The 109,512-nt window shown below is 63.6% G+C and carries 117 protein-coding genes (2 of these 117 only partly in view); 76 read left to right on the forward strand and 41 right to left on the reverse strand.

Translation table 11 applies throughout. The features are described 5' to 3' along the window. On the forward strand, positions 1–221 hold the final stretch of the coding sequence (locus FJQ55_RS05740) for an MFS transporter (RefSeq protein WP_140826708.1). It extends 1,069 nt beyond the left edge of the window; 221 of the gene's 1,290 nt are visible here — the last part of the coding sequence; its start codon lies beyond the left edge, outside the window; its stop codon occupies positions 219–221. 146 nt (positions 222–367) lie between these two features. Here FJQ55_RS05740 and FJQ55_RS05745 read toward each other — a convergent pair whose 3' ends face one another. Continuing rightward, positions 368–763 (reverse strand): hypothetical protein, encoded by a 396-nt coding sequence (locus tag FJQ55_RS05745; protein WP_140826709.1) that lies wholly within the window; start codon positions 761–763, stop codon positions 368–370. Between the two features lie 381 nt (positions 764–1,144). Then, complete coding sequence (locus FJQ55_RS05750) at positions 1,145–1,552, reverse strand: RrF2 family transcriptional regulator (protein WP_140826710.1); 408 nt, start codon at positions 1,550–1,552, stop codon at positions 1,145–1,147. An 81-nt stretch (positions 1,553–1,633) separates the two neighbouring features. Between FJQ55_RS05750 and FJQ55_RS05755 the strand changes: the two genes are divergently transcribed. Continuing rightward, positions 1,634–2,617: an alpha/beta fold hydrolase gene (locus FJQ55_RS05755; protein WP_140826711.1), complete on the forward strand. Its 984-nt coding sequence runs from the start codon at positions 1,634–1,636 to the stop codon at positions 2,615–2,617. Positions 2,618–2,692: 75 nt separating this feature from the next. Here FJQ55_RS05755 and msrB read toward each other — a convergent pair whose 3' ends face one another. Continuing rightward, positions 2,693–3,106: a peptide-methionine (R)-S-oxide reductase MsrB gene (msrB, locus tag FJQ55_RS05760; protein WP_140826712.1), complete on the reverse strand. Its 414-nt coding sequence runs from the start codon at positions 3,104–3,106 to the stop codon at positions 2,693–2,695. A 300-nt stretch (positions 3,107–3,406) separates the two neighbouring features. Between msrB and FJQ55_RS05765 the strand changes: the two genes are divergently transcribed. The 8 genes from FJQ55_RS05765 to FJQ55_RS05800 all read left to right on the forward strand — a co-directional run bounded on the left by FJQ55_RS05765 (position 3,407) and on the right by FJQ55_RS05800 (position 10,891). Continuing rightward, positions 3,407–5,809 carry a putative monovalent cation/H+ antiporter subunit A gene (locus tag FJQ55_RS05765; protein ID WP_140826713.1) on the forward strand — a complete coding sequence of 801 codons (2,403 nt, stop codon included), beginning with the start codon at positions 3,407–3,409 and terminating at the stop codon, positions 5,807–5,809. Positions 5,810–6,179: 370 nt separating this feature from the next. Continuing rightward, entirely contained in the window at positions 6,180–6,599 is a 420-nt protein-coding gene (locus tag FJQ55_RS05770) for a Na+/H+ antiporter subunit B (RefSeq protein WP_140826714.1), read from the forward strand. Beyond that, on the forward strand, positions 6,599–6,976 hold the full coding sequence (locus FJQ55_RS05775) for a Na+/H+ antiporter subunit C (RefSeq protein ID WP_140826715.1): 378 nt from the start codon (positions 6,599–6,601) through the stop codon (positions 6,974–6,976). Before FJQ55_RS05770 ends, FJQ55_RS05775 begins: the two co-directional genes overlap by 1 nt. A 250-nt stretch (positions 6,977–7,226) precedes the next feature. Continuing rightward, positions 7,227–8,837: a Na+/H+ antiporter subunit D gene (locus tag FJQ55_RS05780; protein ID WP_140826716.1), complete on the forward strand. Its 1,611-nt coding sequence runs from the start codon at positions 7,227–7,229 to the stop codon at positions 8,835–8,837. Beyond that, entirely contained in the window at positions 8,834–9,307 is a 474-nt protein-coding gene (locus tag FJQ55_RS05785) for a Na+/H+ antiporter subunit E (RefSeq protein WP_140826717.1), read from the forward strand. Before FJQ55_RS05780 ends, FJQ55_RS05785 begins: the two co-directional genes overlap by 4 nt. Next, on the forward strand, positions 9,307–9,708 hold the full coding sequence (locus FJQ55_RS05790) for a cation:proton antiporter (RefSeq protein ID WP_140826718.1): 402 nt from the start codon (positions 9,307–9,309) through the stop codon (positions 9,706–9,708). The genes FJQ55_RS05785 and FJQ55_RS05790 overlap by 1 nt, the downstream gene beginning before the upstream one ends. Continuing rightward, positions 9,708–10,046 (forward strand): monovalent cation/H(+) antiporter subunit G, encoded by a 339-nt coding sequence (mnhG, locus tag FJQ55_RS05795; RefSeq protein WP_140826719.1) that lies wholly within the window; start codon positions 9,708–9,710, stop codon positions 10,044–10,046. The genes FJQ55_RS05790 and mnhG overlap by 1 nt, the downstream gene beginning before the upstream one ends. A 416-nt stretch (positions 10,047–10,462) precedes the next feature. After that, positions 10,463–10,891: a Ros/MucR family transcriptional regulator gene (locus FJQ55_RS05800; RefSeq protein WP_062275360.1), complete on the forward strand. Its 429-nt coding sequence runs from the start codon at positions 10,463–10,465 to the stop codon at positions 10,889–10,891. 153 nt (positions 10,892–11,044) lie between these two features. Here the strand turns inward: FJQ55_RS05800 and FJQ55_RS05805 are convergent, their stop codons facing one another. Both FJQ55_RS05805 and FJQ55_RS05810 read right to left on the reverse strand, forming a co-directional pair. Next, positions 11,045–11,500: a cupin domain-containing protein gene (locus tag FJQ55_RS05805; RefSeq protein WP_140826720.1), complete on the reverse strand. Its 456-nt coding sequence runs from the start codon at positions 11,498–11,500 to the stop codon at positions 11,045–11,047. Further along, complete coding sequence (locus FJQ55_RS05810) at positions 11,497–12,132, reverse strand: TetR/AcrR family transcriptional regulator (RefSeq protein WP_140826721.1); 636 nt, start codon at positions 12,130–12,132, stop codon at positions 11,497–11,499. The genes FJQ55_RS05805 and FJQ55_RS05810 overlap by 4 nt, the downstream gene beginning before the upstream one ends. Positions 12,133–12,400: 268 nt before the next feature. Here FJQ55_RS05810 and FJQ55_RS23645 point away from each other — a divergent pair, with 268 nt between their 5' ends. Both FJQ55_RS23645 and FJQ55_RS05820 read left to right on the forward strand, forming a co-directional pair. Then, the gene (locus FJQ55_RS23645) at positions 12,401–12,934 is read left to right on the forward strand and encodes a helix-turn-helix domain-containing protein (protein WP_246085028.1); all 534 of its coding nucleotides are present in this window, start codon (positions 12,401–12,403) and stop codon (positions 12,932–12,934) included. Beyond that, entirely contained in the window at positions 12,931–13,881 is a 951-nt protein-coding gene (locus tag FJQ55_RS05820) for a DUF6456 domain-containing protein (RefSeq protein WP_246085029.1), read from the forward strand. Before FJQ55_RS23645 ends, FJQ55_RS05820 begins: the two co-directional genes overlap by 4 nt. A 39-nt stretch (positions 13,882–13,920) precedes the next feature. Here FJQ55_RS05820 and FJQ55_RS05825 read toward each other — a convergent pair whose 3' ends face one another. From FJQ55_RS05825 to FJQ55_RS05835, 3 genes are all read right to left on the reverse strand, one after another. Continuing rightward, positions 13,921–14,337 (reverse strand): SufE family protein, encoded by a 417-nt coding sequence (locus tag FJQ55_RS05825; protein ID WP_140826722.1) that lies wholly within the window; start codon positions 14,335–14,337, stop codon positions 13,921–13,923. Positions 14,338–14,465: 128 nt separating this feature from the next. Further along, positions 14,466–14,804, reverse strand: coding sequence for a hypothetical protein (locus FJQ55_RS05830; RefSeq protein ID WP_140826723.1), 339 nt, complete (start codon positions 14,802–14,804; stop codon positions 14,466–14,468). Positions 14,805–15,113: 309 nt separating this feature from the next. Continuing rightward, a complete protein-coding gene (locus FJQ55_RS05835; protein ID WP_246085030.1) occupies positions 15,114–15,656 on the reverse strand; it encodes a DUF5330 domain-containing protein in 543 nt (180 codons plus the stop codon). 438 nt (positions 15,657–16,094) lie between these two features. Here FJQ55_RS05835 and FJQ55_RS05840 point away from each other — a divergent pair, with 438 nt between their 5' ends. From FJQ55_RS05840 to FJQ55_RS05860, 5 genes are all read left to right on the forward strand, one after another. Beyond that, on the forward strand, positions 16,095–17,597 hold the full coding sequence (locus FJQ55_RS05840) for a sensor histidine kinase (protein ID WP_425467527.1): 1,503 nt from the start codon (positions 16,095–16,097) through the stop codon (positions 17,595–17,597). Beyond that, entirely contained in the window at positions 17,569–18,606 is a 1,038-nt protein-coding gene (locus tag FJQ55_RS05845) for a peptidoglycan-binding domain-containing protein (RefSeq protein ID WP_140826725.1), read from the forward strand. The genes FJQ55_RS05840 and FJQ55_RS05845 overlap by 29 nt, the downstream gene beginning before the upstream one ends. A 136-nt stretch (positions 18,607–18,742) precedes the next feature. Next, entirely contained in the window at positions 18,743–20,236 is a 1,494-nt protein-coding gene (locus FJQ55_RS05850) for a methyl-accepting chemotaxis protein (protein ID WP_140829126.1), read from the forward strand. Positions 20,237–20,424: 188 nt separating this feature from the next. Then, positions 20,425–21,009 (forward strand): DUF1214 domain-containing protein, encoded by a 585-nt coding sequence (locus FJQ55_RS05855; protein WP_140826726.1) that lies wholly within the window; start codon positions 20,425–20,427, stop codon positions 21,007–21,009. Then, entirely contained in the window at positions 21,006–21,557 is a 552-nt protein-coding gene (locus FJQ55_RS05860) for a DUF1254 domain-containing protein (protein ID WP_140826727.1), read from the forward strand. The genes FJQ55_RS05855 and FJQ55_RS05860 overlap by 4 nt, the downstream gene beginning before the upstream one ends. Before the next feature lie 47 nt (positions 21,558–21,604). Here the strand turns inward: FJQ55_RS05860 and FJQ55_RS05865 are convergent, their stop codons facing one another. Together FJQ55_RS05865 and FJQ55_RS05870 are read right to left on the reverse strand one after the other, a co-directional pair. Continuing rightward, positions 21,605–22,558 (reverse strand): HD-GYP domain-containing protein, encoded by a 954-nt coding sequence (locus FJQ55_RS05865; RefSeq protein WP_140826728.1) that lies wholly within the window; start codon positions 22,556–22,558, stop codon positions 21,605–21,607. Between the two features lie 269 nt (positions 22,559–22,827). Further along, positions 22,828–23,043: a hypothetical protein gene (locus FJQ55_RS05870; RefSeq protein ID WP_140826729.1), complete on the reverse strand. Its 216-nt coding sequence runs from the start codon at positions 23,041–23,043 to the stop codon at positions 22,828–22,830. 387 nt (positions 23,044–23,430) lie between these two features. Here FJQ55_RS05870 and FJQ55_RS05875 point away from each other — a divergent pair, with 387 nt between their 5' ends. Further along, positions 23,431–24,540, forward strand: coding sequence for a DUF2336 domain-containing protein (locus FJQ55_RS05875; RefSeq protein ID WP_140829127.1), 1,110 nt, complete (start codon positions 23,431–23,433; stop codon positions 24,538–24,540). A gap of 191 nt (positions 24,541–24,731) precedes the next feature. Here FJQ55_RS05875 and FJQ55_RS05880 read toward each other — a convergent pair whose 3' ends face one another. The 4 genes from FJQ55_RS05880 to FJQ55_RS05895 form a co-directional block, all read right to left on the reverse strand. Next, positions 24,732–25,085 (reverse strand): DUF1491 family protein, encoded by a 354-nt coding sequence (locus FJQ55_RS05880; protein WP_140826730.1) that lies wholly within the window; start codon positions 25,083–25,085, stop codon positions 24,732–24,734. A 58-nt stretch (positions 25,086–25,143) separates the two neighbouring features. After that, positions 25,144–25,521 carry a PH domain-containing protein gene (locus FJQ55_RS05885; RefSeq protein WP_140826731.1) on the reverse strand — a complete coding sequence of 126 codons (378 nt, stop codon included), beginning with the start codon at positions 25,519–25,521 and terminating at the stop codon, positions 25,144–25,146. Positions 25,522–25,597: 76 nt separating this feature from the next. Further along, positions 25,598–25,903, reverse strand: coding sequence for a hypothetical protein (locus FJQ55_RS05890; RefSeq protein ID WP_140826732.1), 306 nt, complete (start codon positions 25,901–25,903; stop codon positions 25,598–25,600). Positions 25,904–25,983: 80 nt separating this feature from the next. Then, a complete protein-coding gene (locus FJQ55_RS05895) occupies positions 25,984–26,463 on the reverse strand; it encodes a DUF3833 family protein (protein ID WP_161596951.1) in 480 nt (159 codons plus the stop codon). 159 nt (positions 26,464–26,622) lie between these two features. Here FJQ55_RS05895 and FJQ55_RS05900 point away from each other — a divergent pair, with 159 nt between their 5' ends. Beyond that, entirely contained in the window at positions 26,623–27,516 is an 894-nt protein-coding gene (locus tag FJQ55_RS05900) for an NAD-dependent epimerase/dehydratase family protein (RefSeq protein WP_140826734.1), read from the forward strand. A 330-nt stretch (positions 27,517–27,846) separates the two neighbouring features. Then, a complete protein-coding gene (locus FJQ55_RS05905; RefSeq protein ID WP_140826735.1) occupies positions 27,847–28,098 on the forward strand; it encodes a hypothetical protein in 252 nt (83 codons plus the stop codon). A 12-nt stretch (positions 28,099–28,110) separates the two neighbouring features. Here FJQ55_RS05905 and FJQ55_RS05910 read toward each other — a convergent pair whose 3' ends face one another. From FJQ55_RS05910 to FJQ55_RS05920, 3 genes are all read right to left on the reverse strand, one after another. Then, positions 28,111–28,785, reverse strand: a complete 675-nt coding sequence (locus FJQ55_RS05910) for a permease (protein WP_246085033.1) — start codon at positions 28,783–28,785, stop codon at positions 28,111–28,113. Positions 28,786–29,005: 220 nt separating this feature from the next. Further along, positions 29,006–29,293 carry a YciI family protein gene (locus FJQ55_RS05915; protein WP_140826737.1) on the reverse strand — a complete coding sequence of 96 codons (288 nt, stop codon included), beginning with the start codon at positions 29,291–29,293 and terminating at the stop codon, positions 29,006–29,008. A gap of 53 nt (positions 29,294–29,346) precedes the next feature. Further along, positions 29,347–29,931 carry a TetR/AcrR family transcriptional regulator gene (locus FJQ55_RS05920; RefSeq protein WP_140826738.1) on the reverse strand — a complete coding sequence of 195 codons (585 nt, stop codon included), beginning with the start codon at positions 29,929–29,931 and terminating at the stop codon, positions 29,347–29,349. 141 nt (positions 29,932–30,072) lie between these two features. Here FJQ55_RS05920 and FJQ55_RS05925 point away from each other — a divergent pair, with 141 nt between their 5' ends. Next, entirely contained in the window at positions 30,073–30,846 is a 774-nt protein-coding gene (locus tag FJQ55_RS05925) for a hypothetical protein (protein ID WP_140826739.1), read from the forward strand. A 166-nt stretch (positions 30,847–31,012) separates the two neighbouring features. Beyond that, positions 31,013–31,399, forward strand: coding sequence for a cupin domain-containing protein (locus FJQ55_RS05930; protein WP_140826740.1), 387 nt, complete (start codon positions 31,013–31,015; stop codon positions 31,397–31,399). A gap of 26 nt (positions 31,400–31,425) precedes the next feature. On the opposite strand, the gene FJQ55_RS05935 is transcribed toward FJQ55_RS05930, so the two are convergent. Further along, the gene (locus FJQ55_RS05935) at positions 31,426–32,622 is read right to left on the reverse strand and encodes an MFS transporter (protein WP_208758183.1); all 1,197 of its coding nucleotides are present in this window, start codon (positions 32,620–32,622) and stop codon (positions 31,426–31,428) included. A gap of 78 nt (positions 32,623–32,700) precedes the next feature. On the opposite strand from FJQ55_RS05935, the gene FJQ55_RS05940 reads away from it, so the two are divergent. Beyond that, positions 32,701–33,021, forward strand: coding sequence for an ArsR/SmtB family transcription factor (locus tag FJQ55_RS05940; protein ID WP_140826741.1), 321 nt, complete (start codon positions 32,701–32,703; stop codon positions 33,019–33,021). 140 nt (positions 33,022–33,161) lie between these two features. Here the strand turns inward: FJQ55_RS05940 and FJQ55_RS05945 are convergent, their stop codons facing one another. Continuing rightward, positions 33,162–34,052, reverse strand: a complete 891-nt coding sequence (locus FJQ55_RS05945; RefSeq protein WP_140826742.1) for a LysR family transcriptional regulator — start codon at positions 34,050–34,052, stop codon at positions 33,162–33,164. Between the two features lie 121 nt (positions 34,053–34,173). Here FJQ55_RS05945 and FJQ55_RS05950 point away from each other — a divergent pair, with 121 nt between their 5' ends. Both FJQ55_RS05950 and FJQ55_RS05955 read left to right on the forward strand, forming a co-directional pair. Beyond that, entirely contained in the window at positions 34,174–35,043 is an 870-nt protein-coding gene (locus tag FJQ55_RS05950) for an SDR family oxidoreductase (protein ID WP_140826743.1), read from the forward strand. Positions 35,044–35,078: 35 nt separating this feature from the next. Further along, complete coding sequence (locus FJQ55_RS05955) at positions 35,079–35,552, forward strand: SRPBCC family protein (RefSeq protein ID WP_140826744.1); 474 nt, start codon at positions 35,079–35,081, stop codon at positions 35,550–35,552. A gap of 244 nt (positions 35,553–35,796) precedes the next feature. On the opposite strand, the gene FJQ55_RS05960 is transcribed toward FJQ55_RS05955, so the two are convergent. Next, on the reverse strand, positions 35,797–36,702 hold the full coding sequence (locus FJQ55_RS05960) for a LysR family transcriptional regulator (protein WP_140826745.1): 906 nt from the start codon (positions 36,700–36,702) through the stop codon (positions 35,797–35,799). Between the two features lie 364 nt (positions 36,703–37,066). On the opposite strand from FJQ55_RS05960, the gene FJQ55_RS05965 reads away from it, so the two are divergent. Beyond that, entirely contained in the window at positions 37,067–37,522 is a 456-nt protein-coding gene (locus FJQ55_RS05965; RefSeq protein WP_140826746.1) for a cupin domain-containing protein, read from the forward strand. A gap of 497 nt (positions 37,523–38,019) precedes the next feature. Continuing rightward, positions 38,020–39,045, forward strand: a complete 1,026-nt coding sequence (locus FJQ55_RS05970) for a hydroxyacid dehydrogenase (RefSeq protein ID WP_140826747.1) — start codon at positions 38,020–38,022, stop codon at positions 39,043–39,045. 116 nt (positions 39,046–39,161) lie between these two features. Here FJQ55_RS05970 and FJQ55_RS05975 read toward each other — a convergent pair whose 3' ends face one another. The 3 genes from FJQ55_RS05975 to FJQ55_RS05990 all read right to left on the reverse strand — a co-directional run bounded on the left by FJQ55_RS05975 (position 39,162) and on the right by FJQ55_RS05990 (position 43,978). Continuing rightward, the gene (locus FJQ55_RS05975; RefSeq protein WP_140826748.1) at positions 39,162–40,169 is read right to left on the reverse strand and encodes a sensor histidine kinase; all 1,008 of its coding nucleotides are present in this window, start codon (positions 40,167–40,169) and stop codon (positions 39,162–39,164) included. Positions 40,170–40,694: 525 nt separating this feature from the next. Further along, the gene (locus FJQ55_RS05985; RefSeq protein WP_161596952.1) at positions 40,695–41,717 is read right to left on the reverse strand and encodes a PAS domain-containing protein; all 1,023 of its coding nucleotides are present in this window, start codon (positions 41,715–41,717) and stop codon (positions 40,695–40,697) included. A gap of 473 nt (positions 41,718–42,190) precedes the next feature. Then, the gene (locus tag FJQ55_RS05990; protein WP_140826750.1) at positions 42,191–43,978 is read right to left on the reverse strand and encodes a methyl-accepting chemotaxis protein; all 1,788 of its coding nucleotides are present in this window, start codon (positions 43,976–43,978) and stop codon (positions 42,191–42,193) included. 328 nt (positions 43,979–44,306) lie between these two features. Between FJQ55_RS05990 and FJQ55_RS23950 the strand changes: the two genes are divergently transcribed. Then, a complete protein-coding gene (locus tag FJQ55_RS23950) occupies positions 44,307–44,570 on the forward strand; it encodes a hypothetical protein (protein WP_425467505.1) in 264 nt (87 codons plus the stop codon). A 217-nt stretch (positions 44,571–44,787) separates the two neighbouring features. Here the strand turns inward: FJQ55_RS23950 and FJQ55_RS06000 are convergent, their stop codons facing one another. Then, a complete protein-coding gene (locus tag FJQ55_RS06000) occupies positions 44,788–45,441 on the reverse strand; it encodes a TetR/AcrR family transcriptional regulator (RefSeq protein WP_140826751.1) in 654 nt (217 codons plus the stop codon). Positions 45,442–45,600: 159 nt separating this feature from the next. Between FJQ55_RS06000 and FJQ55_RS06005 the strand changes: the two genes are divergently transcribed. Genes FJQ55_RS06005 through FJQ55_RS06015 form a run of 3 tightly spaced genes read left to right on the forward strand, consistent with a single transcriptional unit; the run spans position 45,601 to position 50,034 of the window. Further along, complete coding sequence (locus tag FJQ55_RS06005; protein WP_140826752.1) at positions 45,601–47,766, forward strand: TonB-dependent siderophore receptor; 2,166 nt, start codon at positions 45,601–45,603, stop codon at positions 47,764–47,766. Positions 47,767–47,770: 4 nt separating this feature from the next. Beyond that, positions 47,771–48,895: an ABC transporter substrate-binding protein gene (locus tag FJQ55_RS06010; protein ID WP_140826753.1), complete on the forward strand. Its 1,125-nt coding sequence runs from the start codon at positions 47,771–47,773 to the stop codon at positions 48,893–48,895. A gap of 17 nt (positions 48,896–48,912) precedes the next feature. After that, positions 48,913–50,034 (forward strand): siderophore-interacting protein, encoded by a 1,122-nt coding sequence (locus tag FJQ55_RS06015; protein WP_140826754.1) that lies wholly within the window; start codon positions 48,913–48,915, stop codon positions 50,032–50,034. 124 nt (positions 50,035–50,158) lie between these two features. On the opposite strand, the gene FJQ55_RS06020 is transcribed toward FJQ55_RS06015, so the two are convergent. Beyond that, entirely contained in the window at positions 50,159–51,349 is a 1,191-nt protein-coding gene (locus FJQ55_RS06020) for a GGDEF domain-containing protein (RefSeq protein ID WP_246085034.1), read from the reverse strand. A gap of 311 nt (positions 51,350–51,660) precedes the next feature. Next, entirely contained in the window at positions 51,661–53,880 is a 2,220-nt protein-coding gene (locus FJQ55_RS06025; RefSeq protein WP_140826755.1) for a transglycosylase domain-containing protein, read from the reverse strand. A gap of 307 nt (positions 53,881–54,187) precedes the next feature. On the opposite strand from FJQ55_RS06025, the gene FJQ55_RS06030 reads away from it, so the two are divergent. Next, complete coding sequence (locus tag FJQ55_RS06030) at positions 54,188–54,652, forward strand: YcgN family cysteine cluster protein (protein WP_140826756.1); 465 nt, start codon at positions 54,188–54,190, stop codon at positions 54,650–54,652. A gap of 33 nt (positions 54,653–54,685) precedes the next feature. On the opposite strand, the gene FJQ55_RS06035 is transcribed toward FJQ55_RS06030, so the two are convergent. Beyond that, positions 54,686–55,576: a helix-turn-helix domain-containing protein gene (locus FJQ55_RS06035; RefSeq protein ID WP_140826757.1), complete on the reverse strand. Its 891-nt coding sequence runs from the start codon at positions 55,574–55,576 to the stop codon at positions 54,686–54,688. Positions 55,577–55,802: 226 nt separating this feature from the next. Between FJQ55_RS06035 and FJQ55_RS06040 the strand changes: the two genes are divergently transcribed. Then, positions 55,803–57,590, forward strand: coding sequence for a methyl-accepting chemotaxis protein (locus FJQ55_RS06040; protein ID WP_140826758.1), 1,788 nt, complete (start codon positions 55,803–55,805; stop codon positions 57,588–57,590). Between the two features lie 96 nt (positions 57,591–57,686). Here FJQ55_RS06040 and FJQ55_RS06045 read toward each other — a convergent pair whose 3' ends face one another. After that, positions 57,687–58,088 (reverse strand): GFA family protein, encoded by a 402-nt coding sequence (locus tag FJQ55_RS06045; protein ID WP_140826759.1) that lies wholly within the window; start codon positions 58,086–58,088, stop codon positions 57,687–57,689. 340 nt (positions 58,089–58,428) lie between these two features. On the opposite strand from FJQ55_RS06045, the gene FJQ55_RS06050 reads away from it, so the two are divergent. The 4 genes from FJQ55_RS06050 to FJQ55_RS06065 all read left to right on the forward strand — a co-directional run bounded on the left by FJQ55_RS06050 (position 58,429) and on the right by FJQ55_RS06065 (position 63,548). After that, positions 58,429–61,137: a heavy metal translocating P-type ATPase gene (locus tag FJQ55_RS06050; protein WP_140826760.1), complete on the forward strand. Its 2,709-nt coding sequence runs from the start codon at positions 58,429–58,431 to the stop codon at positions 61,135–61,137. Positions 61,138–61,324: 187 nt separating this feature from the next. Beyond that, the gene (gene cueR, locus FJQ55_RS06055; protein ID WP_140829133.1) at positions 61,325–61,768 is read left to right on the forward strand and encodes a Cu(I)-responsive transcriptional regulator; all 444 of its coding nucleotides are present in this window, start codon (positions 61,325–61,327) and stop codon (positions 61,766–61,768) included. A gap of 72 nt (positions 61,769–61,840) precedes the next feature. Further along, positions 61,841–62,044, forward strand: a complete 204-nt coding sequence (locus FJQ55_RS06060) for a heavy-metal-associated domain-containing protein (RefSeq protein ID WP_140826761.1) — start codon at positions 61,841–61,843, stop codon at positions 62,042–62,044. A 337-nt stretch (positions 62,045–62,381) separates the two neighbouring features. Next, positions 62,382–63,548 carry a GGDEF domain-containing protein gene (locus FJQ55_RS06065; RefSeq protein WP_246085035.1) on the forward strand — a complete coding sequence of 389 codons (1,167 nt, stop codon included), beginning with the start codon at positions 62,382–62,384 and terminating at the stop codon, positions 63,546–63,548. A gap of 205 nt (positions 63,549–63,753) precedes the next feature. On the opposite strand, the gene FJQ55_RS23955 is transcribed toward FJQ55_RS06065, so the two are convergent. Further along, a complete protein-coding gene (locus FJQ55_RS23955) occupies positions 63,754–64,170 on the reverse strand; it encodes a type II toxin-antitoxin system PemK/MazF family toxin (protein WP_140826762.1) in 417 nt (138 codons plus the stop codon). Positions 64,171–64,390: 220 nt separating this feature from the next. On the opposite strand from FJQ55_RS23955, the gene FJQ55_RS06075 reads away from it, so the two are divergent. Next, on the forward strand, positions 64,391–64,858 hold the full coding sequence (locus FJQ55_RS06075) for a hypothetical protein (RefSeq protein ID WP_140826763.1): 468 nt from the start codon (positions 64,391–64,393) through the stop codon (positions 64,856–64,858). A gap of 464 nt (positions 64,859–65,322) precedes the next feature. Here FJQ55_RS06075 and FJQ55_RS06080 read toward each other — a convergent pair whose 3' ends face one another. Then, positions 65,323–65,814, reverse strand: coding sequence for an SRPBCC domain-containing protein (locus FJQ55_RS06080; RefSeq protein WP_140826764.1), 492 nt, complete (start codon positions 65,812–65,814; stop codon positions 65,323–65,325). Further along, entirely contained in the window at positions 65,801–66,157 is a 357-nt protein-coding gene (locus FJQ55_RS06085) for an ArsR/SmtB family transcription factor (RefSeq protein ID WP_140826765.1), read from the reverse strand. Before FJQ55_RS06085 ends, FJQ55_RS06080 begins: the two co-directional genes overlap by 14 nt. A gap of 72 nt (positions 66,158–66,229) precedes the next feature. Between FJQ55_RS06085 and FJQ55_RS06090 the strand changes: the two genes are divergently transcribed. Next, a complete protein-coding gene (locus tag FJQ55_RS06090) occupies positions 66,230–67,738 on the forward strand; it encodes a DNA-packaging protein (protein ID WP_246085036.1) in 1,509 nt (502 codons plus the stop codon). Between the two features lie 248 nt (positions 67,739–67,986). Here the strand turns inward: FJQ55_RS06090 and FJQ55_RS23845 are convergent, their stop codons facing one another. After that, complete coding sequence (locus tag FJQ55_RS23845) at positions 67,987–68,115, reverse strand: hypothetical protein (RefSeq protein WP_274533373.1); 129 nt, start codon at positions 68,113–68,115, stop codon at positions 67,987–67,989. A gap of 282 nt (positions 68,116–68,397) precedes the next feature. Here FJQ55_RS23845 and FJQ55_RS06095 point away from each other — a divergent pair, with 282 nt between their 5' ends. Both FJQ55_RS06095 and FJQ55_RS06100 read left to right on the forward strand, forming a co-directional pair. Continuing rightward, positions 68,398–69,018: a glycoside hydrolase family 19 protein gene (locus tag FJQ55_RS06095; protein ID WP_140826766.1), complete on the forward strand. Its 621-nt coding sequence runs from the start codon at positions 68,398–68,400 to the stop codon at positions 69,016–69,018. Positions 69,019–69,117: 99 nt separating this feature from the next. Beyond that, positions 69,118–69,423 carry a Dabb family protein gene (locus FJQ55_RS06100; protein ID WP_140826767.1) on the forward strand — a complete coding sequence of 102 codons (306 nt, stop codon included), beginning with the start codon at positions 69,118–69,120 and terminating at the stop codon, positions 69,421–69,423. A gap of 314 nt (positions 69,424–69,737) precedes the next feature. On the opposite strand, the gene FJQ55_RS06105 is transcribed toward FJQ55_RS06100, so the two are convergent. Further along, positions 69,738–70,712 (reverse strand): alpha/beta hydrolase family protein, encoded by a 975-nt coding sequence (locus tag FJQ55_RS06105; RefSeq protein WP_140826768.1) that lies wholly within the window; start codon positions 70,710–70,712, stop codon positions 69,738–69,740. A gap of 146 nt (positions 70,713–70,858) precedes the next feature. Here FJQ55_RS06105 and FJQ55_RS06110 point away from each other — a divergent pair, with 146 nt between their 5' ends. Next, a complete protein-coding gene (locus FJQ55_RS06110; protein WP_140826769.1) occupies positions 70,859–71,476 on the forward strand; it encodes a TetR/AcrR family transcriptional regulator in 618 nt (205 codons plus the stop codon). A 135-nt stretch (positions 71,477–71,611) separates the two neighbouring features. Next, complete coding sequence (locus FJQ55_RS06115; RefSeq protein ID WP_167507689.1) at positions 71,612–72,781, forward strand: phage portal protein; 1,170 nt, start codon at positions 71,612–71,614, stop codon at positions 72,779–72,781. Between the two features lie 69 nt (positions 72,782–72,850). Here FJQ55_RS06115 and FJQ55_RS06120 read toward each other — a convergent pair whose 3' ends face one another. After that, positions 72,851–73,951 (reverse strand): NAD(P)/FAD-dependent oxidoreductase, encoded by a 1,101-nt coding sequence (locus tag FJQ55_RS06120; RefSeq protein WP_140826770.1) that lies wholly within the window; start codon positions 73,949–73,951, stop codon positions 72,851–72,853. Between the two features lie 71 nt (positions 73,952–74,022). On the opposite strand from FJQ55_RS06120, the gene FJQ55_RS06125 reads away from it, so the two are divergent. Beyond that, positions 74,023–74,610, forward strand: a complete 588-nt coding sequence (locus tag FJQ55_RS06125; protein WP_140826771.1) for an alpha-ketoglutarate-dependent dioxygenase AlkB — start codon at positions 74,023–74,025, stop codon at positions 74,608–74,610. 203 nt (positions 74,611–74,813) lie between these two features. Here the strand turns inward: FJQ55_RS06125 and FJQ55_RS06130 are convergent, their stop codons facing one another. Both FJQ55_RS06130 and FJQ55_RS06135 read right to left on the reverse strand, forming a co-directional pair. Continuing rightward, a complete protein-coding gene (locus tag FJQ55_RS06130; protein ID WP_161596954.1) occupies positions 74,814–75,704 on the reverse strand; it encodes a phosphatase PAP2 family protein in 891 nt (296 codons plus the stop codon). Positions 75,705–75,879: 175 nt separating this feature from the next. Beyond that, positions 75,880–76,377 (reverse strand): HXXEE domain-containing protein, encoded by a 498-nt coding sequence (locus tag FJQ55_RS06135; RefSeq protein WP_161596955.1) that lies wholly within the window; start codon positions 76,375–76,377, stop codon positions 75,880–75,882. 307 nt (positions 76,378–76,684) lie between these two features. Here FJQ55_RS06135 and FJQ55_RS06140 point away from each other — a divergent pair, with 307 nt between their 5' ends. The 7 genes from FJQ55_RS06140 to FJQ55_RS06170 all read left to right on the forward strand — a co-directional run bounded on the left by FJQ55_RS06140 (position 76,685) and on the right by FJQ55_RS06170 (position 81,127). Next, positions 76,685–77,002 carry a DUF6107 family protein gene (locus FJQ55_RS06140; protein ID WP_140826774.1) on the forward strand — a complete coding sequence of 106 codons (318 nt, stop codon included), beginning with the start codon at positions 76,685–76,687 and terminating at the stop codon, positions 77,000–77,002. A 349-nt stretch (positions 77,003–77,351) separates the two neighbouring features. After that, entirely contained in the window at positions 77,352–77,927 is a 576-nt protein-coding gene (locus tag FJQ55_RS06145) for an HK97 family phage prohead protease (protein ID WP_140826775.1), read from the forward strand. A 31-nt stretch (positions 77,928–77,958) separates the two neighbouring features. After that, the gene (locus FJQ55_RS06150) at positions 77,959–79,245 is read left to right on the forward strand and encodes a phage major capsid protein (RefSeq protein ID WP_167507724.1); all 1,287 of its coding nucleotides are present in this window, start codon (positions 77,959–77,961) and stop codon (positions 79,243–79,245) included. A 342-nt stretch (positions 79,246–79,587) separates the two neighbouring features. After that, the gene (locus tag FJQ55_RS06155) at positions 79,588–80,157 is read left to right on the forward strand and encodes a head-tail connector protein (RefSeq protein ID WP_140826777.1); all 570 of its coding nucleotides are present in this window, start codon (positions 79,588–79,590) and stop codon (positions 80,155–80,157) included. After that, on the forward strand, positions 80,154–80,495 hold the full coding sequence (locus tag FJQ55_RS06160) for a phage head closure protein (protein ID WP_246085037.1): 342 nt from the start codon (positions 80,154–80,156) through the stop codon (positions 80,493–80,495). The genes FJQ55_RS06155 and FJQ55_RS06160 overlap by 4 nt, the downstream gene beginning before the upstream one ends. Positions 80,496–80,515: 20 nt before the next feature. After that, positions 80,516–80,713: a hypothetical protein gene (locus tag FJQ55_RS06165; RefSeq protein ID WP_140826778.1), complete on the forward strand. Its 198-nt coding sequence runs from the start codon at positions 80,516–80,518 to the stop codon at positions 80,711–80,713. Positions 80,714–80,716: 3 nt separating this feature from the next. Next, on the forward strand, positions 80,717–81,127 hold the full coding sequence (locus FJQ55_RS06170) for a DUF3168 domain-containing protein (protein WP_140826779.1): 411 nt from the start codon (positions 80,717–80,719) through the stop codon (positions 81,125–81,127). A gap of 164 nt (positions 81,128–81,291) precedes the next feature. Here FJQ55_RS06170 and FJQ55_RS06175 read toward each other — a convergent pair whose 3' ends face one another. Next, positions 81,292–82,521, reverse strand: a complete 1,230-nt coding sequence (locus FJQ55_RS06175) for an MFS transporter (protein ID WP_140826780.1) — start codon at positions 82,519–82,521, stop codon at positions 81,292–81,294. 438 nt (positions 82,522–82,959) lie between these two features. Here FJQ55_RS06175 and FJQ55_RS06180 point away from each other — a divergent pair, with 438 nt between their 5' ends. Genes FJQ55_RS06180 through FJQ55_RS06190 form a run of 3 tightly spaced genes read left to right on the forward strand, consistent with a single transcriptional unit; the run spans position 82,960 to position 84,048 of the window. After that, positions 82,960–83,367, forward strand: coding sequence for a phage major tail protein, TP901-1 family (locus FJQ55_RS06180; RefSeq protein WP_140826781.1), 408 nt, complete (start codon positions 82,960–82,962; stop codon positions 83,365–83,367). A gap of 31 nt (positions 83,368–83,398) precedes the next feature. Next, a complete protein-coding gene (locus tag FJQ55_RS06185; protein ID WP_167507725.1) occupies positions 83,399–83,842 on the forward strand; it encodes a gene transfer agent family protein in 444 nt (147 codons plus the stop codon). Positions 83,843–83,865: 23 nt separating this feature from the next. Continuing rightward, complete coding sequence (locus FJQ55_RS06190; RefSeq protein WP_281285492.1) at positions 83,866–84,048, forward strand: rcc01693 family protein; 183 nt, start codon at positions 83,866–83,868, stop codon at positions 84,046–84,048. Between the two features lie 96 nt (positions 84,049–84,144). On the opposite strand, the gene FJQ55_RS06195 is transcribed toward FJQ55_RS06190, so the two are convergent. Both FJQ55_RS06195 and FJQ55_RS06200 read right to left on the reverse strand, forming a co-directional pair. After that, on the reverse strand, positions 84,145–84,417 hold the full coding sequence (locus FJQ55_RS06195; RefSeq protein WP_140826783.1) for a Txe/YoeB family addiction module toxin: 273 nt from the start codon (positions 84,415–84,417) through the stop codon (positions 84,145–84,147). A gap of 1 nt (position 84,418) precedes the next feature. Continuing rightward, positions 84,419–84,751, reverse strand: a complete 333-nt coding sequence (locus FJQ55_RS06200) for a type II toxin-antitoxin system Phd/YefM family antitoxin (protein WP_425467528.1) — start codon at positions 84,749–84,751, stop codon at positions 84,419–84,421. Between the two features lie 43 nt (positions 84,752–84,794). Between FJQ55_RS06200 and FJQ55_RS06205 the strand changes: the two genes are divergently transcribed. The 17 genes from FJQ55_RS06205 to FJQ55_RS06285 all read left to right on the forward strand — a co-directional run bounded on the left by FJQ55_RS06205 (position 84,795) and on the right by FJQ55_RS06285 (position 101,459). After that, the gene (locus FJQ55_RS06205; RefSeq protein WP_140826785.1) at positions 84,795–85,403 is read left to right on the forward strand and encodes a phage tail tape measure protein; all 609 of its coding nucleotides are present in this window, start codon (positions 84,795–84,797) and stop codon (positions 85,401–85,403) included. Between the two features lie 334 nt (positions 85,404–85,737). Continuing rightward, positions 85,738–86,370: a DUF2460 domain-containing protein gene (locus FJQ55_RS06210; protein ID WP_140826786.1), complete on the forward strand. Its 633-nt coding sequence runs from the start codon at positions 85,738–85,740 to the stop codon at positions 86,368–86,370. Continuing rightward, entirely contained in the window at positions 86,367–87,263 is an 897-nt protein-coding gene (locus FJQ55_RS06215; RefSeq protein ID WP_140826787.1) for a DUF2163 domain-containing protein, read from the forward strand. The genes FJQ55_RS06210 and FJQ55_RS06215 overlap by 4 nt, the downstream gene beginning before the upstream one ends. Before the next feature lie 273 nt (positions 87,264–87,536). Then, positions 87,537–88,151: a heparin lyase I family protein gene (locus FJQ55_RS06220; protein ID WP_140826788.1), complete on the forward strand. Its 615-nt coding sequence runs from the start codon at positions 87,537–87,539 to the stop codon at positions 88,149–88,151. Positions 88,152–88,407: 256 nt separating this feature from the next. Beyond that, positions 88,408–88,881: an NlpC/P60 family protein gene (locus FJQ55_RS06225; RefSeq protein ID WP_140826789.1), complete on the forward strand. Its 474-nt coding sequence runs from the start codon at positions 88,408–88,410 to the stop codon at positions 88,879–88,881. Further along, entirely contained in the window at positions 88,881–92,660 is a 3,780-nt protein-coding gene (locus FJQ55_RS06230) for a baseplate multidomain protein megatron (protein ID WP_140826790.1), read from the forward strand. The genes FJQ55_RS06225 and FJQ55_RS06230 overlap by 1 nt, the downstream gene beginning before the upstream one ends. A 33-nt stretch (positions 92,661–92,693) precedes the next feature. Beyond that, entirely contained in the window at positions 92,694–92,903 is a 210-nt protein-coding gene (locus FJQ55_RS06235; protein WP_140826791.1) for a hypothetical protein, read from the forward strand. A gap of 178 nt (positions 92,904–93,081) precedes the next feature. Next, positions 93,082–93,414 carry a type II toxin-antitoxin system PrlF family antitoxin gene (locus FJQ55_RS06240; RefSeq protein WP_140826792.1) on the forward strand — a complete coding sequence of 111 codons (333 nt, stop codon included), beginning with the start codon at positions 93,082–93,084 and terminating at the stop codon, positions 93,412–93,414. A 3-nt stretch (positions 93,415–93,417) separates the two neighbouring features. After that, entirely contained in the window at positions 93,418–93,906 is a 489-nt protein-coding gene (locus FJQ55_RS06245) for a type II toxin-antitoxin system YhaV family toxin (protein ID WP_140826793.1), read from the forward strand. 137 nt (positions 93,907–94,043) lie between these two features. Next, on the forward strand, positions 94,044–94,298 hold the full coding sequence (locus tag FJQ55_RS06250; RefSeq protein ID WP_140826794.1) for a hypothetical protein: 255 nt from the start codon (positions 94,044–94,046) through the stop codon (positions 94,296–94,298). Between the two features lie 47 nt (positions 94,299–94,345). Beyond that, on the forward strand, positions 94,346–95,011 hold the full coding sequence (locus FJQ55_RS06255; protein ID WP_140826795.1) for a response regulator: 666 nt from the start codon (positions 94,346–94,348) through the stop codon (positions 95,009–95,011). Next, positions 95,008–96,405 (forward strand): ATP-binding protein, encoded by a 1,398-nt coding sequence (locus FJQ55_RS06260; protein WP_140826796.1) that lies wholly within the window; start codon positions 95,008–95,010, stop codon positions 96,403–96,405. Before FJQ55_RS06255 ends, FJQ55_RS06260 begins: the two co-directional genes overlap by 4 nt. Positions 96,406–96,531: 126 nt before the next feature. Continuing rightward, positions 96,532–96,945 (forward strand): hypothetical protein, encoded by a 414-nt coding sequence (locus FJQ55_RS06265; protein ID WP_062275215.1) that lies wholly within the window; start codon positions 96,532–96,534, stop codon positions 96,943–96,945. Between the two features lie 248 nt (positions 96,946–97,193). Further along, a complete protein-coding gene (gene ccmI / locus FJQ55_RS06270) occupies positions 97,194–98,429 on the forward strand; it encodes a c-type cytochrome biogenesis protein CcmI (protein WP_140826797.1) in 1,236 nt (411 codons plus the stop codon). After that, positions 98,426–98,878 carry a cytochrome c maturation protein CcmE gene (gene ccmE / locus FJQ55_RS06275; protein ID WP_140826798.1) on the forward strand — a complete coding sequence of 151 codons (453 nt, stop codon included), beginning with the start codon at positions 98,426–98,428 and terminating at the stop codon, positions 98,876–98,878. Before ccmI ends, ccmE begins: the two co-directional genes overlap by 4 nt. Next, a complete protein-coding gene (locus FJQ55_RS06280) occupies positions 98,875–100,863 on the forward strand; it encodes a heme lyase CcmF/NrfE family subunit (protein WP_140826799.1) in 1,989 nt (662 codons plus the stop codon). The genes ccmE and FJQ55_RS06280 overlap by 4 nt, the downstream gene beginning before the upstream one ends. 173 nt (positions 100,864–101,036) lie before the next feature. Continuing rightward, the gene (locus FJQ55_RS06285) at positions 101,037–101,459 is read left to right on the forward strand and encodes a cytochrome c-type biogenesis protein (protein ID WP_140829141.1); all 423 of its coding nucleotides are present in this window, start codon (positions 101,037–101,039) and stop codon (positions 101,457–101,459) included. On the opposite strand, the gene FJQ55_RS06290 is transcribed toward FJQ55_RS06285, so the two are convergent. Then, positions 101,460–102,668: a sensor histidine kinase gene (locus FJQ55_RS06290; protein WP_140826800.1), complete on the reverse strand. Its 1,209-nt coding sequence runs from the start codon at positions 102,666–102,668 to the stop codon at positions 101,460–101,462. Next, on the reverse strand, positions 102,661–103,359 hold the full coding sequence (locus FJQ55_RS06295) for a response regulator transcription factor (RefSeq protein WP_140829142.1): 699 nt from the start codon (positions 103,357–103,359) through the stop codon (positions 102,661–102,663). The genes FJQ55_RS06290 and FJQ55_RS06295 overlap by 8 nt, the downstream gene beginning before the upstream one ends. Before the next feature lie 95 nt (positions 103,360–103,454). Between FJQ55_RS06295 and FJQ55_RS06300 the strand changes: the two genes are divergently transcribed. The 5 genes from FJQ55_RS06300 to FJQ55_RS06320 all read left to right on the forward strand — a co-directional run. After that, a complete protein-coding gene (locus tag FJQ55_RS06300; protein ID WP_161596956.1) occupies positions 103,455–104,198 on the forward strand; it encodes a phosphatase PAP2 family protein in 744 nt (247 codons plus the stop codon). A gap of 240 nt (positions 104,199–104,438) precedes the next feature. After that, positions 104,439–105,992: a Do family serine endopeptidase gene (locus FJQ55_RS06305; protein ID WP_140826802.1), complete on the forward strand. Its 1,554-nt coding sequence runs from the start codon at positions 104,439–104,441 to the stop codon at positions 105,990–105,992. A 95-nt stretch (positions 105,993–106,087) separates the two neighbouring features. After that, a complete protein-coding gene (locus FJQ55_RS06310) occupies positions 106,088–106,846 on the forward strand; it encodes a response regulator transcription factor (protein WP_281285478.1) in 759 nt (252 codons plus the stop codon). Between the two features lies 1 nt (position 106,847). Continuing rightward, the gene (locus tag FJQ55_RS06315) at positions 106,848–108,272 is read left to right on the forward strand and encodes a sensor histidine kinase (protein WP_140826803.1); all 1,425 of its coding nucleotides are present in this window, start codon (positions 106,848–106,850) and stop codon (positions 108,270–108,272) included. Between the two features lie 57 nt (positions 108,273–108,329). After that, positions 108,330–109,512: the beginning of a bifunctional [glutamine synthetase] adenylyltransferase/[glutamine synthetase]-adenylyl-L-tyrosine phosphorylase gene (locus FJQ55_RS06320; RefSeq protein WP_140826804.1), read on the forward strand. Its footprint extends 1,772 nt past the window's final position; 1,183 of the gene's 2,955 nt are visible here — the first part of the coding sequence; it begins with the start codon at positions 108,330–108,332; its stop codon lies off the right edge, out of view.

A 109,512-nucleotide genomic window follows, 5' to 3' on the forward strand; every position in this document is an offset into this window, starting at 1 on the left:
TCGGCCGGGTCAACAGCGTCTACCGCTTCTTCGGCCTCGGCACCATGTCGCTCGGCGTCTTCCTGGCCGGCCTCAGCGTCACCCTCGCCGAACATTTTATGCCGCGCCCCCAGGCCCTCGGCATGCCCTTCATCCTCGCCGCCATCCTCTCCATCCTGCTGCTCGCCGGCCTCTGGACCCGCGTCTCGCCAAAGGCACTGGCGGCATTCGACGGGCGGTGAGGTGTGCCTCACACCTCCCCCTTTGAGGGAGGAGGTCGCCGCAAAGCGACGGGTGGGGGTGACCTGGGCGACGAGCGCGCCGCCACCGATCACCCCACCCCGAGCTGCGCTCCGACCCTCCCCCTCAAGGAGAGAGTGTCAGCCCGTCACCCCTTCTTGCCTGCCGGCTGGGCCGTCGGATCCTCAAACCGGATACCGCAATTGTTTTTCAGCGACGCCGTTTCGATCGCCTTCATCTCGCCCTTCAGTCGCGAGACTTCGGCCGCGGATGCCCCGTCGCCCTTGGCAAAGAACAGCGCCGGCCAGAAGATGACGAGTCCGACCCCGACGGCCACTGCATCATTATCCGCCTTCTTCTGCTGCACGCCGCTTGCCGCGATCGCCCGGGCCGACACAGCCGTCGCCTCCTCGCGCAGCCGGTCGCAGGACAGGCTTTCATAAAGCGTCGACGACACATAGGCCGCCTCTATGTCTTTCGGCTTGCTGGCGCAGGAAGAGAGCGCCGCGGCAAGCGCCACGGTGATAGCAATAGTCTTGTTCATGATGACCCCCAGTTGTGAACGAATAAAGGCGTGTCGCAAGGCGGGCAGATCGTCAAAGCCAAAGATTGCAGGTTTCTGAGAAACCATGGGATGCCCACAACCAAAAGTGGGGTGGATTAAACACTGCCCCGCAATGCGGTCAGGTGCTAACGGGTCCCGGCCTCCCCTTGGGGCTGCCCGGCACAGCTTTACCGTTTCGCGCGCCCTCATCCCCGATGCAACAAATTGCACCTGAGCCCGGCGGGCCACCTGTTCCCCACTGGAGACAAGAGGCATCCCGCTTGGTGCGGGGCTCAAAATCCATTTGTTCTTGCCCTGCCTTGGGCGGGGAGGGCGCCGCGAGCAGCGGGTGGGAGTGACGAGACGCCCCCGCGCGATGCGTCAGACGAATTGCGTGGCGAAATCGTCGATGGTCATGGCGGCGAAGCTCCTGCGCAAACAGGTTTCCGCATCCGTCATGGCCCGATCGAGAAAGCGGTTCACCGCGCTCTCGACGGGACAGCTGCTGTGATCCTTCGACAAGGCTATGGAAAATGCCGATCCGCTCTGCAGGGCATGGTGCACATGCTCGACGGTGATCTCGCTGGCAGATCTGGCCAGCCGCCAGCCGCCGCTTCGCCCTCCCGAGGACGCCACGATGCCGTGGTCCTTCAGGGCCGCCATCGTCCGGCGCACCACAACCGGATTGGTATTGAGCATCTTTGAAATGGTGTCCGACGTTTCGCTGCCGCCTAGCAGATGCATGTGGACGAGAACATGGAGCATTCGCGAAAGGCGGGTGTCGGACATTTCGTAACTCAGAATGTTGCGGAATCTTGACGTGCTTCAATCCGTAACATAGATTGTTGCGGAAAAGTAGAGGAGTGCGCCATGTCGTCGCGCAAAGTGAATGCCAACGGTCTTGCCATGCATGTCGAGGAGCGGGGTGAGGGGCCCTTGATCCTTCTCGCCCATGGATTTCCGGAAACCTCCCACGCCTGGAGACACCAACTCGCCGCGCTGGCCGCCGCGGGTTTCCACGCAGTTGCGCCCGATATGCGCGGCTATGGCGAGACGGAAAGCCCCTCCGAGATCAACAGGTATTCGACGCTTGATCTGGTCGGCGACCTGGTCGGTCTGCTGGATTCCCTTGAACGTGAGAACGCCATCCTCGTCGGCAATGACTGGGGAAGCACGATCGCCTGGCAGGCCGCCCTGCTGCGTCCGGATCGGTTCAAGGGCGTCGTGGCCATCGGCGTGCCGATGATGGACAACCCTCCGGTGCCGCCGACGACCTTGTTCCCGGAGACACCGGATGCCCGTTTCTATCTCCTCCATTTTCAGGAACCCGGGGTCGCCGAGGCCGAGTTGGAGCGCGATATCGAGGCCACGCTCCGCAAGATCCTCTTTGCCGCCTCCCGCGATGCGGGGCCACGACAGCCGGGGGACGACACGCCAAACCCGTTTTCCATGGTCGCGCGTGATTGCGGTCTGCTGGGGCCGCTGCCCATGCCCGCGCGGCTTCCCGCTTGGCTAAGCGAGGCGGACCTTGCCCGTTATGTCGCCGCATTCGCCCGAAGCGGTTTTCGCGGCGGCCTGAATTACTACCGCAATCTCGATGCCAACTGGAACTACCAGCGTGCACTCGCCGGTCTGAAGGTACAGGTTCCCGCCCTCTACATGGTGGGCGAACAGGACGTCGGCTTGAGCATTCCCGGCATGCAGGAGGTTATTGCGTCCATGCCCCGGCTTGTGCCGGAGCTCAGGAAGAGCGTAACGATTGCCGACTGCGGCCACTGGGCGCCGCAGGAGAAGCCGGATGAAGTCACCGCCGCAATCCTGGACTTCGCCCGATCCATCCACTCCGGAACTTGAGGGGCGCCGGATCCGCGCGATGCGGCAAGGCGGTCTCCGAGGCATGAAACGGAGGTGACTCCGTTAGCAATCCCTTCATTCCATCGGCTCAAACACCATCGAATGCCCGTTGATGCAGTAGCGCAGACCCGTCGGCTTCGGGCCGTCCGGAAACACATGGCCCAGATGCCCGCCGCAATTGGCGCAGCGGATTTCGGTGCGCACCATGCCGAAGGCCGTGTCGCGATGCTCGGTCACGGCGTCAGGTTTGACCGGCTCGAAATAGCTCGGCCAGCCGCAGCCGGCGTCGAACTTGGTGTCCGAGACGAACAGCGGCTCGTCGCAGGCAGCGCAGCGATAGAGGCCTTTCTGGAAATTATCCCAATAGGGGCCGGTAAAGGGGCGCTCGGTGCCATGTTCGCGGAGAATCCGGTATTGCTCCGGCGTCAGTTGCTCGCGCCATTCGGCATCGGACTTCGCAATCTTCGGGGCAGTCGTGGAAGCGGTCATGATGATCTCCTTGGGCGGCCGGGCGAAAGACAACTATAGCCCGCCCGGTGTTGCACTATAGATAGGGTGCCGGATGTCGAGCGGCAATTGTCCCTTGCTGCCGTTTGTCGTCGGCGGGCCCGCGTCCTTTCACGATAAACTGAAATACATCGGCTGATTTTCACTGAAACGTGGGTTGACGTGTCCGTGAAGGGGAAGTGTTCCGTTTTTGCTTGAGACGAAGGTTGGCATGTCCTAACACGGTCCCACCTTGTATCGACTGATGATCGAACACCGATCCGATGCCCACGGGGAGATGGAATGCCTGAGACGACGAGCGATCTGACCTGGATCGCGATGCTCCTGCCCTTCGTGGCAGCCCTTCTGGCGCCCTGGCTCACTGCGCGGCTCGGTGCCGCCGCTGCCTGGGTTCTCGCCCTGGCCCCCGCGCTCGCCTTCGTCCATTTCCTCGGCTTCCTGCCGGAAATCGCGACCGGCGAGCGGGTCACCGGCGGTTATGCCTGGGTGCCGAGCCTCAATCTCTCCTTCTCCTGGCTGCTCGACGGCCTGTCGCTCACCTTCGCGCTTCTCATCACCGGCATCGGCGCCCTGATCGTGCTCTATGCCGGCGGCTATATGAAGGGCCACCCGCAGCAGGGGCGCTTCTTCAGCTATATCCTGCTGTTCATGGGCGCCATGCTCGGCGTCGTCGTCTCCGACAGCTTCCTGATGCTCTTCGTCTTCTGGGAACTGACCTCGATCACCTCCTTCCTGCTGATCGGCTTCGACCATGCCCGGGAAGCCTCGCGCCGCGCCGCCCTCCAGGCGCTCGTCGTCACCGGTGGCGGCGGCCTCGTTCTTCTTGCCGGCCTGATCTTCGTCTGGAACATCACCGGCATCAGCCAGCTCTCGCTGCTCTTGTCGACCGGCGACATCCTGCGCGAAAGCCCCTTCTATATGGCGGCCCTGCTTCTCGTGCTCGGCGGCGCCTTCACCAAATCGGCCCAGTTCCCCTTCCACTTCTGGCTGCCCAATGCCATGGAAGCGCCGACCCCGGTTTCGGCTTATCTGCATTCCGCAACCATGGTGAAGGCCGGCGTCTATCTCCTGATGCGCCTCAATCCGGTCATGGGCGGAACCCCCGCCTGGGAGATCCTGCTGCCCTTTTTCGGCGGCATCACGCTTCTGGTCGGCGCCGTGCTGGCCGTCCGCCAGACCGATCTCAAGCTGATGCTCGCCTATACCACGGTCGCCTCCCTCGGCCTGCTCGTCATGCTCACCGGCTTCGACACGCCTTACGCCGTCGAGGCGGCGGTGCTCTATCTCGTCGCGCACTCGCTGTTCAAGGGCGGCCTCTTCATGGTGGCCGGCATCATCGACCACGAGACCGGCACCCGCGACATCCGCCTGCTCGGCGGCTTGCGCAAGCTGATGCCGATCACCTTCGCCGCCGCCATCCTCGGCGGCATCTCCATGGCAGGTCTTCCGCCGCTCTTCGGCTTCCTCGCCAAGGAAGAGATCTATGCCGCACTCGCGGGCGCTAACCCCCGTGCCATCCTCTTCACCGCCGTTGCTGTGATCGGCAACGCGCTGATGTTCGTCATCGCCTTCGCCGTCGGTCTTAAACCTTTTGTCGGTGCGGAGACGAAGACGCCGAAACACGCCCATGAAGGACCGATCCTCCTCTGGCTCGGCCCGCTGGTGCTCGCCCTTCTGTCTTTCGGCGGCGCCGTTCTCTCCTCGCTCAGCCACCGCTACGTCACTTCGCCGATGGCGAGCGCCATCGACGGCGAACCGCAGATGGTCACCATCAGCCTCATCCCCCATGTCGGTGTGCCGCTCGCGCTTTCGGTTCTGACGATTGTGCTCGGTGTGGTCCTCTATCTCGGCCTCGAGCGCCTGCGCGCCACCGTCGATCGTGTTGTGATCGGCCTCGGCATCAGTCCCGACCGCGGCTTCGACCATTTCGTCGCCGGCCTCGTCGCGCTCTCGGTGCGTGTGACACGCGTCATCCACAACGGCCGGCTGGAAGTCTATATCACCACCACCTTCATCCTCGTGGCGCTCGTCCTGCTGGTCACGCCGGTCGTCTATGGCGAACTGCCGGCCGTGCCTGTCTGGCCCGCCGATCTCGGCCTTGCAGAAGCCGCCTTCCTCGCCATCGCGGTGATCGGGGTCGCAGCCGTCCTCTCCGCCCGCGATCGCCTCACCGCCATCGTCTGCCTCGGCATTCAGGGCTTTGCGCTCGCCGTGCTTTTCCTGCTCTTCGGCGCGCCGGATCTCTCCTTCACCCAGTTCATGGTAGAAACACTCTCCGTCGTCATCCTCGCCCTGGTCATGACGCGGCTCAGGCTCTCGCTCACCGATCACCGCCCGCTCATTGCCCGCCTGCTCGACGGCGCGGCCGCCATCGCCTGCGGCATCGGCTTTGCACTCCTGTTGATCCGCGCCACATCTGCCCCCTTCGATGCCACCCTGACGGAATTTTTCGCCGCCTATTCCAAGGCGATCGCCCACGGCGCCAATGTCGTCAACGTCATCATCGTCGACTTCCGCGGCGTCGACACGCTGGGCGAAATCTCCGTCGTCATGATCACCGGGCTCGCCATCCTCGCGCTCATCCGCGTCCGTGTTGCCCCGGCAACGCCCACCGCCTCCGTCGTCTCTCCGCCATCAGGCTCCTTTGGCGATGTGAAGGGCAAGAAGAAGGGGAAGGTCAAGTAATGGTGGCACCTGTTCTGGATCGGCCTTCGACCCACTGCGCCAAATCAGTCGCTTGCGCTATTGGCTGGCCTTCGGCCCGACCCCCTCTGTCGGCTACGCCGACATCTCCCCCTCTAGGGGGGAGATTGCCGGCCACCGCCATGCCCGCCTCGGGGAAGCGTGCTGACCGTCCCACCCTCCTGACCATTCCATCCCGTCAGCGGAAATCGCAGAGGCCCGCCGCCTTCCGATCTCCCCCCTTGAGGGGGAGATGCCCAGCAGGGCAGAGGGGGGTAATCCTGTACTCCGCCGCCGCCCCGTCAGGGCAGAGGGGGGTACAACTTGCACCTCCGGATCAAGTCTCCGTCCACCTCTCTCTGGAGGCCCCGCGATGAACACCCTGATCTTCCGCACCTTCGCGCCCTTCCTCACCGCGCTGATGCTGCTGTTTTCGATCTTCGTCCTCTTGCGCGGCCACAACGAGCCGGGCGGCGGCTTCATCGGCGGGCTGATCGGTGCCTCCGCCTTTGCCATTTACGGCATCGCCTTCGGCGTCCAGGCCGTGCGCCGCGCGCTCTGGTTCCACCCGATGTCGATCGCCGGCTGCGGCCTGCTCATCTCGACGCTGTCGGGCTTCGTCTCCGCGCCGCTCGGGCTGCCCTTCATGACAGGCGTATGGATTTACCCGACCCTCTTCGGCGTCGAAGTACCGCTCGCCACCGTCGTCTCCTTTGATATCGGCGTCTATCTCGTCGTTGTCGGCACCTTCACCTCGATCGCGCTGGCGCTGGAAGAAAGGGATGACGCCTGATGGAACCCGTCTTCGCCCTCGTCGTCGGCATTTTCTTCGCCGCCGCCTTTTATCTGATGATGTCGAAACACATCATCCGCGTGCTGCTGGGCGTGGTCCTGCTCGGTAATGCCGTCAACATGCTGATCTTCACCGCCGGTCGCCTGACGCCCGCCATCCCGCCGATCATCCCCGCCGGTGAGACGGTGCTGCCGGCGGGCACCGCCAATCCTCTGCCGCAGGCGCTGATCCTCACCGCCATCGTCATCTCCTTCTCCTTTTTCTGCTTCCTGCTGGTCCTGACCTGGCGCGCCTATCAGGACTTGGGCACCGACAACACCGACGACATGCGCGTCGCCGAGCCGGTGGACGACCCCGCACCGCCGATGGGGTATTGAGGATGGGGCGTGTGCGCGAAACGATGTATGGCGGCTTTGGACGAAACCCCCTCTGGCCTGCCGGCCATCTCCCCCACAAGGGGGGAGAAGACTCGTGGCGGCCGTGCGGATCCAATCTGCAGGGACGTCTTGTGAGAGAGTGCCGCCGGGTCAAGCCCACCCCCTTGTGGGGAGGGTTTGGGAGAGGCCTTGTTTCACCCGCCACCGCCACCCGCATTCCACCCACCGCATTCCCTGGAGGTCACGCCTGATGGCCAGTCCCGCCACCACCGCCGTCGACCTTACCGCAGCCCTTGTCGCTGCCCCGGTGGACAGCACCCAATGGCTCGCCGTGCTGCCGATCGGGATCTGCCTTGGCGTCGGCGCGCTGCTGATGATGATCCGTCATCGCACCGAATGGCATGCGCCGGTGGCGCTGGCCGGTCTCGCAATTCTGGTGCTTGTCGACATCCTGCTCCTCTCCAAGGTGCTGACCAACGGCCCGCTCACCATGATGATGGGCCGCTGGCGCCCGCCCTTCGGCATCGCGATCACGGTCGATCTCACTGGCGCGCTTCTCGCGCTCGCCGCCGCCATCGTCGCCTTCGCCTGCGCGCTCTATGCCAAGATCGATATCTCCACCAGCGGCCGCCGCTACGGCTTCTATCCGCTGCTCATGGTGCTGATGGCCGGCGTCTCCGGCGCCTTTCTGACCGGCGACCTCTTCAACCTCTATGTCTGGTTCGAGGTCCTGCTGATCTCCTCCTTCGGCCTCCTGATCCTGGGCTCGGAGCGCGCGCAGATCGACGGTGCGCTGAAATATGCCGTGCTGAACCTGATCGCGACAACGCTCTTCCTGATCGCCACCGCCTATCTCTATGCCATCTTCGGCACGCTCAACATGGCCGACATTGCCCGCAAGGCACCGGCCCTGTCCGCAACCGCTCCCTTGATGACGCTGGCCGCCCTCTTCGTGCTCGCCTTTTCGATGAAGGCCGCAGCCTTCCCGGTCAATTTCTGGCTGCCCGCCTCTTATCACACGCCGCGTGTGGTGGTGTCGGCTCTGTTTGCCGGCCTGCTCACCAAGGTGGGGGTCTATGCGCTGCTGCGCGTCATGGTCATGCTGCTGCCGATCGAACGCGAGGGTCTGAGCTTTGCCATTGCGGTCATGGCGGCGCTCACCATGATCCTTGGCGCCATGGGAGCACTTGCGCAGAATGACATCCGTCGCTTCCTCGGCTTCATCGTCATTGCCGGCATTGGCAATATCCTGGCAGGGGTGGCCATCGGAGGTGCCGTCGCGGTTGGCGGCGCGATCTTCTACGCGCTCCATTCGATCCTGCTGATGACGGCGCTCTATCTGGTCTCCGGCGAAATGGGCCGCCTTGGCGGCGGCTTCGGCCTCGACCGCCTGCGTGGGCTCTGGACTTCGGCGCCCGTCTTTGCTGCCGTGTGCCTCGCCCTCTTCTTTGCCGCAAGCGGCCTGCCGCCCTTTTCCGGCTTTTGGCCCAAGGCGATCCTGGTCAAGGCTTCGCTCGATATCGGCGCCTGGTGGCTGGCGGCCAGCATCCTCGTATCCGGCTTCCTGATGACGATGGCCTTCGGGCGCCTCTTCCTCTTCGCCTTCTGGCGTCCGGCGGCCGAGACCGTGACCACCCCGGCAGTGCCGGGCGGGCCGCCACCGGTATCGGTGCCCTCGCTCTCGCTCGCTCGCTCCGAAAACCGCTGGCGCCTTGCGCCGATCGTCATCCTGTCGGCTTTCGTCGTCGGCTTCGGTCTCTTCCCCGAACGCCTGATCCTCGCCACCCAGCAGGCAGCCTCTGATCTTGCCGATCCCTCGGCCTATATCCGCTCCGTCTTCCCCGAAGGAGATGTCCGATGACCGCGACCGCAATCGCCGTTCTGATGGCCGTCGTCTGGGCCATCGTCTCGGGCAGCTTCTCGCTGCACAATCTGCTCTTCGGCTTCGTCTTGTCGCTGCTCACGCTCTCGCTGCTGCGCGGCCACCGCCCGGGATCGGGCGAAACCAGCCGCACCCTGCGCATCCTGTCGCTGCTCTGGCTCTTCCTGGTCGAACTGGCCAAATCCGCCTGGCGCGTCGCAGTGCTCGCCACCCGACCGAAACTTGACCTGCACCCTGGCATTTTTGCCTATCCACTGCGCGTCCAGGGCGATTTCCAGATCAGCCTGCTTGCCAACCTGATCACGCTCACGCCCGGCACGCTTTCGGTCGACGTGTCTGCCGACCGCAGCACGCTCTACATCCATGCCGTCGATTGCACCGATCTCGAAGCCGCCCGCCGCGACATCGCCGATGGCTTCGAGGCGAAGATCATGGAGGCCTTCCCGTAATGACGCCGGAACTGATCGTCGAAACCGCCGGACGCTTCGCACTCGTCGTCCTCATTCTTGCTACCCTGCTCACTGTCTGGCGCGCGGTGGTCGGCCCGACCCTCCCGGATCGGGTAGTGGCACTCGACATGCTCGTCGGCATCGTCATCGGCTTCATTGCCGTCACCGCGCTCAGAACCGGCTATACGCTCTATGTCGATATCGCCATTGCGCTCGGCCTTGTCGGTTTCCTCGCCACCGTCGCCTTCGCCCGCTTCATTCTGGTCCGGGGCAATGCGAGCGAAGCCGCAGCGCAAGGCGCATCCGCGAGCGGCAAGGTCTCGGCGGAGGGAAAATCGGCGGGCAAGAAACTGCCCAAGACCGTCCGCGGAGCGGGCGGCGTAAAGAAGGAGGGCAGGTGATGTCCGAACCGCTCCAGATCGTGCTTGCCCTCGCCATCGCCGCCCTGATCGTCATCGGCGCGCTCTTCTCGCTGGTCGCCGCCATCGGCCTTGTCCGCTTTCCGGATGTCTATACCCGCATGCACTCCGCCTCCAAGGCCGGCACGGTCGGCTCCGGTCTGCTTTTGCTCGCCGTCGGCATCCATTCGGGCGATCTCTCAACCTTCGGCCGCGCCATGGCCGGCATCGTCTTCTTCATCCTGACGGCGCCCGTCGCTGCCCATCTGCTCGCCCGTGCTGCCCACAAGGCCGGATACAAGTTGTCCGATGTATCGGTGCGTGATGATATGAGTAAATAGACATTCATCAGTGATCAGAAGTTACGTCAATTGAATTTTTACAATCGTGGCGCGGTGTCTGGCGAGAAATCCCAGCACAGAGCAATAAAGCTGCTTTGTACCCATGATATTTAGTAGAAATAACAGGTGGACATTTGTCGGCAGGGTGCTAATCCAGTGCTCAGTGAGCTGATCTGTTGTCTATCTGGCTCCATCAACGCATTTTCCGCTTGCCTATTGTAGGCAGTCAAGTATTGGCGACAATGTGCTGATGGTGTTGCGAAACGGGATTGCATCGCAATTCTGGGGCTTGATCCGGTCATATGTGGGGGCTGAGAGTGTTCTGTACCTGTTCTGGTTGGGGCCGGTAGGTACAAGGTTGATATCTTTGACACGCGTATCGGCGGACGCGCGTGATCCTTGAACAGGAGAATGACATGAGTGAAGTAGAACAAGGCCCTGGATCGCAGCTTTTGGTGGAACTGACGGCTGACATCGTCTCGGCCTATGTCAGCAACCACGTGGTACCGGTGACCGACCTGACCAATCTGATTGCCGATGTGCACATGGCGCTGAGCAACACCTCCTCGCCGACCCCGGCGCCGGTGGTGGTCGAAAAGCCGAAGCCCCCGGTTCCGATCCGCAAGTCGATCGAGGACGACTATCTGATCTGCCTGGAAGACGGCCAGAAGTTCAAGTCGCTGAAGCGCCACCTGATGACCCATTACAACATGACGCCGGAAGAATACCGCGAGAAGTGGGGCCTGCCGGCCGATTATCCGATGGTCGCCCCCGCCTATGCCGAAGCCCGCTCGCGCCTCGCCAAGGAGATGGGCCTCGGCCAGCGCCGCAAGCGCGGCAAATAAGCTTTCCGCCTTGTGGGGTGGTACATGGAACGGCCGGGCCCTCGGGTCCGGCCTTTTTTGCATGAGTGGAGCGGAAAATATTCCTGCTTGATGCTGCAGCTAGGGGCCTTGCACCGGCACCTTCGCGCCGGCGTGCTGACGAACCCTCCAGCTTCAGGCGGCAGCGGCGAGCGCTTCGATGCCGTGTTTCGCCATCGCGGCGCCAATACGCGCAAAATCCGGCGCACCGCTTGCACGCTCGGCTGAGCCGATATCGCGAAAGAAGGCAACCATGCTCGCTTCGAGCATCACCAGCATGCGCACCGGCTTGCGGCTTTCATTGACATAGTTGTGGGGCACCCGGCTCGGAATCCGGACCGATGTGCCGGGCCCGGCATGGATAACCGCCGGGGGGCCGTCAGAACCGAACTGGCGCAAGGTGAGCTGTCCCTCCAGAATGTAGAAGAGTTCTGCAGACTCGTGCGTGTGAGGCGGGGTACCGGAGCCAGAAGGCACCTCGATATCCAGGAGCTCGATTGACGAGCCGGGCAGGTTGCCGAGAAAGCGTATCTTGTCGGCGACCACCCAACGGCAATCGGCGTTGGAGGGATGGGTTACGTCTATGGTCATCGCGTATCTCCTTTGGCTGCGATGGTTGCGTCCGCCGCAGTTTCGCCCGATCCGATCGCGGACAGGATCAGTTCGAGCGCCCAGGAAGCAGCCTCGCCGGCCTGGGTGCCGTCGAGACCGCCGTAATCTTTGAGAACCTCCCATGCGGAGGCGGAGTAGAGGAGGTGCGCCAGCGCTTCGACCTTGCGGCGCTCCGCCTCCGATAGCTTGTCGAGGGCGGGAGCCAGTGCTGCCGAGAAGTCCCGACGCCGATCGGCAATGGTGCCCGCCCGCATCGCCCGCCCGGTGCTGGAGTGGATCGCTCCCCGAATGGCGGCCTCATGCGCGTCGAAGAGCGGAAACGCCTGGCGCGGCCCGTCGAACACGTCCTGCGGGGCCATTGGCTTCACCGAAGCGCCGATACGCTCATTGAGCCAGGGCCAGAATGCCCGCAGCAATTCGTCCTTGCTTTCGAAATGCCGGAAGATCGTCCGCCGCTGCACACCCGCCTGGGCCGCAATCGCATCCATGCCGATATCATCCGGGTTAGCCGCAGACTCCATTAGGATGAACAGGGCAGACAGGATCGCCTCGCGGGTCTCGCGGAACTGTGCCGCGCGGATCGGGCTATTGTAGTTACGGGTCTCGGACAAGGCTGCATCTCCAAATTAATGACACCATGAGTGCCATTAATTTAAGGCGTTGTCAATTCATGTCTCTATGTGTGACGTCAATATTTCACGGTGACCGATGGACTGCCTGAGCAATCCTGCCCTTGGCTCCACACCGAAGGCAAGCCGGAAATCGGGTATCGTTCCTGACGAGGTCTGGAAGGGCCGCAGCTATCCCTCAATTTCGGGGGTTTCTTTCCCCTCAATCTCTGCTAGCAATATAGGAAGAAAATCCTATACGGAGAGCGCCATGCAGAGTGAACCAGTGACGCCGCCAGTTTATACCCTTCGGCCGGTCACCCCTGTCGACCTTGAACCGGGCCCGACGCCGGACGGCAAGCCGCATCCGCAGCACCGGATCGGGGAAGGTGGGGAAGGGCACCCGCAGCCCGAAGACGGGGGAGGCGGCTCTGAGGACGACCACGTTGTCGACGCTGACCCCGACGCGCCGGACCGCCCGCTGACGCCCGAGCGCCGGTTGCTCTGCATGATCGTCCGCCAGCTCACCCAGGAATTGCTGCAGGCCATCGGTATCGAGAGCGACAGCGGCGGGCGCCGCCGCAGTGCCGGCCATGTCCGCCAGGTCGCCATGTATGTCTGCCACGTCGCCTATTCCATGCCGATGGGCGAGGTCGCCCAGGCATTCGGCCGCGACCGCTCCACCGTCGGCCATGCCTGCCGCATGGTCGAAGACCGCCGCGACGATGCCGCCTATGACGGTTTCGTCACCATTGTCGAGCGCATGGCAAGCGCCGTCTATCTGCTCGCAGGACGCCGCCCATGACCCGGACTTTCCAAGGCAATCCGAACGCCCAACCGGACACCAAGTCCAGCGCCCCTTCGAAAAGCCCCGCAGGCACCCAGTTGGGCCGGCCACTGGCCGCACGCCCGCCTGCCGCGTCGCATGTCGCAAAGCGCAAGCCGCTGTCCGCCCCGCTCGAAAGCGCTGTGGACCGCCCTCAGCAGAAGCGCGCCCGCCTGCTTCTGCGCCGGGTGCTTGCAGGCCCCGTCCCGTTGTTTTCGCCAGCCGAGGCGCAGGCACACCCGCCCGCCGATCTCGACGCAGAACTCGTTGATCGCCTTATCGCCGAGGGCCTGTTGATCCGCACCGATGATCATCTCTGCGCCACATCGGAGACAGCCGCCTATCTCCGCCGCGCGCTGTGCGACGAGGCCGGCGACCCCTTCGCCGACCAGCACCGCACGCTGGAGCCGCAGGTGCTGGTCACGCCGGAGGGCCGCCAGCCCGTGCGCCGCAATCTGGCCGAATCCCCGCTCTTCCCGCTGCTGCGGCTGAAGGAGAAGGATGGCCGGCCCTTCCTCCCCGAAGAGGCCGTCGCGGCCGGCGACCGGCTCGCCGCCGATTTCGATTTCGGCAATCTGCAGCCGCGCATCACCGCCAGCTGGCAGCCGCGCCTGTCGACCCGGGTCAAGGGTGCCGCACCCGCAGGCCCCGAACTTTCCGACAGCCGCATCGCCGCCCGCGCCCGCGTCAACCGCGCCATCGAGGCCATGGGGCCGGAACTCGCAGGCGTCGCCCTCGATATCTGCTGCTTCGGAAAGGGCCTGGAAATCGTCGAGCGCGAACGCCAATGGCCGGCCCGTTCCGCCAAGCTCATGCTCCGCACCGCGCTCATGGCACTCGCCCGCCACTACACCCCGCCGGTGGCGAAACCCCGCACCCGCCACTGGGGCGCCGAGGGCTTTCGACCGGAGATGGAGGGAGGATGAAGTTGGCGAGCAAAAAAGTCTGGTGTCCAGGCGGGCCGGTCACACCATCCGCCGCGCCGCCTCTTCGCGGATGCGCTGGATCATCGAGCGCAAACCATTGGCGCGCTGCGCCGTGAGGTGTTCCAGCAGACCGATCTGCTTGAACAGGTCGAGCGCATCGAAGGCGACGACCTCCGAGGCCTTTTTGCCCGAATAGGCTTCGAGCACGATGGCCACCAGCCCGCGCACGATGAAGGCGTCGCTGTCGCCGCGAAAGGTCATCACCGGATCGGCGCCGTCACCGGCCGAGACCGACAGCCACACCTGACTGGCACAGCCCTGCACCTTGTTCTCCGCCGTCTTCTCGGAATCGGGAAGATCGGGCAGCGCCTTGCCGAGCTCGATGACATAGCGCATCCGGTCCTCCCAGTCGTCGAGAAAGCCGAAGTCGTCGATCATCGCTGCAAGTGTGGTCATTCGCGCACCCGTTTGTTCCGTCCGCCCCATATAGGCCAGCACCGCGCGTAAATGAACCGTCTGGGTGAGGAAACGTGATGAACTAAGGCGCGACCGATCAAAAATCGGCGAAACTCTGCAGAGCGTTCTCAATCGCCTCTGGTGAGGCGCCGATCTCGGACATTCCCGCACTGATCGATTGTGAATTCCCCCACCGTCGGCTCAACTCCACCAAATTCGGCGCAGTTCACTGACCACTTCGTCCCCATCTGGATACCATAGAAACTTGCAGGAGACTGGGCATAGATGTCGCACGCTACGGACTGGCGAGCTTTGTTGTCAGAGGTGTAGTCTAGAAACCACGCCTCGCCAGCGACTTCGGCCGACTGAGCGTCGAGCTTCTTGAAGCACCCGAAAAACTGCACGAAGCCGCTCACGGGCGCCGCGAGTATGATGAGCGTGATGACGATGATCGCTCTTTTCAGCACAAGCCGGTCCTCCTCAGACTCTGTTGAGGTCTCCCGATCCTCGCATAAGCGATCCATTGAAGGATAGACGCGGCAACTCGAAAGAGAAGCTCCGGCCTCTGACCGCCCGAGCCAAAGAAAAAAGGCCGCGAGACATAATCTCGCGGCCCGGCAAATGCCGATAGTTTTCAGTTCAGGGACAGGCAGACAGGCATCCCGGCCCGATGTCGGGAAAGGGATGCAAGGGGGAGGGGCGGCAGGCGCCCCGCAATTCTTGGTATCGAAGGCCGGGTCGTCTCTTCGGCGGTGTCCGGCCTGGTCGTCGACGGCTCAAGGCTTCGGCGGCGTATAGGGCTTCGGCAGGTTCTTCGGCCGCGCGTCTGGAACAACCGTTCCGGTCACGATCGCCGCCCCCACCGCGTCCTCCGTCTCGGCAACCGCAAGCGTGGGTGCTTCGACGGCAGGCTTGACGATCTCGACCTTGCCCTTCTTCGGAAGGGGCATATCCTCGGCCAGCTTGGCCGAACCATCATCGCTGAACTGCTTGTCGAGCAGCTGATAGGCGACAAGCGCCCCTTCGCGGGCCCGCTGGCCGAGTGCCTGGAAGGTCTGCTTGCCCTTTTCGCAGACATCCGGCTTCTCGACGCAGATCGAGGAGACATAGGCATAGGCATCGGTCGCCGCCGAAAACGCGTCCCCGATCTGGAGCGTCGCGCCGCCCTGGCCTTCTTCCCGGGGCGGACTGCCGAGATAGGACAGCGCCACGAGCGCCACCGAACAATAGAAAGTTCCCTTGATCAGAAACCACATGGTGTCACCGATATCCCTGTTGCCGGTCGTTGCCGGACTTTCGTCGGGTTGTCCCGAACTCATGGGCTGGACCCTAGCCGCCGATTCGCCAAAATCGCTTTTCGAAAACCCCGCGCTTTCGAGGCGAATTTGATTAAAATGCGCTCGATCGCCGGTTGTTCGGCCTCTCCCGTCAAAGTTTATCGGCCGTCGTTAAGCATAAGTGTGGCAGGCGCCCGACAATCCACCGTTTCTTGGCGGTAAGCGCTGCCCCAAGCGTTAACGCGGTCGCGAAAAGTTGAACGAAATCAGCGCTTACGCTCCGTTAACCATAGAATGGAAAGGCTTCGGTCCCTGTCCCGTTTCGGGTCGGATCGGCCCGTTCGGCGGCTTTCTGAGCCCCAGCCTTATCTATTCCTTAAGCGCGCGGCGCCTATTGTCCGGCAGTGAAATGAGATGAACCCATCGCGGATTTCTGGCGTGGTCGTATTGCGTAAAATGTCGGATGCTTGGACGATGGCGATGGACGCGCTCCTGCTGCGCGTGCTTGCGCGCCATTTCGGAACGCGCGCTGCCGACGCTGCCGAACTCCGCCTCCTGCGTCGTCTGACGGCAGGCTTCGCCGCAGCACTCGTGCTCTTCCCCGCCGGTCTCACCCTGATCCTCGGCGCCGCCGCCGGCCTGCCCATCGGCGTATCGCTCGCCTTCAGCCTCTATCTCATCTGCGCCGTCGCACTGGTTGCCGGCACGCGCTTCGGGGCCGGTCGTGCGGCAGATGCGCGCGAGCCGGATGCCGAACCCATGATCGACCCCTGGGACTATTGCCCCGGCCTCTTCCTGACGCTTGATACCGCCGGTGTCGTGCGCGCCTCCGGTGGCCGTGACCGGGATCTCTTCCTGTCCTTCCTGCGCGAGCCGCTCGCCCGGCCCTTCGTCGAGCAGGTCCATGTCTCCGACCGTCTGGCCTTTGCCCGCGCGCTGGACGACCTGCGCCTGGGTGCCGATATCGTCGTCATCGATCTGCGCCTCGACCGTCCTGTGCTCGGCCTTGACCAGGCTCAGTTCCTCAACGTCCGCCTCGACATGACCGCCGTGCGGGGCCCCGATGGCCAGCTCTCCGCCGTGCGCGCCCAGATGCTCGACATCGAAGGCGAGATGCAGATGCGCGATGCCGTGCGCGCCAAGGAACACGAAGCCCATGCCGCCCACGAGCTGAAAAGCCGCTTCCTTGCCGCCGTCAGCCACGAGATGCGCACGCCGCTCAACGCCATCCTCGGCTTTTCCGACATCCTCGCCGGCGAATATTTCGGCAAGCTCGAAAACGACCGCCAGCGCGAATATGTCCAGCTGATCCGCCAGTCCGGCGCCCATCTGCTCTCGGTGGTCAACACCATGCTCGACATGTCGAAGATCGAGGCCGGCCGCTACGAACTGATGCTGGAGAGCTTCGACGTCGCCGAAACCTTGACCGAATGCGAGCGCATGCTCTCGCTGCAGGCGACTGCCAAGGGCGTCAAGCTTACCAGCCGCCTGCCGCGCGGTCTGGGCGACATCACCGCCGACAGCCGGGCGCTTCGCCAGATCGTCATCAACCTGATCGGCAATGCCATCAAGTTCACGCCCGCCGGTGGCGCCGTCACCCTCGATGCCATGCGCCGCGGATCCGACTTCGTCGTCTCGATCAGCGACACCGGCGTCGGCATTGCCCCTGAAAAGATGGCGCTGCTCGGACGCCCGTTTACCCAGATCCAGGACGACCTCAATCGCAATCACGAAGGCTCTGGCCTGGGGCTATCGCTCGTCAAGGGCTTGACTGCGCTGCATGGCGGCACCTTTATGATCGAGAGCCGCAAGGGCGAGGGAACGGTCGTCACCGTCACCCTGCCGGCCGATGGTTCCGGCACAGTCGTTGCCGACGACAACAACATGGTCGAATTCCCGCCGCGCCTGTCGCAGCCGGTCTCGACGGACGAGGAAAGCGGGAAAGCAGCGACGCATGACAAAGCGGAAGCGAAAATCGCCTGAGAAGAAAAAGCCGGCGCGTCACGCGCTGTCGCTGCTTCTCATGGGCGGCAGCGCGCTTGCGCGGCTCGCCGGGCGCTATCCGCGCTCGGTGGCCGGCGTCACGCTGTTTTCGCTCGTCTTCGGCACGGTCGCGGCCAATGCGCTCTGGTACCAGCCCGGCCAGCACCCGTCGCCCTTCCTGCGCACCCGCGACGCCTCCGATTTCACCGCCCTTGCCGGCATGCCGAAGAGCACGCTGCTGAAGGACCATGATCCGTCCACCGTCACCACCTTCAAGATCGAGCGGGAAGGGGAGGCTTCGACCGACGAGGCTGCAGCCGTCGCGCCCGAGGGTGGCGCCACCGGTGCCGAGACGAAAGCCGCTCCCGCGTCGCTGCCCGCCGCCGCCAGCGAAACCGCCGATATCATTCGCCAGGTCCAGGCCGAACTCCTGCGCCGTGGCCTCTATCAGGGCGAACCCGACGGCGTCGTAGGCCCGCGCACCGAAACCGCCATCGCCGTCTTCCAGAAGACCGTCGGCCTGGAAGCGAACGGGCTCGTCAGTCCCGAACTGATCGCAGCTCTGGCGCTCGACCGCAACGTCACGGCGGCCGTTCCCGCCCAGCGTCCGGCGCCGGAAATCGCGAGCCCCGGGGAAGATCCGGTCGCCGCAGCCATCCGCTCGGCCGAAACCCGTGTCGTGACCGCACCGCGCCGCCCGGTCACGTCTCCGGGCACGGTTGCCGAACCCGCCAGACGTCCGGCAACCGCTCTGGTGCCGCCTCAGGATGTGAAGCCCGCCGCCGACCAACCGCCCCCGATCCAGCAGGCAAGCTTCGACCCCGGCCTCGTCATGGAAATCCAGCGCGGCCTGTCGAACATGGCCTACAAGGACGTCACCATCGATGGCGTGCCCGGCGAACAGACCCGCGCCGCCATCCGCCGCTTCGAGCGCCACTACCAGCTGCCGGAAACCGGCGAACCGAGTGCCGCCGTCCTCAAGAAGTTGAAGTCTATCGGCGCGCTCTGAGCCCGTTTCCTGCGTCTTTCGTCTAAGTGAAATTTAGGGGGCCCTGAAGCAAGAACTCGTTAAGCATAGGGTCCGCATACTTCGCCGATTGGAGGAGGAGCTGGCCATGCATGCTGCGATGAATGCTGCAACACCGATGACCGTTGATCCGAACCCGCCAGCCGGGCAAGGAACGGCCTCCTCTGCGCCGCAAACCGTGTCAGACGTTGCACCCGAACCCGCGTCGCATCCGGATGCCGCAGCCGACGCCGCTCGCCTGCGCGGCATCATTCAGCGACTGGCCAATGAGGCCTCGACGCTCGGCGTCGACCTCGTCGACATCGCCGGCGCCATTCAGGATGTCGCCGGCGTCTCCAAGCGCCACGCCGCCACCTTCGACCAGATCACCCGCACCGCGCTCTCGATCGCCGAGACCAACAGAGATGTCGCGGCCTCGCTGCGCGACACAGATCAGACGGCCGGCGAGGCCCGTCGCATGCTGTCCGACAGCGCAACAAGGCTGACAGGGGCCGTCGGCAAGATCGACCACATGGTCGAGACATCGGAAGTGATCGGAACGGAAATCGGCAGCTTTTCCCACTCGCTGACCGAAGTCGACAAGGTGGCCGAAGAAATCGGCACGATTGCCCGCCAGACCAATCTTTTGGCGCTCAATGCCGCCATCGAGGCAGCCCGTGCCGGCGAGGCCGGCAAGGGCTTTGCCGTGGTTGCGGCCGAAGTCCGGGCGCTGGCACTACAGACCTCCCAGGCGACAGGCGCCATCCAGCAGACGCTGGGCGAACTCCGCCACAAGATCATCCGCCTCACCGAAGCTGGTCGTGGTGCGACGGAAAGCGCCCGCGATGTGCGCCAAACCTCCCAGGCGATGAATGCCTCCTTCGGGGCCATGGAAAGCGTCATCACCCGCATCCTCGACGGGTCCTCCACCATGGCCGGCACCACGGATCGCGTCGACCGCCAGTGCTCGGAATTCGTCGCCACGCTCGACACCATGTCCGGCGAGGTGCGCCAGTCCGACCACCACCTGCAACAGACCGCCGGCCGCGTCGACAAGGTCGTGGCACTCTCCGAAACCCTGATCCAGCTGACCGCCAGCGCCGGCATCGAGACCGCCGACAGCCGCTGGATCGACACGGCCGTTTCGGTCGCCCGTCAGATCTCCGACACGTTCCAGCAGGCGGTCGACAGCGGCCGCATCCGCATGGCCGATCTCTTCGACCGCAACTACCGCCCGATCCCGGGCACCGACCCTGTACAGATGATGACGGCCTTCACCGAGTTTACCGACCAGGTTCTGCCGGCCATCCAGGAGCCGGTCACCCAGCTCTCTGACCGCATCGGCTTCTGCGCAGCCATCGATGAAAACGGCTATCTGCCGACCCACAACAAGAAGTTCGCGCAAGCCCAGCGCCCCGGCGACACCGTGTGGAACACCGCCAACTGCCGCAACCGTCGCATCTTCAACGATCGCGTCGGGCTCGCCGCCGGCCGCTCGCAAGCCCCCTTCCTCGTCCAGACCTACCGCCGCGACATGGGCGGCGGCCAGTTCGTGTTGATGAAGGACATTTCCGCCCCGATCTTCGTCGCCGGGCGCCACTGGGGCGGCCTGCGCCTGGCGGTGAAGGTGTAAGCGGCGAGGGCAGGGGCCGGCCGCGGCAGGACCTCCGAGAGGGCGTGGGCGGCATTTCGCAATCTGCCGTACTTCCGCGAGCGGTGAAGCCTGCGCGTGCCAAAACTTCCCTCATTCCCGAATCAGTGATACCCGTTCGACCTCCTACCCGCGCGGCGCGGCCGCCTTGTCCCGAGGTCCAGCAACCCTTGTTTCGTGTCCCCTTCCTCGTTGCGATCGCGCTCATAACCGCCTTCGGTGGCGCGATCCTGTCGGCCCAGTCGATGCTGACTGCCTCGGTCGGCTTCGGGGCGATCGAGGTCGGCGGCTGGCGGGCCTTCCCGGCGGCCCAGACGGTCGATGCGGACCCCTATGCCAAGGCCCATCGCGCCAAGGCCGGGCGGCTGCTCTACGGTTCGGCCGAGGGGCTGCAGTTCACCGCCACGCGCGATTCCAGGGGCCTTGCGCTGACAGGCACCTGTTCCTACCGCCTCTTCGGCCGGACGCCCGTTGCCCGCTTGTGGACACTCTATGCGGCCGACAGCGCCGGTGTGCCGCTCTCCGCCGGACCCGATCTGCCGATCGCCAAGAATTCCCAGCGCATCCTGCGCCAGCGGGACGGCACCTTCGAGATCGCCATTTCCCGCACCGCCCAGCCCGGCAACTGGCTGGCGCTGCCCGATACCGGTGCCTTCCAGCTGGTGCTGACGCTGCTTGATACGCCGGCTGCCGCCTCGACGGGCTTGTCCGGGCTCGAAATGCCCGTGGTCGAGCAGACGGGATGCGGCCAATGAAAAAGGTCCTTTACGCGCTGGTCACAGGCATTTTAGGCGCGGTACTCCTGCACATCGTCATCATTCTCGGCGTGCCGCATTTTACCGGCCAGGACGCCTACACGCGGGTCACCGAGGAGGGGGCGCCCTTCGTCTTTCACGCCCTCGGCGAGCGTCCCGACAAGACCGGCCTTGCCAGCCTCGACCCCTATCTCAAGGTCGCCGTCTGCCATTTCGACATCACCCGCCAGCCGCTCTCCCTGGTGGCCGCCGGCGACGGCGTCGATTTCTGGTCTGTCGCGGTCTATGATGAAGACGGGAACGAGGTCTATTCGATGAATGACCGCACCTCTGTCGCCGGCGATCTCGACATGCTCGTGGCATCCCCGGTGCAGGTGGCGCAGCTGCGCAAGACGCCGATTGCGGCGCTCGCCGAAACCATTCTGGTCGAACATCGCGGCACCGTCGGCTATGTCGTCTTGAGAGCGCTTGCTGCGCAAAAAAGTGCCGAACCGGAAGCCAAAGCCTTCCTGTCCGACGCCGAATGCCTGCCTTTTACCGGCCGCTGAGGACGTTGGGCTGCTGAAGGCGCCGGCCGAGGGGCCGCCAGCCGGGATCAGTGGATGGGCGTGTCGATCAGGACGCTGCCGAGCCGGATGACCATCTTGCGGTCGAACAGATTCGGACGCGCGAACATCCAGTCGAGCGCTTCGGTCGGCGTCCAGGGCCGCTTGTACGGCCTGACCGAGGTCAGCGCCTCGAAGACGTCGCAGACCGTACTGAGGCGCACCGGCATGGCGAGGTCGTCGCGCTGGAGCCCCAGGGGATATCCCGAGCCGTCCAGCGCCTCGTGATGCAGGCGGCAGATGTCGAGCACGAGCTGAGGCAGGCCGGGATGGCCGCTCAAGAGCTGAAACCCGCCTTCGGGATGGTGGCGGATGATGTCGCGCTCATGCGCCGTCAACTGCCCCGGTTTGGTCAGGATCTCGCTCGGGATCAGGAGCTTGCCGATATCGTGCAGCATGCCCGCGACACCGAGCATGCCCACCGTCTCCTCGTCGATGTCGAGCGCTTGCCCGAGAAGCGTCATGATGCCGCTGACGGCCAGCGAATGTACATAGGTCGTCTCGTCCTTGCTCTTCAGCCGCGTCACCTCGAGCGCTATGACAGCGCTGTCTTTCCACGTCCTCGCATTGCGCCCGGAGACTTCGGAGAGATCGGCGAGATCGAGAGGCCCGCCCGCGACAAGGTCCGTGAGATGCGTCTTCAGCGCCTGGCGCGTCTGGTCGATTTCACCACGCACCTTGCCGATCTCGGCGGCATTTGGACCAGAGGTCGAAGGCTTGGGCTGCCGGCGCTTGTCGATGGACGGGGAGGGGGCGCGGCCGTCGGCGTCCAGCCCCAGGGCGACATTGATCAGGACTTTGCTCGCCGAACTGCGGGCGATTGCCGCCATGTCCCGGTCGCTGGTCAAAACGAAACGGCGCTTGGCGAATTCCTTGCTGGGGCAGGCGACGCTTTCGATGAACATTCCCTTGCGGATGCGGTCCTTGGCAAGCTTCACGAGCATGGATGGGCACGTCTCCGCTGTTCGGACCGCCCTGCGGACAACACCCGAGGCGGCCTCATACTTATCGGCATATTATTATATTTTATGAAAATGATTGATGCTCTGTAAACATCTGCGCAACCGCAGATACAGGCCCGGATGTGCGAAGGCCTGGAAACGGCAGGCGACATCCCTTGCGGCAACTGATCCCGTCGGAAGAGCCTGTTCGAGCAAAATCGTCTCGCCGCGGCCCGATCGGGAACGCAGGCGCCGATATCTCTTGGTCGCAATCAAAACGGCCGGCGGTCACTGCCTTGCGGTGCCGGCAGGGCCGGAACCGTTGGCAGTTCGACGCGCGGCCAGATCGCCTGGGTGTCGAGCCGTTCGTGGCGGATGCCGGTGAAAAAAAGGATCTCCGCCTTGGTGCCGATGGCCGGGTGAGCGATCGGCGCTTGGCTGCGGCGCGCCGTGTCCTGCCGGTCCTTGATCCTGATGATGTCTGCCATGCTCGTCTCCTTTTCGAAGAAAAAAGATCGAGAGGGATGAAGGAGTATCTCACCCTGCCCCGTTGAGGGGGCCGGCACAATTCCGGTCATGTCGCTTGGTTTTCGCCATGCACCGGGGTCATCTGCGCCTTTCTCCGACGCCTGTCCCGTATCGCGGATCCGCCCGCGAAACCGGGCCACGCATATGCCTAATATCGGAAACATCTAACGAATCGCCTTCCTTGACCATCCGTTAAGCCACAAGAAGCCATAGGTTAGTTAACAGCTTGCTAACGAAATCGTTCTAAAGTGACACGCATCTGTATTGCGTTGGAGTGCTTAGTCGTGAGCGAACAGTTCAGGGAGCTTGAGAGGCCGGCCGGCGCGCGCAACAAGGATGTCGTTCTGATGGCCACGGTCACGAGTTTCCAGGCGCTCCCCTTTCCCGGCAAGTCCGAACTCCGACAGTTTGCCGAGCTTTTCCAGCCGCTCTACGCCCATTCCTCGCTGGAAGCCCGGCGCGATGCGGTGGCTGCCCTGTCCCAGAGCCCCAACCTGCCGCTCTCCATCGCCGCCTTCATCGCCAGCCAGCCGATCGCGATTGCCGCGCCCTTCCTCGCCGCGTCACCCGCGCTCACCGACGACATGTTGATCATGATCGCCCGCACGCAAGGGGCCGACCATGCCCGTGCCATCGTCAAGCGCGAGCGACTGTCGCCGACGGTGATCGATGCTCTGGTCGGCCTGCGCCATGCCTTGCCGCCGCGACCGGACCGGCTCCAGAAGACGGCGGCCGCCGTAGCCCCAGCCGTTCAGCCGGCGGCGCCGGCGACGGTCGGCCTTCCCACGAGCTTCGAGCGGACCATGGCCGACCTGGAGATGAACGATCTCGCCGGCGCCGTGGCGGCCAACGGGACGCCTGCCGCGGTCCAGCCGGACGCCGCCGACGACCGCAGCGCCCGCGAGGAGATGCTGCGCCAGACGATCAAGCGGCTCGCCTATCAGCAGAAGCCCGCAGCCGACGACCGCCTCGGCCGCCGGCAGATCGGCCCCGTTCAGACGGCGCTTCTCGTGCGCTTCGCCCGGGCACTCGACGGTGGCGCCTTCGCCACCACCCTGTCGGATCTTCTGACCTCCAGCCGCTGGCTTGCCGAGCGCATTCTGCTCGACATCTCCGGTCGCCAGCTCGCCACGACCTTGGCCGGCGTCGCCATGGCCGAGGAAGAGAGCATCTTCATCCTCGAACATATCTATCCCCATCTCGCCCGCAGCGAAGCCGGCGAGAGCCGCGCCCGCGCACTGCTCGCCTCCATCGACGCGGACCAGGCCGAAGCCCGCATCGACAGCTGGCTGCGCGCCGACCGCTACACCTTCGGCGGGACGGAACAGCCAACGCCCGAGCGTGGGGCAGATGGGTTCTCCACCGAAGACGTGGTCAGATCCGCCCGCACCGCCGCCAGCCGCAAACCCGTCGGCGACGAACATGCCCGCCAGGTCCTGCGGGCGCGCAAGCGGTAGGATTAGGGCCGTTCGGTCCGAAAACGCTGGAAAAAGACCCCTCCCAACCCTGCCCACAAGGGGGAGGGCTCAACCCGATCGCAGGCGCTTCGAAGTGGGCAGGGCATTGTCCGCGAGTCCTCTCCCCCCTTGTGGGGGAGATGGCCGGCAGGCCAGAGGGGGTTTTTGTCCTGGAGGCAATGGTCCAGCCCTCAAGCGGAAGGTGAAGGACTCACCATCTGAAGATAATCGCCGATAGCATCGACCTCGATCTCGACCAGCCAGAGATCACTGTCGAATTTCTGCTCCCGTGCCATCATCGCCTCGATGACCTCAGGCTCGACCCGCGACAGCCGCGACTCGAACAGCCGCTCGTCCCGGTCCTCGGCCTCGATGAAGGCCTGCGGCGCCGGCCCGTACAGCGTCTCCAGCCCGTCGCGAGACCGCTGCCTGACGAAGATCGCGCCGGACGCATCCGATCCCTTGATCACAACAGCCGCATAACCGCCATCGGCAAAGACGCGGCGGGTGAGGGCGGAAACGAAGATGTCGGATCTAAGACGCATGGGACTGTTCTAGGAGATGCGGCGGTGCAGGGAAAGGGCGCGTCTCTCCGAAGTCCCCCTATCGCAACACCCCGACCGCCAGTGCCCGCTGGATGCCGCGCACATCGGTGCCCTTCTTGAGCGTCTTGGTCACCGGGTCATGCGAGCCCGAAACCCAGATCTTCAACTCGCTGTCGAGGTCGAACGTCCCGGCGGTCTCGACGGAAAATCGGGTGATCGCCCGGTAGGGAACCGACGTGTAGTCGACCTTCGAGCCGGTAATGCCCTGCACATCGATCAGGATCAGACGTTTGTCGGTAAAGACGAAGACATCACGGATCACCTTGAAGGCAAGCCCGACCTGCTCACCATCGATCAACACGCCGTCCAGCCGCTTGGCGAGATCGCCCGGATCGACAGCAGATCCATGCCCCAGCAGTCCGTCGAAAAGACCCATGATCATCCTCCATCTGCACTGACGGGGAGATGGGATGGGAGCGGCAGATCGTCAAGCGCAGCGCAGGCGTGATGGATCAGAGCGTGCTCTCGATGGTCTGCGCCGGGCGAGACACATCGCCGATGCTGGCCTCGCTCCGGGAAAGCGCGTTGTCCATCGTGGTCTGCATGTTCGCAAGAGAGCCGCCGAGCTCCATCTTGACCATCAGCTCGATGTCGTCACGAAGCTCCGTCTCCCGGCGCTCGATGCGTCGGGCGAGATCATAGGTGCCGTTCAGGAGCCGCATGATGTCGGCCAGATCCTTTCGGACCTGCCGCAATTCCTCCATCTGCAGCTTGGACTGCTGTGCCAGGAAACCGAGACGGATATCATCCGTTGTCATGGTCAGCCGGCTCCGATCGGGTGGAGTTTAGCGCCTTGCGCGAAAGCACAAATGCGCCCGGCTTGCCGAATAGCCAGCGCTCACCCCACCCGTTCGTAAAACGCCTCGATCGTCGCCACCTCCACGCCGAGCTTCGTCAGCGAGGCATGCACGCTCATATGGCGCTCGTTATGCAGGATGAACCAGTCGTCGAAGCCGAAGCGCGTCTTCGATCCGTCGGCGGCCGGCACGTCGCGGGCATATTGCCAGCGGAACGCCGATCCGGCCTGCTCGCCTTCGGCGACGCCGTCGATCAGCGTCTCGCGCCCCTCATAGCGGGCATCGCCACGCTTCAGGATCGTCCAGGTGAGCGTATCGGAATGGCCGTCGTCGAAGAAGTAATTCTCGGTCAGTGACAGCACCTTGGCGGCAGGGTCGAAGCGGCCGCGCGCATCGATGGTGAAGCGGTTCTGGAAACCGCCCAGCCGGCCGATGGTCACGCCCCAGCCGCGCAGCGTGCCGGAAAAGAACTCTTCCAGGACGAACCCGGGCTCTCTGTCTGCAAAATCCTCGAGTTTCAAGGTGTCTCTCCTGGAGTTGATGTGCCGGGGGAAACACGGTGGCAGCCGCTCGGGTTCCAGAGTTGCGTTACCCGCATCTTCCCCCGATCTTTCCACTTACCATCCGCCCCGGTCCGCGCTATCTGGTCATCCGACAACCCAATTTCGAGGAGGAAACCCATGGGCAAACGCATCGTGTTCACCGGCGGCAGCGGCAAGGCGGGGCGCCATGTCGTGCCGTATCTCATCGACAAAGGCCACAAGGTGCTGAATGTCGACTTGACCGTGCTCGATCACCCCGGCGTCCACACGCTCCTGACCGACGTCACCGATCCCGGTGAAGTCTTCAACGCGCTGTCCTGCCATTTCGACTATGAGGGCTATGAGCATGACGGCGGACCGAGAAAGGTCGATGCGGTGGTGCACTTCGCCGCCGTCCCGCGCATCCTGATGAAGCCCGACAACGCCACCTTTGCGGCCAACACGATCTCGACCTACAATGTGATCGAGGCCGCCGCCAAGCTCGGCATCAGGAAGGTGATCATCGCCTCTTCGGAAACCACCTATGGCGTCTGCTTCGCCGAAGGCGACAAGGACTACCACGAGTTCCCGCTCACCGAAGACTACGACACCGACCCGATGGACAGCTACGGCCTTTCCAAGGTCGTCAACGAAAAGACCGCCCGTGCCTTTGCCATGCGCTACGGCATAGACGTCTATGCGCTCCGTATCGGCAATGTCATCTCGCCGGAAGACTATGCCGCTTTCCCCGGCTATCTCGAAAATCCGCCGGTGCGCAAGCGCAATGCCTGGTCCTATATCGACGCCCGCGATCTCGGTCAGATCGTCGATCTCTGCGTGAAGAAAGACGGCCTCGGCTTCCAGGTCTTCAATGCGGTGAATGACACGATCACGGCGACCATGCCCACCCGCGAATTCCTGGCGAAATACGCCCCGAACACCCCGATCACGGGCGAACTCGACGGCTTCGACGCGCCCTTGTCGAACAAGAAGATCCGCGAAGTCCTCGGCTTCAAGGAAGAGCACGACTGGCGCAAATATGTGAAGGTCTGATCAGTCGGTGAGGGCAGGGGGCCGGCATCCCTCTCCCCGATTGCGGGGGGAGGTCTGGTGAGGGGCGGCTCCGATCGGTCCTGATCCGTTAGACGGTCCGTTCGGTTGAGCCCGGCGAGAGCATATCCTCGGCCGTCTGCACTGCCGCCCCACTGCGATGGTCCCTATATCCACAGCTCAGGGCGGCCCAAACCCTGGAAAGTCGCGGCCCCGCTCTTCCCATCCCGGCGGATATGAGCGACAACGAAAGAAACCCCTGGATGTAAGGGGGTCAATCGCACCGGTTGCTCACAACCGGACCTGAAGAGCCAGCGCATCCGGGGAGGGAGCATGGCGCAGCAGAAGCGCATCGATATTACCAATCTCGCCGAGACCGCCATCCGCGGCCATCGCTTCGTTTCTTTCGATGTCGCCATGAACGGCCATGTCATCTCCACCATCGACGCCCCGCTCTTGAGCGGTCGCATCCTCTGGTCCCAGGCCGCCATCCACGGCTTCGGCGATTTCGATACGACCGAACAGCATCAGATCGAAGACCAGGTTGGTAGTGCGATCACGCCGGAGCCGCGCCGCGGGCATTGAGCCCCGGCGACCTCAGCCTTTCCAGTGCTGAAGCCCCCAGCCGACCGCCAAAGCCACGCCGAGCGCCAGAACGAGTGCGGCGAGGAAGGCTGTCGTAAACAAAAGCGCCGCCCGCAACGCTCCGACATTGAGATCGAGCCGGAACCACCGAACCTGCGCCTGCCCATACCACAGGACAGCACCCGCGAGCATGAGCAGCCCCCAGGCAACGGCGGAGCGTCCGGGAATGAGAAGGAGATCGGTCGCCAACCCCACCAGGAAAACGAAGGGCGCGGCCACATAGCACTGGCTGAAGAAGGGCGGCCGGAGCGTGTTGCGGGTGAGCTTCACCTTCTTCGACATCAGCAGCGTGACCGCCATGGCGAGCGGAAAGATGCCGAAGATCACGCCGCGTGCGATGAGAAGGTTGCTGTCCGAGACCGCGATCGCTGCCTCCGCCGCCGTCTCAGCCGCCTCGCGGGGCATCAGAGTCGAGACCGCTTGCGCCAGGAGAAGCGTGATCAGCAGGAAGAGGGGCGGGCTGATGACGTCATCATATTGATCGTCACTCTGGTCTGCCAGCTCGAGATCGGCATACCGCATCATTGAAAGCGGCGATGTCACCGCGCGCCACAGCGTCAGCGGGTAAAAGACCAGCCAGGACACGAGCTCGTAGAGCAACTCCTCCAGCGATTTCAGAACCTTCATGAAATCCATTAATGGCCCCGTCTCGTGCTGCACGCTCCTTGCCGACGATGCCAGCCACGGGTCGATCACGCAAGTCGTGCAACCGGTCGCCGTTCCATTGCAATCAACGCGGCCGCCTCCGGACACCAGCTGGAGGGGAGGGGTGCCGCCGTCCTTTCCTCCGCTCAAGCAGACGACGGCCCGAAGAGAGGAATGAAAGCCCGGCCCCGCACATACCCGCTCACGCCGCCAGGAATGACAGGCGCTCGTCAACCCGTCCGGGGGAGATGGCGTGAATCTCGGCGGTCACCACGCCCTCGGCGACAAAGGGATCCTCCGCCACCATGGCTTCGAGTGCGGCCCGGTCTGACGCCTGCGCCAGGATCGCCCCGCCGGCATTCGGTTGCAGGCTGCCGGAAAGGACAAACAGACCCGCCTCGAAGCCACGCGCCAGCCAGGCATTGTGCTGGGCCATCAGGGCGCCGGCCTTGGCGCGGTGTTCAGCAAAACGAAGAAACACAAAGAACATGAGAAGCTCCCGAGACTGTCTGGTGAAGGGAAGGGAAGGGAAGGGATCGACTGTCATTTTGCGGCCGAGGCATCCGCCGCAAGCTGCTGCAACCAATGCTTCATGGCAGCGACCTCTCGGTCGAGAAAGGCCCGGTCCTGAAACGCATTGTAGAGGGTCGCGGCCCCTTGGCTGCGCGACAGGAGCTCAAGGGCCAGCTCGTCTGCGTCCGCAGGGCGGCCAAGGCGTGCGAACTGTTCCGCGAGCCAGTCGCGAAACAAGGAAAACAGATGCACGGCTTCGGCTTGGGCGGCATGGCCGAGTTTTGCCAGTTCGCTGGTCAAGGTGCCGATCGGACAGCCGTGGCGGCGGATTTTCTCGCCGTTGACCAGCAGGATGTCGATGAACCGCTCGATCCGGCTGCGCGGATCGCTCTCCTGCGCCTCCCAGCGTTGGGTCATCATCTGCCGGTCGCCCAGCCGCTGGGCGATAACGGCGCTGAGGATCTCGTCCTTTGTCTTGAAATGGTGGTAGAAATTGCCGCGCGAGATGCCCACGGCAGACGCGATGTCGCCAAACGATGTGGCCTCATAGCCCCGCTCGTAGAAGAGGAGGTCGGCTGTTGAAACAATCCGCTCCCGTGTGTCGCGCTGCGCCATGGCCAGCCTTCCCCCATAGACCCCAACTTGGACAATTGTCCTAGCTCGCAATTAGGACAATTGTCCGAGTGGGTCGAGAGCCTTGAGAATCGCGCCCCCTCCTGCCACTGTCCGGCCGCATCACGAACAGCGGGGCCGCCGATGACCGTCTTTTCCAAAACGCCTGTTATCGGCGCGCTTCTGGCCCAGGTCGTCGCCATGCCCCTGGTGGCCATTGCAACGGCACTGCTCTCGCAGAGCATCGATCACACCCTGCTGATCCTGATGGCCGTCCTTTTGCAGGGCCTGCTCGCCGCCCTGATCTGCCGGCTGCTGGGCCTTGCGGTCTGGTGGCTGGTCATCGCCTTCCTGTTCCCGCTGGCATTGGCCGGCGCACTTCTCGCCGGCAATCTGCCCGCCTGGCCCTTCGGCCTGGCCTTTCTCGTGCTGGCGCTGGTCTTTTCGAACACCGCGCGCGGCCGCGTGCCGCTCTATCTCACCAATTCCCAAACGGCATCCGTACTCAAAGACCTGATGACGGAGCGAAAAGCCACCCGGTTCCTCGATCTCGGCTGCGGCCTCGGCGGCGTCGTGCGCGCACTCGACGGCGAAGGCCGCCAGGCCCGCGGTATCGAAAACGCCCCTGCCGTCTTTCTCTTGGCCCGCCTCCTGTCGCGCCTGTCACGCTCTGGCGACATCCGCCGCGGCGATCTCTGGCGCGCCGATGTCTCGAAGGAAGACGTGGTCTACGCCTTCCTCTCCCCCGAACCCATGGCCCCCCTTTGGAAGAAGCTCTCCAAGGAAATGAAACCCGGCAGCCTCTTCATCTCCAACAGCTTTGCCGTGCCCGATCACGAGCCGGACGAAACCTGGACCCTGTCGGACGGGCGCAAGACGGTGCTTTATCTCTATGCCATCGGGCGGGAGGCGGCCTGAGGCGGAACGGCTCATTTCGGAGCATCGGGCGGCCCTCATCCTCTCCCATAGCGAGCTCTGCCGCTCATCCGCCTTCTGGAGACCTTCTCCCTGGCTGCGGGGACAAGGTCTCGGCAGGGGGATGAGGGGCAGAAGCCGGCGAGTTCAGATCGAGAGGAGCAATTCCATGAAATGCCTGCGCATCTATGCGACGCCCGATGGTGAATCCCACTTCGCCGAGATCCACCTGCCGACGACGAAGGTCGCCGTACATCCCGATGTCGTGCCCTTCGACGTGACGGCGAGCTACCCCGCCTCGCGTGTGCGCATCACCCATATTCCCGCCGGCATGCGCGAGGTCTCCTGGCACACCGTGCCGGAACCGGTGCTGACGGTGCGGCTCGACGGCCCGGTCGACTACGAGACGAGCGAAGGCGAGCGCCGCCATGTTACCGCCGGCAGTTTCGTGCTGGTCGAGGACACGCACGGCAAGGGCCATCTCTCGCGTCATTCGCCACAAGCGCAGACGGTGATCTGGATATCGCTTCCTGAAGGCCCGCAATTGCCGTCATAGGCACTGGCAACCTTTCAGGCCCGGCCTCAATCCCGCGTGCGGAACCGCCGCAGCAACCCCGCCACCGCCGAAAACACCACGATCAGCGTGCCATAACCGAGCACGGTGGCGGTCAGCCCGAAGACGCCGACCGAGACGCCCGCGAGCAGCGTCGGCAGGCCGAAGGCGAGGTAGGAGAGGGTGAAGAGCGCGGCAAAGAGTTCGCCCCGTTCGTCCGGCCGCACCACTGGCACGATTGAGCGCAGCACGCCGTAAAAACAGGTGCCGAAGCCGGTGCCGGCAATCGACAGCGCGATGAGATAGCCAGGCATCGACGGCCAGGCGATGGCGGTGAGCGACAGCGCCGTGCCGATCGCAAGTGCCGAGGTGCCGTAGAGCGTCACCCGGCGGGACGAGTGCGCCCGCGCCAGATAACAGGCGAGTGCCCCGAAACCGCAGAGCAGGAAGATGACGAAGGACTGGGAGAGGTGATCTTCTGCCCCGAAGACGTGTCGCACCAGCGGCGCGCCGAGCGAGAGGTAGAGCCCGCCGGTCGCCCAGCCGGCAATCACGGCCGGCGCACTGCGCCAGAAGGCGGGCGCTGCTGCGTGAGGCACGCCGATGCGCGGTTTCAGCGAGGCAAGCAGCCCCGCATGGCGCGGTGCCGTTTCCGGCACCAGCCAGATGGCAAGGGCTGAGAGCCCATAGCCGACGACCAGGGTGCCGAACACCTCCGCCTTTGGCCCCTCCGTCAGGTCCATCAGCACGCCGGCAGCAAGCGCCCCGAAGGCAAGGCCTGCGAGCGGCACGACGGAATTCCAGATCGCGGCGCTGCCCGGCCGGCTCTTCGGCTCGAAATCGACGACCGCCGCCGACAGCGACGACAATAGCAGCCCTGCCGCCAGACCCTGCAGCACCCGCGCCAGCATCAGGGCTGACACCGTCTCAGCATGCCAGAACAACAACAGGCTTGCAGCCATCAGCGCAAAGCCCCCGGAAATCACCGGCCGCCGGCCGAGATGGTCCGACAGAGAACCGAAGAACAACAGCGTTGCCAGAAGCGAGATCGTATAAACGGCGAAAATGCCGGTCAGCGTCGCCGAGGAAAACCCGATCTCCTGCTGCAGAAGCGGATAAAACGGCGAAGGGGCGCTGGCCCCGGCCATCATCACGGCCATGGCGCCAAGCGTGAGGCGGAAGCCGAACGGCCGCTCAGTCGGCAGGGAATAGCTTTTGCTGGTCACGGGGTGCACCCAACTGTTCGAATAATTTCGAACAAAGATCTACTGGAGTTTTCTGGGCAGTTCAACTAATTTCGAACCATGACAAGTCAGAGCCCCGATCTGCCCCATCCCGCCCGCCACGACCTGCGGCTGACGGACGTGCTCTTTGCCTTGAGCGATCCCGAACGCCTCGCCATCGTCCGCCAGCTCTCGGCCGGGCCGCTCGACATGGCGCAGTGCCATCTCTCCGATCCCGCAATCCCGAAATCGACGAAATCCCACCTGATGAAGGTTCTGCGCGAAGCGGGCGTCATCCGCAACGAACCCCTCGGCCGCGGCCGCCGGCTGAGCCTGCGTGTGGAAGATCTGGAGGCGCGGTTTCCGGGGCTCCTGGCCTCCGTGCTGAAGGCGGCAGGGTGAGGGGGAGCGAGCGCAGACGACGGTGGGTTTGCGCCTCCAATCCGGTGGTGGAGGCTATCCTCTGATCTGCTCCAAAGCGGACATCCAGTGATCGTAGTGCAACGGCGTCTTTGCGCCAGAAGCGGTCACGCCTTGCACGGCTAATCCTCAACATAGGCTGCTAGCTCGTCGGCAGTCCCCAAAGGAAAGGCCTGCTTGAGATAGTCAAGGAATGCAGACACCCGCGCGCTGAGGAGGCGACGCGATGGATAGAGCGCCCACAGCACCGTTTCTGGCCCTTCCACATCTCCCCACCGAACCAGTCTACCCGTAGCGAGATCATGGCTGACCAGCGACAGAGGAAGGCGGGCAGCTCCGACGCCCATCCGCACGGCGTCGCGGACCATGGTCATTGAGGACAGGCTGAGCACGGGGTCGATTTGAAGATTGGTGCGCCCTGTCGGCGTGTTCAAGGTCCATGAACTCGATTGACCCGGCGTGCCGCGTATGACGACCGGGACAACGTCTCCGACGGTATAGACGAGGTCTGGCGCAGCCACGACCACCAATCCATCTCGCAGGAAGGCCCGGCCGACTAGGCTCTCATCCGGATCAGGATTGACCCTGATAACGAGGTCGTATCCCTCTTCCACCATATCGACAGGGCGATCTTCCGTCGTAACTTCCATGCGCACCTCTGGATACTTGAGGGCAAAGCCGGCAGCCAGCTTGCCCATCGCCGTCTGGGAGAACAGCAAGGGTGCGCTGATCCGCAACCTGCCGCGCGGCCTGTCGCCGCCGGAAGCGATGGCGGCGGCAGTCTCGTCAATTTCAGTCAGCAGAGCGCCCGCCCGCTCGTGAAGCGCCCGCCCTTCCTCCGTCAGCTTGAGCATACGTGCGCCGCGTTCGAATAACCGCAGGCCGAGGCTTGCCTCCAGTTCAGCTACGCGTCGCGAAAGCGTTGCCTTCGGTCGACCGGAGGCTCGGGAGGCGCGGCCGAAGCCGCCATTGCGGGCGACGGTGACAAAATCAACAAGAGCAACCAAGTCCATGACTGTTCCACCAGTGAGACGATGCGTCTAGCTTTAGCGTCTATTGGTATGAATGTGAACCATCCATATTCGGCGTGTCTTCAACACCGAAGTCTCTCACACCGAACCAAGGAGAACTCCAATGACCATTCTCGTAACAGGTGCTACCGGCCGTGTTGGCCGCCATGTCGTTGACCAGCTCATCGCGCGCAATGCTGATGTGCGCGTCCTCGTGCGTGATCCTGCCAAGGCCAATTTTGCCTCCACTGTCGAAGTTGTTCAGGGAGACATGCTCGATATCGACGCGCTCCGCCAAGCCTTCGACGGTGTCCGGACGCTGTTCCTGTTGAACGCGGTCGCCGGCGACGAATTCACCCAGGCCATCATAGCCTTGAACATCGCGCGTGAAGCCGGCGTGGAACGCGTCGTTTATCTCTCGGTGTTCGATGCCGACAAGGCTGTGAATGTCCCGCACTTTGCGGTCAAGTTTGGCGCCGAGCGCATGCTGGAGGCGATGGGCTTTAGCGCCACGATCCTGCGACCGGCTTACTTCATCGACAATGAAGTCATGATCAAGGATGTCATCTTCAACTACGGTGTCTACCCGATGCCGATCGGCGGCAAGGGTGTCGCTATGATAGACGCCAGAGATATCGCTGAAGTCGCAGCGTCCGAGCTCGTTCGTCGCAACCGGGCTTCGGAAAAGCTGCCGAGCGAGACCATCAATCTGGTCGGCCCGGATACGCTGACGGGTACAGACCTCGCGGCGATCTGGTCTGATATTCTGGCCCGTCCTGTGGTGTATGGCGGCGATGATCCATCCGGCTTCGAGCAGAACCTCGCCAATATCATGCCGAAGTGGATGGCCTATGAAATGCGCCTGATGGCCGAGCGCTACGTCAGCGACGGCATGGTTCCGCACGCGGGCGATGTCGAGCGCCTGACGCACATCTTGGGCCGCCCGCTGCACAGCTACCGCGAATTCGCCTCGCAGCTTGCCGCATCTGCCTGAACCGGGCGCATCACTCGACAACAAGGACAAGGATCATGATCTATTCCACCGCGACCCTTCCAGTAAATCCCGATGGTGAGATCCCGTTGACCCGCGAGCAGATTTGGGCGGGCCTCGAACTGAAGGCGCGTGATGCGCGCCTTTTTCTGCCTCCCGGCCTGTGCACGCGCTGCGATGTTATTGAGGAAAGCGCCACGCATTTCGTCCGCGACGCTACGATCGGCGGAATCGACCTTCGCGAAATCATTACGCTTGATCCATTTGAGAAGGTTAGCTTCTTTCAGGCGACCGGTCCTCGCGAAGGGGCGATTGTCAACGAGCTTTATGAGGACGATCATGGCGCATTGCAGCTTCGCTTTTATTGCTACATCGGCCTGCGTGGGAAGCACCCGGGGGGAGCTGAAGAACGAGCGGAACAGGCGCAATTTGATGGTGACATGGGCTATAAGGCGGCCTTGTTTTCAACCCTCAAGCGCACCCGCGAGTTGAGAGCCGAGGGCAGGCTCTGACAATCAGCTTGAACACCAACGTCAGGACGTCCTTGTCAAAGGGCGTCCTGTTTTGTGAGCGTTGAGAACCCAGGTCAGCACCTCCAGCCAGAGCAGTGCAGGTCTGTAAAAGCAACAAACCTCCCAACATCCGCTTCGGGCCGACTGCAGTCACGACCGCAGGGCAGCTCGCGCCATTCCGTTTGACCTATGCTGTCTCTTCAATGCCTGCCCTCCGGCGCTTGTCGCCCCGCCTCGTTGAGCTTTAGCAATAGGCGTCCTTTGGCAGGGTCTTCACCAGGAAATCGGTAAACCGCCGGACCTTCGATGCGATGTTTTTGTTGGCGGGATAGACGGCATGGACGGGCACCGAGCCGATCTCCCAGCGATCAAGCACGCGCACCAGCCGCCCGTCCCGGATCTCCGGGCCGATTTCGAACATCGGCAACAGCGTGATCCCCGCGCCGGCCACGGCCACATCCCGAAGCGTGAGGCCGTCATTGGCGAGATAGCGCGGCACGATCGGCACGCGCAGCGTCTGCCCGTCCTTGCTCAGCACCCAGACATTGCCCCAGCGCAAGCCGGAAAAATGCAGGCAGGCATGGTTGGCAAGGTCCGTGGGCTCGGCCGGGGCGCCGTGCCTTTCGAGATATTCGGGCGCCGCACAGAGGACGAGTGGTGAATCGCCGAGATGGCGGGTGATGAGATTGGGCTCCAGCACGATCGTGCCGCGAATGGCCAGGTCATATCCTTCTTCGATCAAATTCACCGCCCGGTGTGAAAACGTGACGTCGATGGAAACCGAAGGATTGCGCTTGAGGAATTCGGCGATGATCGGGGCCATGTGCAATTGCGCGAACTCCGGCGGCACGGTCATCTTCAACCGGCCCACAACCTCCTCCTGATAGCTCAGGGCGGCACGCTCCGCCTCGCGGATCTGCGGCAGGATGCCGGTCAGGGACTGGACATAGGCCGAGCCTGCCTCGGTCAAAACGACGTTCCGGGTCGAGCGGTGCAGCAGCCGCACGCCGAGCTTGGTTTCCAGCACCTGAACCTGGGCGCTGACGGTTGCGCGCGACATCCTCAAGTCTTCTGCCGCTCGGGTAAAGCTCAGATGTTTGGCGACGGTCAGAAAGGCGGCAACGCCTTCCAGCGGATCCAGCGACTTCATGGTCGTTCTTCCATACAATGATGATCGATGATCGGTCTTATCATTTCCGGACCCTCTGATAAATCGGGCGCATCAAAATTGGTTTCGGAGAACATCGGTGAAGGCGTTTGTCGTCGTCTCAATCTCAAGATCGCACCCCAATGACGCCTGCCTGCGTCGTGTCGGCACCTTTGCCGATCATGCCGAAGGCACGGCCTCATCCACGGCGATCACCCCGCCAAGGGGCGAGGGGCGAGGGCGCGTTCAGCACGGGTGGAAGAGGCTCAGTCCTCGCCGCGACGACCCCGATTTTGGCTGAGCAAGACAGATAATCCCAACCTCGATCGCGCGCCCGTGCGCCATTTTATCCGTGAAAGGAAATCCCATGACCGCGACCCCTGAGAACCTCTGGTTCATGACCGCCCAACTCCTCGTCCACCTGAAGCAGGCGGATAATGAAGAGGGCTTGTCCATCATCGAACATCGCATGGCCAAGGACTTTGCCCCGCCGCTGCATGTGCATCATCAGGAAAGCGAGACCTTCGTCATCCTCGAAGGCCGCTTCCGCTTCCGCCGCGATGACGACGTCATCGAGGCAAGCGCAGGCGACACCATCCATCTGCCGAAGGATTGCGTCCATGGCTTCCGCGTCCTGTCGGATTACGGCCGCTGCCTCACCATCACCAATGGTCCCTTCGAGAACATGGTTCGTGCCGCAGCCCGTCCGGCAGTCAGAAACGCACTGCCCGAGCAACTGCCGCCGACCCCGGAACAACAGCAGGCTCTTGCCCGGATCTGCAGCGCCCACGCCATCGATCTTCTCGGAGCCCCCATTGCCTGATGCCGAAAGTCGATGCCGCCCATGCTTAAGCGGCGGCGTCGGCTTGGCCTCTAGCCGCAGGCGCCGAAGGAAGAGGGTGCCTGCTCCTCCGGGCTTGAGCCCGATCGGCTGCCAGGCTCCCCTTGAGGGCAGGGGAACGGCATCGGCAGAACAGGCCCCTTCCACCCCTCCCCACCAGGGGGGCGTCTGTGGAACCCCCTCTGTCACAGCCTGACATCTCCCCCACAAGGCCAGTGAAGACGTGGCGCAAACGGCTCGTTCCACACACGACGGCGCGGCCGGGGTAAGCCCTCGCCCTTGTAGGGAGGGTTGGGAGAGGCCTTTTCCAAATGCAATTCCCTCTGCTTGTGGGGGAGATGCCCGGCAGGGCAGAGGGGGATCGCCAACCTCAGTCGCAACCGAGTTCGCCTCGCGCCCATGGCCAGATCCAGTCCTCCCCACCAATCCCCGTTTCGCGCTAAGCTCTCGCCCGTCTGCGATTCTTCAGGGAGGAAGAGATGAGCCGCGATATTATTCTGGTCGATCCGCTGCCGAGGACGCTCGATCTGATCATGGAGCCGGCCGTCCGGGCGCGGCTCGAGGCGCTGGGCGAGGTGATCGTCTGTGAAGATCGCCAGATGCCCGCAGACATGGTCGATCGCTACCTCCCGGAAACCGTGCTGATTTTCGGCCAGACCGACATGCCGAAGGAACGGCTCGACCGGGCGCCGAAGCTGAAGGCCATCATCAACGTCGAATCCAATTTCCTGCCCAATATCGATTATCAGGCCTGCGTCGAGCGCGGCATCTGGGTGATCACCCCGGCCTCCGCTTTCGCCGCGCCGGTGGCGGAAGCAGCGCTCGCCATGGCGCTCGATCTCGCCCGCGGCATCACGAAAGCCGACCGCGAATTCCGTGCGGGCACCGAGGCTTATGGCCTCGAAGGCAATACAGAGACCTTCCGCTTCACCGGCGCCCCTGTCGGCCTCATCGGCTTCGGCGATCTCGGCCAGGCGTTTCGCGACCTCATCCGCCCGTTCAAGAACAAGGTCCGCGTCTTCGATCCCTGGTTGCCAAACGAGATCATCGAGCGCCAGGACTGTGAGCCCGCAACGCTGGACGAGGTCTTGCGGCAAAGCCAGGTCGTCTGCGTCTTCGCCAGCGTCACCAGCGAGAACGAGGGCTTCATCGGCGCGCGAGAATTCGCCCTGATGAAAAAAGGCGCCGCCTTCCTCCTGATGAGCCGCGCCGCCGTGGTCGATTTCCCCGCCATGCTCGAAGCCGCAGCCTCGGGCCACATCAAGGTCGCAACCGACGTCTTCCCCGAAGAACCCGTTGCCGCCGACGACCCCGTCCGCCAGACCCCCGGCCTCCTCCTCTCCGCCCACCGCACCGGCGGCACCCGCGACGCCTTCTATGCGCTGGGCTCGATGGCGGTCGCCGATGCCGAGCTGATCATGAAAGGCCTGCCGCCGAGGCTCTGCCGCAGGGCCGATCCGGCAACGGCGATGCGGATGCGCTCGAAGCCGGTGGCGGTGTCGTGAGGGGGCGTGCCGAAACGGACATGGTCGGCATGGAACCCTTGATGACCGTTTTGATCCTTCAATTCGGCCATAGGAACTGAGGCCGGCCCGCAAGCAGGCTTGTCTGAGCCAGACGGCTAGGCGTCGCGGGAGACAACAAGGGTGCCTTGCAAATGACACGTGACGCCTGTTGGCTGATACCGGATCTCGACCCTGCCGTCGAAATCCGCAGCCAGCATGCGTTCGATCATGCGGGATCCGAACCCTTTGCGTGAGGGCGGTTCGACGGGAGGTCCCCCTTGTTCCGACCAGGTCAGGGAGAATGCGGAGGGATCAGCATCGGACACCGACCACGTGACCGACACGGTGCCGGTCGAGGTGGAAAATGCGCCATATTTCGTGGCATTCGTCGCGAGCTCGTGAATGGCCATGGACAAGGCCAAAGCCTGTTTCGCAGACAAGGCAATGTCCGGCCCGTCGATCGCGACGGACTCGTCACCCGCTGCAAAAGGACCCAGGGCACGTTGAACGACGGTATTCACCGACATCGTCTCGTTTTGCGCGTGCTCCAGCATGGTCTGCGCCTCGGATATGGCAGCCAGCCTACCGAGGAAGGTTTCACGGGCCGCAGTCAGATCCGAACACTTGAGCGACTGGGTCGCAACCGCCTGAACGATTGCGAGAAGGTTCTTGATCCTGTGGGCGAGCTCCCTTCGAAGCAGTTCGCGCTCCTCGTCGAGCGCCCGCTGTTTGCTCACGTCTCGAACGATCAGAACGCCGCCGACAACCCCGTCTTGCTGGACGATCGCTGCGTTCGAGCAGGAAACGGGCACTTGCCGGCCATTACGGTCGAAGAAGATATCGGCGTGGCGTTCGAGGCTCCTGCCGGTGGCAAAGACATCGCCGAGAGGGCATTCCTCCATCGGAAATTCACGACCATCCGCATGGTGGTGATGCACGACGTCGTGCAGCTTTTTTCCCACCAGCTCCTCCATCGACCAGCCGAACATTTTCTCCGCTGCGGGGTTGGCGAAAACCGTTCTGCCTTCCTTGTCGAGCAGGAAGATCGCCTCGATGGCGTGCGCTGTTATGATTCCACCGAGGCCTGAGCTGTCCGTAAGGGAGCTGAGAAAGTTTTGCGGCATGGGGGCCTTTACCCGGTTGTGGACGTTCTGGGCTGAGCGTGACCAGCGGACACCACCGTCGCATCTTTTCAGTCGAAGGCCAGCTGGAGCTGTATAATCCGATCAACCCGCATACCGAATGATGTATTATCAAATTTCCACGCAGTCGACCCCGTCCCGAGGAATGGTCGACTGCCGGAGCCGCGGGGGAAACATCACCCGCCACGACTGCCGGCCGCCGCCTTCCCCGAAGAACCAGTCGCGGCTTAGGACCCATCCGCGATACCCCCGGCCTCCTCTCCGCACACCGCGCAGGCGGCACCTATGCACTAGGCTCCATGGCCGTCGCCGACGCCCAACTGATCATGAAGGATTTGCCGCCGAGGCTCTGCCGCAGAACCGATCCGGCGACCGCGATGCAACCGGTGGCAGTGTCGTGGGGGCGCGTGCCGCACGGCCTGAACCATGTTCACAGGCTGCCAATGGGGGACCTTCCGCCACCACCGGGCCAAGGCGCAAGATCTGACGCTCCCTAAGTGCAAATGTCTATGGTCTGCGCAAGGCAATGGCGATGGCGCCAGCCTCATCGACCGTAAACCTGATGCCAGCCGCCGTAAGTGCCTCTAAGACGGCATCGACCGTCTCCTGTTTCACGCTACCGAAATCCGTTTCCAGCCGGCGGATAGAGGAGAAGGAAACCGCCGCTTTCATGGCCAGTTTCTGCGCCGTCCAATCAAGCAGCGAGCGTGCCGCGCGGACGTGTGCGGCCGTGATCGCCATTTTCTGTTGCGGCACGTCTTCCTGATTCCAGAACGTGCTGACGCCAAGCCAGAACTCGACACTGCCGTCCTCGTTCTTGAATGGCAGCGCCTTGCTGTAGCATCTTTGGTAGTGTCCGTCCCGCAGTCGGATACGCAAGCTGCAGGTGTAGCGTTCGGTCGATCTGACTGCCTCGCTCCATGCCTTTTTGAAGACGTCCCGATCGTCGGGATGGATTGCAGCAAGGGCGTCCCAGTCATGTGCGTCCGTTGCGGTCTCGCCGGTCAGTTCGGTCCATGTTCGCGTGTCAATCAGCCGTCCATCGGGTCTTGCACGCCATACGAGCTCGCCGAGCAATTCGTGCAGAAGGCGCTCCTGCTTCGTCTTGTGTAAAAGCCGTGTTCGAAGATTCTCCTCCTCGGAGACATCGGCAACCACCCCCGAGACGAGAATCGGTTTCCCTTCGCGATCGAAATGACGCTGGGTCCGGTTTTCGAGCCAACAGAGTGAGCCGTCCGGGCGGATGATCCGGAACCTGCGACCATCAAGGCTCGGACTCATCGCGAGTGCAACGGCGTCGGTGAAGGCGAGCTGATCCTCTGGGTGAACCATTTGCTGATAGAGGTCGAGGGTCGGAACCACCGAATCCGTTGTGAGACCCAGGATTTTGAAGATTCCGGGTGACCACCACAGTTGCATTGTCTCCAAGTCCATAGACCATGTGCCGATCTTGAACTTTTCCTCGAGCAGCCGGAGCCTGGCATCCGGCATGGCCAGGGAGCGTTTGATGGAGGCTTTGGTATCTATCATGACGAGCCGTTGCGAGATTTGGACCAGCGCGTTGGGCTCACTCGCGATCGGCACACCGCAAGATAAGTTTGACAACTGATCTGATGAGGAAAGGAATAGTCTGGCCAAGCACGGTTGCGCGACAGTTGCCGGTGGTCGAGCGCGATTTAGTTCCATCGGTATTCGTTGTCAAACAAATGCTAATGTGATCGCGATTTGCACTTAACCAAACGTTGCATTTTATGAGCGCGCACACCTTGATCGGACGGACGCCCAGGAAACGCGCCATTTAGGGGCGCCACGGCTTGTTTGTATGGGTGACATGATCGGCTCTCGTCAACGACGGTGAGGGAACGGCACGGGAACTTGGGAAGAGCGAAGAGCAAAGAATCTTGCGGCACGAGCATGAGCGGAAGTTTTCGCTGTGAACCGCGCCACTGAGTTTAAATCAGTGGCGCGTAAACTTGATGAGGCAGTGGGGTCTCGCGAGACGCTCAAAACTCTTCCCAGTTGTTGCCTGTCTTGACCGCAGCGTTGCCGTGGAAGGCCTGGGCGACCTTGGCAGTCATTTGGCGGGACGGGGAAGGGCGCGGACGAGACTGATCATTGGCGGGCGCCGGTGCGCTGCGAGGCTGCGTACCGCCATGGCCGATGTTGAACTGGCCGAGAAGCTGGAAGAGCTGTTCCGCCTCGCGCGCCAGGCTGTGCGCGGCTGCGGTGGTTTCCTCGACCATGGCGGCATTCTGTTGCGTGCCCTGATCCATGGTGTTGACGGCGGTGTTGATCTCCTTCAGCCCCGTCGCCTGCTCCTTGGACGCTTCCACGATAGCGCCCACATTGCCGTCCACCTGCACCACCTGGGTGACGATTTCCTGCAGAGACTTGCCGGTCGTGCCGACGAGCGTCACACCCTCCTTCACATGAGCGTTGGAGGCGGTGATCAGTTCCTTGATTTCCTTGGCCGCCTTGGCAGAGCGCTGCGCAAGTTCGCGGACTTCCTGGGCAACGACGGCAAAGCCCTTGCCGGCCTCGCCCGCACGAGCGGCTTCCACGCCGGCATTGAGCGCGAGCAGGTTGGTCTGGAAGGCGATCTCGTCGATCACGCCGATGATGTTGGCAATTTCGCCCGCCGATTTCTCGATCTTGCCCATGGCTTCGACCGCATGACCGACCACGGTGCCGGAGCGCTCGGCATTTTCCTTGGTCTTGCGCACCAGTTCACCCGCTTCCTGGGCGCGGTGGCTGCTGTCGCCGACGGTCGTGGTGATCTCTTCGAGCGCCGCTGCCGTCTCCTCGACGGAGGCCGCCTGCTGTTCGGTGCGCTTCGACAGGTCGTTGGAAGCGGACTGGATCTGCTGCGAGGCGGGGGCGATGGCGCCGGCATTCTGGGAAATCGTCTGCAGGGTATTCCGCAGCTTCTGCGACGTCTGGTTGAAGTCGACGCGCAGCTTTTCCAATGACGGCATGAAAGGTTTGTCGATTGTCTGCATCATGTCGCCTTCCGACATGGCGTTCAGCACGCTGGCCAGTTCGTCGACGTTCTGTACCCGCGTGGTGACGTCGGTCGCAAATTTCACGACCTTGAACACCTTGCCGTTCATGTCGAAGATCGGGTTGTAGGAAGCCTGGATGTAAACCTTTTTGCCGCCTTTGCCGACGCGCAAAAACTCGTCCGCCACGAACTCCCCCGCAGCGAGCTTGGCCCAGAAGCGGCGATACTCTTCGCTGCTCGTATATGCGGGCTCGCAGAACATCTGATGGTGCTTGCCCTGGATTTCTAAGAGCTGGTACCCCAGCGTCGCCAGGAAGTTTTCGTTGGCCGTCAGGATTTCGCCCGAGGGGGTGAACTCGATCACCGCCTGGGCGCGGGAAAGCGCGTCGAGCTTGCCGGCGTCCTCGGCGGTCTTCAGCTTCTGCGCGGTGATGTCGGTGGCAAACTTCACCACCTTGTAGGGCTTGCCGCCCCGGAACACCGGATTGTAGGAGGCCTCGATCCAGATCTCCTTGCCGCCCTTGCCGATGCGCTTGTACTGGCGGCGATCGAACTCGCCACGGCCGAGCTTCAGCCAGAAGTCACGGTATTCCTGCGATCCCGCTTCGGCCGGATCCACGAACAGCCGGTGATGCTGCCCGACGATCTCGGACAGCTGGTAGCCCAGCGCCTGACAGAAATTCTCGTTGGCCGACAGGATCGTTCCATCGAGCTTGAACTCGATGATCGCCTGCGACTTGCTCATTGCTTCCAGCACGGCCTTCGCATCCGCACCGCCAAAACCCAGCATTATCTTCTCCATGATTTCCGATCTCGCAGTGATCGACGGCGATCTGCGTCTGCGAACAAACTGCTGTTTGATGGACAAATTCTCATCGATAAATCTTTTCAAGTTACAAAATAGAACTCGAATATCCGGACATGCTGATATCTTTGACTGCTCAAACGACGACCCTCGCTGAACATCGGGGGCTCAGTCGCAAGCCCGGGTACAAATTGCAGAGCATTTTTTGTCGGCGCGCCGAAACGGCACCGAATTCGGGCGCCGAGATGCGGTTATTTAGGAACGCGTCACAAGGCGATGGAGGAGTATGATCAGGCGACCTCTCCGGGTCCTCATGACACCCACCTCACGCCACGACCCTTTCCATCTCCGCCCCCTCGAACACCCGCCAGCTTTTCCACCCATCCTCCTTGGCCGCATAAAGCGCCCGGTCCGCCGCTTCCAGCAGCCGCTCGTCGTCGGCGGCGGAGCGGACAGCGCCGCACGCAGCACCGATGCTGACGGTGACGTGGCGGTTGCGGTCGCCGGTGTGGTCATGGCCGATGCCGATCCGGCAACGGCGATGCGGATGCGGTCAAAGCCGGTGGCGGTGTCGTGAGGGGGGTGGGGCGGATAACCCTGTGTGGGATGCGTGTCCCCTTTGTGCCTTCATCTCAGTCGTTCAGGTTGCCGTCAGTTACATCTAAAAGCGGACTTCGTTGCCGCGTGTGAGCACCGCGCCAGCCACCGAGTTTGTTAATCCAAATCGGCCGACTTGCGTTCTCTTCGGCGATCGCATTTCGTGGGCAGAGCCTTTTGCATAGCAGGCGTGAAACTCACAGATTTGAAGCCTGAGCAGATACGCCTTCCATGAGCCAAAGCCATGTGATGTCAAAATGCGCCTGGACGGCCGAGGCATCATCATAGGCGTCCCCGCCCAGCATCGCGATCGATGTTGGCAGGGCGACAAGACAGTGTATGAGATGATTGGCGAGGGCAGCGGGATCTCCCGCGCGGATTGATCCGGCGGCCTGTGCCGCACGAACCGCATCGATCAGGCGATCCATGATGGGATCGGGCTGTCGCGGGAACGGTTCCCTTTTCTCGAACACGACCGTTTCGCTGAATGTGATGCGTTTGAGCGCAATCAGATCGGCGTCCATGTTCATATGCAGCATTGCCTGCATCAGAGCCTTCAGGCGTGGAAGCGGTTCTTCTGCAGCGCTCCGCATATCGGCGAGCCGATCCACCGCACGGCGATGGGCGTGCTCGACCACAGCCTCGAACAGGGCGACCTTGGACGGAAAGCGGCGATAGAGCGTGTCCTTCCCCATGCCGCAGCGGCTTGCCACCTGTTCCATGGAGGTTCCGGCAAAACCGCGATCGGCAAACAGCTCCATGGCCACAGCCATGATCTTTTCTGAAGCGGCATCCTGGGCCGCCTTGGAGGGACGGCCGACCCGCGTCATCGCAGTTCCGGTCGGTTTCATGCGATTCTCCTCTGCCTTCCGATCTTTCTGTGGCTTGTCTGCGCGGCGGTGTCCATGCCAATAAAAAGTTGATAATTGTAATCATAATATCTGGACAGGACGGTCCCGTTTGATTTATGCCTCTGCCATAACTCTTGCGTCTTGACCATGGGGCCCCTTGTGAAACCGCGTCTTTCCAGAAACTTCCTGCTTGCTTCGACCATCCTTTTCACTGTCCAACACGCCCATGCCCAGGATGCCGGCACCGGTGAAACAGGTACGCAACTTCAGACGATCGTCGTTAACGGTGAGGGTGGTTCAACGGACACCTCGGACAGTCTCGTGGCCAAGTCGAACCGTTCGGCAACAAAGACGAACACGCCGGTCCTGGAGACCCCACAATCGGTCACCACGATCAGCCGCAAGCAGATCGACGAGCAGAACCCGCAGACGGTTGCGGAGTCCCTGCGATATACGGCGGGTGTGCTCTCCGATCGTGACTCGTCGTCGCGATATGACTCCGTCTTCCTGCGGGGGTTCGGCGCTTTTGGCACGGATACCAATTACGTGGGCTATCTGGATGGTTTGAAGCTCGTCCGAGGCCAGGCATTTGCCACGCCACAGATCGATCCCTTCTTTCTGGATCACATCGATGTGCTGAAGGGCCCTTCGGCTCTGCTCTATGGTCAGATCAGCCCCGGCGGCCTCGTCAATCAGGTGTCGCGCGAGCCGTCGTCGGTGGCCGCCAACGAGGCACGTCTTGAAGTAGGGACGGACGGCCGTGTGCAGAGTGGCCTGTATTCGACCGGTCCCCTGACCGAGGATGGAACCGTGCAATATGGGATCGGCCTCGTCGGCCGCTCGGCGGGGTCGCGCTATGACGATGTCGAGGAGCAGCGCATCGGTGTTGCCCCCTCGCTCAAGTGGGAGCCGGACGCCGATACATCCCTCATCGTTTCGGGATCCTACCAGCGAGATCCCGAAGGCGGATACTTCAACTCCATCTATCCGCGCTTCCTCGCGCCCGCCAATATCGCGGGTTATCTCGATCCAGATCTGAATATCGGCGACCCGACCTATGATCATTTCGAGCGCACGCAGTACAATATCGGCTATCAATTTGAGCATCGCTTTGACGAAGGCCTGACTGTCCGCTCTGCGTTGCGATACTCGGCGATCGACATCGACATGCAGTCCCTGCAGATGGCGGGCGCCCCGTCGTCAACGGGCGTCATACCGCGTATTGCCGTCCACTCGATCGAGGATGCGCGCGGGTTTTCCTTCGACAATCATGCTGAATACAAGTTGGATACAGGCCCGCTCCAGCACACTCTGCTTGCCGGTGTCGACCTCCAGTCCTCCAGCAGCAGTTGGGAATATCTCTACGGTAATGCCAGCTCGCTGGACGTGACCAATCCGACTTACGGCGCAAGCGTCGGTTCCCTATCAACCTACACGGACAGCGATCAGGATCTGAAACAGACCGGGATTTATCTTCAGGACCAGATTGAACTGGGCAAGCTGCGCGCTGTCCTCGGCATCCGCCATGACTGGGCCGATCAGGAAACGGACAACCACGTGCTCGGCACCACAACGGACCAGTCCTCCGATGCGACCACCTATCGCGCCGGCCTGCTCTACCTCTTCGATAACGGCGTGGCTCCTTATGCGAGTTACGCCACGTCGTTTGAGCCGGTCCTCGGCACGGACTATTCAGGCAACGCCTTCGTGCCGACGGAAGCAGAGCAATACGAAATCGGCGTGAAATACCAACCGGAAGGCCTTGATGCGCTCTTTACCGTCGCGGCCTTCGACATCCGTCAGCAGAACGTCAAGACCGCCGACAACGCGCATGCCAATTATTATGTCCAGCAGGGCGAGATCCACTCGCGCGGCCTGGAATTCGAAGCGCGTGGGCAGGTCACGAGCAACATCGAACTGATCGCGGCGCTTTCCCTGCTCGACACGGAAGTATCCGAGTCGACCACCACGTCCATCATCGGCAACCGGCCACAGGCGGTGCCGCGCTATTTCGGTTCTCTCTGGGCCAATTACACCTTCGATGCGGGAGCGCTGGAAGGACTGACGCTCGGCGGCGGTCTGCGCTTTGTCGGATCGAGTTATGCCGACGATGCCAATACGATTGAGGCCGACGGATATACGCTGGTGGATGCTGCCGTGAAATACGATTTCGGCGCCAAGCGTCCGGATCTCAAGGGGCTGGAAGCGACGCTCAACGTCACCAATCTGCTCGACGAGGAATATTATTCGAGCTGCAGCTACGGCATCTATTGCCAGTATGGCAATGGGCGGACCGTCGTGGCCGGCCTGAAATACAAGTGGTGACGATATGATGATGACGCGGCGTCACCTGTGCGGGTCGATGCTGGCCGCCACTCTGGTCGGCGGTGTTGTGCCGGCCCGGGCTGCCGGCAAGATCACCATCGTCGACATGGCGGGCAGAAGCGTCGAGCTGGCGGCCTTGCCGAAACGCATCGTGCTGCTTGAGGCCCATGACCTCCTGACGATGAGCCTCCTGCATCCTGATCCGGCGTCTCTGGTCGTTGGTTGGGCAGCCACGGACCGCATCGACAGCGAGACTCTGAAGCAGCGCCTGCAGGGCAAGCACCGCATCGAAGTCGTCGGAAAGATGACGCCAGAGACGGTGTCGCTGGAGGGCCTGATTGCCCTCGCGCCGGATCTTGTCGTCACCACCGCGTTTATGACACCGCCCGAGGGCAGCGACCTGCTCGTTGACAGGCTGCAGGAGCTTGGCGTGCCCGTGCTCTTCAGCGATACGTCCAGCAACACACTCGCGTCGGACAAGAGTTTGGCGCCCCTGGCCAGCGTGGAAGCCCTCATGCGCATGTGGGGGGGCATCCTCGGCACGCAAGCGAGAGCCGAAGCCTATCTCCAACTCGTCCTGCATTCCCTGGCGGACGTGGCGTCCGGACTTGCCGGGAGCAGCCCCGTCACCACCTATTTGGAAGTGCAGTCGACCACCGATGATTGCTGCTGGGCTGCGGGACGCAGGATCTGGGGCGAGCTTCTTGCAATTGCCGGAGGAGCGCCGCTGCCGGCTGTTCAGGCGCCATGGTTCGAGAAGCTTTCGCTCGAATATCTCCTCTCGACCCCGCATGACGTCTATATTGCCTCCGGCGGAGGCTGGGCCGCAGGGGGGCGCCCTTCTCTGGGCCCCGGCATTATGCCCGATGCCGCGCGTCTCAGCCTGAAGACACTTGTTGAGGCCCGCCCGGCTTTCCAGGAACTCCCGAGTGTCCAGCACGGACGGGTCCATGCGGTCTGGACAGGACTGATCACCAATCCGCCGCTGCACATCCTCTTCGTCGCACAGCTTGCGCGCTGGCTGCATCCGGATCGCTTCCCCGAGACCTATGCCGCGGGGCTGCTCGACACCATCAATCGCGATTTTGCGGCTGTTCCGATCGATGGTCCGCTGTGGACGTCGCTCTGATCTCGCAAGGACCGAACATGTCACATCCGACGCCGCCACCGTATCGCGCCTCCGCTGCCGTGGCCTTTCCGCAGATTGCCGACTATGCGGACGCCTTCATCGAGTCGATCGCCACGCACGACATGACGATCGACTGTCGTAATGACGTCTTCGAGATCGCCTCCGCGTTTGGACGGGCGCGCTTCGCCCCCAGGCCGGCCGGCTTCGATCTCTATGTCGAGGCGGACGATCCCGGTGCCCTGAACCGTCTCAAGCACGCTCTGGTCGGCCCCATCGGTTTTATCGCCGCGCGCGAGTCTCTCGATATCGTCTGGGTGGGTGACCATACAGACCCGGCGCTGCCGGACGATCTGCGGGTTCTCACTGTCGAGATGATCGAAGACCTGACGCCCCACATGAGACGGATCACCTTTCGTGGCGAAGATCTCCACCGCTATGATCGCGACGATCAGCTTCACTGTCGGCTGATCTTCCAGCCGCGAGGGACGGTCGAGCCTCGCTGGCCCATGCTCGATCACAGGGGCCATGTCGTTTGGCCGGATGACAAGGCGGTTCCGACACGGGTCTACACCATTAGGCAGATTGATGCGGCCGCCGGGACGCTCGTAGTGGATTTTGCCCTGCACGCCGATCCCGGACCGGCGACCCGGTTTGCAATGGAAGCCCGCAGAGGCGACATGGCTGGCGTTTTGGGACCTGCGGCCCATGCGCCGAAGCCGGCAGCCTTTTACGTGCTGATCGGGGACGAGACGGCGCTGCCCGGCATTGCGCGTATACTGGAAAATCTGCCCGACACGGCGGTCGGCCGCGCCTTCATCGAAGTAGACAGCAGCGCTGACCAGCTTCCGCTCCGTTGTCCCGCGAATTTCGAGCTGCGCTGGCTGTTCCGGGAAGGACGGCCCGCCGGCACGACGTCGCTTCTCCCTGACGCGCTGAAGACCGTGGCTTGGCCATCGGATTTGCATCAGGCCTTCCTCTGGGGCGGCTGCGAGCACGCCGCCTTCAGTGCCATTCATCGCCACCTGAGGCACGAAATCGATCTTCCCCGCAACCGCTTCATCCTCTACTCGCACTGGCATCGGACGATGACCGAGGAAGAGATCATCAAAAAGGGTGCCGAAGCTTATCTTCCAGGATGATGCGCCAAGGCTGGGCAACAATGTCGGCCTTTGCGGTTCGTCAGCGGAGAGCGGACTGTCTCCTCCCGGCCCATTCCGACCAACTCATAACTCATAGACCGGCCGTTTAGCCAATTTCGCCCCATCAAGCCACAACCCTTGCCACCTCATCCCCCTCAAACACCCGCCAGCTGTTCCGCCCATCCCCCTTGGCCGCATAAAGCGCCCGGTCGGCCGCCTCCAGCAGGCGTTCGTAGTCGGCGGCGGAGCGGACAGCGCCGCACGCAGCACCGATGCTGACGGTGACGTGGCGGTTGCGGTCGCCGGTGTGGTCATGGCCGATGCCGAGCTGGCGCACGGCGCGGCGCAGGCTTTCGGCCACGCTTGCTGCCATCTCCGCGTCGCTGGCGGAGAGGATCGCGACGAATTCTTCGCCGCCGTGGCGGGCGAAATGCGCCTCGATCGGCAGCGCCCGACGCATCGCGCGGGCAACCCGTTTCAGGCATTCGTCGCCGGCACCATGGCCATAGGCGTCGTTATAAGCCTTGAAGTTGTCGACATCGGCGACCAGCAGCACAACGCGCTCCGCCTCGTTTTGTGCTTCCGTCGTCAGCCGCAGGAGTTCCATTTCTGTGCCGCGCCGGTTTGACAGGCGGGTTAAGGGATCGGTGACGGAAAGGCGGGCCAGGTCCTTGTTTTGGCGTGACAATTCCCGCTTCAGCACCTCGTTTTCCTGTTGCTGCAGATAGTTCGCCATGGCTTCCGCCTCGAGCTGGTAGGAAACGAGCAGCGTCATGGCAACGGTTGGCAGATAGACCGACAGGTGCTGCACGGCATAAAGAGGTGTGGCGCCTTCGAGAAACCAGATGACCGAATAGGTGAGACAGAAACCGAAGACGCTGGCATGCAAGCTCGGACGGAAGGGCGAGGCGGCGGCAATCGTGATGGCCATCTGGAAGGTACAGGCCGCATAATAATAGCCGAGCACGGCCGGGTTATGGCTCGCGGTCACGATAATCGACCACGACACCTGCGCCAGCAGCGCCACCAGGATGGCCGCCCCCTCCTTGTGCTCCACCGGATGCTCGCCATTCAGATAGAAGAGCAGCCCACCCGACATTGGCACCATGACGCCGAAGCGCAAAACAGCCGATAGCACGGTGACATCGGTCAGCACGAAGAGATCGAAGAAGAAGCAGCAGAGGTAGAAGCCGAGAACGCTGATCACCGCCGCCTGTAGCATGCGGTTGCGCAAGGCAGCGCGGGATTGGAGGAAGTCCGTATATTGCTCCGCGGTCATGCGGGGTTTTGCGGGCAGTCCGAGCCATCTCTTCATGGATGCAATCACCGGATAAAATATCTGAGTGTCGAAATCGACCACAACCTACCGGCGACCCCCTTAATTTGGGGTGAAGGACCTGTACCATCTCGGGAAACCGGGGATTTTCACGTGCCGCATGGTAAACAGTGTCTTTCGATCGGGTCTGCCGGCCACGGCCGCCTGACCGCTCTTGTGCCTTTGCGACACGTTGTGCGCGCAGTCGCGGCGCCGCCGGCAGGAAGATGGTGCGTCAGGCGGCGAATCACGCATACGAACCGTCTCATGCGACCTCGCGCGCCTGTCGGACGACAAAACCTGCGATTGTCTTAATTTTGCGTCGAGCCGGTGGTTTCGCTGGCAGTGGTAGCCTGCGCACTGGGTCCGGCGGGCAGGGCAAGCGCCGGCGCGGCCCGCAGCCGCTGGCCGAGTTCGCGGATCAGCCGGGTCGACTGGCCAGACAGCGAGCGCGGCCTGACCATCGGCGGCAGCGCCGTGGCATCGGCATCGGTGGCGCTCGCCACCGCAGGCTTGGCGTCCTTTTCCGGCATCGGTGCATCGACCCCCATGATCGGCTTCAGGTCGATGCCCTGATGGGCGTAATCCATCAGCTTCTTGAAGGTCATCGCCGGGAGCGAGCCGCCGGTCATGTTGTTGGTCGAGGTATAGTCGTCATTGCCGAACCAGACGGCGGCCGTGTAGTTGCCGGTGTAACCAACGAACCAGGCATCGCGATAGGCCTGCGTCGTGCCGGTCTTGCCGCCGGTCAGGATCCCGTCGACGGCGGCGCGGCGTGCCGTGCCGATATAGGGGATCTTGGTCATCATCTGGTTCATGTAGGCGGCAGCCTTTTCCGTCAGGATCCGCTCCGGCGGCGGCGTATCGCGCTCGAAATCATAAAGCACATCGCCATTGTAGTTCATGATCTGCGCAACCCCGTGGCGGCGCGACTGGTAGCCCCCGGCCGGCAGCACGGCATAGGCCGTCGCCTGGTCCATCACCGTCACTTCCGAGGTGCCGAGCGGAATGGTCACGTCTTTCCGAAGCGGCGTCTCCACACCCATGGCCTTCGCCGTCTGCATGATGGCGTCGATGCCGAGCTTCTCCTTGGCGAGACGCACGGGAATGGTGTTGATCGATTTCGCCAGCGCCGTCTCGAGCGTAATCCGCCCGGCATAGCTGCGGCCGTAATTCTGCGGGCTCCAGTTGCCCCAGGAGATCGGACCATCCACGACGACGCTTTGCGGGGTGTAGCCGTTCTCCATGGCCAGCGCATAGGTATACATCTTGAACGACGAGCCGGGCTGGCGCAGCGCCTTGGTCGAGCGGTTGAACTGGCTTTCGCCATAGTCGCGCCCGCCGACCATCGCGCGCACGGCCCCGCCGTTCTCGATCATCACGAGCGCGCCCTGCTTGACGTTATAGCTCTCGCCATATTCGCGCAGCGACGAAGCGACCGCCTCGTCGGCCGCCTGCTGCAGGCCGAGATCGATGGTGGTGCGCACGACGAGCGTATGATCCTTGAACTTCGCCGCAAGCCGCTGCACCTCCTCGAACGCCCAGTCGAGGAAGAAATCCGGCGCTTCCTTTTCGTCGCGGTCGATGACGGAGGCGGGGTTGCGTCGGGCCGCCACCACCTGGCCCTCGGTCATCAGCCCGCTCTGCACCATGTTGGTAAGCACGTCGTTGGCCCGCGCCCGCGCCGCCGGCAGGTTGACATGCGGCGCATATTTCGCCGGCGCCTTGAAGAGGCCGGCGAGCATGGCCGCTTCCGCCAGCGTCACCTCGGTGATGTTCTTGCCGAAATAGAATTGCGAGGCCGCCGCCGCCCCGAAGGTACCGCCGCCCATATAGGCGCGGTCGAGATAGAGCGACAGGATCTCCTTCTTGGAGAGGTTCGCCTCGAGCCACAGCGACAGGAAGGCTTCCTTGATCTTGCGCTCGATCGACCGTTCATTGGTGAGGAACAGGTTCTTCGCCAGCTGCTGCGTCAGCGTCGAGCCGCCCTGCACGACAGAACCCGCCTTGGCGTTTTCCGTCATGGCACGGGCAAGGCCGAAGAAATCGATGCCGAAATGGTCGAAGAAGCGCCGGTCTTCCGTTGCCAGCACCGCCTTGACCAGATGGTCCGGCAGCTCGTCCACGGGCACGGAGTTTTCATGAATGATGCCGCGATGGCCGATCGTATTGCCATAGCGGTCGAGAAAGGTGACGGCGAAATTGTCGTGGTTGCGCCAGTCCTTCTTGGTCTCCTCGAAGGCCGGCTGGGCGAGCGCCAGAAGCACGACGAAACCGGCGGTGCCGAGCGTCATCGCTTCGCCGGCAATCTCGAAGCCGAGCTTCTTCAAGCCCCGCACCCGGAAGCGGCGGAAGAAGATGGTGATCTCCTCCCAGGTTTCGGCCAGATCGTATCCGGCATTCCACAGCGTCGAGTCGAGCCAGCTGTCGATCCTGAGGAAGATATGCCGCTTCAGCTTCGGCTCTTTGGCCGGCTTGCCCGCATTCGGCGCCTTCTGCGGCTCGTTGTTCGGCTGGTCGTCCCCGGACACCTTAGGCCTTCCCGATCCCTTTCGCCCGACAGGGTCGGCGCGAATCTTAAGTCCACTGGCTTGACGCGACCGCCCTTAGGCCTCAAGGACTGGCCCGGCCAGAAGGCGGCGTCGGTCTTCATGAGTGATGGTCGATTTGCCGCCAAAGAACAAGTACAATCACGGCCCGGCCGCAGCGTCATTGGTGCTTCGGCACCGTTTTGGCAAAGGCGTGGCGCGGACGCCACCCGGCAGCGCGGCCGGCCAAAACCCGAACTGCACCGCTGCAACACCAACAACGCGCCGACGGTCCGGCCCTGGATAAAGCATGCAAGACGATCCCTTCTGGAAAACCAAGACGCTCGCCGAGATGAGCAACGAAGAGTGGGAAAGCCTGTGCGACGGCTGTGGCCTCTGTTGTCTCAACAAGCTGGAGGACTGGGAGACCGGCGAGATCGCCTTCACCTCGGTCGCCTGCAAGCTGCTAGACGGCGACACCTGTCGCTGCAAGGACTATGAAAATCGCCAGGAGACGGTGCCGGATTGCATCCAGCTCACCCTGAAGGGCCTGCGCGAAATCCAGTGGCTGCCGCCCACCTGCGGCTACCGCCTGATCGACGAGGGCCGCGACCTATACTGGTGGCATCCGCTCGTCTCGGGCGATCCTCGCACGGTGCATGAAGCCGGCGTGTCGGCAAAAGGCCGCACGATCTCGGAAGAGGGCCTCGATGTCGAGGATCTCGAGGATTACGTGGTCGACTGGCCCATGCGGCTGGGCGAAAACAGGGGCTAGACAGCTTGCCGCTCAAGCCGGATGGCGTTCGCCTCAGATGCTGCGCCGGAAGGCGAGCGGCGTCGTCCCGGCAACGCTCCGGAAGGCCCGGCCGAACTGGCTTGCGCCACTGAAACCGCAGGCTTTCGCGATCATCGCCACGGGCATTCTCGTCTCGCCGAGCATCTGCTGCGCTTTTTCGATCCGCCTGAGGGTAACATACTGGATCGGTGTCTCTCCAAACGTCGCCTTGAACGCCCGGCAGAAGTGAAAGCGGCTCAAGCCGCAAAGGCTCGCCAGTTCGTCGAGCCCTATGTCGTCGGCGAGATGCGTTTCGATGAAGCCGGTCACCAGAGAGCGCTGGCTGTTGGAGAGCTGGCCAGCGCCACGCTCCCTGGCCTTGCCGTCCTTTTCTGCACTCAGTCGCAGCATTTCGAGGGCAGCCGTCAGGCCAAGCGTTTCGGCATAGAGCCGCGAAGCCGGCCCTTCGCAATCGGCCATGACCTGGCCGAGCTTTCGCATGGTGGTGCCGAGATGCTCGTCGCGGAAGTATATCTCAGGGCGTGATGCGGCTTGGCGAAACGTCTCCTGGATGTCATCTTCCATGGCGGAAACATCGAAGCACACGACGGTAAAGGCGTTCATCCGGTCGGCAGGTTCTGCCCAGCCCTTGAGCGCCCGGCCAGCGGGCACGAAGGTCATCCGGTCCCTCAGGTCTCCGCCCGCGACCGGTCGCTCTCCCGTCACCTCCATCTCGCCGTCGACCAGCACGAGATCGTGATGGGCAAGATAATGGCCGTCTCCCTGCCAAGAGAATTCGTAACCGGTCGGCAGTTTCAGTCGCGAATATTGAACGGACACGCCGCGCCAGCTGTGGGCGGCATGCATCTCGGTCTGGCCGTTGGGATCGTTGAACGTGAGGTCCAGGTTGCTCGTCCGTCTCATGAGGGATGTCTAAAAAACCAAGGTTGCGCGAGGGTTGCGCCTCGGTTGCGCCAGAGGGGCTGGAGGGGTGGCTCAGCAAATCTTGTCGAACATGCGCAAGATGTATCGGATTTGGCCCAAATCTTCACCATTTCTAAATTCCAAACTGCGAAATTTAGGGACGTGGATATTGCGGGGTATGAGCCACCCGGCAGGTTGGGTCTCATAAAACGGGGTGGAGAGAAGCATGTTTGGTCTTGGCGGTGCGGATGCGAAAGCCGTGCTGGAAGCAATGAGCAAGTCGCAGGCGATCATCGAGTTCAAGCTCGATGGAACGATCCTGTCGGCCAACGAGAATTTCTGTCAGGCGCTGGGCTACCAGCTGTCCGAGATCGTCGGGCAGCATCACCGGCTGTTCGTGGATCCGGCCGAAGCGGGATCGCAGGAATACCGTGACTTCTGGCTGAAGCTCGGCCGTGGCGAGTTCGATCGCCGCCAGTACAAGCGCATCGGCAAGGGCGGCAAGGAGATCTGGATCGAGGCCTCCTACAATCCGGTGTTCCGGGGCGGCAAGCCCTACAAGGTGGTGAAGTTTGCCACCGACATCACCGCGCAGAAGCTGAAGACCGCCGAGGACGCCGGCAAGCTCGACGCGCTTTCCCGCGCCCAGGCGGTGATCGAGTTCACCCCCTCGGGCGAAATCCTGACGGCCAACGAGAATTTCCTGACGACGCTCGGCTACCAGCTGTCCGAGATCCAGGGCAAACACCACCAGATGTTCTGCGAACCGTCCTACACGAGCAGCGAGGCCTATCGCCAGTTCTGGAGGAAACTGGCAGCCGGTGAGTTTGTCGCCGACGAATTCATGCGCATCGGCAAGGGTGGCAAGAAGGTCTATATCCAGGCCTCCTACAATCCGATCTTCGACATGAACGGGCAGGTCTTCAAGGTGGTGAAATTCGCCACCGATGTCACCACACGCGTCGAGAATGTCGAGACGCTGGCCACGGCACTCAACGCCATGTCGGCAGGCGACATGACGCAGACGCTCGACAAACCTTTCCTTCCCGCGCTGGACAAGCTGCGCATCGATTTCAACGAAACGTCGTCCAAGCTGCGCAACACGCTCCAGTCGATCCTCGCTAACGCCGGCGCGATTGCGTCCGCCTCGCAAGAGATCCAGCAGGCATCGGCTGAACTTGCAAAGCGCACCGAACAGCAGGCAGCATCCGTGGAAGAGACGGCCGCCGCACTGGAAGAGATCACCACGACGGTCAGCGACAGCAGCCACCGTGCCCAGGAGGCGGGAGAGCTGGTTCGCAAGACCAAGGACAATGCGGAGCATTCCGGCAATGTCGTCGGGAATGCCGTCGAGGCCATGAGCCGGATCGAGAAATCCTCCTCGGAAATTTCCAACATCATCGGCGTCATCGACGAAATCGCCTTCCAGACCAACCTATTGGCATTGAATGCTGGTGTCGAAGCGGCCCGTGCAGGAGAAGCCGGCAAGGGCTTTGCCGTCGTCGCGCAGGAAGTGCGCGAACTTGCCCAACGCTCGGCCAAGGCCGCCAAGGAGATCAAGGAACTGATCAACGCCTCGAACGCCCATGTGAAGGAGGGCGTGGCGCTGGTCGGCACGACCGGCAAGGCACTGCAGGAGATCGTGAGCCAGGTTATCGAGGTCGACGTCAATGTCGTTGCGATCGTCGAGGGATCCAGGGAGCAGTCAACGGGGCTGAAGGAGATCAACACGGCGGTCAACACCATCGACCAGGGAACGCAGCAGAACGCCGCCATGGTCGAGGAAACGACGGCCGCGTCCCACAGCCTGGCCCGCGAGGCAGAAGAACTGTTCCGGTTGCTCGGCCAGTTCAACATCGGCGCCAGCGGCGGTCAGACCCGCAGCGCCCCCGCTCTCACCGCCCAACGGTCCCGCCCGCAAGCCTCGCCGGCCCGTCAGATGACCGCAAAAGTGGCTCATGCCTTTCACGGCAATGCCGCCGTCAAAAGCGGCGGCAGCTGGGAAGAGTTCTGAGAACGCCGTCACAACGTGACATCTTGAGAGCAAAAAGGCCGGCCACGATGTGATCGGCCTTCGGTCGTTAAGAGCCGCCTTAGGCCCGCAGCCCCCTCAAGCCCAGAGATCGCGCACGCAGTCGCCGCGGGAAGGGAGGTCTTCGAAGCTGTCGAGCCCGTCGAAATGGTCGATCGGCAGGTCGGCGACGGCGTCCGGTGGGGCGAGCCGCAGGTTGACCGCGATCCGGCGCCGGCCGTCTTCGCCCGTGTGCAAGGCCCGCCAGGAGAGCACACAGGCGCAGCTTGGGCAGAACAGGATTTCGAGAAAGGACTTGTCCGGGCCCGCGCGGGTATAGGAGGACGGGGCACCGGTAATCTCGATGCGCTCGCTCTCGTAGTCATAGGCCCAAAGCGCGCCATAGCGCCGGCAGAGCGTGCAGTTGCAGGCGGTTGCCGGGCCCGGATCGCCGGAAAGCGTCCAGCCCGCCTTGCCGCAGTGACAGGTCCCGATCAGCATGGGCAGTCCCCCTTGGTCTCGTGGGTTCGCAGGGACAGTCTGCGCCCGGTCCCTAATCTCGGCAAGGCCCGACAGCCGGCTCGTAGGTCGCGGCGATTTTCATCGGCCTTCAGATTGGCACGAGTGAACAACCTTCTGCTGCGTCACAAGGTGGGTGCGGCGGCCTGGTGCGAGAAGACGCGTAGAAGGGAACCGGTTCAACGGCGGGGAAGACTTATCCGAGCTCCCACCCAAAGCGGAGATAGATAAAGCTTGTAAACACGCCCAAAAGAAAAACCTATGTCACCCCTTGACCCTCCCATGATGGGAAGGTCCATGTAAGGTGGCGGAGGTGACCGCCATGAACATGCAGTCCCGGCCCGTTGGGGCCAAGAAATCTGTCGACCCGATCCTGCTGCCCGTCGAGGGCATGACCTGCGCATCCTGTGTGCGGCGGGTGGAAAAGGCCGTGGCCGCCGTGCCCGGGGTCGAAGAGAGTGCGGTGAATTTTGCCACCGAGACATTGTCCGTGACGCCGGGCGATGGGTTTTCGGCAGAGGCCCTGCTCGCCGCGATCGACAAGGCCGGCTACGAGGCGAAGGCGGAGACGCTGGTGCTGGAAGTGGAGGACATGACCTGCGCTTCCTGTGTGTCTCGCGTCGAAAAGGCGCTGAAGACGGTGCCGGCTGTCGAGGCAGCCAGCGTCAATCTGGCGACCGGCGAGGCCGTGGTGAAGGTGCTGGGCGGTCCGTCTGCCCTGCCGGCCCTGACCGCAGCCGTCGCCAAGGCGGGCTATGCTGTCAGGCTTCTCGCTGGCGCAGATGACGCCGTTGCAGCCGATGGGGCGAGGGTCGAAGACGCTGATGCGACGGGTAGCGGTGACGGGTCGATGGGCCATGCTCCGGAAATCGGCGAGAAGCCGCAAGGCACCGCTGCGCGCGCGGCGGTCAGCGCCGGCCGGTCTTCTGCCGGCGCCAGTGCCGATAGCCGCGAGCTGCGCCGGGAGAAGGAAATCGCCAGTCTGCAGCGGGATTTCCTGGTGGCACTGGTGCTCACCCTGCCGTTGTTCATCCTGGAAATGGGCGGCCATATCTATCCGCCGCTGCATCACGTGCTGATGCAGATCTTCCCCGGCAACACCTTGTATCTGCTGCAATTTGCGCTTGCGACCGCCGTGCTTGTCGGTCCCGGGCGGCGCTTCTATGTCAAGGGCGTGCCCTCGCTCCTGCGTCTTTCGCCCGACATGAATGCGCTGGTGGCGCTCGGCACGGGCGCGGCCTATCTCTATTCGCTGGTGACGACCTTTGCGCCTGGGCTTTTGCCTGTTGATGCCCGTCACGTCTATTACGAGGCCGCCACCGTCATCGTGTCGCTGATCCTGCTCGGACGGCTCCTGGAAGCCCGCGCCAAGGGCCGCACCGGAGCGGCGATCCGCAAGCTCGCGGGCCTGCAGGCGAAGACGGCGCGGGTGGAGCGGGACGGAACGACGCTCGATCTGCCGCTCTCCGCCGTCGTCGTCGGCGATGTCGTCGTGATCAGGCCCGGCGAGCGCATTCCGGTCGATGGCCGGGTGATCGATGGGGCGAGTGCCGTCGACGAAGCGATGATGTCGGGCGAGCCAATCCCGGTTGCCAAGCGCGCCGGCGATACCGTGATCGGCGGTACGGTGAATGGCCAGGGCGCATTGCGCTTCGAGGCGACCGGCGTCGGCGCCGACATGATGCTGTCGCGCATCATCCGCCTGGTGCAGGAGGCGCAAGGGGCCAAGCTTCCGATCCAGCGGCTGGTGGACGAGGTGACGGCCTGGTTCGTGCCTGTTGTCATCGCCATAGCGGCTGTGACTTTTTTCCTATGGCTGCTGCTGGGGCCTGTGCCTGCCTATACCCATGGGCTGGTCGCGGCGGTTGCGGTGCTTATCATCGCCTGCCCCTGCGCCATGGGGCTCGCCACACCGACCTCGATCATGGTCGGCACGGGACGTGCCGCCGAACTCGGCGTGCTCTTCCGCAAGGGCGACGCGCTGCAGAGCCTGAGCCAGATCGACTGGGTGGTGATGGACAAGACCGGCACGATCACCGCCGGCAAGCCCGAGGTGACAGGGATCGTGACGGCCGAAGGTTTTGACGAGGCCGACGTTCTGCGGCTGACCGCAAGCCTTGAGGCGCGCTCGGAGCATCCGCTGGCGGATGCGATTGTGCGGGCCGCCGAGGCGCGGGGCATCGTGCTGTCGACCGTGGATCAGGTCGAGGCCGTGGCCGGGTTCGGCGTGACCGGGATGGTTGATGGACGGCGGGTTGCGGCTGGTGCCGATCGGTTCATGGTCAAGCTCGGCGTGATGCCGCACGGTCTCTCGGAAAGACCCCTCCCCAACGAGGGGGGAGGGGCTGACGCCGCCGCCAGCCTCCAGGCAGCCGTCACCCGTCTCGCTGACGAGGGGGCGAGCCCGCTTTATGTGGCGATCGACGGGAAACTTGCCGCCGCGATCGCGGTGGCTGATCCGATCAAGCCGACGAGTGCGGCAGCGATTGCGGCGCTGAAGGCTCGTGGCCTGAAGCTGATGATAGTGACGGGCGACAATGCGCGCACGGCCCATGCGGTGGCGAAAAAGGCCGGCATCGATGCGGTGGTCGCCGAAGTGCTGCCCGAGGGAAAGGTAAGCGCGATCAAGGAGGTGCAGGAAAAGGGCGGGCGGGTCGCCTTTGTCGGCGACGGCATCAATGATGCGCCGGCGCTCGCCACCGCAGACGCAGGCATCGCCATCGGCACTGGCACGGATGTGGCGATCGAAAGCGCCGATGTCGTTCTGGTCGGCGGCGACCTGATGGGCGCGCTGCATGCGATCGAGCTCTCGGGGGCGGTGATGCGCAATATCCGCCAGAACCTGTTCTGGGCCTTTGGCTATAACGTGGCCCTCATCCCGGTCGCGGCCGGGCTGCTCTATCCGCTCTTCGGCGTGACCTTTTCGCCGATGCTGGGGGCGGCCGCCATGGGGCTGTCGAGTGTGTTTGTGTTGACCAATGCGCTGAGGCTGAGGGCGGCGAGGGTGACAGGGTTCTTGACCTCCCCTTGAGGGGGAGGTCGCGCGGAACGCGCGGGTGGGGTGATATTGGTGCGCGCCGCCGGGTCACCCCACCCCGGAGCTTCGCTCCGACCCTCCCCCTCAAGGGGAGGGTGGTGGATCTATCTCCCCCTTGCGGGCGAGGTGTCGGCCTCTTCCACAAGGGAGAGAGGAACTGAAGGAGACCATGACCGTGACGATGAACATTGGTGAAGCCTCGGAAGCCTCGGGCGTTTCGGCCAAGATGATCCGCTATTACGAGCATATCGGGCTGATATCGCCCGCCGGACGGACCGCGTCGAATTACCGGGTTTATGACGCCGACAGCGTCAACCGGCTGCGCTTCGTGCGCCGCTCGCGCAAGCTCGGCTTTTCGCTGGAGGAGACCGAGCGGCTGTTGAAACTCTGGGACGACAAGGAGCGGGCAAGCGCCGAGGTGAAGGCGATGGCACTCGCCCATGTCGAGGAACTGGAAAAGAAGATCGCCGAAATGCAGGCGATGCGGAACACACTTGCCCATCTCGCCGAGCGCTGCCACGGCGATGACAGGCCGAACTGCCCGATCCTCGCGGATCTCGAAGGCCGCCCCTTGCGGCAAAAGACCGCCGTGAAAGCGGCGGGCGGCGACTGCTGCGGGGATTGACCTTGCCCCTGTGGGAAGGTGCAGGATTGAAGACGAAACGGTGCCGAGGGCGCCACAAGAGGAACAGACAGCATGACCGGACAGACGGTATTCAAGATCGACGACATGACCTGCGGGCACTGCGAAAAGACGGTGGTGAAGGCGCTTACGGAAGCCCTGCCGGGCAAGGTGGTGACCGTGGACCTCGCGGCCCGCAAGGCCATGGTTGAAGGCGATGCGGCCCTTGCCGAAGCGGCGATCCGCGAGGCGGGTTATACGCCGGTGCGGGAAGGATAAGGCGGAGTAGGGGGTAGCGAGTAGCGAGTAGCGAGTAGCGAATAGCGAATAGCGAATAGGAGACGGATCTGCCTTGGTTGCGTCAACCGAAAAAAGGTGTCGAATCGCGGGCCTCACGGTCGCACATCATTCGCTACTCGCTACTCGCTACTCGCTACTCGCTACTCGCTACTGCTCAACGCATTGAGGCGATGGGACTGCCGCTTCCAACCTGACAAAAGCAAAATCTGCCGAGAATAGAACGACTAAATTAGAGAATTCTTTGTATGTCTGGCGCATCATTCCGGTGGGTCGCGCGGTGCGGCCGCCGGAAGGTCCGGTTCGGACGGCGACAGGAATGACAATGCGTGCAGAGGGACGGGCGAACGGACGGCTGGACTGGCTGTTGCGCATGCCACCCGAGATCGAACGGGCTTACGAGCGGGATTTTGGTGAAGGTCGCGTCCGGCATCTGCGCCACGCCATCATTGTCGGCCTGATCGTCTACAACATCTACAATCTGACCAGCCTCTACCTGATGGCCGACATCCAGCCCTTCACGGTGGCAATGCGGCTTTTCGTGCTGGTTCCGGGCTCGCTGACCATCTTCTGGCTCGTGCCGCGCCTGCCGCCGGTCTTTCGTGAGCTGATCCTGCTGCAGGGCATGTTCGTGGCGAGCCTGCTGCCGCTTTATCTGCTCTACATCTCCCAGTCGCCCTATGCGAGTTATACGCTGGGTGAACTGCCGCTGGTGCTGCTCTTCGGCAACATGCTGCTGGTTCTGCGCTTCCGCCTGGCGCTGATCTTCACCTTCGTCACCTGTCTGGCAGCCCTCTTCGTGATCCACACCAAGCCGGGGCTCGACCCGAACCTGATCTTTCCCCTGACGGTACAGGCGATTACCGGCCTCTTCTTCACCCTGTACGGCAACTGGCATTTCGAGCGACAGCGCTGTCTCTCCTATGTCGCGCAATATGACGCACAGAACCGGGCGGACCGGGCGGAACGCATCGGCGACGAATTGCGTGACCTCACCCGCACGGATGCGCTGACCGGCATTGCCAACCGACGGCATCTGGAAGAGGTGCTGGCCGACTGGCCGACAGAGCATGATGCCATGCTGCTGCTGATGGTCGATGTCGACCACTTCAAGGCCTATAACGACCGGCGCGGCCATGTCGCCGGCGACGAGGCGCTGCGGCGCATTGCCTTAACGCTGCAGGCCTTTGCCGACCGCCATGACGGCTTTTGCGCCCGCTATGGCGGCGAGGAATTCACCCTCGTCTTTTCCGCCGACGCCCGAACGGGCGGCGCATTCCTGGCCGACCGGCTGGTGCGCAGCGTGCGCGACCTCGGCCTTCCCCATCCCGCCCGCCCGGACGGCGTGGCCGTGGTGACGGTCTCGGCCGGCTATGCCGGCGCCGGCGAGGCGGAGGACGTAACCCCGCTGGAACTGGTAAGCCGGGCGGACGAGGCGCTGTATCAGGCCAAGAGCGCGGGTAGGAATAGGTCGAAGGCGGGGTGAGGGCATCCGGATGCTGCGCCCATTCTCCCCACCTGTGAGGGAGAACCCGGCGCAGAAACACAAAACCCCGCTATGAGCGGGGTTTTGCTGACATCCCGGAAGGTTTGCGATCACCCAGCCGAGATGGCCACCCGTGAGTGGACTTAAATGCCGGTGCGACCGGCGACAGTACACAATATGGGGGCTTGTCCGGGCTGTGTCAACGCTACAGCCCTAGGCCATGCCGGACACATTCACGAACCTGCTCAAGGGTCCCCGGATCAGGCACGCGAACATCATAAACTCGCTGTCCCTGATCGCGCCCGTTGAACAGGAGGCGTAATCGATGAAAAGCAACCGTGAGTACGATATCGCCTTTCAACCACATCACCGGACTGGAATAGGGGTGCGGCAATGGTGGGTCGAGTGTGATCTGCATGTGATGCGCCAAGACCGCACGGGGTTCCGTTGTACTCAAAGGAACGATCGTGCACAGAAACGGCCGACCCGGTATGGGAGGAGAGAGTACGATCGCCGGACGCCGCTTTACCATCTCCGGAGGCCTAAAGCCCTCTGATAGATCGACCCGCAGAATGGTCCCTGGCGCTGGGTGAGAAACGACTGTCATGGTCAATACCCCCATCAAGAACAATGCCGCGAACTTTCGCCTTTTGCAAGTTATGCGAGAGTGAAGGCGAGCTCGCAGGTATCGTCATTGATAGGAAAATAATCCTTGACACCGTCACGGTCGTTCGGTAGGTTTGTTGCATGATCGGAGAGCTGTGGCGGTGGCGCCCGGGAGGCTCCGGAGAAGAGGCTGATGGGTCCGCGCGAGCGGGCCTTTTTTGTTTCGGGGGTGTGAAATGATGCTGGAGGCCGAGGACGGGTTGGAGGCGCTGCCTGATGTGATCGAGGTGAAGGCGGCCGGTGGGCCTGCGGATCTCGAGACCATGCTGTCCGACTTCACCGTCGAGATGCGGGCGCAGTTCGAGCTGTTCCGGCGGCTGCGGGCTAGTGCCGAGAGCCTGCTGGACGGGGCCGACGAGGGACTGGCGAAGCTGGCGCGCGCCGACGTGAAGGCGGCGACCGATGCGATTGCGCTGATCGTGCGCACGCTGGAGAAGATCGATACGCTCTTGCGCCAGCTGGAACGCGACCGTCTCGATGCCGAGGAGCGGCAGATGGAGGCGCGTGATCCGGAGGTGCTGCGGGGCGAGGTCGAGGCACTGATTGCGGCACGGGTCGAACAGGCGGTGGCGTTCAGGCTCGAGGCCGCGGTGGCCGTGAGGCTGGCGGACATTTCGGCACTGGCCGGCGGGCAGGGGCCGTGAGGTGGTCCTGGCTGAATGCTCGATATTGAATGAGATCGATGCAGTGCCAATGGAACGGATCCCCTCACCGGCGGAATCTGAAGTTCAGGCGGCTTGCACTGACCTCGAGCCTTGGATTTCGCTTTTTCCCCCACAGAGGGCAGGGCAATCGCATATGGAAGAGAAGACCCCTCCCAACCCTCCCCACAAGGGGAGGGCTTAACCAGGCCGCGCCGTCGCATTGTTGGAAACGGGCGGTTTGCGCCACGTCCTCTCCCCCCTTGTGGGGGAGATGGCCGGCAGGCCAGAGGGGGTTTTGCTCCATATGCAATTGCCCTGCCACAGAGGGGGTGGGTCCCGGTCGGGGGATGGGGGCGGCTCTCGGCAGGGGTTGTCCGGGACAGGTCTTGCGTCCGGCGCGGGTCACCCCCACCCGCCGCTTTGCGGCGACCTCCTTCCTCAAAGGGGAGGTGGACAGCGGAGCCTCAGGCGGCGTCGGCGGTCTGAGCGAGCAGGGCGTCGAGCTGGAGGAATTGTTCGGGCATGGCGCCTTCCATGCCGATGCAGGCCTCGTCGAGGGCTTCCTTGGTTGCGTAGGACTCATGCAAGACGAGGCGGGTGCCGGCGGGGTCTTCGGAGAAATTGACCGTAGTCATGGTGGTTTCGCCGCTTTCGTCGTTGGTCCAGGCAAGGCGCGAGGGGAAGGCGACGTCGACATAGGTGCCGTAAAAGGTCATGGCCTCTTTGGGGTCCTTGCCGAAGGTGACGCTGTAGCCGCCGCCGACGCGCACATCCATCTGGCAGTCGAGGAGCGGCACGCCCATGGATTGCGGCGCCCACCAGAGCTTGAACAGGTCCGGCTTGGTCCAGGCGTCGAAGACGCGCTCGACAGGGGCGGCAAAGACACGGGTGACCACGAGATCGCGGTCGGATATGCGCTCGACGGAGGTGGCACCGGCTGATTCAAGCTTGCTCATCTGGGGGCTCCTGGCGGGTGAAAGTCTCGATTACGCTGTCCAAGGCATCAAAGCGGTCATTCCACAGGGCACGGCGCGCGGCGATCCAGTCGGCGACTTCGCCCAGTCCCTCAGCATCGAGCCGGCAGATCCGGACGCGCCCCTGCTTTTCCGTCGTCACCAGACCTGCCTCTTCGAGCAGCGCCACATGTTTCTTCATGCCGGTCGGCGTCATCGCGAAGCGGTCCGCCAGACGCGTGATCGAGGTCTCGGCGCGGCCGAGCTCTTCGAGCACGCCGCGGCGCGTGGCATCCGACAGCGCCGCAAAGGCGGCATCGAGGCGGGCATCCGATTGGTGAACCATTTGGTTCAGTGTGGCACGGGAGCGGCGTTGAGGCAAGGGGCCCCGTGCAAACGACCTTCGAGGAGACTGCCGATGACGCCGAAATCTCTGGCAAGGTTAGGGCGGGATCGGACAGCAAAGGGGATCAAAGGGACAATCCGGATTGCTGAAGATCACGAGGCTGGGATCAGCGGCGTTCAGGATGCGCTGGCGGCGATCTTAGCGCAGAATGGAGCCCTGGCTGGAGGGCTCTCACTCAAGACGCAGGCGCTGGCCGGGGTCTATGGGCGGGTAGACCCGGATGGTCGTCAGACGCGGAAGGATGAGCCGAAAGCAGGGCACAGCGACGTCTTCGATCTCGACCGCCTCGATGCCGCCGAGCTTGCCTTTCTGGCCCGCGACTGGCGGCTTCTGGCCCGGCCGGAGCAATTGCCGCCGGAGGGCGACTGGCGCAACTGGCTGATCCTGGGCGGGCGCGGATCGGGCAAGACCCGGGCGGGCGCCGAATGGGTGCAGGCCGAGGTGATGAAGGCCGGGCGGCGGACGGATCTGCGCATTGCGCTGGTGGCCGAGACGCTGGGGGACGCGCGCGAGGTGATGATCGACGGGGCCTCCGGGCTTTTGCGGATTGCGAGGCGAATGCGGCCGGAGGTGGAGATTTCGAGACGCCGGCTGATCTGGCCGAACGGGGCAATTGCGCAGATCTTTTCCTCCGAAGACCCGGAAAGCCTGCGCGGGCCGCAGTTTCATCTCGCCTGGTGCGATGAGTTGGCGAAGTGGAAACACGCCGACGAGACCTTCGACATGCTGCAGTTTGCGCTGAGGCTCGGGCACGATCCGCGCCAGGTCGTGACGACGACGCCCCGGCCGGTGCCGCTGTTGAAGCGGCTGATGGCGGATGAGGCAACGGCGCTGACGAAGATGGCGACATCGGCCAATGCGGCGCATCTGGCGCCGGGTTTTTTGAGCGCCCTTGCCGCCCGCTATGGCGGGACGCGGCGTGGGCGGCAGGAGCTGGACGGGGAGCTCATCGAGGACCGGGTCGACGCGCTGTGGAAGCGGGCGCGACTGGACGAAATCCTGGTAAAACTTGCAGAACCGCTGCAACGGATTGTCGTCGCGGTCGATCCGCCGGCGGGCGGGACAAATGCCTGTTGCGGTATTGTGGTGGCCGGACTGAAGGAGAATGGCCAGGCGGTGGTGCTGGCCGATTGTTCGGTGGAGGGCGCGGGGCCGGCAGGCTGGGCCCGGGCGGTGGTTTCCGCCTTCCGCCGCTTCGAGGCGGACCGCGTGGTGGCAGAGATCAACCAGGGCGGCGACATGGTGAGAAACGTGCTGGAAAGCATCGAGGCGCGGCTGCCGGTGACGACGGTGCGCGCGACACGGGGCAAGTTCCTGCGCGCCGAGCCGGTGGCGGCGCTTTACGAGCAGGGCCGGGTGGTGCATGCGGCGCGGTTTCCCGCACTCGAAGATCAGATGTGTGATTTCGGTCCCGACGGCCTGTCGAGCGGGCGCTCGCCGGACCGTCTGGATGCGCTGGTCTGGGCACTGACGGCGCTGATGCTGGAGGGTGGAGGCGAGCCGAGGATCAGAGGGGTGTGAGATCCCTCGATGCTGAGGCGTCCGCACACCGTGCGGACCTCGAAGCATCCGGCCTGCGTGAGCGCGGCCTCGACCCTTCGAGGCCCTCGCAGAGCGAGGGCACCTCAGGGTAAGGGGGAGGGCGCAAGGTATGTGGGTCCTATCTCCCCCCTTGCGGGGGAGATGTGAACCCCGACTGCTGTCATCACCCCAAACGAAAACCGGCGCCTCTCGGCGCCGGTCTGATGATGGGGGCGGTGGATCGTGGGTTACTTGCCGGACGGGCGGCTGGACGGCTGCCGGACCTGGCGCCATTCGTTTTCAAGGCGGGCCAGAACATCGGCCGGGATCGTCTGCGGGGCTGCGGTCTTGGGCGTCATGGAAGTATTGGTCTGCATGTCTTCCCTCCTCATGTTGGAAGTCCTGGCTCCCAAACGTGTCTGTGGGCGGAAAGTTCCACAGTGTTAAAGCTTTGTAAATGTGAACAGAACGCGCTCTAAACGATTGAAATTTCTTCAATCGTTTTAAACGGCACAAATATTTTCGCCAGTTTGGTGAATGGCGGGCGCGGGGCCTTCGGTTGTCTGCGCCAAGGCGCCTGAGCGCGCCCGTTACGGCCCAGCGCGGCGCCGCAGAGACGGTCTTTTCTTTCCCTGATACTCCTGACATCGAGGTTTCCCATGCGGATCGATCGCACGATCTTCTTCGCCGGTGTGCGCCATTCCGTGTTCGGCGGGCGGCTGGGCGAGGGGCAGGTGGCCAGTATCGAGGCGGTGCTGACGCGGTTCCTGGCGCGCGGCTGGTCTGATCCGCGCTGGCTCGCCTATATGCTGGCCACCGCGCATCATGAAACCGGCGGCACCCTGCAGGCGGTGCGCGAGACTTTTGCTGTGACCGATGACGAGGCGGTGGCGCGGCTGGAGCGGGCGTTCCGGGCCGGCAAACTGCCGACCGTAACGATGCCCTATTGGCGCCGCGATGCTGGCGGCCGCAGCTATTATGGGCGCGGTCTGGTGCAGATCACCCACCGCGAGAATTATCAGAAGATGAGCCGGATCACCGGGCTTGATCTCGTAACAGAGCCGGACCTGGCGCTGAGGGTGGATGTGGCGGCGACGATCCTGGTGGTGGGCATGACCGAGGGACTGTTTTCGGGCGCCAGGCTTGCCGACTTCTTTTGCGGGATGAAGGCCGACTGGACGGGGGCGCGCAAGATCGTCAATGGGCGCGACCGGGCATCGAAGATTGCGGCGACGGCCCGGATTTTCGATGCGGCCATCCGGGCAGCCCTGGTGGCGTGAGGAGAAGAGGGGCAGCGCTGTGCGGCGATTGGCGGATTGAGCCATCGGCTGCGCGATGCTATCGGCTTTCGCACCGCAATATTGTTTCAAAGGTGCCCCATGATCCGCCACATCGTCTTCTTCACCGTGAAGCCTGAGAATGTCGAGGCTGTCAGGGCGGGGCTGTCGATCCTGACGGAGATTCCGCATGCCAGCCTGCTGGAGATCGGCACCAATGTGAAGACCGATGGCTTTCACCAGGGGATCGACCTTGTCGTCTATGGCGAGTTCGAGGATGCGGCGGCCCTTGCCGCCTATAAGGCGCATCCGCTGTATGAGGAGAGCATCCGCCAGGTGAAGCCGCTGCGCGAGGAGCGGTATGCGGCGGATTATGTGGTGGCGGATGCGGTAAGGGAGAGGCTGTGAGAAATTAGCGGTGCTGGCGGCGGCGCAGCAACAGGTAAACCCCGGCGAGGATTGATACGCCGAGCAGAAAAAGGCCGGCCTGGTTGAAGAATCCGCTGGTGGCGGTGATGTCCATCATGGTGCTTCCCGGGGTCAGCACGCCGATGGCACCATGGTCGTCCCGCAGGTGTTGACGAAATTCGCCGTCAGCTTCTGCGTCTCGTTGCGGATCAGGACGTGCGCGCGCTTCGCAGACATCGTCGATGGTGGCTCGTTTCGAAAACCATGTCTGCCGCTGCGGCGCGCACCCTGCGCCGCAGTGGACATTCTGGCGACTAGGCAGTCTTGATGTCCACCCGGCCGACGTCTGGGGCATGGGCTTCAAGCGCTGTCACCGCCTCGGGCCAACTGCCTTCGTCGATGTCGAGGGCAGTGCGCAGATAGGCGAGTGTCAGGCGCTGGGTCACGGCAAGGCGTTCGGGATCCTCGTCGTCGGTTTCCTTTGCGTCATAGCCGGCAATGCCGCCGAGGCCGTGTTTGCCGCCGATGAGGGTAAGCAGAGCCTGTGCTCCTGGGGCGTGGCGATAAGGATCGACATGCCAGTCGGCGCCGCGTGTCGTCAGATGCGGGCTGTCGTCGGCGTCGCCGGCAACGACGAGTGTGCGGGTGGTGAGCGTCGAAAAATCCGGGTTCAGTGTTGTGTAATTTTCGCGGGCGAAATCGCTGAGGCTGTCGCCGCCGAGACCGGGGGCGGCGAGCAGTATGCCGGCCCTGATGCGCGGCTCGGGACGGCGGATGCGGGTGACGGCGGAATCGGCGGTGTCGGTGAGGCCGGCGCCGAGCAGCATCCCGACGGTCTGGCCGCCGAGCGAATGGCCGATGGCGGCGATCCGGGCCTGGTCGAGCCGGCCGGCGAGGAAGGGCGCGGCCTGTTCGATGGTGGCGAGATTGTCGAGGATCAGCGTCATGTCATCGAGGCGCGATTGCCAGAAGAAGGGATATCCGGGAGCGTCCTTGCCGAGACCGGCGACCTTGGCATTGGCATGGGTCGGCTGGATGACGACGAAGCCGTGGGCGGCGTAGAAATCGACGAGCGGGCCATAACCATCCTTGGATGGGATGTAGAGCGACGGGCCGTGGCCATGCGACAGGAGAATGATCGGCAGAGGGTCGCCCGTGATCGGCGCGGTGACGCGCAGTTCGAGCGGGCGGCCGCGACCGGGGGCCGGCAGCGTGACGGGATTGATGGTGAGCGTGGCCTGCGGCTGCGGCTTGGGGATGGCGCGGGCTTTGGTGACGAGATCGTTCATGAAGGGGCCTCCGGGCTCTGGATTTTGGCGGGTAATCGGTTTAAGAGCTTAATCGGAACAGCGTTCCGAATACCGATGTGATATACGGAACGATGTTCCGTTTAGCAAGGCCCGTGCTGAAATTTGTGCGCGGCAGGAGAAGATGGATGGCGACCGCGGTGGAACAGAGCGAAGATCCTGGCGTGGAAACAGGCGCGCCGCGCGTGCGCGCCGATGCCCGTCGCAACGAGGATTCCCTGCTGGAAGCGGCCAAGGACATCTTTGCGGAAAGCGGCGTCGATGCACCGGCGCGCGAGATCGCGAGCCGTGCCGGTGTCGGCGTCGGCACGCTCTATCGGCGCTTTCCGAGCCGTGCCGATCTGGTCATCGCCGTTTTCAAGCGTGAGGTCGATGCCTGCACGGCAGAGGCCGAGACGCTGGCGCAGAGCCATGCGCCTGATGAGGCGTTGGCGCTCTGGCTGCGGCGATACACGCGCTTCATCGCGACCAAGCGGGGCCTGGCTCAGGCGCTGCATTCTGGAGACCCGGCCTTCCAGGCGCTTCCGGACTATTTTCGCCAGAACTTCGAGCCGGCCTTGGCGGGCCTTCTGAAAGCCGCCGTTGCCGCCGGCGCAGTGCGGGCCGGCATCGACCCTTACGATCTCCTGCGCGCGATCGGCAACCTTGCTTCGGTTAAGGGGAGGGAGCCAGAGGGCGAGACCCCTGTGATGGTCGAGCTGCTGATCGATGGACTGCGGTTTCGCGCGGCACCTGGCAAGGCCTGAGGTCGAGGCCGGTCTGGCAGGTCTCCCAGGCGTTTGTCGGACTGCCCGCTTCCGCTGAGTTCTTAAGGGTGACGCGTCGGGTGCAATGCGCCCCGGACGACATCATCCATTCCTGTTGTCAAAGAGGAAAACTCGATGAAATTCTCCTTCCGTTTGCCCTGGGCTGAAGCCCCGGATCGCGTCCGCGCGTCTGATGAAAAGGCGCTGTCTGCCCGTCCTGGCACGCCACTGGCCCTGATTGCCGGCGAGGGCGAGGCGCGCTGGACGGGGCGGAGTTACGCCGCGCTGTCGCGCGAGGGGTTCATGAAGAACCCGGTGGCCCATCGCTGCGTGCGGCTGGTCTCGGAAGCCGCCGCCAGCATCGGCTTTCTCGCCTATCAGGGGCCGGTCGAGCGCGAGGATCATCCGGCGCTGTCGCTTCTTTCGCGGCCGAACGGAGCGATGACGGGGGCGGATTTCTTGGAAGCGCTCTATGGCCAGCTGCTGCTCTCGGGCAATGGTTTTGTCGAGGCGATTGCGGTTGGCGCCGGCGCCGGCGGGCGGGCTGAACTGCATTTGCTCAGGCCCGACCGGGTGAGTGTCGTCTCCGGTGCCGATGGCTGGCCGGCCGGCTATGATTACCGCGCCGGCACTCGGGCCAGGCGGATTGCGCTCGAGGGGCTGTTGCATCTCAAACTGTTTCACCCGCTCGACGATCACGAGGGCTTTGCGCCGCTCGCGGCAGCTCAAGTTGCGCTTGATCTGCACAATGCGGCGGGGCGCTGGAACAAGGCGCTGCTCGACAATTCGGCCAGGCCGTCGGGTGTGCTGGTCTACCAGCCGAAGGAGGGGGGCAATCTTACGGCCGATCAGTATCAGCGGCTGAAGGTGGAGCTGGACGAGGGCTATTCCGGCCCGATGCGGGCCGGCCGGCCGCTGCTGCTCGAGGGCGGGCTCGACTGGAAGTCGATGGGACTTTCGCCCAAGGACATGGATTTTGTCGAGGCGAAGAACGGCGCGGCGCGCGACATAGCCCTTGCCTTCGGCGTGCCGCCGATGCTGCTCGGCATTCCCGGCGACAACACCTATGCCAATTACCAGGAGGCGAACCGCGCCTTCTATCGCCTGACCGTGCTGCCGCTTGTGACGCGGACCGGGGCCTCGCTTTCAGTGTTTTTAGGAGAGTTGACGGGCGAGGCGCTGAGGCTGGTGCCGGATCTCGACACGGTTGCCGGATTGGCGGCCGAGCGCGATGCGCTCTGGGCAAGGGTGGGCGCTGCGGCGTTTCTGACGGATGAGGAGAAGCGGGAGGCGGTGGGGTATTGAGGGGATGCTGTGCCAACAGCACCGATCCTCTCGCAGGTGAAATCGAAGCGTTAGGCGCGTGCTAGCCCCCTAACCTTCAGATTGTGTTGGTGAGGGGGCGGTGCCGTTGGCGCGTTTGGGTACGGGAGGCTCCTCCCCGTGCAGAATGTTCCGTGCTGCCAGGCGTGCAAGATAGGGCGCGAGGATGACGCCGGGATGGCCGGTCGCGAGGTAGAGGCCCTCGACCTCAGGGACAAAGCCAAGGCGGGGCAGCTTGTCCTCGAAGGTGGGACGATTGCCGATTTCTGCGCTGATCAGGGACAAGGGGGATGGCAGATCGAATTCGTCGGCGAGGACTGACAGGAACCGCTCGCCAATCATAGAGGGCGTCTCTTTCATGTCCGCAGGCCAGGACTTTGCGATGAAGACGGTGTTGTCGAGGCTCTGACGAACTTCGACACGCGGGCCATCGAGAATGTGGTGGATGAAGGGCGTTTCGCAGGCGTATCGGAGCAGGAGCGCCGGGGACAGGACCATGCCGATATCAATGCCGAGCTGTTTCGTCAGGGTGTCTGTTCCAGGACCAGCGGCGAGGATGACGCAATCGGTCTCGATCAGGCCTGCCGAGATCCGGACGCCTTTGACATGATCATTCGTCGTTTCGATGGACGAGACTGTTTCATCGAAATGCACGATTGCACCGCGGGTCCTCGCGGCGTTGAGGAGCGTTCCGGCCAAGCGGATCGGGTCGATGGCGATGTCGTCGGCCGAAAAGACGGCTGTTTCCGGAACGTGGCGCAGATGCGGTTCCAGCCGGCTGATCGCTGTGCGATCCACCAGTTCGACAGTCTCGCCAGCGTCCCGGCGTGTCGCGAAGAGATGCTCGGTCTCCTGCGTCGAGGTGTGCCAGAGAAACGATCCACGTCTTGAAAAATCTGATATTTCGGGCAGATCGCTGATCAGGGCGGGATAGTCCCTGACGGCCTGCTGCCAAAGGGTGTGACTTTCGCTGCCGGGCACCCCATGGACGGTGTTGATCCAGCCGAAGGCGCGACCGGTGACACCGCAGGCGGGTTTGGGGCCGCTTTCGATCAGGACGACATCTGTTAGCGGCGAGGCCAGGTGATAGGCCATTGCCGTCCCGAAGATACCGGCGCCGATGATGACGATGCGGCGTTTCTGCAATGGCATGATGGCAACCTTGAAATGCGACGGATGCGTGTAATGATGGGCGCTTCCTAGCCTTTGCGGGTAACACGCAGATGACGGTTGCGAGAACTGAAATATCCGACGTTCGCCTCCCTCCCGATGCCCGTGTGATCCCCGAATGGATCTCGCCCGCCGAGGAAACCGCGCTGGCCGGATATCTCGATGCCGGCGAGTGGAGTGGCGAGTTGCGGCGGCGGGTTCGGCATTTTGGCTATCGCTATGACTATCGCGCCCGGATCGCGACACCGCAGAGCCGGATCGGGCCTCTGCCGGACATGCTGCAGCGGCTTGGTCGGCGGATGGTCGAGGAGGGGATTTTTGCCAGCCTGCCGGACCAGGTGATCGCCAATGAATATCTGCCGGGGCAGGGGATCAGCGCGCATGTCGATTGTGAACCGTGTTTCGGCGATGTGATCGTGTCGCTCAGCCTGTTGTCGCCGTGCCAGATGCAGTTTCGCCGCGTCGAGACGGGAGAGAAGCGGGCGGTGATTTTACGGCCCCGGTCGCTGCTGGTGCTGGAAGGGGCAGCAAGGCATGATTGGACGCATGCGATCCCGGCGCGTCGGTCGGACCGGATAGATGGCGTTCAGGTGATGCGTGGGCGGCGGGTGTCGTTGACGTTTCGGACGATGCGGTTTTGAGGGGGCGCTGAACGGATCCCCTCGCGTACAAAATCTGAGGTTTAGCCCTGATCGCTCTCAAGCCCTCTCATCGCCTTCACGCGGCGTCGCGCTCAGGCCTCCGTTCGCTGAAATCGATTCACGGGATCGATTTCCGGCCTTCGGCCACCGCTCCGAAGACTTTCCCACAGGGGCGAGAGGGTGGGTTGCGGCAAGCGGCGGCCTCAACTCTGCTGTTCGGTCCCGTTGGTCGGCGCCGGCTGCAGCATTGCCGGGGCAAGCGACAGGCGGCGGATGGTGGTAACGAACTGGGCGATTGTCTTGCGGCGGGCGTCGTGCAGCCGGTGACCGAGCTCGCCGAGGGCGGCGTCGAGCCTGATGTCGCAGGACTGGACCCCCGGGCGGCCGTAGATCAGGTGTGCCAGGCCGATCGAAAGCGTGGCCATCAGGCCTGTGGCAATCAAGACGTCGGAGAGGAAATGCGCGCCGAAGGCGATGCGGTTGAGCGCGGTGAGGGCTGTGAAGACGGCGAGCAGCACGAAGACGCAGCGGCGCCAGACCACCGGCACGAAGAAGGCGAGTGGGATGAGACAGGCGACGACGGCGGCCTCGCCGGAGACGAAGGAGCGGTCGTCGAAGAATTGACCGCCGAGACCCCAGGCATGGACGAAGGTATCGGTGCCGCCGAACTCAAGCACGCTGCGCGGGCGCGGCCGGTCGAAGAGCGGCTTCAGGATGCCGTTCACCATCAGCGCCGGGCCGAGCAGGAAGAGGCTGGCGAAATAGAGCGTGAAGCGCGGCGGAAAGAGCGACGGGCGCGAGGGATAGATGAGTTTGAGGATGAGGCCGACGACGAGTGCGATGGTGAGTGCCAGCGGAAAATACTGGCCGAAGGCGCGGAAGGTCTGCAGTGCTTCGACCTCGCCTGCCGGAAAGCCGATGCCCTCGACATAGAACAGACGGCTCAAGGCAAGATCGACACCCGGAAAGGCAACGAAGAATGCCGAGATGGACAGCGTGATGAGCAGTGACAGAAGCAGCGGCTTTTGCGCGATGGTGCCGCGCGGTGCGCGGCCCGCGTCCATGACATAGACCATAATGTAACCCCAAGACATGTACCCCGCCGCCACATGAGCAGTCATTCATGAAAGCCGTGTGACGCCAGGTGTGGGTTTCGATGCGCGGCCGGCGTGACGGCGCGGCCACTGGCGATCGCTGGCGGTCATCGGGGCGCGTCATGGCGCCTGATGCCGCAACCTGCGATGGCCATGAGGCATGGACGGGGGGCTTTCAGCGCTTCGGGGCGGGGGGCTCGGCATGGCCCTTGCGCATCAGCCCCGCACCGATGAACAGCCACAGGAAAAGGAGCAGCGGGCCGGCGACGATCAGCGCGGCCCAGACGATCGTGCGACCGGCGATGCCGGCAGCAAGTGCCGTGTTGAGGATCAGGACGCAGCCCGGCGCCATCAGGAGCACGGCGCTGACGACCCCGGCGGTGTAGCGCCTGAGGATGACGGTGGCGGCGAGATGTGGAATGACCGCATTGGCAAGCATCACCAAGGCCGCTCCCGCCAGCAGCGGATCGGCGGCGGACATCTGGGTCATTTTGGCTGGAATGAGCGCCAGCCCCGCAAGCGTGACAATCACAAGGGCGATGCGCAAGCGGGTGAGCGGAAGGTGTAAACCGCGCCCGGCGAAGACATCGGCGAGGCGATCGGCAAACAGATATTCCTCGCCATTGTGAAGGACGAGCAGGCCGAAAAACAGCCAAAACCAAAACGTGTCCATCACGGTCTCCTGCATCCGCGCGAGGGCGACCGCACCGTATCACCGGTGGGCGCTGCGCTGAAAACGGGCTGAGGCTCGGCATCCTGATTCAGAGTGTGAACGTCTTCGCGTGGTGGATCAAGCAGCGGAATCGGCGTGTGAACCCCGCTCGCCAAGGGATTCAGAAAATTCGCAGAAACGCTTCGGCCTTCCCGGCGGTGGGATCGTCGTCTTCAAGGCGTGAAGGGAAGGTTTGCGCCGGCCGCAGCCTTTTGGGCGGGATCGTACCGGCCGGCGCAAGGCCAAGCTATCAGTGAAAGATGAACAAATGACTGACTTCAGCCATGACGGCGGCGTTTTGTCCGCCCGTCTGATCGGCGCTGTCGCAGGCTCTGCGATTTCGCTGGTCTATCTCCTGCCCAAACATCGCCGCGAGGCGGCGGTGCGCTTTCTGACCGGCGTTGCCTGCGGACTGATCTTCGGCGGGCCGACGGGGCTTTGGGGTGCGACCCAGCTCGGCATCGAGGCCGAACTTTCCTCCGCCGAAATCATGCTGGCCGGCGCGACGCTCGCCTCCTTCACCGCCTGGTGGGGACTGGGTGTGCTGGTGCGGCTGACGGGGCGGGCGGGGGAGAAGGTGGGGTGAGGTGGGCGCTGAAGTTGGTCCTCATCTTCCGACTGACGGCCCCTCATCCGCCCTTCGGGCACCTTCTCCCCGCAGGCGGGGAGAAGGGCGACTGCGGCCGGCGTTTTGCCCCCTTCTCCCCGTTCACGGGGAGAGGTCCCGGCAGCGGATGAGGGGCAATTTGCGGCGGGGCTTGCCGTTGATCTTCCCCCTCCCCTTGAGGGGGAGGGTCGGACCGTAGGTCCGGGGTGGGGTGATCGGAGCGGGTCCGACGTCCGACGCGGGTCACCCCCACCCGCCGCTTCGCGGCGACCTCCCTTCAAGGGGGAGGTGTGAGACCGGCACCAAACATCATCACGAGGAGAGAGACATGCAGCGCAGGGAGGGGCCGGGCGCCCCGAGCTTCAGATATGCCGGGCTGACGCTGAAGGGCGTTGCCGGCGACGGGACGTTTTCGGGTTATGCGAGCCTGTTCGGCGAGGTCGATCTCGGCCGTGATGCGATCGAGCGCGGCGCCTTTGCCGCCTCGATCGACAAGCGCGGGGCAGGCGGCGTGCGCATGCTGTTCCAGCACGATCCGGCCGAGGTAATCGGTCGCTGGACGGTTTTGCGCGAGGATGAACGCGGGCTTTATGTCGAGGGCAAGCTCGCCACCGATGTGGAGCGCGCCCGCGAGGTGCTGGCGCTGATGAAGGCGGGTGCGCTCGACGGGCTGTCGATCGGCTTTCGCGCGGTGAAGACGCGGGCCGACCGCAAGGCGGGCGTGCGCCGCATCCTGGAGGCGGATCTCTGGGAGATCTCGGTGGTGACCTTTCCGATGCTGCCGACGGCGCGCGTCTCCAATGTCAAACACAGGCGGTTCTACCGCGACAGGGAAACCGAGCTCGTGCGCCTGATGCGCCGGGCGGCAAGGGCAATGGCAAACAATCGTTTCAGCAAGGGATAAAGCGATGGATGAGGCGAAAGGACAGGACATGATGACGGATGACAGGACGGCGGCGAAGGGGCCGGGCAAGGCGGTTTCGGCGGCGCGTGTGCCCCTCGAGGTGAAGGCGGCACCCGACACGGTGACGGCGGCCTTCGAGGAGTTGATGAGCGCCTTCGAGGCCTTCAAGGAGGGCAACGACCAGCGGCTGGCGGAAATCGAGGACAAGCTTTCGAGCGACGTCGTCACCCGCGACAAGGTCGAGCGGATCAACAAGGCGATCGACGACCAGGGGCGCCTCCTCGACGAACTGGTGCTAAAGAAGCGGCGTCCGCAGCTGGCTTCGCCGGGGCGCGACGATCCGGCTTCGGCCGAACACAAGGCGGCCTTCGAGGCCTATGTCAGGCGCGGTGACGACCAGGCCTTGCGCGAGCTCGACCAGAAGGCGCTCTCGGCCGGTGTCTCCGGCGACGGCGGTTATCTCGTGCCGCCGCAGGTGGATGGCGAGATCGGCCGCAGGCTTTCCGCCATTTCCCCGATCCGCTCGCTCGCAACGGTGCGGCAGGTCTCCGGCTCAGTGCTGAAGAAGCCCTTTGCGGCGTCGGGTTTTGCGAGCGGCTGGGTGGCCGAGACGGCGGCGCGCCCGCAGACCGGCACGCCGGAACTCTCCGAACTCGCCTTTCCGACCATGGAGCTCTATGCCATGCCGGCGGCGACGCAAGCGCTGCTCGACGATGCGGCCGTCGACATCGAGGCCTGGATTGCGGCCGAGGTCGACATCGCCTTTGCCGAGCAGGAGGGCCAGGCCTTCGTCTCCGGCGACGGCGTCAACCGTCCCAAGGGGTTTTTGAGCTATACGCAGGTGGCCGACGACGCCTGGGAATGGGGCAAGATCGGCACGATCGCGACGGGTGCTGCGGGGGCTTTTGCGGCAAGCGGGGCGTCGGACGTCTTGATCAACGCGGTCTACGCGCTGAAGGCGGGGCATCGCCAGAACGGCAGCTTCGTCATGAGCCGGCGCAGCCAGGGCGAGGTTCGCAAGCTGAAGGATGCCGACGGCCACTATCTCTGGGCGCCGCCTGCCAAGGCGGGCGACCCGGCCTCGCTCATGGGCTTTCCGGTCGCCGAATCCGAGGCCATGCCGGAGATTTCGGCGAATGCCACCGCGATCGCCTTCGGCGACTTCCGGGCGGGGTATCTGGTGGTCGATCGCGTCGGCGTGCGGATCTTGCGCGATCCCTATTCGGCGAAGCCTTACGTGCTGTTCTACACGACGAAGCGCGTGGGCGGCGGCGTGCAGAACTTCGAGGCGATCAAGCTGGTGAAGTTCGGGGTGTGAGGGTTTGACCCTCCCCTTGAGGGGGAGGGTCGGAGCGAAGGTCCGGGGTGGGGTGATCCCTGGGTTTGCTCCTGACCTTCGACCCAGGCTCACCCCCACCCGCCGCTTTGCGGCGACTTCCCCCCTAAAGGGGGAGGTGGGTGCCCGTTTGCGCTCACTGAAAGTAGCCCCTCATCCCCCTGCCGGGACCTTCTCCCCGTGAACGGGGAGAAGGGGGCATGCCGCTGGCCGCATTCGCCTTCTCCCCGCTTGCGGGGAGAAGGTGCCCGAAGGGCGGATGAGGGGCAGCCCCACTGTAGCGTCTTGGCCGGCAGGTAACTTTTAACTTTCAAAGGACATCCCATGACCATTATCGACCTTACTCCGCCTTTGGTGGAGCCGCTGACGCTTGCCGATGTCAGGGCGCATTTGCGGCTCGATACGGACGACGAGGACGAACTCATCGGCGCGCTGATCACGGTGGCGCGTGAGCATCTGGAGCGGGAGACCGGGTTGGTTCTGGCGATCAGGGATTTCCGGCTGTGCCTCGATGCCTGGCCGGACGACGGAATTCTGACGATTGCGCGGGGACCGGTGCGGGCTGTGACGGATGTGACGGTCTATGACGGCGAGGGGGTCGGTCAGGCTGTGGATCTCGACGGGCATCTGCTCGACGGCGAGGCGCGACCGACGCGGCTTTGGTTGCGCGAGGTGCCGGAGCCGGGGCGGGCGATGAATGGCATCGAGGTGGAATTTGTCGCCGGCTTTGGCGAGAGCGGGGCTGACGTGCCCGACACGCTGAAGCGCGCGATGCTCTTGCATATCGGGGCGATGTTTGCCTGCCGGGGCGTGGTGGCGGCAGATGCCCAGCCGGCGGTGGTGCCGCCGGGTTATGACCGGCTGATCGCGCCGTTTTGCCGGCGGGGGCTATGACGATGGCTCTTCTCGATATCGATGCCGGTCGGCTGACGGCGCGGCTGGTGCTGGAGGCGCCGGCGGCAGAAGAGGACGGGCAGGGCGGGGCGGATGTGACCTTTGTCGAGATGGCGCGGGTTTGGGCGCTGGTCGAGCCAAAGACATTTGCCGAGGAGATCAAGGGGCCGGGGCTGGTATCGGAGGTGACGCATCAGGTGACCTTGCGGGCGCGGAGCGATCTCAGGCCGGGGCAGAGATTGCGCAAGGGCGCGCGGGTCTTTGCCATTCTGGCGCTGCGCGATCTCGACGAGACGGGGCGGTTTGTGCTGGCGCTGTGCCGCGAGGTGACGGGATGAGGCGGGGTGCCGGAGGCCGGATGCGGACCGGCATGGCGCTGGAAGAGACCGGGGCGGTGCTGGGCGAGATGCTGCGGCGGGCCTTGAACGCACGGATGGCACGGGCTGCCGGCACGACGGAGGGAGCGGGGCCGGTGGGGCAGTCGTCCCTTGGCGGCGGCGCATCCGGCGATCTCCCGGCGTCGGGTCGGGATGGTGTTGGACGCGAAGGGGAATGAACAATGACGAATGCGGTCAATGCCTTGGTGCTGGCGCTTCAACAGGCGGTGAAGGCGGATGCGCCCCTCATCGCGCTGCTCGGCGAAGGCGGGATCAACGACCGGACGGTGCGGCCTCAACGGTTTCCCGCTCTGGTGCTGGGCGCGGTCGAGACGCGCGATTATTCGACCGGCGACGGCGAGGGGGCGGAAATCCTCCTGACGCTGGAGGCCTGGAGCGCGACATCGCGGCGCGAGGCGGAGGCCTTGGTCTCGGAGGCAAGGCGGGTGGCGGAGGCCTTGCCGGAGATGCTGCCAATGGGACCGAACGGATTTCGGCTGGTGAACTGGAGGCATCGGCGCACGGTCAGCCGGCGCGAGGTAAAGGCCGGGTTGTTCGTTGCGGAGGCGTATTTTCGGGCGGTGGTGGAGTGAGGCGGGTCCGATCTCCCCCCTTGCGGGGGAGAAAGCGAAATCGAGGAATTGGCCCGATCAGGGCCAAACCTCAGATTTCGCAAGAAGGGGGCTCGGTAGGGTGAGTGCCAACGGAACCGTGCCCCCCTCTTGGAAAATCAGAAGTTTAGGGGGCTTTCGCGCGCCTAAGCCTTCGATTTTCCGTTCTCCCCCGCAAGGGGGGAGATGGGCCTCCCTTTCCGCGCAATCACCGCAAGCCCCAGGATCGCGACAAAGCCTGTTGCGGCGAGCAGCGTGGCAAGCACGAGGCCGGCGTCGATGCCGGCGCGGTCGATGACGGATGTCATGAGCACGGGGGCGGTGGCATTGGCGAGGTTCTGCGGCAAAGCGAGGCGGGCCGACTGGCGGGCGAAGCGGCTGGCGGAGAAGAAGGACAGGGCCATCGTGGCGCGGGCGAGCGCGCTGACACCGGAGCCGAAGCCGTAAAGCGCGGTAAACAGGAGAAGGCTCGATGGGGTGCCTGAGAAGAAGATCAGGAGCAGCGTCGATGCCGTCAGCATGGCGGAGCCGGCAAGGCCTGTCGTGATCGGCGACGTGCGTTTGCCGAGCACCAGATCGACCGCGCGGGCGGAGATGCCGAAGACGGCGCGCAGCGAGCCGAGCTGCAGCGCCAGCGCCGGCGTGGCGCCCGAGAGCTCGAGGATATGCAGGAGCTGCGGCGACAGGCCGAAGGTCATCAGGCTGGAGAGCGAGCTTGAGAGCGCGATCAGCAGGAAGGCGACGACGGCCATGCGGCGGCTGAGGTCGAGCGGTTCGACGGCGTCGGCCGCACGGTCTTCGTCCGAGCGCGTGATGGCGATCCGGCCGATGGCGAGATGCACGGGCAGGACGACGAGGAGCTGCACGGCAGCGGCGGCAAGAAGCGCCCCGCGCCAGCCGAGCGCCTCGCCGGCGAGCGTCAGCAGCGGCCAGCAGACGGCAGAGGACAATCCGGTGAAGACCATGAGAATGCCGATGGCGCGGCGCGCGTCGCGGCCTTCGCGTTCGACGACGGCGGCAAAGGCCGGCACCGTCAGCGCGAAGGAGCCGCCGACGCCGAGGATCAGCCAGGCGACCGCATAGAGGACGAGCCCGGTGGAGAGCGCAAGCGTCGCAAGACCCGCAGCCATCAGCGCGGAGCCCAAGGCGAGCACCTTGGAGGCGCCATGGCGGGCAATCTGCCGGCCGGTCCAGGGGCCGAGAAAGGCCATGACCAGCATCATCACGGTAAGCCCGGCAAAGGCCGTCTCATTGGCAAGCCCGAGATCGGCAGCCATGGCCCGCCCGAACACCGCCGGCATCTCATAGGTCGTGCCCCAGCCGAGGATCTGCGAAACCGTGAGCGCGGCGACGAGGGCAGTGCGGGGCATGTTCATGGGGGACTCGGGGGAATGGGTAGCGGCGGGGTATTCCTTCTAGGCCGGTTGTCGGGTGGGCGATAGGGCGAAATCTTGTGTTGGGGGTGCAAGCCTCGGGCGGTCCCCGCTGGCGGGGGAGACTTCGGAGCGCTGGCCATAAGGCCAGAAATCGATCCAATGAAACGATTTCAGCGAAGGGGGGCTGAGCGCGACGCCGCGCGAAGTCTGTGAGAGACATTGGCGCGATCAGGGCCCAACCTCGAGATTTCGCAGGAGGGGTCTTGGTGCGGTGAGTGCCTGCGGAACTTTGCCCCTCTCTTGGAAAATCTGAAGTTTAGGCGGCTTACGCTCGCCTAAACCTTCGATTTTCCGTTCTCCCCCACAAGGGGGGGAGATGAGGCCCGCAAGCGCCTCGCTCCACTATAGATCAATCATACATCACCAATGGAGGCAGCCATGGGCGCGCAGAAGGGCAAGGATCTCTTGCTGAAGATCGAGGACGGGGCGGGGTTCGTCACGGTGGCGGGCTTGCGGGCGAGGCGCTTGTCGTTCAACGCCCAGTCGGTGGACATCACCGACAGCGAAAGCGCCGGGCGCTGGCGGGAACTGCTGGAGGGGGCGGGCGTGCGCCGGGCCTCGCTGACCGGCTCCGGCCTGTTCAAGGACCAGGCCTCGGACGCTTTGGTGCGGGCTGCCTTCTTTGGCGGAACGCTCCTGACATTCCAGGTGGTCATCCCCGATTTCGGCACGGTGACGGCGCCGTTTCAGGTGACGGCGCTGGATTATGCCGGCAATCACGATGGCGAAATGACCTTCGAGATCGCACTGGAATCGGCCGGTGCCGTATCGTTTGCAGCGCTGTGAGGGGATGGTCATGCGGGGCTATGAACGGGAGATGCGCGAGCCGATGACGGTCGCCCGCGCCAACCGCCATCGCGGCGAGGTGGAGGCGGTGATCGACGGCGAGCGGCGTATTCTGTGTTTGACGCTGGGGGCGCTTTCGGAGCTGGAAACGGCCTTTGGGGCGGAAAGCCTTGGTGATCTCGCCGGGCGGTTTTCCACCGGGCGGCTGAAGAGTGCGGATCTGATCCGCATCCTCGCCTGCGGGTTGCGCGGCGGCGGCAACCGGGTGTCGGACGCCGATGTGGCGGAGATGGCCGTGGAGGGCGGCGTGGCGGGGGCGGCGGGTCTCGTTGGTGAACTGCTGACGGTGACGTTTCAGACGGGCGGGGTGGTGGGCGACACGTCGGCCACGGCACCGGGTGGCGGCGGGAGTGGTTCTGCGGGCGAGATGCCGCGCGGCGCATCGGAGCGGACGGAGACGACGGCCTCCCCTTGAGGGCCGCAGGCGGCGGTGGCGACGTGCCGAAGCCGTTTCCCTGGGAGACGGCGATGACGCTCGGGCTCCATCGTCTGCGGCTGTCACCGGAGGTGTTCTGGCGGCTGAGCCTACCGGAATTCGTTGCCATGGCCGGCGGGTTCGATCGGCCGGGAGGGATGTCGCGGGGCGAAATGGATAGGATGATGTTGAGGTTTCCGGATTGAGGGGGGCTGCAGAATGCCCCTCATCCCCCTGCCGGGGCCTTCTCCCCAAGGCCGGGTAGAAGGGAGGCGCGGACCAGCTGTCCGGCTCGATCTACACTATTTCTGATAATGAAAGCGGCATTGAACGATTTCGATCTGCTGTGTGCCGTGCTTGCCTGAGACGCGATAGACCAGCCGATGTTCGCCTAAGATGCGCCGCGACCAGAACCCGCTGAGATCGCCCTTGAGCTGTTCAGGTTTGCCGAGGCCCTGCAAGGGGGATCGCTTCGTGTCCCTGATCAGCGCTTTGATCGTTTCGACCATGGCCGGGTCGGACGCTTGCCAGTATTCGTAGTCTGCCCAGGCGTGTGCCGTCCAGGGCAGGTTCATGTTAGAGGGTCGGATCCGTTTTGATCAACTCACCTTTGCCGAGCTGATCCAGGCTCTCCCGCAATCGCTCGGCATTTGCCGGCGTCGACAGAAGATGCAGCGTTTCCTGCAGGCTTTCATATTCGCCCTCGGCCATCACGACCAAGGCCTCCGAGCCCTGACGGGTGACGAGGAGGGGCGCACGCGACGCGATGACATTGTCGAAATGGGTCGCGATGTTCTGGCGGAACTCGGTCAGTCGGAATGGGGCATTGGGGCTCTCGCAAGCGGAATGTACGCAAATATGTACAGATTGACGCGTGGTGGCAATCTCCCCGTGAGGTAGGTGTCGCAGTCGCGCGTTTTACCAAACCCAAAATAATCAGAAGGAGAACCCCATGACCGACGACGAGACTCTGGCACTATCCGTCGATCTCGATGGGACTGCGGCGCTCGCCGTGCTCGACGATCTCGAGGCACGGTCGGCCCGCTTCGGGCGGGCGCTGAGCTCGGCCTTGGCGGGCGCCGTGACGGGGAGCAAGGGGCTCGAGGAGGTGTTGCGGGCAGTCGGGTTGCGGCTCGCCGATATTGCGCTTTCGGCGGGTCTGAAGCCGCTTGAAAACCTGCTGGGCCAAGCGGTGGGCGGGGTGATCGGCAGTCTGGGATCGGGTCTTGGGGCGGGTCTTGGCGCAGGTGTCAGCGCCTTTGCCGAGGGCGGGGTGCCAGGAAGGGTGATGCCGTTTGCCGATGGCGGCGTGGTCGCATCGCCCACCTATTTTCGGATGGGGGGCGGGACCGGTCTGATGGGCGAGGCGGGCGCCGAAGCCATTCTGCCGCTGAAGCGCGGCGCTGACGGGGCGCTCGGCGTGGCGGCAGACGGTGCCGGCGGGGGCACGGTGATCCATTTTCAGGTGACGGCGACGGATGCGGCGAGTTTTGCCAGAAGCGAAGGGCAGATCACGGCGATGTTGGCGCGCTCGGTCGGGCGCGGGCGGCGGGGGATGTGAGTGGCGGGGCAGCGGCGCGTAGTAGTGGCGAATAGCGAATAGCGAATAGCAAATAGAGAGTAGGGAGTAGGCGGGTGCTCTTTCAAAGGGGCGGGTTTGCAGGCCTGGGAATGTCGGGCCGGCAAGATGTCGGTGTCGAAGATGAGGCATCCCCTCTGTCGGCTGCGCCGACATCTCCCCCATAAGGAGGGCGGACTGTGGGCTGGTGGCCGCGGACGTCTCTGACGGGACCTTTTGAACGGGACATTGTCGCTGCACGCAACGTGCTCGCGCCAGGCCGGGGGCGAAGCAGCCCGCGCCGCAATCTTCAAACACCAATTCAGTGGAGGCATCCATGGCCTTTCATGAACAACGGTTTCCGCTGCGGCTGTCGCTGACATCAAGCGGCGGGCCGGGGCGGCAGACGGATATTGTGTCGCTGTCCAATGGCCGCGAGGCGCGCAATCGGCGCTGGCGGTTTTCCAGACGCCGCTATGATGTCGGCTCGGCTTTGCGCTCGGTGGCGGATCTCTATGCGGTGCTCGAATTCTTCGAGGCGCGCGGCGGACAATTGCACGCGTTCCGCTTTCGCGATCCGGTGGATTTTTCGTCCGCCCGGCCGGACGAGGGTGTGACGTCGCTCGACCAGTGGATCGGGACGGGTGACGGGGTGACGACAGCGTTTCCGCTGGTGAAAGCCTATGGCGACGGGGCGGCGGTGGAGCGGCGGCCGGTGGTGAAACCGGTGGCGGGCACGCTGCGCATTGCGGTCGACGGGGTCGAACGGATGACGGGCTTTGCCGTGGATGCGACGTCCGGGATCGTCACCTTCGAGGAAGGGCATGTGCCGGATGCTGGGTCCGAGATCCGGGCGGGCTTTGAGTATGACGTGCCTGTCCGGTTCGACACGGACCGGATCGAGATCAATCTCGACGCCTTCAGGGCCGGGCGCATTCCTTCCATTCCGCTGATCGAGGTAATCCCATGAGAGCCTTTGCCGAAGACCTTGCCACGCATATTGCAACCGGCGAGATGACGCTGTGCCGCGCCTGGCGGGTGACCCGGGCAGATGGGGTGGTGCTCGGATTTACCGAACACGACCAGATGCTGGAGTTCTCTGGTACACGCTTCGAGCCGGCTAGCGGTTTTGCTGCGAGCGAGGCGAATGCGGCAAGTGGACTGGCCGCACCGGCAGCCGAGATCAAGGGCGGCTTTTCGAGCGAGGCGATCACGGAAGGCGATCTCGCCGCCGGGCGCTATGATGGCGCGCGCGTCGAGCTGTTTCTGGTCAACTGGCAGCAGCCGGAAGAGCAGCATGGTCTGCTTTCGGTGCAGGAAATCGGCGAAGTGCAAAGGGCGGGACCGGCGTTTTCGGCCGAGTTGCGCAGCATCGCGCACCGGCTGCAGCAGCCGCAGGGTCGGATCTACAACAGGCGCTGCGATGCGGATCTCGGGGACGCCAGATGCGGAGTCGACATGAGTGTGGGCGGGCGGCGGCGGACCGCTGTGGTCGCCGACGTGATGGCGGCGGACCGGCTGCGGTTGGGCGGACTGGACGGACTTGCCGAAGGGCATTTCCGGCTCGGGCATTTGCGTTTCGAAGGCGGACCGCTTGCCGGACGGCGGCTGGCGATCGAGGAGAGCGGGACGGCGGTGGAGGGCTTTGTCGAGGTGAGGCTTTGGCTGCCGCTGGAGGTATCGCCCGAGGTCAGTGATCCCGTGACCCTGACAGTCGGCTGCGACAAGAGTTTTGCCACCTGTCGAACAAGGTTCACCAACCAGCGGAATTTCCAGGGCTTTCCGCATATGCCGGGAAGCGATTTTGCCTATTCCTATGTGAGTGGCGCAAGCACCCATGACGGAGGGGTGCTGTATGAGTGAGGGGCCGTTGGGCTCTTCCATCGTCTGCTGCCTTCCTGCGCTTGCCTCTCATCCCCCTGCTGGACCTTCTCCCGTGAACGGGGAGAAGGGAGCAAGCCGCTGAACGCAGTCGCCCTTTCCCCATGGCGAAGAGGAAAATGCTCCCAGTAGGAGACGTTACGGCCTCCCGGCGCCTGTGGACCAAGCTCCGACGAGGGACTTTCCTGTCTTGCCCCACCTCCGCCCCAACCCTTTGCCAATCCCCCTCAGACAACACAGTGAAAGGTTATTCCCATGAAGATCATTTGCCCCGATGGAAACGGTTATTCCTATTATGTCCAGGCGGTCGATACGAGCCGCTATACCAGGGCGGGAGGCGTCGAGACCTTTCTGGTCAAGGCCGGTGACTATTGGAACGGCCCGGACGGCAGCGATGCCTTGAACTTTCGCGAGCGTTGTGAGGCGCGGGTGACGACGGAAGATGCTGTCGGCTCGACCCACACCTATGCTTTCCACCTGAAGATCCCGACCGACTATGCCGAATTCAGCCCGAAGCAGACGCTCGGCCAGTGGCATAACGGTGTCTATGACAGCGTCTACAATCGCTATGAGAACGGTGAGTTTTTGATCTGCCTCAACAACCACGACAGTGACAGTTTCGTCGATTATCCGGTCGTCATCACGAAGGGCGTGTGGAACACCTTCCGCTATACCTTCACCTGGCACCCGACCAACGGGGCGGTGACGGCCGTGGTCAACGGCAAGACGGTGGTGAAGGCAGGCGGACTGTCACTGGTGCCGGCCGATGCGAGCTCGGTCTATTTCAAGTATGGCATCTATCGCAACATGACCAAGGGCCTGATCGCTCCGGACCAGCAGGCGAGCTACCGGTTGGTGAGCCGGGCGTAAGGTCTCAGGTTTGCCGCTCATCCCCCATCAAGGGGGCGAGGCGCCGGCGCACCTCTCCTTCTCCCCGATTGCGGGGAGAAGGTGCCCGAAGGGCGGATGAGGGACTTTGCGTTGGGCGTTTGCGGCACCCCCTCTGTCGGCTGCGCCGACATCTCCCCACGAGTGGGCAGACTGGGCTGCGGCGGCGGGGCTGGCCGATCTAGCTCCACCGTCAAACAACGGCCGCAACAAACCATCATCACTCCTGGAGCCTCCCATGTCCGTCAACACAAGCGTGCTCGGCATTGCCGAGACTTGGATCGGCACGCCCTATCGGCATCAGGGGGCGACGAGAGGGGTGGGGTGCGATTGCCTGGGCCTCGTACGCGGGATCTGGCGGGAGCTTTATGGAGAAGAGCCGGAGGATGTGCCGGCCTATGCGCCTGACTGGGCGGAGCGGTCGGGAGAGGAGCGCTTGCTCCACGCGGCCGAGCGGCATTTTTCGGCCGTTGCGTCCTTCGAGGCGAGCCGGCCGGGCGATCTGGTGCTGTTTCGCTTTCGGCCGGGGACGGCCGCCAAACATGCGGGGATCTTGGCACGGATGACGGTCGACGGGGCGAGGGCGGGGGACACTGTCCCGGATGCCTTCATTCATGCCTATGAGCAATCGGCGGTGACCTGCTCGGCTCTGGTGCCGGGGTGGCGGCGCAGGATTGCCGGCATCTATCGGTTTCCGGAAAGGGTGTTCTGATGGCGACGATCCTGTTGCAGGCGGCAGGTGCCGCCCTTGGTTCGGTCTTCGGGCCAGTCGGTGCCATTTTGGGCAGAGCGGCGGGGGCGGCCGTCGGCGGGATGATCGACCGGAGCCTGATCGGCGGCACGAGCTCGGTGACCGGGGCGCGGCTGTCTTCGGCACGGCTGGCGGGTGCGAGCGAGGGCACGGCGATCCCGAGGCTCTATGGCACGGCGCGGCTGGGCGGCACGCTGATCTGGGCGACGCGCTTCGAGGAAGAGGCGGTGACCGAGCGCAGCGGCGGCAAGTCGAGCGGCGGGACGCGGACCACGACCTATCAGTATTACGCCAATCTGGCGCTCGGGCTCTGCGAAGGGCCGATCGCGGGCGTGCGGCGTGTCTGGGCCGATGGGCGCGAGCTGGACCTGACCGAGATCGAGATGCGGGTCTATCGCGGCACGCGGAGCCAGCCGGTCGATCCGTTGATTGCGGCCAAGCAAGGGGCGGACAAGGCACCGGCCTATCGCGGGCTCGCTTATGTCGTGTTCGAGCGCCTGCCGCTCGACGATTTCGGCAATCGCATTCCGCTGTTGCAGTTCGAGGTGATCCGGCCGGTCGGGCGATTGGAGGACGCGATCCGGGCGGTGGCGGTCATTCCCGGTGCGACCGAGCATGGTTATGCGGTGACGCGCGTGTCGGATGCGCCGAAATCCGGCGAAAAGCGCTGGCTGAACCGCAACACGCTGGTGGCCTCGAGCGATTGGCAGGCCTCGATCGACGAATTGCAGGCGCTCTGCCCCAATCTCGAAGAGGTGGCGCTGGTGGTGGCCTGGTTCGGCACCGATCTGCGCGCCGGGGAATGCCGGGTGCTGCCGGGCGTGGAGGTTTCGACGCGGCGGCAGGAGAGCCGGGCGTGGCGCGTGGCGGGACTCTCGCGCAGTGAGGCTCATCTGGTGAGCCGGCACGAGGGCGGGCCGGCCTATGGCGGATCGCCGGATGACCGGAGCGTGATCGAGGCGATCCGCGATCTGAAGGCGCGCGGACTGAAGGTGACGCTTTATCCCTTTGTGCTGATGGACATCGTCAGCGGAAACGGCTTGCCCGACCCCTATGGCGGGGCGGAGCAGGCCGCTTATCCCTGGCGCGGGCGGATTACGGTTCATCCCGTGAGCGCCGACAAGACGGCGGCAGCGCGGGCGCAGGTTTCGACATTTGTGACCCGTAGCGACGGTTACCGTCGGTTCATCCGGCATTATGCGGGCCTTGCACAAGAGGCGGGCGGGGTGGACGGGTTTCTGCTCGGGTCGGAGCTCAAGGGGCTGACGACGCTGCGCGACGAGGCGAACGCCTTTCCCTTCGTCGAGGCGCTGGTGTCGCTGGCGGGCGAGGTACGCGGCGTCCTGGGTGCCTCCACGGCGATCTCCTACGGTGCCGACTGGAGCGAATATTTCGGCCATCAGCCGGCCGATGGCTCGGGTGATCTGTTCTTCCATCTCGATCCGCTCTGGGCGAGCCCGCATGTCTCGGGTGTGGGCATCGACAATTACATGCCGCTTGCCGACTGGCGCGACGAGGATCTGGAGGCGGTGAGCCCGGATGGGTTTTCCGGTGCCGATGATGCCACGGGTTTTGCCCGGATGCTGACGGCGGGCGAGGGGTTTGACTGGTATTATGCCAATGAGGCCGACCGGCAGGCGCGCAACCGCACGCCGATCACCGACGGCGCCTATGGCAAGCCCTGGATCTACAGGTTCAAGGATCTGGAAAGCTGGTGGGGCAACCGGCATTTCAACCGGATCGGTGGGATAGAGCAGGCGGCGCCGACGGCCTGGACACCGCGCATGAAGCCGTTCTGGTTTATCGAGCTTGGCTGCGGGGCGGTCGATCGCGGGGCAAACCAGCCGAACGTCTTCGTCGACGCCAAATCGGCGGAAAGCGGGCGGCCGCATTTTTCCAGCGGCGCGCGATCCGACAGCCAGCAGCGGCGGTTTCTCGAGACGCATCTTTCCCATTGGGCGGAGGAAGAGAGGCCGGAGGGGTTGGTCGATCCGCAAAAAATCTTTGTGTGGAGCTGGGATGCGCGGCCTTACCCGGCCTTTCCGCAGGAGACGGGGCTTTGGGCCGATGGGCGCAACTGGCGCACAGGACACTGGCTGAATGGGCGGTTGGGCACGGCCACGCTGGCCGATGCGATCGCAGCGATCCTCACCGATCATGGCTTTGTCGATTTCGACGTGTCGCAGGTGGCGGGCGATCTCGGCGGTTACGTGAAGGGGGACCTGACCTCGGCGCGCGACCTGATCGAGCCGCTGGTGGAACTGTTCCAGATCGACGTGGTCGAGGATGACGGCGTCTTGCGTTTTCGCACAAGGGCCAATGCCAGCCTGCCGGCGCGGGAGATCTCCGTGCTGGCAGATCTGGAAGGGCAGCCGCTGTGGAGCGAGACACGTGGACATGACAGCGAATTCGCCTCGGAAGCCTTGGTGACCTTCTACGATCCGGCGGCCGATTATGCCGAGGCGAGCGTCCGCTCGCGCAAGGTCGAGGCGGCAACCGAGCGGCAATTGGTGCGCGACCTGCCGGCTGTCATCGCCGAGGAGACGGCGCTGGCCGCCGCCGAAGGCTGGTTGCGCGACAACCGGCTGGCACGGCGCACGCTGCAACTGGCGCTGGGGCCGGGCGAAATCGCGGTGCAGCCGGGCGACGTGCTGCGGCTCTCGGAAGGGCCGGCCGGGCGCTTTCTGGTGAGCGAGATCGACGAGGGGTTCGAACGGCGGCTGACCTTGCGCGCCTTTGCCGGAAAGGTGTCTTCCGAAGTGGCCGTGGTCGAGCCGGGGCGGGCGGGCGACAATCCCGGGGCGGCGGGTTTTGACCCCACAGTGGTTTTTCTCGACCTGCCGCATGTGGACGCGACCGCGATGAGCGGCGATGCGGCTGTGGCGGCTTATGCGAAACCCTGGGTGAGGCTTGCGGCGTCGAGCTCGCCGGAGGTCGAGGGCTATCGGCTTCGCCTGACGCTCGATCGGCCGGCGACCCTGGGGGCGCTGGTGGAGCCGCTGGCGGCGGGTGTCAGCGGGCGGTTCGACCGGGCCAATCCTCTGTTGGTGGATCTGCTGTCGGGCGCCCTGTCTTCGGCGAGCCGGACGGCGGTGTTTTCGGGCGCCAATCGCATCGCGGTGCGGGCGGTGTCCGGCGTGTGGGAGGTGTTGGGCTTTACCGATGCCGAGGAAATCGCTGCGGGTCGCTTCCGGCTGACAGGTCTGTTGCGCGGCCTTAGCGGGACCGAAGATGCCTTGGTGGCCGGTGCCGAGGCAGGTGCGGATGTCGTGCTGCTGGATGCGGCGGTGAAGCCGCTGGGGCTGGCGACGGCGGAACGCGGAACGCCGCAGAACTGGATCCTGGAGCCGATGGGGCTCGTGACGGATCTCTCCGGCCCGCATGTTTTTGGCGGAGGCTTGCGTGCGGAAACGCCGCTCGCTCCGGTGCATCCGAAGGCGCGGAGGACCGCAGCCGGCGATGTGGCGCTAAGCTGGATCCGGCGCGGCCGGACCGATGCCGACAACTGGAGCGAGGGCGACATTCCGCTCGACGAAGAGACTGAGCGCTACCGCGTCGAGATCCTCGACGGGGCGGTGGTGCGCCGGAGTGTGGAAGTGACGGTGCCGCGGCTGACCTATGCGGCCGGTGACGAGTTTGCCGATTTCGGGGCAGCGCAAGCGAGCCTGCTGCTCCGCATTCGCCAGCTTGGACGATTGGCGGCAGGCCTTCCCCTCGAAGCGATCATTCCCGTTCGATGAACACTTGTGACCCTTAAACTGAAGGAGAAAACCATGCTCGAGATGAAACCCTGGTATCAGTCGAAAACCGTCTGGGGCGCGCTCATCGCGATCGGCTCGCCGCTTCTGCGCCATGCCGGCTTCGACCTTGGCAGCGCCGAGGAGGCGGAACTGGCGGATGCACTGACGACGCTTGCCGGCACGCTGGGGGGGCTGCTGGCGCTCTATGGGCGGCTGTCGGCGACGAAGGGGGTTGGTGGTTGAAGGTTACCCCGACCAAACCCATGAGCTGACTAAGACGCGGAAGACGCGATAAGATGTGTTTTGGGCCTGTTCAGCTACACGTGCCGACGCCGGACCAGTTGAAGGAAGGGCTTCAGCCGGAGTCCTTAACGAAGTAAGGATTGCGCATTACATTATCCTCCGGCGAGGAGTGGCCGTCATGAACCCGATTTTGCGCAAAGTCAGCACCATCACCGACAAGGGCCAGACGACGGTTCCCAAGTCGATCCGTGACGCCCTGGGCGTCGGTTATGGCGGGCGGATTGCCTTCAGCCTGGATGCGCAGAACCGCGTCTATGTCGAGCGTGACGACGCGGATGAAGATGATCCCGTTCTGGACGGATTTCTCGACGTCCTGGCCAAGGATATGGCGGCCCGGCCGGAGCAGGCCATTGCAGAAATTCCGCCCGCCTTGCGCGCGCGGATGGCGGCGCTGACCAGCGACATTGACATCGATCTCGATGCCCCGATCGAAGGCAAGGTCGAACTCTGAACGATGGAGACGGTCAACGGCTGGATCATCCGGGCGCATCCTCTGTTTCTCGATCAGTTGGAGCGCTTGACAGCGGCGGTCGAGCGTGAGGCGCTCAAGAAGCCTGAGACCTTTCGATCGAGCGCCAATGCCAAGCTTTTGGCGGCACTGCAGAAGCTCATCTTCGAGACCATTCCGGCGGACCCGGCCGCGACAGGTTTCCGTCAGGGCGGAATAGTTAGGCCCGAGCGCAAGCACTGGTTTCGGGCGAAGTTCGGCAACGGGCGGTTTCGGCTCTTCTTTCGCTACAGTTCTGCCGCCAGGGTCATCGTCTTTGCATGGGTGAACGATTCCGACACGTTGCGCCGCTATGGTGCGCGGACAGACGCCTATCATGTGTTCCGAGCCATGCTGGACGACGGCAACCCACCCGACAGCTGGAACAGCCCGTTAGAAGCGGCATCGAGCAAGGCGGCGAATCCGGCGACTTACTCGGGCGTCGCAAGCGCATGATGTGCTGGGCGAGGAGGGGGACTGACCCTGGCTCCCCATCCTCTGCATCGCTCCCATGTCCAAGCATTCATTTGCCATTCAGAAGGCTTGGGGTACATAATTTGCGAAGCGTGGGCGTCCATACAGAAGAAGTGGCAATGGCATCTTTGATGAAAATCGGCGGAAGGAAGTTGAGCGGGCTGGCGCTGGCGCTGGGCGTGTTCGTCCTGCCGGTCCTGCACGGCGATGCCATGGCGGCGGATTGCCGGGCGGCGGCAGCAAGGGCCGTGGCCGAACTGGGCGGCCAGTTGCTTTCGGTGCGCGAATCGGGCGGTGAATGCGTGATTGTCGTGCTTGTGCCGGGCAATGGCTCCGAGCGTCCCCGCAAGGTGACGATGCGCGTCGCCCAGTGATATCAAAGCCAGCCGAATTGCCGTCTGCTTCAGCCTAGGGGAATTTCATGCGCATTCTCGTCGTCGAAGACGATGTCAATCTCAATCGCCAGCTCGTTGAGGCCTTGCAAGAGGCCGGCTATGTCGTTGACAAGGCCTTCGACGGCGAGGAAGGGCATTTTCTCGGCGAGACTGAGCCCTATGACGCTGTCATCCTCGATATCGGCCTGCCGGAAATGGACGGCATTACCGTGCTGGAGAAATGGCGTGCGGAACAACGGGTGATGCCCGTGCTGATCCTGACGGCGCGTGACCGCTGGTCGGATAAGGTAGCGGGCATCGATGCCGGTGCGGACGACTATGTGACCAAGCCTTTCCATGTCGAGGAAGTGCTCGCGCGCATCCGTGCCTTGATCCGCCGTGCAGCCGGCCATGCGTCCTCCGAAATCGTCTGCGGTCCGGTGCGGCTCGACACCAAGAGCTCCAAGGCACTCGTTGATGGCGTGGCGCTGAAGCTCACCTCGCACGAATACCGGCTGCTGTCCTATCTCATGCATCACATGGGCGAGGTGGTGTCGCGCACGGAACTGGTCGAGCATCTCTATGACCAGGATTTCGACCGGGATTCCAACACGATCGAGGTCTTTGTCGGGCGGCTGCGCAAGAAGATCGGCGTCGACATGATCGAGACCGTGCGCGGCCTCGGCTACCGCATCCAAGCGCCTTCGAAATGAAGCCCCGCTCGCTCACCGCGCGCGTCCTGCTGCTCGCCACCATCTGGTCGGCGCTCGGTCTGGTGACGATCGCGGTGGCGATTTCCGCTCTCTATCGCCAGGGCGTCGAACGCGGCTTCAACAATCTGCTCAGAGCGCAGCTTTACAATGTGGTCAATTCGGTCTCGATCGGCGACGGCGACAGCCTGGCCGGTTCGCCAGCACTCGGCGATCTCAGGTTCTCGCAGCCCGAGACGGGCTGGTACTGGCTGGTCGAGCCGCTTGGCAATTTTGCGACCGCGCCGCTGGCATCCGCTTCGCTCGGAGTTGCCAATCTCCCCGTACCGGATGTGGAGAAGACCCCCTTCGACGAGAATTACGAGCGCTATTACGAGATGACGGACGACGTCGGCAATCGCATCCGCGTGGCCGAGACGGAAGTCGTGCTCGACGACCAGGGGCGGGCAGCGCGCTTTCGCGTCTCCGGCAATCTGGCCGTCATCGAGGAGGAGATCTCCTTCTTCGCCAGCCGCCTGAACATTGCGCTCGCCGTCGTCGGCATCGGTGGCCTGATCGTCAACGGTCTGGCGATCGTCTATGGTCTGAAACCGGTGGACCGCGCGCGGCGCGGGCTGGAGCGGATTCGGCGCGGCGAGGCGGAGCGGATCGAGGGGGATTTTCCCCGCGAAATCATGCCGCTCGCCAACGAGATCAATGCGCTGATCGACAGCAATCGACGCATCGTCGAACGCGCCCGCATGCAGGTCGGCAATCTCGCCCATTCGCTGAAGACCCCGATTGCCGTGCTTCTCAACGAAGCACGCACGCTCGAAAAGGGCCATGCCGAGGTCGTGGTGAGCCAGGCGGAAGCCATGCAGGCGCAGGTGACGTCCTATCTGAACCGCGCCCGCATTGCCGCCCAACGTGACAGCGTGCTGGCGCGCACCGAGGCGCAGCCAGTTCTCGAGCGCCTGGTGCGCGTCATGCGCAAACTGAACGATACGGTGAATTTCGAACTTGAGGTGGCGCCGGACCTGACCTTTGCCATGGAGCAGCAGGACGTCGAGGAAGTGGTCGGCAATCTCCTGGAAAACGCATCGCGATTCGCCCGCTCCCGGATCGTCACCCGCGCCGTACCTGTTGTCCGTGAGGATGATACGACGGCGGATGGACGGCGCAGTTGGGTGGAGATCGTGGTGGAGGACGACGGACCGGGGCTGGCCCCCGACCAGATCGGCGAAGCCTTGAAACGCGGGCGCAGGCTGGACGAAAGCCGACCGGGAACGGGGCTGGGTCTCTCGATCGTCAAGGAGATATCAGGCGAATATCAGGGGACCTTTGGTCTGTCGCGGGCAAGCCTTGGCGGTCTTCGCGCACAGTTGATCTTACCGGCTGTGACGAAAGACACTGCGTGATTGATTTTCCTGTGGAATTACATAGTTGTATAAAACGACCTGCCAAGGCGGGGCCGACCGGGGACACGCCGGCGCCACCCATCGTATCAGGTCGCATGAAATCTGCGTCGGACTTGGGCATCTCTGATGGGTAAAACGCGCTTTGGAACTTTGGCACTCGCCGCTCTGGGGGCGCTCGCGCTGGCGGGCTGCACCACGACGGGCGGCGGATCGGCCGGTTCGGTCAAGGCGGGTTCCGCCGTCTATATCAGTGCCTTGCAGGGAGGCATCGTGTCTCGCACGGGCGTGAAGCTCTCCAACAGTGAGACCCAGAGGGCGCTGGAAGCGGAATATCGCGCGCTTGAAGCCGCACCGGGCGGCCAGCCAGTGACCTGGGCTGGTGGTGATGTTCGAGGCGAAGTGATCGCTGCGGCTCCCTATCAGGTGGGCAAGCAAAATTGTCGCCAGTTCACCCACAAGGTGGTGAGCGGCAATCGCACGCTCGAGGCACGCGGTGCCGCCTGCCGCAATGCCAATGGTACCTGGACGCCGCTCAGCTAACCAGCGGCGATGCGCGGTTTCAATGAACCTGAACGGAATCCATGACATGACAGCCGCCCCCAACCGGCTGACGACCTCCGTCACACCGTTCTCCCAACACGGGCGTGCCGCACGGCTCACCCACTTGACTTGGGTCAAGGATAGGCGTGGTTTGAGGGGCTAATCGGGTTTGCGGCCAAACGCCTCAACTTTGCGTCATGGACCGTTTGCCAGTTGGAATGCACCCGCCCTTGCCGTAATTGAGTTTCATGTTGTTCTGGATCTTCTCCGCCCTGCTGACGGTCGCCGCTGCCGTCCTTTTGTTGTCTCCCCTGTTGCGGGCCTCGGCCCGCGCCACGCGTTATGACGAAGGGGAAGCCGCCGTCTATCGTGACCAGTTGCGCGAACTCGAGCGCGACAAGGCGGGCGGGTTGATATCGGCCGAAGAGGCCGATTATGCGCGCGCCGAAATCGGCAGGCGCTTGCTGGCGGTCGCTGGACGGACCTCCTTCGAGCACGGAGTGGACGAGGCCGGTTCGGACGTGACGGGCGCCTCCGATGAGAAACCACGCCGCAGCGGCCGCTATGGGCTGTCGCAGGCTTTCATCCTGCTCTGTCTTCCGCTGATCGGGCTTGCCGGTTATCTTGAGATCGGCAGCCCCGGCACGCCGGATGCCCCGCTCGCTGCCCGGATCGAGAATCCGGGCGACGATGTCAATCTGCTGATCGCCAAGGTCGAGCGCCATCTGGCCGACAATCCGGATGACGGCAATGGCTGGAACGTGCTCGCGCCGGTCTACTTCCGCGTCGGTCGTCTCGACGATGCCGAACTCGCCTTCCGCAATGCGATCCGTCTCCTGGGCGCCGATCCGGAGCGGCTGAACGGGCTGGGCGAGACGCTGGTGACGCGTAATGACGGCATTGTCACTGAAGATGCGGCCAAGGCCTTCGAGGCGGCGCGCAAGATGCAGCCGAACAATCCCCGCGCCGATTATTATCTGGCGCTGGCGCTGGAGCAGGGTGGCCGCAAGGCCGAAGCGCTCGCGGCCTTCCAGGAAATCGCGGCCGCTTCGCCGGCCAATGCGCCGTGGATGGAGCTGATCAACCGTCACATTGCCACCAACAGCGCAGGCATGCCGCTGGCGAACGCGCCTGCGGCTCCGGAGGCCGCACCGGCTACGCCCGCCGCACAGGCCAACCCGGCAGCACCCGGCAATCCGACCTCGGCCGATATCGCCGCAGCACAGGACATGTCGGAGGGCGACCGCAGTCAGATGATCCGGGGCATGGTCGAAAGCCTCGACCAGAAGCTGAAGGCCGATCCCCACAATTTCGAGGGCTGGATGCGGCTGGTCCGCTCTTATGCCATGCTGAAGGACAAGGCGCGGGCCGAGGCCGCCCTCAAGGACGGGTTGAAGGCTTTTCCGGCTGACGGTGCCGAGGGCCAGCAGCTCGTGGCCATGGCCCGCGAACTCGGCCTGGATGTCGAGGAGGTGAACCCATGACCCGCAAACAAAAGAGACTGGCCGTGATCGCCGGCGGCATGAGTTTCATCGTCGCTGCCGTGCTTCTGGTGATGTTCGCCTTCGGGCAGTCGATTGCTTATTTTTACGTGCCGGGCGACCTGCAGAAGACCGAGGTGAAGCCGGGGACCCGCATCCGCCTCGGCGGCCTGGTGGAGACCGGCACCGTCAAGCGCGGCGAGGGCTCGAGGGTGACCTTTACCGTCACCGATACGATCGGCGAGGTGCCGGTCACCTATACCGGCATTCTGCCCGACCTCTTCCGCGAAGGGCAGGGCGTGGTGGCCGAGGGTGTGTTCCGCGACGGCGACCGCATGTTCGTGGCCGATACGGTGCTGGCCAAGCATGACGAAACCTATATGCCGAAGGACGTGGCCGACCGCCTGAGGGCGCAAGGGGTTCAGCTCGGCGGCAAGGAAGTGGTCCAATGATCATCGAACTCGGCCATTATTCTTTGGTGCTGGCGCTGGCGACCAGCCTCGTCGTGTCGATCCTGCCGGTGATCGGGGTGAGGCGCGGCGATGCAGCAATGATGGGCGTCGCGACGACGGGCACCTATGCCATGTTCCTGCTCGTCGCCTTCTCCTTCGGCGTTCTGACCTGGGGTTATGTCGTCTCCGATTTTTCGGTGAAGAACGTCTTCGAGAATTCGCATTCGCTGAAACCGATGATCTACAAGATCTCCGGCGTCTGGGGGAACCACGAGGGCTCGATGATGCTCTGGGTGCTGATCCTGACGCTGTTTTCGACCATGGTGGCGCTGTTCGGCGCCAATCTGCCGGACCGGCTGAAGGCGAATGTGTTGGCCGTTCAGGCCTGGATCACCACCGCCTTTACGCTGTTCATCCTCTTGACCTCGAATCCCTTCATCCGCCTGTCGCCGATCCCGGCCGAGGGGCAGGACCTGAACCCGGTTCTGCAGGATGTCGGCCTCGCGATCCATCCGCCGCTGCTCTATCTCGGTTATGTCGGCTTTTCCGTCTGTTTCTCCTTCGCCATCGCCGCCCTGATCGACGGACGCATCGATGCGGCCTGGGCGCGCTGGGTGAGGCCCTGGACGCTCGCTGCCTGGGTGTTCCTGACGGCCGGCATTTCGATGGGCTCCTATTGGGCCTATTACGAACTCGGCTGGGGTGGCTGGTGGTTCTGGGACCCGGTCGAAAACGCCTCCTTCATGCCCTGGCTGGCCGGGACCGCGCTTCTGCATTCCGCGCTCGTCATGGAAAAGCGCGACGCGTTGAAGATCTGGACGGTGTTGCTTGCGATCATCGCCTTCTCGCTGTCGCTGCTCGGCACCTTCCTGGTGCGCTCCGGCGTGCTGACGTCGGTCCATGCCTTCGCCACGGACCCGACTCGCGGCATCTTCATTCTCGGCATACTCGTGATCTTCATCGGCGGCGCCTTCTCGCTCTTTGCGCTGCGCGCCCCGAGCCTCAAATCCGGCGGGCTGTTCCAGCCGATCTCGCGCGAAGGCGCGCTGGTGCTGAACAACCTGATCCTGACCGTTTCGACGGCGACCGTGCTGATCGGCACGCTCTATCCGCTGCTCTTGGAAACGCTGACGGGCGAGAAGATTTCCGTTGGCCCGCCTTTCTTCAACCTCACCTTCGGCCTGTTGATGGTACCACTGCTCTTGGCCGTGCCTTTCGGGCCTTTCCTCGCCTGGAAACGCGGAGACCTGCTCGCGGCCCTGCAGCGGCTCTACGTGGCGGCGGCGCTCTCGCTCGTGCTCGGTCTCGGCCTCTGGTATTCGCAGCATGGCGGGCCGGTCATGGCGGTCTTTGGCCTGGCGCTCGGTTTCTTCGTCATCGGCGGTGCGCTCGCCGATCTCTGGACCCGCGCCGGTTTCGGAAAACACCCGCTCGGCACTGCTTGGAGCCGCCTGAAGGGTCTGCCGCGCTCGGCCTTCGGCACGGCGCTCGCCCATTTCGGCCTCGGCGTTACCGTGATCGGCATCGTCGCGGTCTCGACCTTCCAGACCGAACATGTCGTCGAAATGAAACCCGGCATGACGGCGGAAGCCGGGGGCTATGTACTGACCTTCGACGGCATGCGGGCGGGTAAGGGCCCTAATTACACCGAGGACCAGGGCCATTTCACCATCCGCAAGGCGGGGGTTGCTGTGGCCGATGTCTGGTCGTCGAAGCGGCTTTATCCGGCACGGCGCATGCCGACGACGGAAGCCGGCATCGTCACTTTCGGTTTCAGCCAGCTCTATGTCTCGCTGGGTGATCCCATGGCAGACGGCGGTATCGTGGTGCGCATCTGGTGGAAGCCGTGGATTCTCTGCATCTGGTACGGCACGCTGGTCATGATGGCGGGCGGGATTGTCTCTCTGTCGGATCGGAGATTGAGAGTTGGCGCGCCGAAGCGGGCGAAGGTTGCGGCGAAGGCTCCGCTGGAGGCGGCGGAATGAGCGTGGGCAAGAACCCCTCCCCAACCCCTCCCCACAAGGGGGAGGGGCTTCTGCGGCGCGTGCTGGTTTCGACGGCGAGACGCGTGGCTTCCACGGGTCTTCTCCCCCCTTGTGGGGGAGATGGCCGGCAGGCCAGAGGGGGACTTAGGGCCGCGTTCCTCACGCTCGTCCTCCTGCTCACCCCCATCCACGCCTTCGCCGTCAACCCTGACGAGGTACTGGCGGATCCGGTGCTCGAACATCGGGCGCGGACAATCTCGGCGGAACTGCGCTGCATGGTTTGCCAGAACCAGTCGATCGACGACAGCAATGCCGAATTGGCGCGCGATCTGCGCGTCGTGGTGCGCGAGCGGCTGGTAGGTGGCGATACGGATGAACAGGTGATTGACTATGTGGTGTCGCGTTACGGCGAATTCGTGCTGCTGAAGCCGCGGCTGAGTGTGAAGACGCTGGCGCTATGGGGCGCACCGGCGGCGCTGGTGTTGGTCGGGCTGCTTGTGGCCTTTGTTGCGGCGCGCAGGCGCGCGGTGCAGCCGTCGGTAAAACTTTCGGCGGAAGAGGAAGCCCGGCTCGGTAAGCTGCTCGACGGGGAGTGATCAGACGGGTTTCGAACCGGAGTGGCCGTCGATCGGCTGGGGGGAGCGTGTGAGCCCATGTTCCTCCTGTGCCTCGAAGAGAATGGTGGCATAAGCTCCCGCCTCGGCGCGATTTCCCACTTGAAAGCGCGCCTTGTGCCCTTCGGCAATGGCTTTCACGACCGTGAGCCCGAGGCCAGATCCGCCGAGGTCGCGGCCGTTCGGCGCTTCGCTTCGCCAGAACATGTCGAACGAAGAATGGGCTACATCCGACGGCAATCGGGGGCCGTGGTCGGTGACGGAAATGAAGGACCGACCGGCTTCGTCCACTCCGGTGCGAACCTCTATAGGTCCAAAGTCCCCCGCATATCGGCGCGCGTTTTCCAGGAGAGCGAGAAGAGCCTGGCGGAAACGGGGAGGATCGATGTTGGCCGGCGCGGGTGACAGGTCCATTCGGCAGTCGATTGCGCTTCCCGCAGACGCCTGAAACAGGCTCAGCGTATCAGAAACATGCAGCGCCAGATCGGTAGACGTGGTTGCCGTGATAAAATTGGCGGTGCCCGCCATCGACAGCGTGTTGAGCTGGTCTACGACCCCCGACATGCTTTGCGCTTGCAGGAGCAGCGCCCGCACGCGCTCCTCGCTCACCTCGAGCACCCCATCTGCCATCGCCTGCAGATTGCCCTGCAAGACGGTCAGCGGCGTGCGCAGTTCATGCGCGACCGCTCTGGAATTGAACTTCAAACGGGTTTCCAACTGGAGCAGTTCGCTCGCTAATCGGTTGAACGTCGTTGCAAGCGCTTCGACCTCTTTCGTCGCGCCCGGCTCCACCTCTACCCGAAAATCACCCTGTCGGATCTGTTCTGCGGCTGCAGTCAGTCTGGTCAGAGGTGCTACAATTCTGTAGGCCAGAACCACCCCTATGACGCTCGTGAATACGATCAGGGCGAAGCCGAACCCCAGTACGCCGACAACCGGTGCTCCCTCCGTCTGCTCCTCCAGTTGCGGATAGAGTGCAACCAGGGCTGTTAGGGCTTTCGTCTCAGGAACCTCACCCTTGTTGAGGCTTGTCCAAGCCGATCTGGCGTCGGGCGGAAGGCTCTCTATCGCAGAAAGTTCGGCGTGGTCGATATACCAATCGACTGAAAGGAAGAGCAGCGCAATCGTGATGATCTGCGTGAAAGACACCAGCGCTGCGGCCAGTATAAAGAGGGAAGGCCGTTTAGACATCCGTCGATCTCGCGAAGCGGTAGCCTATCCCGCGGACCGTGGTGATGTAGCCGCTCTGGCCGCAATCCGTTAGTTTTCGCCTCAGATTGGCAATATGCGTATCGACGGTGCGATCGAGAGCCTCGCTTTCGGGCATGCAGGCATCCAGCAGGAACGCTCTCTGAAACGTTTTGAAGGGAGAACGGACGAAGCAGACAAGCAGACGGAATTCCGTGGCCGTCAGCGACAGTTCGAGCCGGCCGCTCTCCGTTGAAGTCATCGCGATGTGTGAATCGAGGTGAACTTCGATCTGGTCGTGACGGATCACCTCACTGCCTGCGATCCCTCTTGTGCGCTTGAGCACGGCACCCACACGCGCGACGACCTCCTGAGGGTTGAACGGTTTGGTGACATAGTCATCGGCACCAAGCTTGAGACCCAGCAGCTTGTCCGTGTCGTCATCCATCGCAGACACGAAGATGACCGGGACTGGCGAATCGCGCCTGATTTTCGCCAAGAGATCGAAGCCGTCGATATCCGGCAGACCGACATCGAGGAGCACCAGATCCGGTCGCAACATCTGCAGATGGGCGAGCGCGGTCTGGCCGGTCGATGCTCTCACAGCTCGGTAACCGGACCTCGCCAGGTATCTTTCCAGCAGGAGTGCGATCTCCGGGTCATCCTCGACCACAAGCACGAGTGATGAAATCATGATCAGGCTCACGGCTTCCGACAGGCCCTTCTCCGGCTCTCCGCCAAATCTTGGCATTCCGGCGCAAAAACATGTTTCTCACCGAGGAACTTGTGATGCAACTCGCCAACGTAAACAACTTCGAAAAACCCGTTTCGCATGGGGCGGAAGAAAAGGCGCGCGATTTCCTTCCAGCCGCGCTTATTCTTCTCGGCTTTGTCTCCATAGTCTTTGCGGCCGTGCCGGAACTTGATCTGATGACAAGCCGGTTTTTCTGGGACGAGCAGAATGGTTTTGACACGGGGAAAAACCCGCTCCTCATCGCTTTCCGTGACATCAACAGGTTATTGCCCTGGATATTGATCGGCACGGCCACGGCGTTGCTGATCGCCAATGGCTTCATGGGACATCTGAGGCGCCTTGCTCCACCGCACAAGTTGCTTTTCGTCATCACGTTCTTCGCCATCGGCCCTGGATTGGGCGTCGAGGCGATCAAGGCGTTGGTCGGGCGAGCCCGCCCGAGGGCGCTTGAGGGCTTCGGTGGCAATGCGGTCTTCACGCCGCCCTGGGAAATCAGCGATCAATGCCTGCGCAACTCCTCATTCATTTCAGGCGAGGCGGCGAGTGCCTTTGCACTGCTGACACTCGTGGTTTTCGTCGCGCCACGATACGCAAAGATCTACCTCGCAGCCATAGGAGTGCTTGCCGCAGCCTTCTCGTTCAACCGGGTCGTCTTTGGCGCGCACTTCCTCTCGGACGTGGTCATCGGGTGGCATGTGATGTGGGTTTTGGCGCTCCTGCTCTGGCGGGTGTTCTCAAGGAGCGCATCGCAGATTGATGCCGTTTTCTGCCGCAAATGAAGCTAATTCTGCATCGTTGTAGACGGTCCGCTGCTCTTTGAAGCGCTGGTCGCTTCCATCTTGGCCTGGACTTGGATCCGCCGCCTCTGCTCGTCTTGGCTTATCCCAAAGATTACCAACAATTCATGCTCCGTACAGTTCGCCGTAACGTGACGGGTTCTATATCTCTCCTCATCCACCGCTTCCAACCACCGGACAGTCCGGTGGCTCCAGTCAGAAGAACAGATGAAGGTAGATCCCATGTCTGAGAATAACGGTCGCTCCCTCAAGTCGATCCTCAAGAATTCAACCGCTGCCGGTCTTGCTGGCCTGATGCTGGTGAGTGCAGCGCCCTTCGCCGCCGTCCCGGCTATCGCCGCCCCGGTCGAGGTCAACGCGCCGCAGGTGCCGAGCTTCGGTGATGTGGTCCAGGCCGTGCTTCCTGCCGTCGTTTCCGTCCGCGTCCAGTCGAATGTGCAGCCGGCCTCCAACGATGAGAGCAATTTCTCCTTCAATTTCGGCGGTCGCGGTTTCGACGAACTGCCGGACGATCATCCGCTGAAGCGCTTCTTCCGTGAGTTCGGCGGCCCCGGCGCCGGTCCGGAAGAAGGCCGTCCCGGCCGTCCGCCGCACGGTGACCATGGTCCCGGCCGTCTGCGCCCGACCGCCCAGGGCTCCGGCTTCTTCATCTCCGAAGACGGCTACATCGTCACCAACAATCACGTTGTCGACGATGGCGCAGCCTTCACGGTCGTGCTGAACGACGGCAAGGAATATGACGCCAAGCTGGTCGGCAAGGACAGCCGCACGGATCTCGCGCTGCTGAAGGTCGACGAGCCCAAGGTCAAGTTCACCTATGTGCAGTTTGCCGACGACTCGAAGGTTCGCGTCGGTGACTGGGTCGTTGCCGTCGGCAACCCCTTCGGCCTCGGTGGCACGGTGACCGCCGGTATCATCTCGGCTCGCGGCCGCAATATCGGCTCCGGCCCCTATGACGATTACCTGCAGATCGACGCGGCGGTGAACCGCGGCAACTCGGGCGGCCCTGGCTTCAACCTGAACGGCGAAGTCGTCGGCATCAACACCGCGATCTTCTCCCCCTCGGGCGGCAATGTGGGTATTGCCTTTGCCATCCCCGCCTCGGTCGCCAAGGACGTCATCGCCAAGCTCAAGGACACCGGCACGGTGTCGCGTGGCTGGCTCGGAGTGCAGATCCAGCCGGTGACCAAGGACATCGCTGACAGCCTCGGCCTGGCCGAAGACAGTGGCGCCCTCGTGGTTGCTCCGCAGGCGGGCTCTCCGGGTGAAAAGGCCGGCATCAAGCAGGGTGACGTCGTGACCGCCGTCAATGGCGATCCGGTCAAGGATCCGCGTGATCTCGCCCGCCGCATCGCAGCCTTTGCCCCGGATACCACCGTCGATGTGTCGCTGTGGCGTGACGGCAAGGCAACCGAAGTGAAGGTGAAGCTCGGCGAACTGCCGGCCGACCAGTCGGCCAGCGCCGAAACGGAGAACAACGCGGCGCCCGCTCCGGAAGCCGAGCAGGAACTGTCGAGCCTCGGCCTCTCCGTTCGCCCCGCTGACGGCGGCAAGGGCCTGGCGATTGTCGATGTCGATCCCGACAGCGATGCCGCCGACAAGGGCCTGAAGTCCGGCGAGACCATCACCTCGGTCAACAACCAGGAAGTTTCCTCGGTCGCCGACGTTCAGAAGGTGATCGATCAGGCCAAGAAGGACGGCCGCACCCGGGCGCTGTTCCAGGTGGAATCGGAAGCCGGTAGCCGCTTCGTGGCCTTGCCGATCAACCAGGGTTGATGCTGCAATGAACGAGGGCGCCGGCGGTCTTGGACCGGCGGCGCCCTTTTTCGTGTCCGGCGGTCCAGCCGCCACCATCAGGGAAAGGACGAAGCATGGGGATCGTGGAACAAGGACAGTCGTCCGGCGGTGAAACCGGCTATACGGTGGCAAACACCGACGCTAATGTCGCCCGCATGAAAATACTTGTCATCGAAGACGACCTCGAAGCCGCAGCCTACATGACCAAGGCCTTTCGCGAGGCCGGCATTGTCGCCGATCATGCGAGCGACGGCGAAAGCGGCCTCTTCATGGGCTCGGAAAACACCTATGACGTGATGGTGGTCGACCGCATGCTGCCGCGCCGCGACGGGCTCTCGGTCATCAGCGAACTGCGCAAGCGCGGTGTCGAGACACCGGTTTTGATCCTATCGGCGCTCGGCCAGGTCGACGACCGCGTCACGGGACTGCGGGCAGGGGGCGACGACTACTTGCCGAAGCCCTACGCCTTTTCTGAACTGCTCGCCCGCGTTGAAGTGCTCGGCCGCCGCAAGGGCAAGCCGGAACAGGACATGGTCTACCGCGTCGGCGACCTGGAACTCGACCGGCTCTCCCACGACGTGAAGCGTGCCGGCAAGGAGATCCTGCTGCAGCCGCGCGAATTCCGACTGCTGGAATATCTGATGAAGAATGCTGGCCAGGTGGTGACCCGCACCATGCTGCTCGAAAACGTCTGGGACTATCACTTCGACCCGCAGACCAATGTCATCGACGTGCATGTCTCGCGGCTGCGCTCGAAGATCGAGAAGGATTTCGACCGGCCGCTTCTGAAGACCGTGCGCGGTGCCGGCTACATGATCAAGGACGAAGGCTGACATGGGGCGCAAGCCGGCAAGGTCCAGGCTGGGCGTCGTGCTACGGTCGACGGCGGTGCGCCTTTCGGCGCTCTATATCGTCCTGTTTGCGCTCTGCGCCGCCTTTCTCGTCTTCTACGTCACGGGGCTTTCCGAGCGCATCCTGAACAACCAAACGCGCGAGGCGCTGAGCCAGGAGGTCCAGGAAATCCAGCGCGCCTTCGAGCGCGGCGGCATCAACCAGCTCTTGCGCACGATGGAACGCCGGGCCCGCCAGCCGGGCGCAAATCTCTACGTGATTGCCGGGCCGAACGGGGAAATCCTTGCCGGCAATGTCGCCTCCGTGCAGCCCGGCGTCTTCGACGAGGAAGGCTGGACGGAATTCCCATTCCGCTACGAGCGTTACAGCGACACGGGCAAGGTCAAGCGACACCTGGCCACCGCCCATGTCTTCTTCCTCGACAACGGCTTCCGCCTGATGGTCGGCAGGGATCTCGGCGAGCCGACGCAGTTGCGGCTGCTGGTGCGCCAGGCTCTGATGGTGGCGCTGCTGATCATGGGCATAGGAGCCGTGGTCATCTGGTTTGCCATCGGCCGGAACGCCTTGAAGCGCATCGACCGGGTCTCGGCCGCGAGCCAGAAGATCATGGCCGGCGACCTGTCTCAACGTCTGCCCGTTTCCGGCTCCGGCGACGAATTCGACCGGTTGTCGTCTTCACTGAACGGCATGCTGGGGCGGATCGAGCAACTGAACGAAGGATTGCGCCAGGTTTCCGACAACATCGCCCATGACCTGAAGACGCCGCTGACACGGCTGCGCAACAAGGCGGCCGATGCGCTGGAAGAGGATGATGGCGCAGCAAGGCGGGCAGCGCTCGAAACCATCATCGCCGAATCCGACCAGCTGATCCGCACGTTCAATGCGCTTTTGATGATCTCCCGCGTCGAGGCCGGATCGATTGCCGCCGAACTCACCGACATCGACATCTCAGCCATTGCCGCTGACAGCGCCGAGCTTTACGAGCCGGTGGCCGAGGAGGCGGGCCAGACGATGATTTGCGAGATCGCACCAGGGCTATCGGTTCGGGGCAATCGAGAACTGGTCGGCCAGGCGCTGACCAACCTCATCGACAATGCGATCAAGTATGGCAGCCAGGGGGAAGCCGGCTCGACAGTCCGTGTCCGCGTCTCCCGCTCGTCGGAAGGCGTCGAGATCGCGATCGCCGATGAAGGGCCGGGCGTGCCGGCGGATAAGCGCGACGAGGTCGTAAAACGCTTCGTGCGGCTGGACAAGAGCCGCTCCAAACCCGGTACGGGGCTTGGTCTTTCGCTGGTCGAGGCGATCATGGCGCTGCATGGCGGGCGGCTGGTTCTCTCCAACACCCGCGACCATGCCGATTATCCCGGCCTCACGGCAACCATGGTCTTTCCCGGAATGAAGCCCTAACCTGACACCCCTGACAGATTCGCAAGAGATCTGCAGCGAAGAGGGTGGGAGGCACGGATGGCGGAGACGACAGCAAAGCATTTGGCCGACGTGGCCGAGGGCATCATTCGGCCGCTCAACCAGACGGAGTTGAAATCGGCAACCGCGCTGATCAAGGAGATGATTCGGCAGGAGCCTGATCTCGCAGAGCACTTGTCCGCAGACGGCCCTCTTCGCAGCTTCCTGCTGTCGGCCTTCACCCTCTCACCCTATCTGCGCGAAGTGGCAAGCATCAGGCCCGATTTGCTGGTCGAGGCGCTAAAAAGCCCATTGGAACCGTTCCTCGAAGCTGCCGTGTCGGAAGCCCGCTCGGCGAGCTGGCCGGGGGCGAATGGCGCTTTGCCCACAGAAGCCGAGGTCATGGCACGGCTGCGCCGGGCCAAGCGCAAGGTCGCCTTCGTCACGGCGCTCGCCGATCTCGCCCGCATCTTTTCAGCCCGCGACACGACGGCATGGCTGACGGCGATTGCCGATGCGGCGGTGGCAGCCGCCATCGATCACCTGCTTCTGGCCGGGCATGAAGCGGGCAAGCTCTCGCTGAAGAACCGGGAACAACCGGCAGAGGGCAGCGGCCTGATCGTGCTCGGCATGGGCAAGCATGGCGCCCGCGAGCTTAATTATTCCTCCGACATCGACCTCGTCATCTTCTACGATCCCGACGCCGGCATCCTGAAGGATCCCGACGACGCGATGGAGACCTATGGCCGGATGATGCGCCGGCTGGTGCGCATCCTGCAGGAGCGTACGGCCGATGGTTATGTTTTCCGCACCGACCTGCGCCTGCGTCCTGACCCAGGCTCAACGCCGCTTGCCGTGCCCGTCGAGGCGGCACTCATCTATTACGAGGGCAGGGGCCAGAACTGGGAGCGCGCGGCCTTCATCAAGGCGCGGCCGGTGGCCGGCGATATCAAGGCGGGTGAGGGTTTTCTGCGCGAACTCGTCCCCTTCGTCTTTCGCAAATATCTCGACTATGCGGCGATCGCCGATATCCATTCGATCAAGCGTCAGATCCATGTCCACAAGGGACATGGGGCAATCGCGGTGAAGGGCCACAACGTCAAGCTCGGCCGCGGCGGCATTCGCGAGATCGAATTCTTCGCCCAGACCCAGCAGCTGATTGCCGGCGGCCGCATGCCGGATCTGCGCTGCCGCCCGACCGAGGAAGCGCTGAAGGCGCTGGCCGAGGCGCGCTGGATCGATG

Origin of the sequence: Rhizobium glycinendophyticum (assembly GCF_006443685.1) — a bacterium.
Lineage (GTDB): Bacteria > Pseudomonadota > Alphaproteobacteria > Rhizobiales > Rhizobiaceae > Allorhizobium > Allorhizobium glycinendophyticum.

Bases quoted from the DNA above. Each gene is read 5' to 3' on its own strand.
- FJQ55_RS23845 (WP_274533373.1), bottom strand. From the start codon at position 68,115: ATGCAGACCAATACTTCCATGACGCCCAAGACCGCAGCCCCGCAGACG.
- FJQ55_RS05920 (WP_140826738.1), bottom strand. From the start codon at position 29,931: ATGGCGCAGCGCGACACACGGGAGCGGATTGTTTCAACAGCCGACCTC.
- FJQ55_RS06010 (WP_140826753.1), top strand. From the start codon at position 47,771: ATGATGATGACGCGGCGTCACCTGTGCGGGTCGATGCTGGCCGCCACT.
- FJQ55_RS06205 (WP_140826785.1), top strand. From the start codon at position 84,795: ATGACCGACGACGAGACTCTGGCACTATCCGTCGATCTCGATGGGACT.
- FJQ55_RS06135 (WP_161596955.1), bottom strand. From the start codon at position 76,377: ATGGACACGTTTTGGTTTTGGCTGTTTTTCGGCCTGCTCGTCCTTCAC.
- FJQ55_RS05835 (WP_246085030.1), bottom strand. From the start codon at position 15,656: ATGAGTTCGGGACAACCCGACGAAAGTCCGGCAACGACCGGCAACAGG.
- FJQ55_RS05780 (WP_140826716.1), top strand. From the start codon at position 7,227: ATGGCCAGTCCCGCCACCACCGCCGTCGACCTTACCGCAGCCCTTGTC.
- FJQ55_RS05845 (WP_140826725.1), top strand. From the start codon at position 17,569: ATGACAAAGCGGAAGCGAAAATCGCCTGAGAAGAAAAAGCCGGCGCGT.
- FJQ55_RS06185 (WP_167507725.1), top strand. From the start codon at position 83,399: ATGCGCGAGCCGATGACGGTCGCCCGCGCCAACCGCCATCGCGGCGAG.
- FJQ55_RS05765 (WP_140826713.1), top strand. From the start codon at position 3,407: ATGCCTGAGACGACGAGCGATCTGACCTGGATCGCGATGCTCCTGCCC.
- FJQ55_RS05930 (WP_140826740.1), top strand. From the start codon at position 31,013: ATGAAATGCCTGCGCATCTATGCGACGCCCGATGGTGAATCCCACTTC.
- FJQ55_RS06195 (WP_140826783.1), bottom strand. From the start codon at position 84,417: ATGAACCTGCCCTGGACGGCACACGCCTGGGCAGACTACGAATACTGG.
- FJQ55_RS05955 (WP_140826744.1), top strand. From the start codon at position 35,079: ATGATCTATTCCACCGCGACCCTTCCAGTAAATCCCGATGGTGAGATC.
- FJQ55_RS06145 (WP_140826775.1), top strand. From the start codon at position 77,352: ATGCAGCGCAGGGAGGGGCCGGGCGCCCCGAGCTTCAGATATGCCGGG.
- msrB (WP_140826712.1), bottom strand. From the start codon at position 3,106: ATGACCGCTTCCACGACTGCCCCGAAGATTGCGAAGTCCGATGCCGAA.
- FJQ55_RS06030 (WP_140826756.1), top strand. From the start codon at position 54,188: ATGCAAGACGATCCCTTCTGGAAAACCAAGACGCTCGCCGAGATGAGC.
- FJQ55_RS06295 (WP_140829142.1), bottom strand. From the start codon at position 103,359: ATGATTTCATCACTCGTGCTTGTGGTCGAGGATGACCCGGAGATCGCA.
- FJQ55_RS06310 (WP_281285478.1), top strand. From the start codon at position 106,088: ATGGGGATCGTGGAACAAGGACAGTCGTCCGGCGGTGAAACCGGCTAT.
- FJQ55_RS05890 (WP_140826732.1), bottom strand. From the start codon at position 25,903: ATGACAACGGATGATATCCGTCTCGGTTTCCTGGCACAGCAGTCCAAG.
- FJQ55_RS05925 (WP_140826739.1), top strand. From the start codon at position 30,073: ATGACCGTCTTTTCCAAAACGCCTGTTATCGGCGCGCTTCTGGCCCAG.
- FJQ55_RS06130 (WP_161596954.1), bottom strand. From the start codon at position 75,704: ATGTCTTGGGGTTACATTATGGTCTATGTCATGGACGCGGGCCGCGCA.
- FJQ55_RS05785 (WP_140826717.1), top strand. From the start codon at position 8,834: ATGACCGCGACCGCAATCGCCGTTCTGATGGCCGTCGTCTGGGCCATC.
- FJQ55_RS06215 (WP_140826787.1), top strand. From the start codon at position 86,367: ATGAGAGCCTTTGCCGAAGACCTTGCCACGCATATTGCAACCGGCGAG.
- ccmE (WP_140826798.1), top strand. From the start codon at position 98,426: ATGACCCGCAAACAAAAGAGACTGGCCGTGATCGCCGGCGGCATGAGT.
- FJQ55_RS06250 (WP_140826794.1), top strand. From the start codon at position 94,044: ATGGCATCTTTGATGAAAATCGGCGGAAGGAAGTTGAGCGGGCTGGCG.
- FJQ55_RS05850 (WP_140829126.1), top strand. From the start codon at position 18,743: ATGACCGTTGATCCGAACCCGCCAGCCGGGCAAGGAACGGCCTCCTCT.
- FJQ55_RS05950 (WP_140826743.1), top strand. From the start codon at position 34,174: ATGACCATTCTCGTAACAGGTGCTACCGGCCGTGTTGGCCGCCATGTC.
- FJQ55_RS06220 (WP_140826788.1), top strand. From the start codon at position 87,537: ATGAAGATCATTTGCCCCGATGGAAACGGTTATTCCTATTATGTCCAG.
- FJQ55_RS06035 (WP_140826757.1), bottom strand. From the start codon at position 55,576: ATGAGACGGACGAGCAACCTGGACCTCACGTTCAACGATCCCAACGGC.
- FJQ55_RS05860 (WP_140826727.1), top strand. From the start codon at position 21,006: ATGAAAAAGGTCCTTTACGCGCTGGTCACAGGCATTTTAGGCGCGGTA.
- FJQ55_RS23950 (WP_425467505.1), top strand. From the start codon at position 44,307: ATGACACCCACCTCACGCCACGACCCTTTCCATCTCCGCCCCCTCGAA.
- FJQ55_RS06210 (WP_140826786.1), top strand. From the start codon at position 85,738: ATGGCCTTTCATGAACAACGGTTTCCGCTGCGGCTGTCGCTGACATCA.
- FJQ55_RS06280 (WP_140826799.1), top strand. From the start codon at position 98,875: ATGATCATCGAACTCGGCCATTATTCTTTGGTGCTGGCGCTGGCGACC.
- FJQ55_RS06020 (WP_246085034.1), bottom strand. From the start codon at position 51,349: ATGAAGAGATGGCTCGGACTGCCCGCAAAACCCCGCATGACCGCGGAG.
- mnhG (WP_140826719.1), top strand. From the start codon at position 9,708: ATGTCCGAACCGCTCCAGATCGTGCTTGCCCTCGCCATCGCCGCCCTG.
- FJQ55_RS06260 (WP_140826796.1), top strand. From the start codon at position 95,008: ATGAAGCCCCGCTCGCTCACCGCGCGCGTCCTGCTGCTCGCCACCATC.
- FJQ55_RS06095 (WP_140826766.1), top strand. From the start codon at position 68,398: ATGCGGATCGATCGCACGATCTTCTTCGCCGGTGTGCGCCATTCCGTG.
- FJQ55_RS06180 (WP_140826781.1), top strand. From the start codon at position 82,960: ATGGGCGCGCAGAAGGGCAAGGATCTCTTGCTGAAGATCGAGGACGGG.
- FJQ55_RS06125 (WP_140826771.1), top strand. From the start codon at position 74,023: ATGACGGTTGCGAGAACTGAAATATCCGACGTTCGCCTCCCTCCCGAT.
- FJQ55_RS05750 (WP_140826710.1), bottom strand. From the start codon at position 1,552: ATGTCCGACACCCGCCTTTCGCGAATGCTCCATGTTCTCGTCCACATG.
- FJQ55_RS05840 (WP_425467527.1), top strand. From the start codon at position 16,095: ATGGACGCGCTCCTGCTGCGCGTGCTTGCGCGCCATTTCGGAACGCGC.
- FJQ55_RS06015 (WP_140826754.1), top strand. From the start codon at position 48,913: ATGTCACATCCGACGCCGCCACCGTATCGCGCCTCCGCTGCCGTGGCC.
- FJQ55_RS06100 (WP_140826767.1), top strand. From the start codon at position 69,118: ATGATCCGCCACATCGTCTTCTTCACCGTGAAGCCTGAGAATGTCGAG.
- FJQ55_RS06060 (WP_140826761.1), top strand. From the start codon at position 61,841: ATGACCGGACAGACGGTATTCAAGATCGACGACATGACCTGCGGGCAC.
- FJQ55_RS05960 (WP_140826745.1), bottom strand. From the start codon at position 36,702: ATGAAGTCGCTGGATCCGCTGGAAGGCGTTGCCGCCTTTCTGACCGTC.
- FJQ55_RS06255 (WP_140826795.1), top strand. From the start codon at position 94,346: ATGCGCATTCTCGTCGTCGAAGACGATGTCAATCTCAATCGCCAGCTC.
- FJQ55_RS06230 (WP_140826790.1), top strand. From the start codon at position 88,881: ATGGCGACGATCCTGTTGCAGGCGGCAGGTGCCGCCCTTGGTTCGGTC.
- FJQ55_RS06075 (WP_140826763.1), top strand. From the start codon at position 64,391: ATGATGCTGGAGGCCGAGGACGGGTTGGAGGCGCTGCCTGATGTGATC.
- FJQ55_RS05880 (WP_140826730.1), bottom strand. From the start codon at position 25,085: ATGCGTCTTAGATCCGACATCTTCGTTTCCGCCCTCACCCGCCGCGTC.
- FJQ55_RS05800 (WP_062275360.1), top strand. From the start codon at position 10,463: ATGAGTGAAGTAGAACAAGGCCCTGGATCGCAGCTTTTGGTGGAACTG.
- FJQ55_RS06050 (WP_140826760.1), top strand. From the start codon at position 58,429: ATGAACATGCAGTCCCGGCCCGTTGGGGCCAAGAAATCTGTCGACCCG.
- FJQ55_RS06300 (WP_161596956.1), top strand. From the start codon at position 103,455: ATGCAACTCGCCAACGTAAACAACTTCGAAAAACCCGTTTCGCATGGG.
- FJQ55_RS05885 (WP_140826731.1), bottom strand. From the start codon at position 25,521: ATGGGTCTTTTCGACGGACTGCTGGGGCATGGATCTGCTGTCGATCCG.
- FJQ55_RS06315 (WP_140826803.1), top strand. From the start codon at position 106,848: ATGGGGCGCAAGCCGGCAAGGTCCAGGCTGGGCGTCGTGCTACGGTCG.
- FJQ55_RS06245 (WP_140826793.1), top strand. From the start codon at position 93,418: ATGGAGACGGTCAACGGCTGGATCATCCGGGCGCATCCTCTGTTTCTC.
- FJQ55_RS06155 (WP_140826777.1), top strand. From the start codon at position 79,588: ATGACCATTATCGACCTTACTCCGCCTTTGGTGGAGCCGCTGACGCTT.
- FJQ55_RS05755 (WP_140826711.1), top strand. From the start codon at position 1,634: ATGTCGTCGCGCAAAGTGAATGCCAACGGTCTTGCCATGCATGTCGAG.
- FJQ55_RS06150 (WP_167507724.1), top strand. From the start codon at position 77,959: ATGACGGATGACAGGACGGCGGCGAAGGGGCCGGGCAAGGCGGTTTCG.
- FJQ55_RS06235 (WP_140826791.1), top strand. From the start codon at position 92,694: ATGCTCGAGATGAAACCCTGGTATCAGTCGAAAACCGTCTGGGGCGCG.
- FJQ55_RS05865 (WP_140826728.1), bottom strand. From the start codon at position 22,558: ATGCTCGTGAAGCTTGCCAAGGACCGCATCCGCAAGGGAATGTTCATC.
- FJQ55_RS06065 (WP_246085035.1), top strand. From the start codon at position 62,382: ATGACAATGCGTGCAGAGGGACGGGCGAACGGACGGCTGGACTGGCTG.
- FJQ55_RS05905 (WP_140826735.1), top strand. From the start codon at position 27,847: ATGGCGCAGCAGAAGCGCATCGATATTACCAATCTCGCCGAGACCGCC.
- FJQ55_RS06090 (WP_246085036.1), top strand. From the start codon at position 66,230: ATGACGCCGAAATCTCTGGCAAGGTTAGGGCGGGATCGGACAGCAAAG.
- FJQ55_RS06160 (WP_246085037.1), top strand. From the start codon at position 80,154: ATGACGATGGCTCTTCTCGATATCGATGCCGGTCGGCTGACGGCGCGG.
- FJQ55_RS05790 (WP_140826718.1), top strand. From the start codon at position 9,307: ATGACGCCGGAACTGATCGTCGAAACCGCCGGACGCTTCGCACTCGTC.
- FJQ55_RS06045 (WP_140826759.1), bottom strand. From the start codon at position 58,088: ATGCTGATCGGGACCTGTCACTGCGGCAAGGCGGGCTGGACGCTTTCC.
- FJQ55_RS05990 (WP_140826750.1), bottom strand. From the start codon at position 43,978: ATGCTGGGTTTTGGCGGTGCGGATGCGAAGGCCGTGCTGGAAGCAATG.
- FJQ55_RS05945 (WP_140826742.1), bottom strand. From the start codon at position 34,052: ATGGACTTGGTTGCTCTTGTTGATTTTGTCACCGTCGCCCGCAATGGC.
- FJQ55_RS06080 (WP_140826764.1), bottom strand. From the start codon at position 65,814: ATGAGCAAGCTTGAATCAGCCGGTGCCACCTCCGTCGAGCGCATATCC.
- FJQ55_RS05985 (WP_161596952.1), bottom strand. From the start codon at position 41,717: ATGATAGATACCAAAGCCTCCATCAAACGCTCCCTGGCCATGCCGGAT.
- FJQ55_RS05910 (WP_246085033.1), bottom strand. From the start codon at position 28,785: ATGAAGGTTCTGAAATCGCTGGAGGAGTTGCTCTACGAGCTCGTGTCC.
- ccmI (WP_140826797.1), top strand. From the start codon at position 97,194: ATGTTGTTCTGGATCTTCTCCGCCCTGCTGACGGTCGCCGCTGCCGTC.
- FJQ55_RS05870 (WP_140826729.1), bottom strand. From the start codon at position 23,043: ATGGCAGACATCATCAGGATCAAGGACCGGCAGGACACGGCGCGCCGC.
- FJQ55_RS05965 (WP_140826746.1), top strand. From the start codon at position 37,067: ATGACCGCGACCCCTGAGAACCTCTGGTTCATGACCGCCCAACTCCTC.
- FJQ55_RS06240 (WP_140826792.1), top strand. From the start codon at position 93,082: ATGAACCCGATTTTGCGCAAAGTCAGCACCATCACCGACAAGGGCCAG.
- FJQ55_RS05805 (WP_140826720.1), bottom strand. From the start codon at position 11,500: ATGACCATAGACGTAACCCATCCCTCCAACGCCGATTGCCGTTGGGTG.
- FJQ55_RS05900 (WP_140826734.1), top strand. From the start codon at position 26,623: ATGGGCAAACGCATCGTGTTCACCGGCGGCAGCGGCAAGGCGGGGCGC.
- FJQ55_RS06085 (WP_140826765.1), bottom strand. From the start codon at position 66,157: ATGGTTCACCAATCGGATGCCCGCCTCGATGCCGCCTTTGCGGCGCTG.
- FJQ55_RS05970 (WP_140826747.1), top strand. From the start codon at position 38,020: ATGAGCCGCGATATTATTCTGGTCGATCCGCTGCCGAGGACGCTCGAT.
- FJQ55_RS06265 (WP_062275215.1), top strand. From the start codon at position 96,532: ATGGGTAAAACGCGCTTTGGAACTTTGGCACTCGCCGCTCTGGGGGCG.
- FJQ55_RS06225 (WP_140826789.1), top strand. From the start codon at position 88,408: ATGTCCGTCAACACAAGCGTGCTCGGCATTGCCGAGACTTGGATCGGC.
- FJQ55_RS23645 (WP_246085028.1), top strand. From the start codon at position 12,401: ATGCAGAGTGAACCAGTGACGCCGCCAGTTTATACCCTTCGGCCGGTC.
- FJQ55_RS06040 (WP_140826758.1), top strand. From the start codon at position 55,803: ATGTTTGGTCTTGGCGGTGCGGATGCGAAAGCCGTGCTGGAAGCAATG.
- FJQ55_RS05875 (WP_140829127.1), top strand. From the start codon at position 23,431: ATGGCCACGGTCACGAGTTTCCAGGCGCTCCCCTTTCCCGGCAAGTCC.
- FJQ55_RS05975 (WP_140826748.1), bottom strand. From the start codon at position 40,169: ATGCCGCAAAACTTTCTCAGCTCCCTTACGGACAGCTCAGGCCTCGGT.
- FJQ55_RS06290 (WP_140826800.1), bottom strand. From the start codon at position 102,668: ATGTCTAAACGGCCTTCCCTCTTTATACTGGCCGCAGCGCTGGTGTCT.
- FJQ55_RS06305 (WP_140826802.1), top strand. From the start codon at position 104,439: ATGTCTGAGAATAACGGTCGCTCCCTCAAGTCGATCCTCAAGAATTCA.
- FJQ55_RS23955 (WP_140826762.1), bottom strand. From the start codon at position 64,170: ATGGGGGTATTGACCATGACAGTCGTTTCTCACCCAGCGCCAGGGACC.
- FJQ55_RS05940 (WP_140826741.1), top strand. From the start codon at position 32,701: ATGACAAGTCAGAGCCCCGATCTGCCCCATCCCGCCCGCCACGACCTG.
- FJQ55_RS06110 (WP_140826769.1), top strand. From the start codon at position 70,859: ATGGCGACCGCGGTGGAACAGAGCGAAGATCCTGGCGTGGAAACAGGC.
- FJQ55_RS06120 (WP_140826770.1), bottom strand. From the start codon at position 73,951: ATGCCATTGCAGAAACGCCGCATCGTCATCATCGGCGCCGGTATCTTC.
- FJQ55_RS05915 (WP_140826737.1), bottom strand. From the start codon at position 29,293: ATGTTCTTTGTGTTTCTTCGTTTTGCTGAACACCGCGCCAAGGCCGGC.
- FJQ55_RS06170 (WP_140826779.1), top strand. From the start codon at position 80,717: ATGACGAATGCGGTCAATGCCTTGGTGCTGGCGCTTCAACAGGCGGTG.
- cueR (WP_140829133.1), top strand. From the start codon at position 61,325: ATGAACATTGGTGAAGCCTCGGAAGCCTCGGGCGTTTCGGCCAAGATG.
- FJQ55_RS06175 (WP_140826780.1), bottom strand. From the start codon at position 82,521: ATGAACATGCCCCGCACTGCCCTCGTCGCCGCGCTCACGGTTTCGCAG.
- FJQ55_RS06115 (WP_167507689.1), top strand. From the start codon at position 71,612: ATGAAATTCTCCTTCCGTTTGCCCTGGGCTGAAGCCCCGGATCGCGTC.
- FJQ55_RS05745 (WP_140826709.1), bottom strand. From the start codon at position 763: ATGAACAAGACTATTGCTATCACCGTGGCGCTTGCCGCGGCGCTCTCT.
- FJQ55_RS06165 (WP_140826778.1), top strand. From the start codon at position 80,516: ATGCGGACCGGCATGGCGCTGGAAGAGACCGGGGCGGTGCTGGGCGAG.
- FJQ55_RS05775 (WP_140826715.1), top strand. From the start codon at position 6,599: ATGGAACCCGTCTTCGCCCTCGTCGTCGGCATTTTCTTCGCCGCCGCC.
- FJQ55_RS05825 (WP_140826722.1), bottom strand. From the start codon at position 14,337: ATGACCACACTTGCAGCGATGATCGACGACTTCGGCTTTCTCGACGAC.
- FJQ55_RS05820 (WP_246085029.1), top strand. From the start codon at position 12,931: ATGACCCGGACTTTCCAAGGCAATCCGAACGCCCAACCGGACACCAAG.
- FJQ55_RS06105 (WP_140826768.1), bottom strand. From the start codon at position 70,712: ATGAACGATCTCGTCACCAAAGCCCGCGCCATCCCCAAGCCGCAGCCG.
- FJQ55_RS06000 (WP_140826751.1), bottom strand. From the start codon at position 45,441: ATGAAACCGACCGGAACTGCGATGACGCGGGTCGGCCGTCCCTCCAAG.
- FJQ55_RS06140 (WP_140826774.1), top strand. From the start codon at position 76,685: ATGACTGACTTCAGCCATGACGGCGGCGTTTTGTCCGCCCGTCTGATC.
- FJQ55_RS05770 (WP_140826714.1), top strand. From the start codon at position 6,180: ATGAACACCCTGATCTTCCGCACCTTCGCGCCCTTCCTCACCGCGCTG.